The following is a 114051-nucleotide window of genomic DNA, read 5'->3' on the forward strand; positions in this document are numbered from 1 at the left end:
CCCCAGCTCCGCCGCGGAAGCGACCGGCACCACGACCTCCAGGTAGCACTTGAGCTTCGGCTCGGTGCCGCTCGGCCGCACGATCACGCGTGCCCCGGACACCTCGCCCGCCTCGTCGCCCGCGAGGGCGTAGCGGAGGCCGTCGGTGGGCGGCAGCGACTCGGTGCCCTTGGTGAGGTCCTCCGCCGAGACGACGTGCAGGCCGGCCAGGACGACGGGCGGCTGCTCGCGCAGGCGGCGCATGGCCGTGGCGATGAGGGAGAGGTCCTCGACGCGCACCGAGAGCTGGTCGGTGGCGTGCAGGCCGTACTCGACGGCCAGGTCGTCCAGGAGGTCGCTCAGGGTGCGGCCGGACGCCTTCAGTTCGGCGGCCAGCTCGGCCACCAGCAGCGCCGCGGTGATGCCGTCCTTGTCGCGTACGCCCTCGGGGTCGACGCAGTAGCCCAGCGCCTCCTCGTAGGCGTAGCGGAGGCCGTCCACGCGGGCGAGCCACTTGAAGCCGGTGAGGGTCTCCTCGTACGCGGCGCCGGGTGCGGCCGCGGCGATGCGGGAAAGCAGGGACGAGGAGACGATCGTCGTCGTGAACGTGCCGCGGGCGCTCTTGTGCACGAGGTGGGTGGCGAGGAGCGCGCCGACCTCGTCGCCGCGCAGCATGCGCCAGCCTTCGACGGTCTCGGGGGCCGGCACGGCCACGGCGCAGCGGTCGGCGTCGGGGTCGTTGGCGATGATGATGTCGGGGGCGTTCTCGCCGGCCGCGCGGGCGGTGGCGAAGGCCAGGTCCATCGCGCCCGGTTCCTCGGGGTTCGGGAACGCGACGGTCGGGAAGTCCGGGTCGGGGTCGGCCTGCTCGGCGACGACGACCGGGGCGGGGAAGCCGGCGCGGTCGAAGGCGGCGGTGAGGACGTCGCGGCCGACGCCGTGCATGGGCGTGTAGACGACGCGGACGTCGCGCGGGGAGCCGTCGGTGAGGACGGCGTCGGTGCGCTCGAGGTAGGCGCCGACGACGGCGTCCTCCTGGAGGGTCTCCCAGCCGGTGGAGGGGCGCGGCACGTCGTTCAGGCTCGTGATCGCGGCGATCTCGGCGGCGATCTCCGCGTCGGCGGGGGGAACGATCTGCGAGCCGTCGCCGAGGTAGACCTTGTAGCCGTTGTCGCGCGGCGGGTTGTGGCTGGCGGTGACCTCGATGCCGGCGACCGCACCGAGGTGGCGGATCGCGAAGGCGAGGACCGGCGTGGGGAGCGGCTTGGGCAGCAGCGCGGCCTTCAGGCCGGCGCCGACCATGACGGCGGCGGTGTCCAGGGCGAAGTCCGCGGACTTGTAGCGGGCGTCGTAGCCGATGACGACGGTGCCGCCGGCGTGGCCGTTGTTCTTGAGGTACGCGGCGAGGCCGGCGGCGGCGCGGATGACGACGGAGCGGTTCATCCGCATGGGGCCGGCGCCGAGCTCGCCGCGGAGGCCGGCGGTGCCGAACTGCAGGGTGCCGGCGAAGCGGGCGCCGAGCTCGGTGACGTCACCGGCGTCGATGAGCCGGGAGAGCTCTTCGCGGGTGTCGGGGTCGGGGTCCTCGGCGAGCCACGTCTGGGCCTGGGCGATGAGGTCTCGCTCCACGGGTTCTCCTCCGGAGGTCTTCTGGGGTGCGCGATGCGGTGCGGGGTGGATCGGGGCCGGGGCGGGACGGGATGGGCCCTTCTGGGACTGCATGATTTACGGCGGACGGGCTCCGCGTTGAGGGTGCCCCCAAAGCCGCCGCAAATCACGCGTTACGTCCCTGCCAGGGCCCGTCCCGTCCCGCCCCGGCCCTCCCGTTTGTACGGCGTCTGCGGGCCGGGGCCCATACGCCGCCACCCCGGCGTCCGCCGTGTGCCGGGCGATCGGGCGGGTGGGTGGGGAAAAACCCCGCGCCGGAGGCGCGAGAGGCACCTCCGGCGCGGAGCGGCCGGACCGGCGAGGTCAGAGCTTCGGCAGAACCTGGGCCAGCAGCGAGCCCATCCGCGAAGCTGCATCGCGGCCGGCCTCGAGGACCTCCTCGTGGTTCAGCGGCTCGCCCGTCATGCCCGCGGCGAGGTTCGTCACCAGGGAGATGCCCAGGACCTCGGCGCCGGCCTCGCGGGCCGCGATGGCCTCGAGGGTGGTGGACATGCCGACGAGGTCGCCGCCGAGGGTGCGGACCATCTTGATCTCGGCCGGGGTCTCGTAGTGCGGGCCGGGGAGCTGGACGTAGACGCCCTCCTCGAGGGTGGCGTCGACCTCCTTGCACAGGGCGCGCAGGCGGGGGGAGTAGAGGTCGGTGAGGTCGACGAAGTTGGCGCCCACGATCGGCGAGGTCGCCGTCATGTTGATGTGGTCGCTGATCAGCACCGGCTGGCCGGGGCGCATGCCGTCGCGGAGGCCGCCGCAGCCGTTGGTGAGGACGATGGTCTTGCAGCCGGCGGCGGCGGAGGTGCGCACGCCGTGCACGACGGAGGCGACGCCGCGGCCCTCGTAGAAGTGGGTGCGGCCGAGGAAGACCAGGACGCGCTTGCCGTTGATCTTGTAGGAGCGAACCGTGCCCGCGTGGCCCGCGACGGCGGCGGCGGAGAAGCCGGGGAGCTCGGTGACCGAGAACTCGACCTCGGGGGTGCCGAGGGCCTCGGTGGCGGGGACCCAGCCGGAGCCCATGACCAGGGCGACGTCGTGGGTCTCGGCGCCCGTGAGCTCGCGGAGGCGGGCGGCGGCGGCGTCGGCCGCGGCGTACGGGTCGGCCTGGATGTCGGGGGTTACAGAAGCGTTCACGCGGACGAGGGTAACCGCTGATGGCCTACGCGCGTAGATGTCGCTGGTTACGGTGTTCCGATTGTTGCTTTGTGCTTTGCGACGAGATGGAATCGTCACCTTCAGCACGGGCGCTTGCGGAGCTCCATGACGTAGTCGTGGGGCGCGCCGGCGGATTCCGCGGCGTCCGCGATCTCGCCGAGGTAGCGGGCGGAGGGCAGGCCGCCCTCGTATCCGTTGAGCACATAGACCCAGGCTGGCTCCTCGCCGTCGAGTGTGTGCACCCGGACACGCATGCGGCGGTAGATGTCCAGGCCCACGCCCTCCCAACGGTCCATCGAGTCCTCGTCCATCGGAGCGATGTCGTAGAGGGCCACGAAGACCTGAGAGCGGGGTGCTTCGACGATGGTGGCGAGCGCCCCCTCCCAGCCCATCTGCTCCCCGCCGAACGTCAGCCGCCAGCCGTTGAGCCAGCCGGTGCCGCGCAGCGGCGAGTGCGGTGCGCGGCGGGTCATCAGCCGCGCGTCGAGGTTGCCGGCGTACGCGGCGTAGAGCGACATGGTTCCGAGGGTACGGGAGTGAGGCGGGACGGCATTTGGGGTGGCAATCTCGAAGGGAGGTTCGTTCGGAACTTTCCGGCGGATTTCGTTCAGAGGTCGTGCGGATCGGTGGGGGGATCGCGTAGGGGAGGCCCCGGAAGGAGCCGCTTTGATGGGTGCGGGACAATGGAATACGTGACTCGGATCGTGATCATCGGTGGCGGACCCGGCGGCTATGAGGCGGCGCTCGTCGCCGCGCAGCTCGGCGCGGAGGTGACCGTCGTCGACTGCGACGGTCTGGGCGGGGCGTCGGTGCTGACCGACTGCGTGCCCTCGAAGACTCTTATCGCGACGGCAGAGGTGATGACGACCTTCGACTCCTCGTACGAGGAGCTGGGGATCATCGTCGCCGACGACACGCCGCCCCTGGAGCGGGCGGCCGGAGTGGTCGGCGTGGACCTGGGCAAGGTCAACCGGCGCGTCAAGCGCCTGGCGCTGGCTCAGTCCCACGACATCACGGCGTCGGTCACCCGGGCCGGCGGGCGCGTCCTGCGCGGGCGTGGGCGGCTGGAGCCGCAGCAGGCGGCGGACGGGTCGCGCCGGGTCGTGGTGCGGGCGGCGGACGGGTCGGAGGAGACGCTGGTCGCCGACGCGGTGCTGGTGGCCACCGGCGCGCATCCGCGGGAGATCCCCGACGCCCTGCCGGACGGCGAGCGGATCCTGAACTGGACCCAGGTCTACGACCTGGACGAGCTCCCCGAGGAGCTCATCGTGGTCGGCTCGGGTGTGACCGGTGCCGAGTTCGCCGGTGCGTACCAGGCGCTGGGCTCCAAGGTGACGCTGGTGTCGTCGCGCGACCGGGTGCTGCCCGGCGAGGACCCCGATGCCGCCGCCGTGCTGGAGGACGTCTTCCGGCGGCGCGGCATGAACGTGATGGCGCGCTCACGCGCCCAGTCCGCCAAGCGGGTGGGGGACCGGGTCGAGGTGACGCTCGCCGACGGCCGGGTGATCACGGGCACGCACTGCCTGATGGCGGTGGGCTCCATCCCCAACACGGCGGGGATCGGGCTGGAGGAGTCCGGGGTCCGGCTCAAGGACTCCGGGCACATCTGGACGGACAAGGTCTCCCGGACCAGCGCCCCCGGCATCTACGCGGCCGGCGACTGCACCGGGGTCTTCGCACTGGCGTCGGTCGCCGCCATGCAGGGCCGGATCGCGATGTACCACTTCCTGGGCGACGCGGTGACCCCGCTCAATCTCAAGACGGTATCCGCGAACGTATTTACGGATCCGGAGATTGCGACGGTCGGGTATACCCAGGCGGACGTCGACAACGGTCTGATTGACGCACGGGTCGTGAAGCTTCCCCTGCTGCGGAATCCGCGGGCGAAGATGCAAGGCATTCGAGACGGTTTCGTGAAGATGTTCTGCCGTCCCGGCACGGGCATCGTGGTCGGTGGTGTGGTGGTCGCCCCGCGGGCGAGTGAGCTCATTCATCCGGTCTCGATCGCCGTCGACAACAATCTGACGGTCGAACAGATTGCGAACGCGTTCACCGTGTACCCGTCGCTCTCCGGTTCCCTGGCCGAGGTGGCGCGTCAGTTGCACACGCGGAAGACGCAGCGCGAGGCGTAGCGGGCGCGGGGGGCCGGACACCGGCCCCCCTATACCACTCCTCGGTACGGGTAGCGGACAACTTACGTTAATTGCTGCAACCTGCTGAAAAGAGATGGTCGTTGGCGTTACTGTCGGTTTCGTGTTCGCTGCAGAACGTCGTCAATTGATCCTCGAAATGGTGCGGGCCAACGGAGCGGTTTCGCTCCGGGAGCTCGCCCGCGTCGTCCAGACCTCAGAAGTGACCGTACGGCGGGACGTGCGTGCGCTCGAGGCCGAAGGACTTCTCGACCGCCGGCACGGCGGTGCGGTACTGCCGGGCGGTTTCACCAGGGAGTCCGGCTTCCCGCAGAAATCCCATCTAGCGACCGCCGAGAAGACGGCCATCGCCGATCTCGCGGCGAGCTTCGTCGACGAGGGCGAGGCCGTCGTCGTCGGCGCCGGTACCACCACGCAGGAGCTGGCCCGCCGGCTCGCGCGCGTACCGGGTCTGACCGTGGTCACCAACTCCCTGCTCGTCGCCCAGGCGCTGGCCCATGCCAACCGCGTCGAGGTCGTCATGACCGGCGGCACGCTGAGAGGGTCGAACTACGCCCTGGTCGGCAGCGGCGCCGAGCAGTCCCTGCAGGGGCTGCGGGTCTCCCGGGCGTTCCTGTCCGGCAGCGGGTTGACGGCCGAGCGCGGGCTGTCCACGTCCAACATGCTCTCGGCGAGCGTGGACCGGGCGCTGGTGCAGGCGGCGGCCGAGGTCGTGGTCCTCGCCGACCACACCAAGCTGGGCACCGACACGATGTTCCAGACCGTGCCCACGGACGTCATCACCAGACTCGTGACCGACGAGCCGCCCGCGCACGACGACCGGGCGGCCACGGAGCTCCAGGCGCTGGCCGACCAGGGCGTGCACATCTCGGTCGCCGGCCCCGGCGCGGGGTCGGGCTCGCCGACGGGCGCGGTGCACGGCGACGCGGACCGGCAGGCCCGCCGCCGGGACGTACCGCCACTGCCCGGCCAGCGCAGAAGCCTGCCGCTGGGCCACGGGCAGCCGCCCGGTACGGTCCAGGGCGGCCCACCGGGCGCCCAGCTGCGCAGCGCGGTGGCGCTGGGCGACCAGGCCACGGCACGGGTGGCCGATCTGGCTCCCAGGCGGCGGTGAGGAGGGCTAGCGCGCCGCCTTCAGGCCCGTCAGCGTCAGGGTGAGCAGGCGGTCGGCCAACTCCGGGTCGTCCGGAGACTGTTCGACCGCCAGCGAAATGGCGTTGGTCAACTGCATCAGGTCGGCGATGTCCACGTCCTCGCGGATGGCGCCGGCCGCCTTCGCGCGGGCGAGGAGCGTGTCGCCCGCGTCGCGCATCGGCAGGCTGCACCGCGACATCGCCGACGCCTCGTCGCTCTGTGCGGCCATCAGGGCCCGTGACAGGCCGCGGTAGGTGCTGGCATGGGTCACGATGGCCCGCAGCCACGCCAGCAGCGCCCGGCACGGCTCGGGGGACGCCAGCAGTTCGCGCGAGCGGGCCAGCAGCCCGTCGACCTCTCCCTGGAAGACCGCGCTCATCAGGGCCGTGCGATTGGGGAAGTGCCGGTAGAGCGTCCCGATGCCCACGCCTGCCCGCTTGGCGATGTCCTCCAGGGAGGCGTCCGTGCCGTGCTCGGTGAACGCCGTACGGGCCTCGGTGAGCAGCCGCTCGTAGTTGCGCCGTGCGTCCGCGCGCATGGGTCGTGGTGACGTCTGCGCCGTGTCGGTCGCCATTGCGTCCGTCCTCCCGGTCGGTGGCTTCGGGGGTGGCTCTGGGCCCACGGTCCCCGCCAGTCAAGGATGCCAGGCCGCCGGGGCGGCCGGACCACGAATGCCACGGGCCCCGGCCGATGCGGCCGGGGCCCGTGAGGCGGATGTGATCCGTCCGGTCAGTCCTTGATCTCGCAGATCACGGCGCCGGAGGAGATGGAGGCGCCGACCTCGGCCGTGATGCCCTTGATGGTGCCGCTGCGGTGGGCGTTGAGCGGCTGCTCCATCTTCATGGCCTCCAGGACGACGACCAGGTCGCCCTCGTTGACCTGCTGGCCCTCCTCGACCGCGACCTTGACGATGGTGCCCTGCATCGGGGATGCCAGGGCGTCGCCGGAGGCGGCGGAGCCGGACTTCTTGGCGGCGCGGCGCTTGGGCTTGGCCCCGCCGGCCGCGGCGGTCCGGGCGATCGTCATGCCGAGCGACGAGGGCAGGGACACCTCGAGGCGTTTGCCGCCGACCTCGACGACGACGGTCTCGCGGCCGGGGGTTTCCTCGTCCTCGTCCGGGGTGACGCCGGTGAAGGGGGTGATGGTGTTGTCGAACTCGGTCTCGATCCACCGGGTGTGGATACGGAACGGGTCGGAGGTGAAGGCGGGGTCGGTGACGACGGCCTGGTGGAAGGGGATGGCGGTGGCCATGCCCTCGACCTGGAACTCCGCCAGCGCCCGCGCCGCCCGCTGCAGCGCCTGCTCACGGCTCGCACCGGTCACGATGAGCTTGGCCAGCAGCGAGTCCCACGCCGGACCGATCACCGATCCGGATTCGACGCCCGCGTCGAGGCGGACGCCGGGGCCGGTGGGGGTGCGAAGCGGGTGACGGTGCCGGGGGCGGGCAGGAAGTTACGGCCCGGGTCCTCGCCGTTGATCCGGAACTCGAAGGAGTGCCCGCGCACGACCGGGTCGTCGTAGCCGAGTTCCTCGCCGTCGGCGATGCGGAACATCTCGCGCACGAGGTCGAGGCCGGTGACTTCTTCGGTGACGGGGTGTTCGACCTGCAGGCGGGTGTTGACCTCGAGGAAGGAGATCGTGCCGTCCGCGCCGACGAGGAACTCCACCGTGCCCGCGCCGACGTAGCCGGCTTCCTTGAGGATCGCCTTGGAGGCCGTGTAGAGCTGGGCGTTCTGCTCGTCCGACAGGAACGGCGCCGGCGCTTCTTCCACCAGTTTCTGGTGGCGGCGCTGGAGGGAGCAGTCGCGGGTGGAGACGACCACGACGTTGCCATGCTGGTCTGCGAGGCACTGGGTTTCGACGTGGCGGGGCTTGTCGAGGTAGCGCTCGACGAAGCACTCGCCGCGGCCGAACGCTGCGACGGCTTCGCGGACGGCGGAGTCGTAGAGCTCGGGGACCTCGTCCAGGGTCCGGGCGACCTTCAGACCACGGCCGCCGCCGCCGAAGGCGGCCTTGATCGCGATCGGCAGGCCGTGCTCGCGGGCGAAGGCGACGACCTCGTCCGCACCGCTGACGGGGTCGGGGGTGCCGGCGACCAGGGGCGCGCCGGCACGCTGGGCGATGTGGCGGGCCGCGACCTTGTCGCCGAGGTCGCGGATGGCCTGCGGGGGCGGACCGATCCAGGTCAGCCCGGCATCGAGGACGGCCTGGGCGAACTCGGCGTTCTCGGAGAGGAACCCGTAGCCGGGGTGGATGGCATCCGCTCCGGATTCGGCGGCCGCGGCGAGGACCTTGGCCATGTCCAGATAGCTGGTGGCGGGAGTGTCACCGCCCAGCGCGTACGCCTCGTCAGCCGCCCGGACATGCAACGCGTCACGATCCGGATCGGCATAGACCGCCACACTGGCGATCCCCGCGTCCCGGCACGCACGAGCGACACGGACAGCGATTTCGCCACGATTGGCGATAAGCACCTTGCGCACGATGGCTCCCTCCTTGAAACAAGGTGAGTTTAGGTACTGGCGACACTCTGTGCCGACCCGACTTCCGGGGTGACCTTGCCCACACGGAGCGTGAAGGGGGAGCCGTTCGCGGGCCGAAGTCCCCAGGTCCTCCACGGTACGCCGGGAAATCTCGCGCACCGGCCGTCTGATGTTGTGGTCAAGGTCTCGGCGCTCACCCGGGAGCGGCGGCGCCGATTCTTTGTGGAGTCCCTACGAACGGGTGACACAAAGTTTGCGTGCCGACCCGGGCCGTGAGCCCCGGTTCCCACAGATTTACCCGCCAGTAGGGCGGGTGATGTCGAAGGCCCGCTGGAACTTGGCGGCCTCCACCGCCACCTGGCGGAGTGCCTCGGTCACCTGGTGCCCGCGGCGGTGGAACTCGGCGAGCGGCAGCGCCGCCGACACGGCCGCCGGTGCTCCCGGCGAGGGCACGGGCACCGCCACACAGGCGACTCCGGGCGCGCACTCCTCGATCTCCACCGCCGTTCCCTCCCGTCGCACCCGCTGCAGTTGAACGTCCAGTCGCTCCGGGGAGGTGATCGTGTGCGGGGTGAGGGCGGGCATGCCGGTCATCGCCAGCTGCCGCATCCGGGCGGCCCGGGGCAGGGCCGCCAGCAGCACCTTGCCGTGGGCGGTGGCGTGCGGCGTGGTGTCCTGGCCGACGCCGAAGCCGCCGGTGGCCGGGTGGCCGGCGGCGGCCCCGGCGAGCACCGCGACGCGGCCGTCGCGGTAGGTGCTGAAGTAGGTGTCCACCCCCGCCGCGCGGCGGGCATCGGCGAGGAGTTCCTGCACCTCCTCGGCCAGGCGCATCTGCCGCTGGAAGGCGCGGTGCAGCGACGGCAGCCGATAGCCGAGGACGTAGCCGGAGGACGTACGGACCAGGTGGCCGCGCTCGGTGAGGGTGCCCAGCAGCTCGTACACCGTGGACAGCCCGCAGCCCAGCCGGCGGGCGAGCGCCTTGGCGGGCACGGGCCCGTCGGACGCGGCGACGGCGTCCAGGAGGTCCAGGGCGCGGTCCAGGGACTGCGGCATGGCGGGGCGGGCTCCTTCGGCTGGGCGGGCGGGATGTTGGTGGTGGTGCGGGCGGGGCGCGGGCCGGTCGTTCGCGAACTATGCCTGGCGGGGCGGAAATTCACTCGGGCGGCTCAGCGCGTCGTGACCGAAATACCGGGACATCGTTGATGAATTCATGATCAAGCGCATCGCTGTCGCGGCCGCCCTGGCCGGCGCCGCTCTGTCCGTGTCCCCCGCAGACGCCGTCGCCGCGCCGACGCCGGTCGAGCCGCCCCCGTCCTCGCACGCGGGCCGCCTGCACGTCACCGCGCCGGCGAAGGGCATGCCGGCGAAGGGCATGCCGGCGAAGCCAGGCCGGGGGAAGTCCGGCAAGCGCGGCCCGGCCAAGTCCCAGGCGCCGATGGGCGTCCCGGAGATGCCGGACGCCACGCCTCCGCAGGACCAGAGCCTGCACCCCGGGGTCATCAAGGGCCTCGGCAAGCTGAATCAGCTCCATCAGCTGAATCAGGTCGGCGCGGCCACGCAGGCGCTGTCGCTCTGAGCGACCGCGCCCGGAGGGACTGCGTCCGGAGCGACTACGCCCAGAGGTCGGTGATGCCGGTGCCGAGCTCGGCGAGCAGGTCGCGGAGCAGGGGGAGCGACAGGCCGATGACGTTGCCGGGGTCGCCGTCGATGCCCCGGACGAACGGCGCGGACCGGCCGTCGAGGGTGAAGGCGCCCGCGACGTGCAGCGGTTCGCCGGAGGCCACGTAGGCGGCGATCTCGGCGTCGGACGGCTCGCCGAAGCGGACCGTCGTGGAGGCGGTCGCCGAGGCCTGGCGGCCGGTGACGGTGTCGATGACGCAGTGTCCGGTGCGCAGGACGCCGGAGCGGCCGCGCATGGACTTCCAGCGGGCCGTGGCCTCCTCGGCGTCGGCGGGCTTGCCGAGCGCCTGGCCGTCGAGCTCCAGCACCGAGTCGCAGCCCACGACCAGCGCCCCGGCCGCCGCCTCCTGCCCGGCCACGGCCGCGGCCTTCGCCTCGGCCAGCACCAGCGCCAGGGCGGCGGGGGTGGGGGCGTCGAGGGCGTCCTCGTCCACACCGCTGACGATCACTTCGGGAGCCAGCCCGGCCTGGCGCAGCAGGCCGAGGCGGGCGGGGGACTGTGAGGCCAGGACGAGGCGGCGGCGGGAGCTGTCGGTCATACGGGCCAGCCTACGGGCGCCGCCGGCGCTCACCGGCCGAGGACCGCCCGCATCACCTTCTGGGCGATCGGGCCGGCCAGCTTGCCGCCGGAGATCTCGGTGTCCGGCACGCTGTCGTCGGGCTCGACCATGACCGCGACGGCGACGGGCGAGCCGTCGGAGGCCTTGGCGTAGGAGATGAACCAGGCGAGGTTCTTCTGGCCCTTGCCGCGCTCGGCGGTGCCGGTCTTGCCGCCGACGGTGACGCCGTCGATGAGGGCGGCCTTGCCGGTGCCCTTGGTGGCGGTGTCCTCCATCATCCGCTGGATCTTCTTCGCGATCTCCGGCGAGACCGCCTGGGACATCTGCTCCGGCTTGTGCTTCTCGATCGTCGACAGGTCCGGGCCGCGGAGCTCCTCGACCAGGTAGGGCTTCATCAGCTTGCCGTCGTTGGCGATGGCGGCGGTCATCATGGCGACCTGCAGCGGGGTGGCGGTCAGGCTGCCCTGGCCGATGCCGGCCATGGCGGTCTGGGACCGGTTGATGTCCTTGGGGAACGTGCTCTCGCCGGCCCGTACGGGGACGAAGTACTCCTGGTTGAAGCCGAACCTCTCGGCCGTCGCGCGCAGCTTGTCCTTGCCGAGGTCGGAGGCGGCCTTGCCGTAGACGGTGTTGCAGGAGTTCTGCATGGCGACGTTGAGGGAGGCGTTCTTGCAGGGGGCGGTGGGGTTCTGGTTGGGGAGGCGTGTCACCGTGCCCGGCATGACCCACGGGTCGGGTGAGTCGGTGGCGGCGTCGATGTCGGTGGCCAGGCCGTTCTCCAGGGCCGAGGCAGCCGTCACGATCTTGAACGTGGAGCCGGGCGGGTAGGTCTCCCGCAGCGCCCGGTTGTTCATCGGCTTGCCCTTGTCCTTCTGCAGCGCGTCCCAGGCGGTCTGGTCCTTCTTGCCGCTGCCCGAGAAGACCGACGGGTCGTAGGAGGGCGTGGAGGCCAGGGCGAGGATCCTGCCGGTGCGCGGGTCGAGGGCGACGGCCGCGCCCTTGCGGTCGCCGAGCCCCTCGTAGGCGGCCTTCTGGGCCTTGGGGTCGATGGTCGTCACGACGTCGCCGCCGCGCCGCGGCTTGCCCGTGATGATGTCGGCGGTGCGCTGCAGGAAGAGGCGGTCGTCGGTGCCGCTGAGCAGCTTGTTGTTGACGCCCTCGAGGTAGGAGCTGCCGTAGCTCTGCGAGGAGTAGCCGGTGACGGGTGCGTACATCGCGCCGTCGGTGAAGGTGCGCCGGTACTTCAGGTCGCCGTCGCCCGCCGCCGAGCCGGTGACGGGCTTGCCTCCGACGATGATGTCGCCGCGCGGCTGGGAGAAGCTCGCGATGGCCACGCGGCGGTTCTTCTCGTGGTGGGAGAGCTCGTCGGCGCGGACGAACTGCACCCAGGTAGCCCGGACCAGCAGTGAGAGCACGAGCGCGCCGGTGAGGATCGCTATGTGGCGTACGGGCTTGTTCATGGTGTGAAGGACTCCCCGGTTCGCGGCATATCACTGGGCATGACGCGAATCGGGCGAATGCGGTTGCGGTCGGGGCAAAACTATGAGGTTGCTGTGCTCTCAGCGCATTCCCAGCAGGAAGAACAGCACCACGACCCCGACGGCCAGCACGACGCCCGCCCGGCGGAGCATGGCCTGCGCCTCGCGCAGTTCCTCGGGCGGTTCATCGGACGGGTCTGACCAGAGCATGACCTCCATGCTCCGGCCGGAAAGGCCGTGGCGCCTGAGTACGCGTACTCAGGCGCCACGGGTGCGGTACGGGGGAGGAGAGGCTCAGGCGGGCCAGTAGGTGGTGCGCCAGGCGCGCGGGCCGGGGTGCGGCGCGCGGTGCGCCGCCGCGAGCCGGGCCGGGCTCGACCACTCCGAGCGCGCGGGGGCGGGGGGCGCGACCGCGGCCCCGGCCGCCGCGCGCGCCTGAACCACCGCCAGTGCGGCGGCCAGCTCCTCCGGGGTCGGATTGCCCCGTACGACCTTGATCACGTCAGCGTCCCTTCGTCGGTGACCGTTGCCTCGGGCGGGCGGGCCGGCGGCTTCCCGGCCGGCCCGTGGATTCCAGGGTCCTACAGCGGGATGTTGCCGTGCTTCTTGGGCGGCAGGACCTCGCGCTTCTCGCGCAGGGCGCGCAGCCCCCGCACGACGTGGCGGCGGGTCTCCGACGGCATGACCACCGCGTCGACGTAGCCGCGCTCGGCCGCCGCGTACGGGTTGAGCAGCGCGTCCTCGTAGTCGGCGATCAGCTTCGCCCGCAGCTCCTCCTGCGCTTCGGGCGTCTCCGCCGCGGCGAGCGAACGGCGGTGCAGGATGTTGACCGCGCCCTGGGCGCCCATGACCGCGATCTGGGCGGTCGGCCAGGCGAGGTTGAGGTCCGCGCCCAGGTGCTTGGAGCCCATCACGTCGTACGCGCCGCCGAACGCCTTGCGGGTGATCACCGTGATCAGCGGGACCGTGGCCTCCGCGTAGGCGTAGATCAGCTTGGCGCCGCGCCGGATGATGCCGTTGTACTCCTGGTCGGTGCCCGGCAGGAAGCCGGGGACGTCGACGAACGTGAGCACGGGGACGTTGAAGGCGTCGCAGGTGCGGACGAAGCGGGCGGCCTTCTCGCTGGCGTTGATGTCCAGGCAGCCGGCGAACTGCATCGGCTGGTTCGCCACGATGCCCACCGGGTGGCCCTCCACCCGGCCGAAGCCCGTGATGATGTTCGGCGCGAACAGCGCCTGGGTCTCCAGGAACTCGCCCTCGTCCAGCACGTGCTCGATCACGGTGTGCATGTCGTAGGGCTGGTTCGCCGAGTCCGGGATGAGCGTGTCCAGCTCGCGGTCGGTGCCGGAGACCTCGAGGTCGGCCTCCTCGGGGAAGGCCGGCGGCTCGGAGAGGTTGTTGGACGGCAGGTAGGACAGCAGCGCCTTGACGTAGTCGATGGCGTCCTTCTCGTCGCCCGCCATGTGGTGCGCCACGCCCGAGGTGGTGTTGTGCGTCCGGGCGCCGCCCAGCTCCTCGAAGCCGACGTCCTCGCCGGTGACCGTCTTGATGACGTCCGGGCCGGTGATGAACATGTGCGAGGTCTGGTCGACCATCACCGTGAAGTCGGTGATCGCCGGGGAGTAGACCGCACCGCCCGCGCAGGGGCCCACGATCAGGGAGATCTGGGGGATGACTCCGGAGGCGTGGACGTTTCGGCGGAAGATCTCGGCGAACAGGCCGAGGGCCACCACACCCTCCTGGATGCGGGCGCCGCCACCGTCGTTGATGCCGACGACCGGACAACCGGTCTTCAGGGCGAAGTCCATCACCTTGACGATCTTCTCGCCGTAGACCTCGCCGAGCGAACCGCCGAAGATGGTGAAGTCCTGCGAGTAGACGCACACCGTGCGCCCGTCGACCGTGCCGTAGCCGGTGACCACGCCGTCCCCGTAGGGGCGGTTGGCGTCGATGCCGAAGTTGGTCGAGCGGTGCCGGGCGAACTCGTCGAGCTCGACGAACGAGCCCTCGTCCAGCAGCAGGTCGATCCGCTCGCGCGCCGTCAACTTGCCCTTGGCGTGCTGCTTCTCCACCGCCCGAGCGGAACCGGCGTGCGTCGCCTCCTCGATCCGGCGCTGCAGATCCGCGAGCTTGCCCGCGGTGGTGTGGATGTCGAATCCGTTGGCTTCTGGCTCGGACACGGGATGCGGCTCCTGCTCGTCCAGAGGGGTGGGACAGGCTGTGCTACCGGTTCGTAGGGTAGTCGCGCGGATGCGGTGCGGCAGTGCGTCGTTGGCCACATCGCGACCGTCCGGTTTCCCCCCTCCCGGCCTCCTATGGTGGGCCTTATGACGCCCTCCGACGCCTCTGGCAACCGCTGGTCCGACCTCGACCGGCCTCCGCTGAACGCCGCCGCCCTGCGACGCGGGCTCGTCCGCCCCGGCGGCCTGTGGACCTCCCTCGACGTGGTCCAGCGCACCGGGTCCACCAACACCGATCTCGCCGGCTCCGGCGGCGACGAGGGAGCGGTGCTCGTCGCCGAGGAACAGTCGGCGGGCCGCGGCCGGCTGGACCGCACCTGGACCGCGCCGCCGCGTTCCGGTCTCTTCTTCTCCGTCCGCCTCACCCCCGGCCCCGGCGTGCCCGCCGGGCGCTGGGGCTGGCTGCCGCTGCTCGCCGGCGTCGCCACCGCCACCGCGCTCTCCCGGGCCGCCGGCGTCGACACCGCCCTGAAGTGGCCCAACGACCTGCTGGTGACGGTCGACGGCGCCGAACGCAAGACCGGCGGCATCCTCGCCGAGCGGGCCGGCGACAGCGTCGTCGTGGGCATCGGGCTCAACGTCTCGCTGCGCGCCGACGAGCTGCCGGTGCCCGCCGCCGGGTCGCTCGCGCTCGCCGGGGCCAAGGTGCTCGACCGGGATCCGCTGCTGCGGGCCGTGCTGCGGTCGCTGGAGGAGTGGTACGAGTCCTGGCGCGCGGCGGGCGGCGACCCGGCCGGCTGCCGCCTGCAGGAGGCGTACACGGCCGGCTGCGCCACCCTCGGCCGGTCCGTACGGGCCGAACTGCCCGGCGGGCGGGAGCTCGTCGGCGAGGCCGTGGCCGTCGACGGCGACGGGCGGCTGGTGCTGGCGACGGCCGACGGGGTGCAGGAGCCCGTGGGCGCGGGCGACATCGTCCACCTGCGGCCGGCGGGAGCGTAGGGCGTGGCCGGGTGGCATGCGGCGGGTGTCCGGAGGGCCGCCGGGAGCGATCCGGACCGGTTCGGGGCATTTTGTGTGCCGGTCCGGGCGTAAAGAGACGTAAAGGAGTGCCGTAGAGGTCGTAAAGAGTGAGCGCCGTGCCGTCGGGAGAGTGAGCTACGGCACACCTGACGTATCGTTGTGCGCGGAACCTAGGCGAGCAGCGATCGGCAGGGCAGTGCGCACGGATCGGACAGGGGGCGGGCGGTGACCGCCGACGAAGGGGGTACCTCCCGTGCCGGCAAGGCCATGGGGGAGGAGAGCGCCGCACGCGAGGCCGCCGGGCAGGACTTCGGCGACGACGGCGGCGAGGAGGCCGGCGACCCCCTCGCGCTCCGGCTGGAATCGCTGATCCTGGGCGCCGAGCGGCGCTACACCCCCTTCCAGGCCGCCCGCGCGGCCGGCGTCTCCATGGACCTGGCCGCCCGCTTCTGGCGCGCCATGGGCTTCGCCGACATCGGCCAGGCCAGGGCGCTGACCGAGGCGGACGTCCTCGCGCTGCGGCGGCTGGCGGGCCTGGTGGAGGCGGGGCTGCTGAGCGAGCCCATGGCCGTGCAGGTCGCCCGGTCCACCGGGCAGACCACCGCCCGGCTCGCCGACTGGCAGATCGACTCCTTCCTGGAGGGCCTGACCGAGCCTCAGGAGGGCATGAGCCGCACCGAGATCACCTACCCGCTGGTCGAGCTGCTGCTGCCCGAGCTGGAGGAGTTCCTCATCTACGTCTGGCGACGGCAGCTCGCCGCCGCCACCGGCCGCGTCGTCCAGGCGGCCGACGACGTGGAGATGGTCGACCGGCGGCTCGCCGTCGGCTTCGCCGACCTCGTCGGCTTCACCCGGCTGACGCGGCGCCTGGAGGAGGAGGAGCTCGGCGAGCTGGTCGAGGCCTTCGAGACCACGGCCGCCGACCTGGTGGCCGCGCACGGCGGACGGCTGATCAAGACGCTGGGCGACGAGGTGCTGTTCGCCGCCGACGACGCGGGCACGGCCGCCGAGATCGGGCTGCGGCTGATCGAGACCCTCACCCACGACGAGACCATGCCGGAGCTGCGGGTCGGGATCGCCTTCGGGACGGTCACGACGCGCATGGGCGACGTCTTCGGCACGACCGTGAACCTCGCGAGCCGGCTGACGTCGATAGCGCCGAAGGACGCCGTCCTCGTGGACGGCGCCCTCGCCGAGGAGCTCGCGCGCAGCGGCGACGCCCCCAAGTCGGAGGCTGAGGTCGCGGCGGCCGAACAGGCCGGCGAGGAGCACGGTACGTACCGCTTCGCCCTGCAGCCGATGTGGCAGCGGCCGGTGCGGGGGCTGGGCGTCGTGGAGCCGTGGCTGCTGACGCGGCGGAACGGCTGACGTCCGGGGGAGAACCGGGCCCTTCCGGGCGGGGCGCGCGGCTGCGATGATCTGCGGCAGTTCACGATCGTTCACTTTTCGCCGGAGGTCGTCGTATGAGCACGGGTGAGCAGCGGTTCGGGGAGTGGGTCGCCGTGCGTCGCCACGAGGACGGTCACGTGGCCGAGCTCGTGCTGGACCGGCCCAAGGCCATGAACGCCGTGTCCACCGAGATGGGCCGGTGCATCGCGGACGCCACCTCCGCGCTGGCGGCGGACCGCGAGGTGCGGGCCGTCGTCCTCACCTCCACGCACGAGCGCGCCTTCTGCGTCGGGGCCGACCTGAAGGAGCGCAGCTCCTTCACCGACGCCGACCTCGGGCGGCAGCGCCCGTACACGCGCGCCGCCTACACCGGCGTCCTCGACCTGCCCGTGCCGGCCGTCGCCGCCGTGCACGGCTTCGCCCTGGGCGGCGGGTTCGAGCTGGCGCTGTCCTGCGATGTGATCGTGGCGGACACGACGGCCGTCGTCGGACTGCCCGAGGTGTCGGTCGGCGTGATCCCCGGCGGCGGCGGCACCCAGCTGCTGCCGCGCCGGGTGGGTGCCGCCCGCGCCGCCGAGCTGATCTTCAGCGCGCGGCGGGTGGAGGCCGCCGAGGCGGGGGAGTTGGGGCTGGTGGACCTGGTCGTCGAGGCCGGCCGGGACCGCGAGGAGGCCCTCGCCCTGGCCGCGCGGATCGCCGCCAACTCGCCCGTCGGGCTGCGGGCGGCCAAGCGGGCGCTGCGGCTCGGGCACGGGCTGGACCTGCGGGCCGGGCTCGAGGTGGAGGACGCCGCCTGGCGGACGGTGGCCTTCTCCGGCGACCGGGCGGAGGGCGTGGCGGCCTTCAACGAGAAGCGGAAGCCGAACTGGCCGGGGGAGTGACGCGCGGGGCCTGACCCAGGCCGGCACCGGCCGAGGCCCGGCCTGGGCCCGCTCCCATGCCGGGCGTGGGAGCGGGGCTTGCGCCCTGCAAAGCGGAATGAGCTCAACGTTCTTACGCTGGAGTGCAGGATCTGCGCACGGTGGCTGAATGTGAGGCTCGGGTGGTGGGTGACGGGGAGCGCTACGACCGCGACGACCGCCTGCGGGCCGTGGTGGAGCTGGCGCAGGCCATGGCGGCGACGCAGGCGCTGTCGGAAGCCGTCGAGGTCGCCGCGGAGGGCGCGCGGATCGCGCTGGGCGGGACGTTCGCGGCGGTGTCGGTATGGGAGCGCGAGCGGGGGCGGCTGCGCGTCCTGGTGAACGCCGGGGAGCGGGTGGCGGGCGAGGAACGCTTCCCCGTCGACGAGTCCTACCCGGTCAACGACTACCCCGAGATCACCGAGTTCCTGCACGGGATGGGGGCGCCTCCCAGCGATAGCTGGGGGAGCGTGGGCGGTCAGCCGCAGGCCTGGGTCGAGACGGCCGAGGGCGCTGCCGAGGGCGCTGCCGAGGGCGCCGCGGCCGGGGGCGCGTATCGCCATCAGCGGGTCGCCGATCTGCGGCGGCGGGGGCGGGGGTGCTGCGTGGTCGCGCCCATCGTCCTGCACGGGCGCGCCTGGGGTGAGCTGTATGTGGCGCGCCGGGTCGGGGCGCCCGTGTTCGGGCGTACGGACGCGGACTTCGCGACCGTGCTGGCGGCGGTGACGGCGTCCGGGATCGCGCAGACCGAGCGGCTGGAGGAGGTGCGCCGGCTCGCCTTCACGGACCCCCTGACCGGCCTGGCCAACCGCCGCGCCGTCGACGCCCGGCTGGACGAGGCCGTGGAGTCGCATCTGGCGAGCGGCGTCGTCGTGAGCCTGGTCGTCTGTGACCTGAACGGGCTCAAGGCCGTCAACGACACGCTGGGGCACGCCGTGGGGGACCGGCTGCTGGAACGTTTCGGGTCGGTGCTGTCCGTGTGCGGGGCGCAGCTGCCGGGCGCCTTGGCGGCGCGGCTGGGCGGGGACGAGTTCTGCCTGCTGACGGTGGGTCCGACGGCGGACGAGGTGGTGCGGGTGGCCGACGAACTGTGCCGCCGGGCCGGCGAGTTGGAGCTCGGCGAGGGGGTCGCCTGCGGGGTGGCCTCCACCGGGGATCCGATCGGGGACGTGCGGTCGGCGCGGCGGCTGTTCCGGCTGGCGGACGCCGCGCAGTACCGGGCGAAGGCGGCGCGGTCGGCGAAGCCGGTGGTCGCGGGGCGGGGCGGGGCCTGGAGGACCCGGTGGTGCGGCTGGCGGACCGGCCGCCGGAGCCGCCCGCCGGGGCGGGGTGGAGCGGCGCCGCTTCAGGGGCCGGCAGGGGTAGGGGGCCGGCGGGTAGGGCTTCGGGCCTCGTCGGCGTTGTGATGAAAGAGCGGCAAAGAGGGGTAGTGACAGTTCGCGATTCAGTCCCTAGGGTGCCTGAATATGGATATGCACACTGTGGTGGTGGGGACGCACGGAACGACCGCTGAGGACGTGATCTCCGTAGCGCGCGGAGCCGCGCGCGTGGTCGTCTCCGAGGAAGCGCTGGCCGCCGTCGCGGCCGCGCGGCAGGTCATCGACGACCTGGCCGCCAAGCCGGACCCCGTCTATGGCGTGTCGACGGGATTCGGCGCCCTCGCCGTCCGCCACATCAGCCCCGACCTGCGCGCCCAGCTGCAGCGCAACATCGTCCGCTCGCACGCGGCCGGCATGGGCCCCCGCGTGGAGCGCGAGGTCGTACGGGCGCTGATGTTCCTGCGCCTGAAGACCCTGGCCTCCGGGCACACGGGCGTCCGGCCGCTGGTCGTCGAGACCATGGCCGCCATCCTCAACGCGGGCATCACCCCCGTCGTGCACGAGTACGGCTCCCTGGGGTGCTCGGGCGACCTCGCACCGCTGTCGCACTGCGCCCTGACGCTCATGGGCGAGGGCGACGCCGAGGGCCCCGACGGCGTGGTGCGCCCCGCCGCCCAGCTGCTCGCCGAGCACCGCATCGAGCCCGTGGAGCTGCGCGAGAAGGAGGGCCTCGCCCTCCTCAACGGCACCGACGGCATGCTCGGCATGCTGTCCATGGCCTGCGCCGACCTGGCCCGGCTGATCACCTCCGCCGACATCACCGCCGCCCTGTCGCTCGAGGCCCTGCTGGGCTCCGAGAAGGTCCTCGCCCCGGAGCTGCACGCCATCCGCCCGCACCCGGGCCAGGGCGCCAGCGCCGCCAACATGCTGGCCGTCCTCGCGGGCTCCGAGCTCACCGGGCACCACCAGGACGACGCGCCGCGCGTCCAGGACGCGTACTCGATCCGCTGCGCCCCGCAGGTCGCGGGCGCCGGCCGGGACACCCTCGCCCACGCCCGCCTGGTGGCGGACCGCGAGCTGGCCGCGGCCGTCGACAACCCCGTCGTGCTGCCCGACGGGCGCGTGGAGTCCAACGGCAACTTCCACGGCGCCCCGGTCGCCTACGTCCTGGACTTCCTCGCCATCGCCGCCGCCGACCTGGCGTCCATCGCCGAGCGGCGCACCGACCGGCTGCTCGACAAGAACCGTTCGCACGGCCTGCCGCCGTTCCTGGCCGGGGACGCGGGCGTGGACTCCGGGCTGATGATCGCCCAGTACACGCAGGCCGCGCTCGTCAGCGAGATGAAGCGCCTGGCCGTTCCCGCCTCGGTCGACTCCATCCCCTCCTCCGCCATGCAGGAGGACCACGTCTCCATGGGCTGGTCGGCCGCGCGCAAGCTGCGCACGGCCATCGACGCGCTGGGCCGGGTCGTCGCCGTGGAGCTGGTGGCCGCCACCCGGGCGATCGAGCTGCGCGAGGGCCTGGAGCCGGGCCCGGCGGCGAAGGCCGTCATCGCCGCCGTACGGGCGGCCGGCGTGGAGGGCCCGGGCGGGGACCGCTTCCTGGCCCCGGACCTGGCGGCGGCCGAGGCGTTCGTCCGGGCCGGCGGCCTGGTCGAGGCGGCCGAGACCGCGACGGGGCCGCTGGCCTGACCCCGCTCCGGCGGGCTGCTTTTGGCGGCCCGCCGGTGACGAGTCCGCTTCCGGCGGCCCGTTGCTGACGGGCCGCCGCGGAACGGCCGCCGTGGGGCGGCCGCTGTTGGACGGCCGCTGTTGGACGGCCGCTGTTGGACGGCCGTCGTTGAACGGTCCACCTCTGAGGACCCGCCGGTGACGACCCGCTGGTGACGACCCGCCGGTGACGGTCCGCTTCTAACGAGCCGCTGTGCGCGACCTGCGCACGGCGGCCGTGACCATGGCGCCGCCGGCCGCGACGAACGCGATGCCGCCGAAGAGATACGGCGTGGTGTCCACGCTGCCGCTGTCCGCGAGGGCCAGCTCCGCCGTGCGCGGGGCGGTGCTCGCGGGCTGTCGCTTCGCCGGGTGGTGCTCGGGCGTCGCGTTGGCGCTCGGTACGAACCACATCGCGCTCAGCAGAGTGCCTGCGGCGATGGCGGTGAGCAGCGGGCGGCGGGTGGTCACGGGATGAATCCCCCTTGCGGCGATGGAGATTGGGGGTCGTGGAGCTTCGGCGAGTCCCGACTGACACGATGTTAGTGATACCGGCGGCCCGGGGGGAAGTCGCGGGGGTGGGACGGTGCCCGGAGGGCACGTACGGCCTTTGTCAAGACCCCGGTTGCCGCGGTTGCTCCTGGAGGGGATTTACTGGGGTGGTCTTCCCCACAATCCCCGGCGGCGTGGAACGGACCGGGCGGCGCAGGCGTTCCCTAAGTAGTAGCCGGGATACGTGTAGCCCTACGAGCCCCACGATCGGCTCGGGGGATTCCGGGGTCCAGGAGCAATGGAGAAGCGTGTGATGACGTACGGCAAGCGCCGCAAGGGCCTCGTGGCCGCGGCCGCTGTGCTCGGTGGTGTACTGACTCTGGCCGCCTGCGGTGGGGACGACGACGCCAAGAGCGGCGGCGGCAGCGACGGCAAGGGCGGCAAGTCCCAGGGTCAGGTCGACGCCGCGGCGGCCAAGGACGCCTCCAAGGCGCACATCAAGATCACACCCAAGGGCGGCACCACCAACGCCGGCATCACGACGGACGCCGTCAACGTCACCGTCAGTGACGGCGAGCTCACCAGCGTCAAGATGACGACGGACAAGGGCACCCCCGTCGAGGGTTCAATATCTTCGGACAAGAAGACCTGGAAGCCGAACAACCAGCTCGAGCGTTCGACGAAGTACAAGGTCATCGCCGAGGCCAAGGACGACAAGGGCCGCAAGGCCGCGGAGAACTCCGCCTTCTCCACCGTCTCGCCCACCAACAGCTTCATCGGCTCCTTCACGCCGGAGGACGGCTCGACCGTCGGCGCCGGCATGCCGGTCTCGATCAACTTCGACAAGCCGATCAAGGACCGCAAGGCCGTCCAGTCCCACCTGGAGGTCACCTCGACCAGCGGCCAGAAGGTCGTCGGTCACTGGTTCAACGACCAGCGCCTGGACTTCCGTCCGCAGGACTACTGGAAGTCCGGCTCCCAGGTCACGCTGAAGATGGACCTCGACGGCGTCGAGGGCGCCCCGGGCATCAAGGGCGTCCAGAAGAAGACGATCAACTTCAAGATCGGCCACGCCCAGGTCTCCACGGTCGACGCCAAGACCCACCAGATGACGGTCGTGCGCGACGGCAAGGTCATCAAGACCATCCCGATCTCGGCCGGCAGCGCGTCGAACCCGACGTACAACGGCAAGATGGTGATCTCCGAGAAGTTCGTGGAGACCCGCATGGACGGCTCCACCGTCGGCTTCTCCAAGGCCGACGGCAAGGGCGAGTACGACATCAAGGACGTGCCGCACGCCATGCGGCTGTCCACGTCCGGCACGTTCATCCACGGCAACTACTGGGGCAGCGGCGTCTTCGGCGTCTCCAACACCAGCCACGGCTGCGTGGGCCTGGAGGACAAGCAGGGCGCGAACGACCCCAACACCTCGGGCGCCTGGTTCTACACCAACTCGCTCATCGGTGACGTGGTCGAGGTCAAGAACTCCGAGGACAAGACCATCGCCCCGGACAACGGCCTCAACGGCTGGAACATGGACTGGGCGAAGTGGGTCGCGGGCAGCGCCACCGGCTCCTGATCGCCTGCTGAGCGCCTTTGTCGCTCCGTGAAGGGCCCGGCCCCGCGGATTGCTCCGCGGGGCCGGGCCCTCGCCGTTTCCGGGGCGTGCGGGAAAATGGAGGCTGCCCCTCCCCCCGAAGGAAGAGAGCCCGCCGCCGTGCAGAGCAATGAGCCGCCCCTCGAGACCGTCTCCGCCGCCCTGCGCGGCCTGCGGGCGGTGCGTGGGGAGGCGCTCGAGGACGCGGTCTACGCCGCCGCGTCCCTCGTCGCCGCCGCGCCGGCCGGGTGGGAGGCCGTCAGCGGGGCCGTGCTGCGGGTGGGCTCGGGGATCCTGCGGCGGTGCTGGGAGTACGGGTGGCAGCCCGCCGACGTCGTACGGCTCGTACGCCGCGAACTGGGCGGCCCCGAGACCCGCTTCACCGTCGACGTCATCGCCGCCGAGGCGCGCCGCTACGCCCCCGAGACGCTCGGGGCGCGGTGGGCGGCCCAGCTGCGGGACCTCGAGGCGAACGAGTGGTGGCAGGGGGACGACGCGTTCCTCGAGGGGTTCGCGCGGCGCGAGCGGCTGAGCCGGTTCGAGACGGCGGCGTGCGCGCTCGGCGCGCTGCGGCTGGTCGACGCGCTGCCGAGGATCGGGGCGGTCGGCTCGCTGCCGGGCACCGCCCACATACGGCCCGGGGCCGCATCCGACGCCTCCGCCGCACCCGCCGCGCCCCGGATGCTCGGGCGGATCCGCGCCCTGCTGGCCAAGGCGGAGTCGACGCAGTTCCCCGAGGAGGCCGAGGCCCTCTCGGCCAAGGCGCAGGAGCTCATGGCCCGGCACTCGATCGACGAGGCGCTGCTGGCCGTCGAGGGCGGCGCCCCCGCCGAGGGGCCCGGGGCCTGCCGGATCGGGATCGACGGACCGTACGAGTCCGCCAAGGCGCTGCTGCTCGACGCGGTGGCGGCGGCCAACCACTGCCAGGCCGTGTGGTCGTCCGAGTACGGCTTCTCCACCGTCGTCGGCTTCGACGCGGACCTGGAGCTGGTGGAGCTGCTCTACACCTCGCTGCTGGTGCAGGCCACCACGGCGATGCGGCGCGCCGCCGACGACCACCACGCCCGCGGCCGCTCCCGCCGCACCCGCGACTTCCGCGAGTCCTTCCTGATCGCCTACGCGGGCCGCGTAGGCGACCGGCTCTCGGCGGCCGTGCGGGAGGTCGCCGCCGAGGAGGCGCGCCCCCAGGTGCTGCCCGTGCTGGCGGCGCGGGACGTGGCGGTGGGGGAGACGGCCGGGCGGCTGTTCCCCGAGACCACCTCGCACCGGCTCAAGGGCCGGGACGCGGAGGGCTGGGAGCAGGGCCGCCGGGCCGCGGACGAGGCCCGGATCTCGCGCCGGCAGGGCGCCTGACGGGGTTCGGGGGAGGCGGCAGAGGCCTCGGGTGTCCCTAGGCCTCAGACGTCTCGGGTGTCCCTTAGCCCCCGAGCCTCTGGCCCAGGGCAGCCGCCCCCGCACACAGCTCCCTACCGCCGATAACACGGCAGTGGCAGACTGGTAAACGGGGCCCTTCCCGGAAGGGGGCGGCGTATGGACCACTCGGACGCGACTCGGCCCCTGGAGGCGTTGCCCGAGATCGAGGAGGCAGCCGCAGCCGAGCTGCTGTCGCAGCTCAAGACCTCGCTCGGTACGTATCAGCAGCTCCTGGACGACCTGCAGGCACAGCGCATCGACTTCGATTCCTTCCGTCGCCAGGCGTTCCGTGCCGGGCTCATCATGCGTGACAACGGCGCTCTGCTCCTCGATCTGTCGACTGCGACCTGGTACTGGTACGACGGCATCCGGCTCCGCACCATGGGCTCCTTCCGGGACCAGGAGCCACCGGCGGACCGGGCGGCGGGCGGATCCGCGGCCGCGGAGGGCTGAGCCATGGCTCCACCGGGAGAGAACCAGGCCCTGCAGACCGCCTTCGAGGCGTGGATCGTCAGGCAGCAGAACAACGCGAGGATCCTGGGCAAGGGCCTGCTGGAGATGGAAGACGCCCTGGCCAACGGCACCAAGCAACTCGGCGATTACTACGGGCCCACCCTGGAGGAAACTGTCGAGGAGCATCTGCAGTCCCTCCGTCAGGCCTTCTCCGCCGCGCAGGCCGACCTGCATGCCGCCGTGGAGGCCGGGGCCGCCGGGTTCAAGGAATTCCTCGCCAACACGGCGAAGTGGTCCCCCCAGGCGATCGCCGCGTTCCTGCAGGACAACGCCACCAAGGTCGGCGGCCTGGGAACCGCTGCCCGCGTCGCCGCCGGCCGCGTGGCGACGGCGGCCCCCGCCGCCGGTGCCGACGCGGCGACGATCGCACCGGGCGCGACCGCCCCCGGCGCGGCAGCCGGCGAAGGAGCCGCCGCAGGCGAGGGGGCCGCACTCGGTGAGGGCGCCGCGGCGGGCGAAGGAGCCGCCCTTGGTGAGGGCGCCGCAGTCGGTGAGGGCGCCGCCGTGGGCGAAGGCGTCGCCGTCGGCGAAGGCATCGCCGCGGGCGAGGCCGTCGCGGCAGGCGAAGCCGTGGGCGGTGCGGCCGCCGCCGAGGGCGTGGGCGGCATCGCGGGGCTCGGCCTCGGCTCACTGCTCACGGGCGGCGTGATCATCCTGGCGCTCGCCGGCGGGGCGGTCTACCTCTGGAACCGCACCCACCAGGAGGCGCCTGCGCACCCGCCGTCCGCCCCGGCCCCGCAGCAGCCCGGCAACCCCGCGCCGGGGAACCCCTCGTCGCCCCAGCCGTCGAACCCGTCCAACCCCTCGAACCCGCAGCCCGCCGCTCCCACGAACTTCGACGTCAACGGGACGTACAACGGCACCCTGAACGGTGCTCGTTGCGAACAACCCGAGTGCTTCGTGACGATCACCAAGCAGTCCGATCCCTCCGGACCGGGCCCCGACGAGGCCGGGCACATCACCGTCACCCTCACCGAGGTGAACTACACCCCGGCGTTCACCGGGGTGGCCAGCACCGTGAACGAGACGCTGGGACCGATGGACGCGAAGCTGCTCCAGGACGGCACCGTCCAGGGTTCGGGCACGACGACGGACACCGACACCAGCCCCGGCGGCAATACCCGGACCGGGCCGTACACGATCAGCGGGAACATCGCCAACGGTACGACCGGGTCGCCCTCCTACACCCTCACCCTGACCCTGGACGGCCAGTACAGCCTCACGGGCACGCGCTGAGCGCCCCGTAGGGGCGCCGTGGTGCCGCATGACGAAGATCCGCCGGACAGGCCCTAGTGACCTGAGTCGGAGATTTGTCGTTGGTTCGGTATGAGTCGTCCGGGTCCGAAGATTCCGCCGTTGTCGGTGACTGATGCCCAGCGGGCTGTGCTGGAGGGCTGGGTGCGTCGTCGCACGACCGCCCAAGCCCTGGCTCAGCGGTCGCGGATCGTGCTGGAGTGTGCCGAGGGGCACTCGATCATGGAGGTGTCCCGGCGTCTGCGGATCACGCCGGACACGGTCCGCACCTGGCGGCGCCGCTTCCTCGACCGTGGGCTGGACGGCCTGTGTGACGACCCGAGGCCCGGTGTTCCCCGGAAGATCACCGACGCCGATGCCGAGCGCGTCATCGTCAAGACGCTCGAGGAGACGCCCAAGAACGCCACGCACTGGTCGACCAGGTCCATGGCGGCGGCCACGGGGATGTCACAGTCGACGGTCTCGCGGATCTGGCGGGCGTTCGCCCTGGCCCCGCACCGGTCGCAGACGTTCAAGCTGTCCACCGACCCGCTGTTCATCGACAAGGTCCGCGACGTCGTCGGCCTCTACCTCGACCCGCCGGAGAAAGCACTCGTCCTCTGCGTGGACGAGAAGTCGCAGATCCAGGCCTTGGACCGGTCTCAGCCTGTGCTGCCGATGGTGCCCGGCATCCCCGAGCGGCGAAGCCATGACTACGTCCGTGCCGGCACCACCACCCTCTTCGCCGCCCTGGAAGTGGCAACCGGAAAAGTCATCGGATCCCTGCACCGGCGCCACCGGGCAGCGGAGTTCAAGAAGTTCCTCACCAAGCTCGACCGGGAGGTCCCCGACGGTCTCCAGGTGCACCTGATCCTGGACAACTACGCGACCCATAAGACACCCGACATCAAGCGGTGGCTGCTGGCCCACCCACGGTTCCACCTGCACTTCACACCCACGAGCGCGTCGTGGCTGAACCTGGTGGAACGGTGGTTCGCCGAGCTGACCCAGAAGAAGCTCAAGCGAGGCGTCCACCGCTCCGTCCAAGCCCTCGAACGCGATATCCGTGCCTGGCTCACCGACTGGAACGAGCAACCCAGACCCTTCATCTGGACCAAGACAGCCGACGAGATCCTCGACAAAGTCGCCAACTACTGCCGAAGAATCTCCGACTCAGATCACTAGGCCCTCAGACGCCTCGGATGCCGAGGACGCGCATGTCGGCCGCCAGGGCCTCGAAGTGCGCCGCCGGGTCGCTCACCAGCCGGCGCGTGTGCAGGTCCAGCAGCCCGCCCACGCTCGTGACGTCGGCGGCCGGCGTCCCGTCGGCCTTCGTCAGCCTCTGCTCGACCCGGAACGTCTTCCCGCCCTCCCAGGAGAACGCGCAGCTCACCCGCACCTCGTCGCCCGCCCGCAGCTCCCGGTGGAACCGCAGGTTCGTCTCCAGGTTCACCGGCCCCACCCCCTTCTCCAGCAGCGCGCTCTGCCGCACCCCGGCCGCCTCCAGGCACGCCCAGCGGGCGTGTTCGGCGTACTGCATGTAGACGCTGGTGTTCAGGTGGCCCTGGGAATCGGTCTCGTAGCCACGAACGGTGACGGTGACGCTGAAGGAATCGCTCATGGCCCCTCCAACCTTCGCGGGACGGTGGCGCATTCCCGTCGGTGGGCCCCGGCCTGATGCCCGCCGGTGGCTAGGGTCGCCCCCGTGATCGCTGTCCTCGCCGCCATGATCACCGCGGTCGTGGGTGTTCTCGGCACCCTCTTCGCTCCGCTGGTGACCCACCGCGTCTCGGCCCGCCGGCGGGCCGAGGAGGTGCGGATGGAGGAGGCGCGGCGGTGGTTCGAGGAGCGCCGCGCCGTCTATGCGGCCATGAACCGCGCCTCACGGCAGTTCCACACCCTCCTGAAGGACGCCTTCCACCGCCTGCGCGACGGCGTGTACACCGACCGCGACCGTGAGCAGCTCGAAGAGGCGCGGCTCGACCACCGCGACCGCTACGCCGAGGCGCAGTTGATCGCCGCCGAGGTCGTGCTGGCGGCGTCCCGGCATGTGAACGAGGTCCTCGCCGACGCGGACGCCGTCGCCAAGCGTCTCGACCGCGGCGTCGCGCGCGAGGGGGAGAACGTGGAGCAGGCGCTGCTCGACCTGAAGGAGGCCGAGCCGCGCCTGACGTCGATGCGGCGGGTGATGCGGGAGAACCTGGGCATCACGGACTGAGACCGTACGTGCTGACGTACGGGGTGACGGAGAAGCAGGCGCCCTACGTACGGTCGCTTTCGGCCGCCTCCAGGCGGGTGGCCGTCTCGTGGGGGCCGCCGGTCCAGCCGGTGGGGAACGGGCGGTATTCGCGGTCGAAGCGGGTGGCGCGGAAGGTCGCGAGCACGTCGGCGGTCCGGTGCAGGGTGTGTTCGTCGCGGCCGAGGAGTTCGCGTACGGCCACGAGCGCCTCCACGACGGGCACGTGCCGGCAGGCGAACCACTCCGCCACGGCGTCCATGCCGCCCGCCTCGAGCTCGTCGCGCAGCGTCCGCTTCAGGTCCTCGCAGACGGCGGCCAGTTGCGCGTACGGCCCGTCCTCGGCGGGGGCGAAGGTGGGGGCGAGGGCGATGGCCAGGCGGGTCAGGTAGCCGGCGCCGGTGTCGGCGAGCCGGGGACGGTCCTTGGCGTACTCGTCCCAGTCGGCCTCGGCGGCCTGGGAGAGGATCCAGCCGAGGTCGCAGGGCTCGCCCTCGGCCAGGAGCACCCGGTTCAGCAGCTCGTGCGACAGCCGGGTGTCCGCGTCCTCGGCGAGGAGCACCGCGTCGTAGAGGTCCTTGGCCTCGGGGTGGTGGTCCGTCACCAGCCAGAGGATCTTCCACGCGAGCGACACCTCGCGGCTCGCCGTCATGAGGGCCGTGCCGTCGGCCGGCACGGCGGGGGCGGGCAGCTTCTCGTTGAAGACGAAGTCGAGCTGGACCGTGCCCGCCGGTATGCCGTCGTCCTCCGCCGACCAGGGCAGCACGAGACGGCGGCCCGGCACCCGGTCGTACGTCCAGATCTCGTCGCTCACCGCGCCGGCGGCGTCGATACGGACCGGCCCGCCCGCCGTCCGCTCCTCGGCGGCGCGGGCGATGTCGTCGAGCATCGCGTCGGTGCGCTCGTCCTCGAGCCGCCAGGTGCCGGGTACGACCACGAAGTCCAGGTCACCGGGCTCGCGGGCCGCGTCCCCGTACCAGGTGGCGAGCAGCATGCTGCCGCGCAGCACCAGGTGCCCGGCCCACGCGGACCCGGCCACCGCCGCCAGCGTCTCCTCCAGGGCCAGCCGCCGGGCCGCGTACCAGGCCCCGCCCCTGCGCTCGTCCGCGAACTGCGGCTCGCTCAGCCGCATGCCCAGCCTGCGGTGGTTGACCGCCGGGTCGTACGCCGGACGCTGCAGCACGCCGTCGCCGGCCACCGGGCGCAGTGTCAGCGGCAGGTCCTGCTTCGCGCGCGTCGCCTCGTCCGGCGGCGTCTGCGGGACGACCGTGTCGTCGTCCCACGGCCCGTAGTCGAACCGCTCCCACGGTGTCGCCGTCATCTCCCCGTACCCTCCTCGTCGATCCACCCCGCGTCGAGCGACTCGTCGCTGTCGTGCACGACGAACTCCCGCTCGACCGAAACGATCTCATCGCAGCGCGTGCGCAGCGCCGTCACCAGCGCCTCCAGCCGCTCCTGTGCCGTGCGGCCGCCGACCAGCCGGCACCGCTGGGTGACGAACCGCTCGGCGCGACCGTCCGCGCGCACCCGGCGGGCGTTGCGCGAGAGGTGGGCGGCGCGCCGGGAGGCGACATCCGCGAGCGCGGCGGTGTCCGCGCCGGGCGCGAGCAGCAGCTTCACGTGGTGCTCGAAGTAGTAGCGCCCCCCGAGCGCCACGGCCTCCTCGTCGGTGCCCGGCACGCCCTCGGCCCACGGGGTCGCCTCGATCTTCGTCCGCACGACGTCGAACCCGTCCTCCCGCAGCGCGCGAGCGGCCTCCTCGCTCCTCCAGCGCCCCGTGCCCCCGCAGCGTGAGCATCGGCTGGCTGGGCGTCCGCCCCCGCTCGAGCACGATGTGTGTGAACTTCACGCCGCGCGCCCCCGCGTGCGCCTCGAGAGCGGCCACGTCGGCGGGATCGTCGGCACGGACGGTGATGTGCGCCTCGAAGTCGCCGCTGAAGCCGTTGAAAGTGATGGTGGGGGAGGAGGTGGTGGTCGGTATCACCGCCAGATGATCTCAGGCGGCTCCCCAGGAGCGCCCCTACTTGGGGTGAGGGCCCAGCGCTTCCGCCCACGGGTAGACGTAGCGGTTGGCGGCGCGGTCGAAGGTGACGGCGAGTGCGTGGGGCGGCAGGTCGAATTCCTGCTCTGCCCAGAGGAGGAGGGCGGCCGCCAGGCCTTCCGGCTGGTAGTCCGTCTCGGGGAAGCGCACATGGTGGACCGTGACGAGGGTGTGCGGGCCCGGCGCGGCGGCGGTGAGGGCGGGGGCCGCCAGGGTCAGGCCGTGGCGGAGCCAGGCCGCTTCTCCGGGGGACAGCCGTGTTCCCTGGCGGTCCGTGGGCGGGTGGGTGAGGACGGGGGTGGCGTCGAGCCACACCCCGTCCGAGACCTGGTCGCCGCAGGCCGTCGGTCGGCCGCTCGTGGCCGCCGAGGCCGTCAGCTCGATCCAGATGCCCCAGGGGCCCTCAAGCAGCCGGTACCTGGTGGTACGCGGAGGTTTCTCAGGCATCCGGGGCCGGAGCCTCGGCGATGCCGATCGGGCAGGAAACGCCCGTCCCTACGGGGGTGTAGCTATGTGACCCATGACGACACGAGCTGCGATCTACGTGCGGATCAGCCAGGACCGGGGCGGCGCCGGGCTGGGCGTCGCGCGCCAGGAAGAGGACTGCCGGGCGTTGTGCGCCCGCAAGGGATGGGACGTGGTCGACGTCTACCCGGACAACGACGTCAGCGCGTACTCCGGAGCCCCGCGCCCTAAGTGGCGGGAGCTCATGGAGGACATCGACCAAGGGCTCGTCAACGCGGTGGTGTGCTGGCACGTGGACCGTCTTACGCGATCACCGCGCGAATTGGAAGACGTGATCGATTTAGCGGACAGGCGCGGCCTGGAGCTGGCGACCGTCAGCGGTGAGATCGACCTCGCGACTCCGACCGGTCGTTTGATCGCGCGCATGCTTGGAGCCGCCGCCCGGCATGAAGCCGAGCACAAGGCCGAGCGTCAGCAGAGGCAGCGCCGCCAGGCTGCGGAAGCGGGAAGGGTTGCCGGTGGGGGCAAACGGGCATTCGGCTACGAGAACGACCGGATCACCATCCGCGAGAGCGAAGCCGAGCAGGTCCGGGAGGCAGCACGCCGGACGCTGGCAGGGGAGAGCCTGGCCAGCATCTGCCGGGACTGGAAGGGCCGGGGGCTCGTCACGGCGGCCGGGATTCCCTGGAGGGTCAGTGGGATGCGCCGCCTGCTCGCGTCCGCGAGGATCAGCGGGCGGCGGGAGCACACGCCGCGCAGCTCGTGGGAGCGCACCCGTCCGCTGGTGGGGGAGATCGTCAGCGACGCTGTGTGGCCGGGAATCATCAGCCACGAGGACTCGGACCGGTTGCGGGCGTTGCTGAGCGACCCGACCAGGCGTACGCACGATGGCGGCGGGCGTACCTACCTACTGTCGGGCATTCTCCGGTGCGGCAAGCCGACTGGGGAGCCGGAGAAGGCATGTGGGTGGGGCATGGTCGGCCGCCCTCGCTCCGGGGTACCGCGCTACGTATGCCCCAACACGCCCGGCACGGAGGCATGTGGAGGTACGGCGACGAACGCCGAGCGGACGGACGAGCACGTCCGGGACATGGTCCTGGCGGCGTTCGATTCGCCCACCTTCATGAAGCGGCTTCGGGAATCGGACGAGGACGGGAGCGAGCTCTACGAAAGGGTGCGGGCCGATGAGGAGGAGCTGGAGGAACTGGCCGCCGACTTCGGTGCGCGGAGGATCTCGCGCAAGGAGTGGATGATGGCTCGTGAGCCGGTCCAGGAGCGTCTGGAACGCGACCGGGTCAAGCTGGCGAAGATCTCGTCCCAGGCGGTCCTGTTGGGATTCGTCGGCAGCTATGAGGACATGCAAGCCCGCTGGAAACACATGAACCACTCACAGCGGCGTGCGGTGCTCTCGTCTGCGATACGGGCTGTGCACGTGAGGCCTGCGAACCCGCGCAAGCGATGGGATCCGGAGCGGTTCGTCATCGACTGGGTCGTTTGAGATGAGAACGCGCGGTGGGGGAATCGGACGGTACGAGTCTGAAGACCCGCGCCGCGCGTTCGATCACTGCCAGATCTTCGATGACCGGCGGAAGCCCTTGGCGAGCGCGGGACGCGGCGACGCGATGGCGGAGTTCATCGGGAACCAAGAGGCCCCCAGGAGTGAACTGCTGTGTGCGCGTCGGTGCTGAGAGCGGTGGGCAACGGGCGACCTCCAGGGCGTTGTCAGCGGGCGGACCGCGCGGCTCATGGGCTGGGTCCTTCCTCTTGGGCCGACTTCCGTCGGCGCGCTGTCGCACCTGGCGCAGGTGCTGCCGTTGTCACTCGTCCTTACATGCTCCCAAGGTGCCCCCAAGGACACCAGCCGATATCCGATGCCCTGCGGTCGAACGGAATCGGGTGCCTTGATCCCTGCACCAGCCCAGTGCCGCCGCGTCGTGTCGCTGGTTGGGGGATCGGTCCAACTTTTCTTTACTTCCTCAAGGGCGCGCCCAGAGGCGCGCCGGCGGTCCGGGCGCCCCTGCGGGCTGCGGCCTGGCGGCCGGTCCCTCCGGACGCCCACCGCCACACCCCGCACGCGCTGACGCCACAAGGCGACCGACTCGCTCCCGATGGGGCGGCAGCGCTGAGCGGTTCACATGGCGGGTGATGTGCCGACCGCCCGCATCGTCGTTGCGCGCGCCAACGAGGCTGGTAGCGAGGGGACGGGTGGGGGCGCAGGCCCGGAGACCGGGCCTGCGGCGCCGTAGGAGTTGGGCGCCGTACTCCCGCCGTCACGGATGCGGGCCCGTGAGGAGACCGCGCTGCCCGTCCGTGGCTGAGGGGGAGCTGGCAGCTGCCGCGCTGTGGCCGCGCCCGTCGTGGGCGCTCCGCTCGGCGCGCCACCATCGTGGCCGAGCGTCTGGCCATCGCGAGGAACCGTGCCTCGGGCACAGACGCAGCGCTATAACTGCTGCGTACAACACGGCCTGGTCAGCCTCAGTCCTCAGCCCGCCTCCCGCAGATCTTCGCGCCGCACCAGTTCGGCAACCGCCTGTACGGTCCCCACCGGCCACAACAGCCGCACGACCCCGGAGCCGTCCGCCCGCGTCTGCGCCGTGGCGATCGCGTCCCTGAGGTCCACGCCAGCGCGACCCAAGGCGTCACTCAACTCGGCGGCCGCATCCTGCGCTTCCCGCCAGCCGCTGACGTAGTCCACGTCCGGCACCCAGATCACAGCGTCAGGGTCGAACTCCGTACTCGCGGTCTCGAACGCCTCATCCCCGGGCCCGAACATCACTTGCCACCCCTCACGTTGGCTGGTTCTGGATTTCGAGGGGCCGTGCGTCTCATAGGAACACGACAACAGCCCCGGTACCATCGGCACCGGGGTCATGTGAGATCCCTCGCCGGACCACCCTGTGCCTGCAAGCTGAGGGGTGGTCCGGCTTTTTTATGGGTGTGCGGTCCGGCTCCTCTTACCAGGAGCCGAACCGCCGGCGGGGCAGAAAGGACGAAAACCCCCGCCGTCCCTCCTCGAGCGCGCCAGCAAGCTGGCCACCCCAATGCATTCAGGCCGGTCAGGTTGCACTGGAGTGTGTCGTCATGCGCTCGAGGCGGTCTGAGGGTGGAAGCCGCAGAGCTCCCCCAGCTTGCGCTAGAGGGCAACTTCCAGTGATTTCGTTGCCGACACCCGCATGGCTGGGCCGGACTTGAAGACCAGGACGACTTCATCGCGGAGTCGTTGATCGTGTCGCACAGCGAGGACCTCGCGTCGCTCGCCCCGTTCCATCACAATGTCTCCGCGCTGGAGACGGCGCGCCCAAACCCGCATGTCGTGTCCCTCCTCAGTCGTTGAGGTCCCAGCGGCAAAACACCGTCTTCCCGCCTCGATCTTCAGGCGCCCACCACAGCGCATCGACCAGGTGGTGAATGATGTGCATGCCCCGCCCAGAGTCCGGGAGCACCGCCTCGGGCAGGTCGACGGCGAGGCGCGGGGAGAAGGGCTCCCCACGCGGGAACGTGGGCGGGCTGGAGTCTTCATCGCCCACGCCGATGAAGAGCCACTTCGGCCATTTCGTCATGGTGATGTCGATCTGGCGGCGGCCGTCGGGGCGTACCAGGTGGTCATCGGGTACGGCGTGGTAAACGACGTTGCCGACCAGCTCTGACACGACCAGCCGCGCATCATCCGCGAGCACGACGAGCCCCCAGGCCTTCAGGGTGGCCGCCACCAGGCAGCGCGCGTCCCGCGCCGTGTCGTGGGAGTCGGCGCAGAGTGTGAACCCACGGAAGCGCTCTTTGGGCGGGCGCGACGTTGAGGCACCGAGGGCGAGGACCGACGGAGGCTTTTCCTCACGCATCGTCCATGCACGCCGCTGCCCGGCATCTGATGTCGGCGCCACCCCTTGTGGGGCTCTCTTGTGGCTCATACAGGGAGGATCGCGCCGTCCATCAGGACGGGGATACCTCCCCCAAAAGTCATTCCGGGACGTCCCGCACGCGGTAGAACGTCCCTAGTGGTGTCCCCAACGACGGGAGAGACTGTGATGACGAACGAAAGACTGCGAGCCGCCATGGCAGCCGGAGGGTGGACGTACGCCTCCCTCGCGGAGAAGGCGGAAGTTGACCCCAAGTCCGTTGAGCGATGGGTGAATCAGAGCCGCACACCGCGCCGCGTGACAGCTCTGCGGGCGGCGGAGACCTTAGGAGAAGACGTGCACGCACTGTGGCCGGCGCTCCGGCAGGCACGTGCCGCACGCGCCGTCAGCCCTGAGTTGGTAGCTCTCTACGATCAGCGCGCGGACGTTCCGGTTTCCCGGTTCACCGACCTGTTCGCCCAGGCCCGCGAGCACATCGACATGCTCGTCTATGCCGCAGTCTTCCTGCACGAGGCGTACCCCCGCCTGAATGATCTCCTTCGTGAGCGTGCCGCCGAAGGATGCTCGGTCCGGATCGCGTTGGGCGACGCCGACAGCGAGAACGTCAGGCAACGTGGCGAGGAGGAGCGGTTCGGCCACGGCATCGAGTCCAGGTGCCGACTGGCGCTGATGCATTGCCGGCCGTTGGTCGGGATACCCGGCATCGAGATCCGGACCCACGGAACGACGCTGTACAACTCCCTCTACCGGGCAGATGATCAACTACTGGTCAATGCCCACATCTGGGGAGCGAACGCGTTCGCAGCACCCGTCTGGCACCTCCGCCGCCACGGTGACGGAGGGATCTTCGACACCTACGCACAGAGCTTCGACGCGGTGTGGGCGACAGCGACGCCCGTCCAGGAGGAGTGACCGTGTCCCGCACCGAGTACTACGACGACCCGGAGGGCCCCGAGCCCAACAGCATGGTCGTGGCTGCCTCTGCCGTCGTCACCGACAAGCAAGGCCGCATCTTGCTCCAGCGGCGGCGCGACAACGATCTGTGGGCCCTGCCCGGCGGCGGCATGGAGATGACCGACTCCCTCCCCGGCACGGCCGTGCGCGAGGTCAAGGAGGAGACCGGGCTGGACGTGGAGATCACGGGGCTGGTCGGCACCTACACCGACCCGCGCCACGTGATCGCCTACTCCGACGGGGAGGTACGGCGGCAGTTCAACGTCTGCTTCACCGCACACGTGACGGGTGGAGAGCTCGCGATCTCCGACGAGTCCACCGAGTTGCGGTTCGTCCACCCCGACGAGATCGCCAAGCTCCCCATGCACCACACCCAGCAGCTCCGCATCCAGCACTTCCTAGAGCATCGGGAGCGCCCCTACCTGGGGTGAAGCCCCCCGAGGTCAGCCCTCCGCAGGCGCGATCCCCATCGGGCAGCTCACGCCCGTGCCAGCTGTACCGGCCCGCCTGTACGCAGCGCAAACTCTGCATACTTCTCGTCGCCCTCACAGCAGCACCTCCACAAGCTATCTGTTCCAGTGTCATTAAGGAACTAAACGAAAGAAGCGTGGCATCCGCCTGCATCAGCCCAGGAGGGCTTTATCGTCCGGGCCACGTGCACGGACAGGAGCCTTACGGAGCGCACGGTTTTGGTGCTCGCAGATGCGCTAGAGAGCCTCTAGGCGCACAGTGGACGTAGAGGTCCCTGAGTGCCAGGAGATGTTCGCCGTTATGTTTGGGAATCTGACACGGACGCTGCAATGGAATGCGAAGCCAGTGCGGCGTAAGAAAATAAATAAACTGATCGATGCAACACGCTGGGATGAGGCAGAGGATGCGGCGCAGGCGCTAGTGGAAGCCTATCCCGATGACCCTGGCTCGTACGTAGAGCTTGGGCGCGTTTTTGGCGCTGAAGCGAGATATGAAGAATCGCTGTATGCCTTCGAACAGGCCCTCCAACGCGACTCGCGGAATAGGGATGCGCTGTTCTTTAGTGTAGCGTCTCTAGGAAATCTGAAGCGCTGGGGTGAGGCAGAAAAGGCAGCGCGGATTCTGAAGGAGTCTTATCCCGACGAAATTGCTGCACGGTGCGCCTTTGCAGATGTTCTGGAGAAGGAAAAGCGATACGAGGACGCGTTGTTGGAAGCCGAGGAAATTCAGTTCCGCGACTCGGGATCGAGATTTGGGATTTCTCTTCACGTAGATGCCCTTTATGGATTGCGTCACTGGGACGAAGCAGAGGCTAAGGCGCAGGATCTGGTCAGCCGATACCCTCGTGAGTCGCAACCGCAGCTTATCCTCGGCAAACTGTTTCATGCCCAGGGGCGGTATGGGGATGCGTTGTCATCTTTCCAAAAAGGACTCTCCCTCGATCGCACAAATAAGGAATTGCTGAAATGGCGTATCAAGAGCCTGCGGGCCCAACATCGCTGGAGAGAAGCTGAAACGGCCGCACGTGAGGCTATTCAACTCCTACCAAATTCCCCAGAACCGTACGTAGAGTTTGCCAAGGTGTTTGTCGCTGAAGGTAGAAATGAGCGGGCGCTCAAGCATGTGGAACGCTCACTCGAACTAGACTCGCTTCACCCCTCAGTGCACTCACTGCATGTTGATGTCCTTCTGAATCTCTTGCGTTTCGAGGATGCTCAGGCCGCTGCTCAAGAGTATGTAGATCAACACCCTCAGTCATTTGAGGCTAGGACGGCACTGGGTCGCGTTTTGTTCAAACGTCATGATTACGTGAAGGCCCTTGATGAATACGATAGGGCACATTCTCTGAATCCAGTTGAGGATGAGGCTGTAGCAGGCATGTCCGCAGCTCTCCGCTCGACGCACCGTTTCGCGGAGGCGGAACGTCTGATGGCTGCTGCATGCGCACAATATCCTCAGGCAGTGGGACTCCAGGCTGAGCTCGCCGAGGTTTACTGCGATCGCCGTGATTACAAAAAAGCCCAGGAGGTATTCCGCGGACTGCTCTCAATCGCGATCAGCTCGGCAGAGCGGGCGGTCGCTTTGCAGGGACTCGGATGGGTAGCCTTCGCTGAGGGAGAGTATGACGATGCTCGAAAGCACTTCGATGACTCTGCTAATTCGTGGCCTCGGCTGAGCGGGGTGAAGACCGCGTTGGCATGGGCGGAGCTGCGGAGGGATAAGCTAAAAGAAGCTGACGTGTTGTGCCACGAGTCCCTGAAGGATGACGCTCGTGATCACTTGGCTCATACCTGCCTGGGCGTGGTTGCCTTCAAACGTGGCGACTGGGCGGACGCAGAATATCATTTTCGCCGTTCTGTCGAAATCGCTCCCTTTGATGGCTCATATGTGGATCTAGGGGCACTGTATGTACAGTTGGCGCGCTACGGAGAGGCGGAGGAATGTTTGCTGCGTGCAACGGAGTTGAATTATTATGACAGCCAGACGCATGTCGAGCTGGGTAACTTGTACCTGCGGCGCTGGGAGGGGAGAAAGGATGGCGACGCTTACCGGAAGGATATGACGCGAGCTGTGAGCGAGTTCCGCCAGGCTCTCAAATTTGACTCGCAGAGTACGGGTGCCGCAATTGGGTTGGCTTTGGCGTTGGCGAGCAACTCGGGTGACATGGGGGCAGCGGAAGAAGTTCTCCATCAAGCGGTGCACATCAGGAAGCCCGGCGGAGATGCTCAACTGCATCTTGCGCTAGCGCGTCTGCTTATTCAGGCTGGGGATGCCCAGCAGAGGAACGATTTGTATGAACAGGCGCTCGTTGAATCCAAGAAAGCAATCAATCGCGGCGCCTCTAATGCTGAAGCGCATTTCATATCGGGGCTGGCGGAGCAGAGACTTGGAAATGTCGCCGATGCAAACGTTCGAATATCGCACAGGCGAAAAGCTAAAATACACTTCAGGAATTGCCGAAACCTTCAGACGGATCATATTGAAGCCGAGCGCGCCCTCCAGCTTCTAGGGCGGGAGGTGCGCGCTGCTTACATAAGCCGAATGGAAAGCCGTGGGCTTGCCATGGTTGCCTTCCTGGCTCTTGTGGCAGTGTGGATCGACTTCGTCTGGAAGCATCATGTCACCGCGACGATGGCAACAACCCTCACGCCTATTTTGGTGGGGATGATTGCCGTCGGTATTTTGATGCCACTGCTGATTCGGCTTAAGCTCCCTGGCGGGTTGGAAGCCCAGCTTTCGGCCAGCCTCGAACAGATCTCATCAGGTCCTATCGGAGACCTTCCGAAGATCCCAATGAGATTTCCTCCTTATGTTGGCCCGCTGGGCTATTTGCCCAATCGAACATCGCCTCGCATGTGAAATTCTTGATACGTTTCGAAGTGAGCGGTGCACACAGTACTTCCTGAGGCGTCGGAGCCACGGGCCGTTCTGCTCAGACAGGGAGCTTCCCACGACCGGCTACATGTCCGTTGTATCTGGTGCCGGGGCGATACCTGTCGGGCAAGACATCCCCCAGCCCTCTTCCGACGGGTCACCCAGCTTGACGCCCGTCCCGCCGATGCCGCAGTAGCCCGCCGGGTTTTTCGAAAGGTACTGCTGGTGGTACGCCTCGGCGTAGTAGAAGGGCCCCGCCGGGTGGATCTCCGTGGTGATGGGGCCGTAGCCGGAGGTGGTGAGGACCGGCTGGTAGGCGTCGCGGGAGGTTTCGGCGGTCTTCTGCTGGGCGGGGGAGTGGGTGTAGACCGCCGAGCGGTACTGGGTGCCCTGGTCGTTGCCCTGGCGGTGGCCCTGGGTGGGGTCGTGGGACTCCCAGAAGATCTTGAGCAGGGTCGCGTAGGGGATCACGGAGGGGTCGAAGACGACGCGGACGGCCTCGGTGTGGCCGGTGAGGCCGCTGCAGGCCTCTTCGTAGGTGGGGTGGGGGGTGTGGCCGCCCTGGTAGCCGACGAGGGTGGTCCAGACGCCTTCGGTCTGCCAGAAGATGCGCTCGGCGCCCCAGAAGCAGCCCAGGCCGAAGTCGGCCACCTCCAGGCCCTCGGGGTAGGGGCCGGCCAGCGGGGTGCCCAGGACGGTGTGGCGTTCCTGGAGGGGGAACTCCGGGGCCGGGCGGCCCGGCAGGGCTTCGGCGGGGGTGGGCAGGCGGGTCTCGCGGCGGCCGAACAGCATGGATGTCTCCAACGTGGGTGCGGCGGGGCGGGCGGCGGGCGTCACCGGCTACAACGGCGGTCGTTCACGCGGAATTCCGGCCGGATTCCCAGCCGGCGACGGCCACCGCGCGGTACGAGGCGTAGGCGGCGACGGGATCCGGCTCGTAGGTCCACGGGATCGCGCCGATGTGGCCGTCGGCCTTGCGGAACTGCTCGAGGGCCTCGCCGTAGCGTTCGGCGCGCACCAGGAACCAGGCGAGCAGGTGGCGGACGTGCGGGAGCACCGGGTGGCTTTCCGGGGCGTGTGTGACGGCGTACTGGGCGGCCTCGACGGCGTCGCGGATCACCACGCTCTGGAACAGGCTGCGCACCAGCTGTACGTCGGGCAGGTGGTCGTACACGGCGAACAGCGGCAGCGCGGGCAGCAGGCTGCCCTGCGGGGCGCTCGCCGCGGCCCGGCGGGCGAAGTCCTCGGCCTGGTTCTGGGAGCCGTGCCATTTCGCGCTCCAGTAGCGCAGGGCGGCCAGATGCGCCCCCATGTGCTGCGGGGCGCGGGCCGTGACGGCCTCCCACGCGGACTGGAACTCCGCCTCGCTCGCGCCCAGCCCGCGCGCCACGCCCAGGCCGGTGATGGCGGGCACGACGTCGCCGGGGGCCAGCCGCTCGGCCTCGGCGCAGACCGTACGGGCCTCCTCGAGGATCATGCGGAAGTCCTGCGAGGAGGGGTCGCGCAGCGCCTGCTGGGCGAGGAACTCGGCCTGCACCATCGCGCCGCCCGCGTCCTCGGGGGCCACCACGCGCCAGTGGCGCAGCCACATGCCGCCGGTGCCGGGGGCCTCGGACAGCTCGCGGACCGCCGCGCCGGCCAGGGTCTGCACCCGCTGCCAGCGCAGCTCGGCCGCGGTGCTGGCGTCGGTGCGGCGCAGCAGGTCGGCGGCGGGCTTCCAGTCCTGGGTGCGGCGGGCCTCGTCGACGGCGGCCAGCAGCTCCGGGTCGGGGCCGGGCAGGCGCACGTCGAGCTGCCCGGGGGGTACGAAGCCGTGGGGGCCGAAGGGGTCCACGGCCGGTCCGGCGCCCGCCGCAGCCGCCTGCCCGGCGCGCCGGCGGCGCAGCGCGGGCATCGCCACGAGGCCGCACACCAGTACGACGAGCAGCAGGATGACGAAAAACTCCATGATTGTCCTGAGGGCTGGAAACGAAGGCCGACGAGGGTACAACGCGACAAACCGGCGGATCGTTCATCCGCACGTTACAAGTGAACAGGAGCGTTCGGCGGAACGGGCAGTACTCTCGGATGGATGAGCGACCAGCACAGCTTCGAGACCCTCGCCATTCACGCCGGGCAGGAGGCGGACCCGCTGACGGGGGCCGTCGTGCCGCCCATCTACCAAGTCTCCACCTACAAGCAGGATGGTGTGGGCGGGCTGCGTGGCGGCTACGAGTACAGCCGCAGCGGCAACCCCACGCGTACCGCCCTGGAAGAGAACCTGGCGGCCCTCGAGGGTGGCGTTCGCGGCCTGGCCTTCGCGTCGGGTCTGGCGGCCGAGGACTGCCTGCTGCGCACGCTGCTCGCGCCCGGTGACCACGTGGTGATCCCGAACGACGCCTACGGCGGTACGTTCCGTCTCTTCGCCAAGGTCGTCGGCCGCTGGGGCGTCGAGTGGTCGGTGGCCGACACCTCCGACCCGGCCGCCGTGCGCGCCGCCATCCGTCCGCAGACCAAGGCGATCTGGGTCGAGACCCCCTCGAACCCGCTGCTCGGCATCACGGACATCGCCGCCGTCGCGGGCGTCGCCCACGAGGCCGGCGCCAAGCTGGTCGTGGACAACACCTTCGCCAGCCCCTACCTGCAGCAGCCGCTCGCGCTGGGCGCGGACGTCGTCGTCCATTCCACCACCAAGTACATGGGCGGTCACTCGGACGTCGTCGGCGGCGCCCTGATCACCTCCGACGCCGGTCTCGGCGAGGAACTGGCCTACCACCAGAACGCGATGGGCGCCGTCGCCGGCCCCTTCGACTCCTGGCTGACGCTGCGCGGCATCAAGACCCTCGCGGTGCGCATGGACCGTCACACCGCCAACGCCGAGCGCGTGGTGGAGCTGCTGGTCGCGCACCCGAAGGTGACGCAGGTGTACTACCCGGGCCTGCCCGAGCACCCGCTGCACGAGGTGGCCGCCAAGCAGATGCGCGCCTTCGGCGGCATGGTGTCCTTCCGCGTCGCGGGCGGCGAGGAGGCGGCGGTCGAGGTCTGCAACCGCGCCAAGCTGTTCACGCTGGGCGAGTCGCTGGGCGGCGTCGAGTCGCTGATCGAGCACCCGGGCCGCATGACGCACGCCTCGGTGGCCGGTTCCCAGCTCGAGGTGCCGGCGGACCTGGTGCGCGCCTCGGTGGGCATCGAGTCGGCGGACGACCTGCTGGCCGACCTCACGCAGGCGCTGGGCTAGCAGCCGGACCGGGGAGCCCGCGCTCCCCGTGGCCGATCCCGCCGCGGGACCGCTTCGGCGGTCCTCACCGGTTCCGCAGCGGCGGGGTCTGCTGCGCCGGCCGGGCCTCCCACGGCTCGGCGGTCGCGGCCCAGACGCCGAAGGCCACCGCCGCCGCCACGAGCAGCGCCCACGCCGCCGCCCGCAGCGCCCTGCGGCGGCGCAGCAGCAGCCGGCCGCGCTCGGCGGCCCGGGCGGCGAGGTCCGGGGGGACCTGTGCGCGGGGGCCGTCCAGCAGGCTGCGGAGCCGGGCCTCCCGGCGGTCGAGGCCGCTCATGGCGGCGTGGGGCCGGTCATGACGGCGTCGCGTGGCAGCGTCGCGGCGGCCCGCGCGCAGACGGCTCGTACGCGCCGCACGGACAGCCCCAGCCGGGCCGCGGTCTGTTCTTCGGGGACGTCCTCGTACAGCCGCAGGACGAGCACCAGGCGGTCGCGGGGCGGGAAGGCCCCCAGCGGTCCGCCGGGGCGGGGCGGCGACGCCAGGCCGTACGGGCGTAGCACCGCGCGAGCTCCTGGCGGGCGTGGTCGTACGGGTCCTCGCCGCCGAGCGCGTCCCAGGCGGCGTACGTACGGGCCAGGGCGGCGGTCAGCAGGCGCTCGGCGGCCGTCCGCTCGCCGGTCAGCAGCCGCGCCGCGTGCAGCAGCCTGCCGCCCGCACCCGCGACGAACGCCTCGAACTCCCGGGCCCGGCGGCGTTCCCGGGCGGACTGCCGCTCCCGCATCCCTCCAGGACAGGGCAGGTGGCGCGCCCGGTCAAGAGGCCGGCGGCACCTGCGGGGCCTGGGTGAAGTGGATCTCGGAGAGCGCGGTGTTGAAGCGGGTGAGCAGGTTGCAGAAGATCTCGCGCTCGTCCTCCGCCCAGCCCTCCGTCACCAGCGCCATCAGCTCGCGGCGCGAGGCGCGCACCTCCTCCAGGCGGGCCTTGCCGCGCGGGGAGAGCTGCAGGACGACGGCACGGCCGTCCTCGGGGTGCGAGGTGCGCTTGACCAGGCCCGTGTCCACCAGCGGCGCGACCTGGCGGGTGACGGTCGAGGAGTCGATCCCCATGCCGGCCGCGAGCGCCTTGACGCCCATCGGGCCTTCCTGGTCGAGGCGGTTGAGCAGCAGGTAGGCGGCGCGGTCCATGGAGTTGTGGACCCGGCCGACGCCGCCGAGCCGGGTCTGCTCGGCACGGCGGGCGAAGACGGCAACCTGGTGCTGGAGGGCGTCGAGGACGCCGGGGGCGAGGTCGGTCGTCATGTCCTGAGGGGTGGGCATGGCTGGGACTCACTTCGTACGACGGCAGGGATAAGAGCGGGGAACTGCTGAGAATGGGGGACAGAGTACGCGGCCCGGCGCCCGTTCGTACCAGTGCTCGGCAAACCGGTCGGTATGCCGGTATCCGGGGGCGGCGGGATACTGACCCCATGGCCGCACGACCGGTCCGCCTGGACGACGTCCGGCGGGCACAGCGGACGCTGGCGGGGGTGGCCCAGCGCACCGCGCTGGAGCCCAGCCGCCACCTGTCCCGGCTGGTGGGCGCCCCGGTCCGGCTCAAGTGCGAGAACCTGCAGCGGACCGGCTCGTTCAAGGTGCGCGGCGCCTACGTACGGATCGCCGGCCTGAGCGCCGGGGAACGGGCCGCCGGCGTCGTCGCCGCCAGCACCGGCAACCACGGGCAGGGGGTGGCGCTGGCCGCCTCGCTGCTGGGCGTCCGGGCCACGGTGTTCATGCCGGAGGAGGCCCAGCTGCCCAAGCTGGCCGCCACCCGCGGCTACGGCGCCCAGGTGCGCGTGTGCGGGCAGGGACTGGACGAGGCGCTGGCCGCCGCGCGGGAGTACGCGCGAGCGGCGGGCGCGGTCTTCATCCACCCCTTCGACCACCCCGACGTCATCGCCGGACAGGGCACCGTGGGACTGGAGATCCTCGAGCAGTGCCCGCGGGCGGGCACGGTCGTGATGGGCGTCGGCGGGGGCGGGCTGGTGGCGGGCGTCGCGGTGGCGGTCAAGGCGCTGCGGCCGGACGTACGGATCGTGGGGGTGCAGGCGGCGGGCGCGGCCGCGTACCCGCCGTCGCTGGCCGCCGGGCACCCGGTGACGGTGGAGGCGCCCGTGACGATGGCCGAGCATCCGGGTGGGGCGGCCGGGGAGCTGACGTTCCGGATCGTCGAGGAACTGGTCGACGAGGTGCGCACGGTGTCCGAGGACGAGCTGTCGAGCGCGCTGCTGCTGTGCCTGGAGCGGGCGAAGCTGGTGGTGGAGCCGGCCGGGGCGAGCCCGGTGGCGGCGCTGCTGGCCGACCCGGCGGCCTTCCGGGACGCGGCGGGCGGGACGGGAGAAGGGGGAGAGGCGGGAGGGGGCAGGGAGGGACGGCCGGTGGTGGCCGTCCTGTCGGGCGGCAACGTCGACGCGCTGGTGCTGCAACGGGTGTTGCGGCACGGCATGGCGGCCGCCGGACGGTACCTGTCGCTGCGGCTGCTGCTGACGGACCGTCCGGGCGCGCTGGCCGCGCTGCTGGAGGTGCTGTCGGCGGCCGGCGCCAACGTCGTGGACGTCTCGCACGTACGGACCGACCCGCGGCTGGGGCTCACCGAGGCCGAGGTCGAGGTGCACCTGGAGACGGCGGGACCGGAGCACTGCGCGGCGGTCCGGGCGGCGCTCCGCGCGGCCGGCTATCCGGTGATGTCCTGATATCGCGCCCCTGGCGTGCGGCCGGAATGGCCCGCGGACGGCGGTCACGGATTTCCGGTGAATATCCGGTGGGAATCATTCACGGGGCGGGACGGAGCCCGCGAACGTAAAATCGTGTATTACGTCACCTCAACGGGGAGAACCTCCATGCCAGGCGCTATATACGCCGAAGGCCTGGTCAAGACCTTCGGCGACGTCACGGCTCTGGACGGCGTCGATCTCGACGTCCCGGAAGGAACCGTTCTAGGACTGCTCGGCCCCAATGGCGCCGGCAAGACCACCGCCGTGCGTGTACTCACCACCCTCATCAGGCCCGACCGCGGCAAAGCCGTCGTGGCGGGCATCGACGTACTGAAGAAGCCCAACGAGGTGCGCCACGCCATCGGCCTGTCCGGGCAGTTCGCCGCCGTCGACGAATATCTGACGGGGCGTGAGAACCTCAGCATGGTCGGCCGGTTGTACCAGATGAGCTCGCGCGAGGCGAAGGCCCGCGCGGGCGAGCTGCTGGAGCGCTTCCACCTCGCCGACGCCGCCGACCGCCCCGCCAAGACCTACTCCGGCGGCATGCGCCGGCGCCTCGACCTCGCCGCCGCCCTGGTCGTCAGCCCGCCCGTGATGTTCATGGACGAGCCCACCACCGGCCTGGACCCGCGCAACCGCCAGGCCCTGTGGGAGGTCATCCAGGAACTGGTCGCCGGCGGCACTACCCTGCTCCTCACCACGCAGTATCTGGAGGAGGCCGACCACCTCGCGCACGACATCTGCGTGATCGACCACGGCAAGGTCATTGCCCGCGGCACCTCCGACCAGCTCAAGGCCCGCACCGGCGGCGAACGCGTCGAGCTCGTCGTGCACGAACGCCAGCACATCCCGCTCGCCGTCGAGGTCATGCGCCCCTTCGGCAAGGGCGGGTTCACCGTCGAGGAGCACACCCGCAAGGTCATCGTCCCGGTCTCCGGCGGCGCCCGGCTGCTCGCCGAGGTCATCCGCGAGCTGGACACCCGGGGCATCGAGATCGACGACATCGGCCTGCGCCGCCCCACCCTCGACGACGTCTTCATCTCGCTCACCGGCCATGTCGCCGAGGCCGGCGAGGAGACCCTCGAGCAGGAAGGGGCCGGAAAATGACCGCGGCCGGTGGCACCCTCTCCCGGCGGCCGGTGCCCAGGGCACGCGGCGGCGCCGTGCAGTCCGTACGCGACTCCCTCGTCGTCGCCCAGCGCAATCTGATCCGCATGATGCGCATCCCCGAAGTGGTCATCTTCGGGCTGATCCAGCCGATCATGTTCGTGGTGCTGTTCAGCTACGTCTTCGGTGGCTCCATCGCCGTGGGCGGCAGCACGGACCCCGACACCTACCGCCAGTTCCTGATGGCGGGCATCTTCGCGCAGACCGTCACCTTCGCCACGGCCGGCGCGGGCGCCGGCATCGCGGACGACATGCACAAGGGCCTCATCGACCGCTTCCGCTCGCTGCCCATGGCGCGCGGGGCCGTCCTCACCGGCCGCACGCTCGCCGACCTGGTGCAGACCGCCCTCACGCTCGTGGTGCTGGCGATCGTCGCCGTGATCGTCGGCTGGAGGATCCACGAGGGGCTGCTCAAGGCCCTGGCCGGCTTCGCCCTGCTGCTCCTGCTCGGCTACGCCTTCTCCTGGATCGGCGCGCTGATCGGGCTGTCCGTGCGCACCCCGGAGGCGGCCACGTCGGGCGGGCTGATCTGGCTCTTCCCGCTGACCTTCATCTCCAACGCGTTCGTCCCCGCGGACAACATGCCCACCGTGCTGCGCACGATCGCCGAGTGGAACCCCTTCAGCGCCACCGTCCAGGCCGCGCGCGAGCTCTTCGGCAACCTGCCGGCCGGCTATCCGGTGCCGTCGGCGTGGCCGATGCAGCACCCGGTGTGGGCGTCGCTGATCTGGTCCCTGCTGATCATCACCGCCTTCCGGGCCCTGTCGGTGCGCAAATACCGCTCGGCGACGGCGTAGGCGGGCGCGGGCCCGGGAACGTGGGAGACCCCGGGCATGCGGAAGGCCCCGGCCCCCGGAGATCCGGGGGCCGGGGCCTTGACTCGTCCGGCGTCCGCGAGGGCGTCAGCCCGAGTAGGGCTTGGCCTCGAGGATGCGGACCATGGCCTTCTTGCCGTTGGGGAGCTCGTACTGAGCGTCCTCGCCGATCTTCTTGCCGTTGACGCCCGAGCCCAGCGGGGACTGGGGGGAGTACGTCTCGATGTCCGAGCTGGCGTACTCGCGCGAGGCCAGCAGGAAGTCCAGGGTGTCGTCCGGGTCGCCGTCGAAGGCGATGGTGACGACCATGCCGGGGGCCACCACACCGTCGGCGGCCGGGGCCTCGCCGACCTTCGCGGACTCGAGCAGCTGGGTCAGCTGGCGAACGCGAAGCTCCTGCTTGCCCTGCTCCTCCTTGGCCGCGTGGTAACCGCCGTTCTCTCGCAGGTCACCTTCCTCGCGGGCCGCCGCGATCTTCGCCGCGATCTCGGTGCGAGCGGGACCAGACAGGTACTCCAGCTCGGCCTTGAGCTGGTCGTACGCCTCCTGAGTCAGCCAGGTGACGTTGTCGCTGGTCTGGGTCACAGGTGCTCCTCGTCGGTACTGGGGAATGCTGGGGGATGCATCTCGATACAAATGAACGCCCTACTCAGAAGGGTGCACCTTCAAAGGTGGGCGAAACCACGAGCCTAACAATTCCGTCCGGAAAGGGGGAAGAACCGACGGGGAGGAACCGCGCAAGAATCGCGTCAACGCAGGTCAGCGGCGTGACAGCGGCTTTGATCACGGCCCACCCGCCCGGCCTGTCAGCTCCGGTCGCCCGGACCTCCCGGCCCCGGCCGCCCCGGCCTGTCAGCCCCGTTTCTCCATCCGGCAGCCCTTGAGCTCGGTGGCCGCCGCGTGGGCGGTCGTCCGCAGGGTGACCAGTTCGGTGAAGTGCGTCTCGGGCTTGTCGAAGCGGAAGTCCTTGCGGCCCACCTCGCCGCCCTCCGCGCCGAGGGAGCGCAGCGTGCACACGGCGACGGCGTCCTCGTCCTTGCGGACCTCCAGGACCGCCTGCACGGTGTCGTCGCTGATCGTCTTGGAACGGATCAGCTGGGTGCTGCCGTCCGATTTCGTGATGTAGTGCACAGCGGCCCAGCCGACGAAGGCGAGCATCGCCGCGCCCAGCACCGCACCGACGATCTTCAGCTTGCGGTCGGCGCGCTCGTCCGCCGAGCGGCCGTAGCGGCCCTCTGGCAGGGCTCCGCGGTCCGCAGCCATGATCGTTCCTCCTGGTAGGGCCGGTTCCGGGCGCATCCCTTGCCGGCGGGGACCTTGTCCCGCGAACCCGGAATGAAAACACGCCCGCTTCGGTCACTATAGGAGGCGGCCCCGGACACCGATGGAGGGGCCCAAGACCTGTGACTGAGGATCGAGCCTTGACTGAGCAGTTGCGAATGATGGCCGTTCACGCCCACCCCGACGACGAGTCGAGCAAGGGCGCGGCCACGATGGCCAAGTACGTGTCCGAGGGGGTGGACGTGCTGGTCGCCACCTGCACGGGTGGAGAGCGCGGCTCCATTCTCAACCCCAAGCTCCAGGGCGACCCCTATATCGAGGAGCACATCCACGAGGTCCGGGCCAAGGAGATGGACGAGGCCCGCGACATCCTGGGCGTCAAGCAGGAGTGGCTGGGATTCGTCGACTCGGGCCTTCCCGAGGGCGACCCGCTGCCCCCGCTGCCCGAGGGCTGCTTCGCCCTCAAGGACGTTGAAGAAGCAGCCGAGGCGTTGGTACGGCTGATCCGCGAGTTCCGTCCGCACGTGGTCACCACGTACGACGAGAACGGCGGCTACCCCCACCCCGACCACATCATGACCCACAAGATCACGATGGTGGCCTTCGACGCGGCGGGCGACCCCGAGCGCTACCCCGAGGCCGGCGAGCCCTGGCAGCCGCAGAAGCTCTACTACAACCAGGGCTTCAACCGGCCGCGCACCCAGGCGCTGCACGACGCCCTGATCGAGCGCGGCCTGGACTCCCCCTACGGCGAGTGGCTCAAGCGGTGGGACGACATGGGCCGCGAGCGCACGCTGACCACCTTCGTGCCCTGCGCGGACTTCTTCGAGATCCGTGACAAGGCCCTGATCGCCCACGCCACGCAGATCGACCCCGACGGCGGCTGGTTCAAGGTTCCCATGGACATCCAGCGCGAGGTGTGGCCGACCGAGGAGTACGAGCTCGCGAAGTCCCTCGTCGACACTTCCCTCCCCGAGGACGACCTCTTCGCGGGCATCCGCAACAATTGACCCCATGATGAGCGCGACTGCAACCCTCGCCGCCACCCACCTCGTGCCTTTCGCCGCCGAGGAACTGGACAAGAACAAGGTCACGCCCGGTGTGCTCGGCTTCCTCGTCTTCGCCGTCATCGGCGGAGCCGTGTGGCTGCTGATGAAGAGCATGAACAAGCACATGAAGCGGGTCGACTTCGAGGAGGCTCCCGAGCCCTCCGGCGAGGGCGGCACGGCCGAGCGAACGGCCTGAGCACCGGGCGGACGGCCTGAGGGCCGAGCGAACGGCCTGAGCACCGGGCGGGACGGCCCCAGGGCGTGTCCGGTGCCGCGCCGTCGCGGCCGGACCCGCTGCCCACCGGCTCGGCACGTGGGTGCCGTAGCGCCGCCCCGGCCTGCCGGTGGGTGAGGATGCCCGGCCATGCCGAACCGCATGGCGCAACGAGACGTCCCCGTACCTCCTCCAGCACGCCGACAACCCGGTCGACTGAAGGGCCTGCGGAAGATCATGACCCACCCCGGGTGGAGCAGCCCCAAGGGCGGCCCGTCACCCCGGGTGGATTTCGCTTCGGCAATGCCGTCAGCCAGGCGTTCCGCGGCCTCCTCGAGGTCGCATGCGTCCACCGGCGCACACTCGCCATCCGCGCCGAGGCCCGGTCGGCGATCGCGACTGGATCACCAGCTTCCGCGAAATCCAACGGCTGCCCCACACCGGAGCCCGGTCGACCACGAATGAGACCGCCGGGCCGACCCTGTTGTGGAATTTGCCATTCCGCGTTGTGGAATTTGCCATTCCGCCGGCCCTCGCTCCATGGCGGGGTGTCGGCGGCTTGGGCGGACGTCGAATTTTGGCAAAAGTGCTGGTCAACCGATTGCGCCAGCATGTAGCCTGAAGATAGTTTTAGCATGCGTCAAGGGGGGCTCCTTCGCCTGGCCATGAAGCGCTGCTTTATGGTCGCGCACCGATTTCACGGTGTTGCCGTTTTCGCCCGCGAATAATTTGGCGCGCCAGCACGGGGGGAGCTGCAAATGACGTCCTACTTATGTGTACTTTCCATGGATTCGCTGGGCTCCTGATCCACGGTGATACTCCCCATCCGGGAGCCATTGGTCCAGCAGTGAAAGTCGATCCACCCGGTGGGTTACGGCTTGGCCGATGCCCCCCGTGACGAGTAGCGAAAGATCGTCGTGGACGCCACCCTTCAGGACTTCCGCCTCCTTGCCCGGTTCAAGGCAGCCTCCGCCTCTCCCCGCCCCTTCTGACGTCCTGCCGGCCTGGGCGGCAGGACCGGGCGAGACGTCGGGCCGCCTGCCGTGACCGCCGCCTGTCGGGTGATCTGCCGGCGCTCAGCGCCGGGGATGCCGCGTGATGGAAGCCCTTGGGTGATTTTCTCATGCTCTTTGAGAGAGGGAAAGAGGAGACAGGACATGGAAGAAGCGCTGGCCGAAAAACTCACCTACCGGGAGTTAGACGTGCTCGGCCTGCTGGCCCGGGGGTTGAGCAACCGGCTCATCGCTCGGAGGCTGGGCATCTCGGAGAAGACCGTGAAAAACCACCTCAGCAGCATTTACTTGAAAATCGGTGCCACCGACCGTACTCAGGCCGCGCTCTACGCCCAACACGTCGGCCTGACCGACCCCGGGAAAGCGGCTCCGTCCGCCCCGGCGTCTGCTCTGGCCTCCGATCCCGTCCCCAAGGAGGGTTCGCCCCCGACGGGCCCCGCCCTCACCGCGCGCGAGCGGGGCGTACTCCATCTACTGGCCCGGGGGTTGAGCAATCGGGTCATCGCTCGGACGCTGGGCATCTCGGAGAAGACCGTGAAAAACCACCTCAGCAGCATTTACTTGAAAATCGGAGCCGCCCACCGTACTCAGGCCGCGCTCTACGCCCAATTCGTCGACCTCGCTTCCTGAGCGGCTCGCGGCCGGACCTCTTCTCCGAGGGGATCTCCGCTGTCGCTCGGTGCGCTCGCTCTCCCGCGGTCGCGTTCCGTCGCCCGCGAGCATCCCTCCTCGACGAGGAACCTCCGCACCAGCTTGCCCGCCTCGTCCCGGCACTCCTCGAAGTAGGCGTGCCGGGCGCCCGGGAAGAGGTGTGCGCGGGCACCGGGGATACGGGAGGCGAGCAGCCGGAGGTTGTCCGGCGGGGTGAGCCGGTCCTGGCCGCCGTGGAGGATCAGGGTGGGGGCCGCGATGCCCGGCAGGTCGCTCCATGCGTCGTGCTCGTTGCTGGCGATGAGGTGGCCGCGGCGCGCATGGGCGGGCATCCGCGGGTCGCCGAGAGTGCGGTAGGGGCCAGGGTGCGCGGCGCGCCAGGCGGGGGAGTACATCAGGTCGGCCAGCACGCTGCGTACAGCCTCCGGATCCGGCTGTGCGAGGGACCGTCGTACCGACGCGTCGCGTTCCACGGCGTGCGGACCGCCAGGGGAGGTGCAGCCCAGGACCAGTCGGCGGACCCGCTCCGGGTGGCGGATCGCGAGCCACTGCGCGACCCGGCCGCCCATCGAGGTTCCGTATACGTCGGCGCGCTCGATACCGAGCGCGTCCAGGACCGCGACGACGTCGTCCGCGAACTGAACGACGGAGTACGGCCCTTCGGGCTTGTCGCTGTCGCCCGTGCCGCGCAGGTCCAGGGTGACGGTGGAGCGCACGGTGTGGAAGTCCTCGCGCACGCCGTCCCACCAGTGGTGGTCGTTCGCCTGCCCGGCGAGCAGCACCAGCGGCGGCCCCTCCCCGTGGTGCTGATACGCCAAGGCCGTGCCGTCCTGGGCCCGAGCGAAGGCCGGGGCCGGCCGGTCGTGTTCGGTCATCACATCCGCCAGTCGCCCGCGATCTTCAGCAGGCGGTCGTTCTGCTCGGGGGTGCCGATGGTGATCCGTACCCCCTCGTCGCCGAAGGGGCGCACCATGACTCCCGCCGCCTCGCACGCGACGGCGAACGCCTGCGTGCGTGAACCGAGGCGCAGCCAGACGAAGTTGGCCTGGCTGTCGGGAACGCTCCAGCCCGCGGCCCGCAGGGCATCGGTGACCCGAGTGCGCTCGGCCACCAGGGTCCGGACCCGCTCCAGCAGTTCGGGTTCCGCTTTCAGCGAGGCCCGCGCGGCGGCCTGGGCGAGTCCGCTGACGCCGAACGGCAGGCTGCAGGCGCGCAGCGCGGCCGCGACCGTCGGATGCGCGACCGCGTAGCCGACGCGCAGTCGTGCCAGCCCGTACGCCTTGGAGAAGGTGCGCAGAACGGCGACGTTGGGACGGTCGCGGTAGAGCTCGATGCCGTCGGGTACGTCGGTGTCGTCGACGAACTCGCGGTAGGCCTCGTCGAGCACCACCAGCACGTCGTCCGGCACCCGGTCGAGGAAGCGCTCGAGCTCACCGCGGTGCACGGCCGTGCTGGTCGGGTTGTTGGGGTTGCACACGATGATCATGCGAGTGCGGTCCGTCACCGCATCGGCCATGGCCTCCAGGTCATGCCGCTCGTCGCGCAGCGGAATCTGCACAGGGGTGGCCCCGGCGGCCCAGACGAGCGTCGGGTACGCCTCGAACGAGCGCCAGGCGAAGAGCACTTCGTCTCCTTCGCCGACCGCGGCGCACAACAAGTCCTTGATGACGCCGAGCGATCCGGTGCCGGGCACGAGGTGCTCCGGAGGCACCGCGAGGGAGGCGGACAGCTCCGCGATCAGTTCACTGCTCTTCGCATCGGGGTAGCGGTTGACGCGTCCCAGTTCCTCGCCCATCGAGGCGATGACCGACTGCAGCGGGGGATAGGGGTTCTCGTTCGACGACAGCTTGTCCACCAGGTCGCTGGGCGCGGCCCGGCCCGGTACGTAGCGAGGCAACCCGGAGACATCGGCGCGCAGCCGGGGGGCAGGTGCAGAAGGCATGGGGGGAACTTCCTGAACGGGGGAAGCGGACGGTCGTGCGGGTACGTCGTTCATCCGGGAGCCCGGGACTCCCGCACTCGGGGAGCCGTGAGCCGCGACGAGGCGCGCGGGCGTGAGATCCGGCCCGCGCGCCGACACCTCTGCCATGGCCGGCGCGCGTCTCGCTCACCTGCCGGGCCCGGCGGTACGCGCTACTGAGGCAGGGCGGACCGCCAGGATCGCCGCGGACACGGTCAGGCGACGGCCCCAGCGGGGGCGTCCTCCTCCTCGACGGCAGTGGTCCGCGCCCCTGCCTTGGTGAACTCCTCCATGAAGCTGGGGAAGGACAGCTTGACGTCCTCGAAGCCCGAGAACCTGTTGGCGGACTGCATCCGCAGGCCGGCCACGAACAGCGACATGAAGATGCGGTGGTCACCCCAGCTGGACAGCGTCACTCCGCCGGGGTACGTCTGCGCGCCGCGGACCAGGAAGCCGTCGCAGACCCCGTCGGCGTACAGGACCTCGATGTCCACGCCCGCGCGGGTCAGTTCGGCGGCCATGGCCTCGATGCGGGACGCCTTGTGGAACCGGGTGAGGCGTCCGCCGGTCACCTTCAGGCTGCCCTGCACGTACGCCCCGAGGGCGGCGAGCGTGGGCACGATGTTGGGGCAGTCCATCACATCCACCTCGAAGTCGCCGCACAGGCTGCCCTCCGGGTTGTCGACGATCATCGAGAGGGTGTCCTCGTCGAAGGTGACACTCACCCCGAGCTTTTCCAGGATCGGGACGATCGCGAACTCACCCTGCAGGCTGTCGCCGTACACGTTGGTCAGGACGGTCCGGCCCGGGAAGAGCGCGGCGGCGGCCAACAGGTACGAGGCAGAGGTGTAGTCCTCGTGGATGGTGACGTCCTGCGTCTGGTAGTGGGAGGGCTCCACGTGGTAGTGGCGCATGTCCTCCGACACGGCCAGCTTGATGCCCGCGTCGGTCAGGCTCGCCAGGGTCTGCCGGATGTACGACTGGGAGTAGACCTCGCCCGTCACCTCGATCTCCACCGGGCCCTCGGCCAGCGGCGCGGCGAACAGGATGGCGGTGATGAACTGCGAGCTGATGTCGCCCGGCAGCCGGCAGGTGCCGCCCTTCAGGCCGCCTCCCCAGTTGACGATCGGGGCCTTGCCCTCGTCGGCGATCGATTCGATGTCCGCGCCGAGTTCGCGCAGCGCGTCCAGCAGGGGCGCCATCACGCGCTTGCGCAGGGTCGCGTCGCCCGTCACCACCGTCGGCGACGGCAGGGCGGAGGCCAGCGCCGTCACGATACGGAACACCAGACCCGAGCCGCGGGACTGGACGACGCGCCGGATGTCCGGGAGGGTCCCTCCGATGCCCTTGATCTCCAGGAAACCCTCGTGCTCGGTTATCTCGGCGCCCAAGGCACGGCAGGCGGCCTTCATCGTCTCCGTCTCGTCGCAACGGAGGTCGTTGTAGACGCGTGACGTTCCCTCGGCCAGCGTGCCTACCAGAATGGCCCGTTGCGTCTCCGGCTTCGAGGAAGGGACGCGAAAAGTTCCGGAAAAGGAATCGATCGGATCGACCTTCAGCAGCATCCTCATGTCTCCCGTTTCACATCGTTCGCCGCCTGATGTTGTGCAGGCGATGTCGCTTTGAGGTCCTGGCCGGCGATATTCGCGGAGGGGGGAACAGGTCGTCCCGCCGCTTGGCGCTTCGATGTCGGTGCGGGAGTTCGGAAAACTCTCCTGGCGCGCATGGCGACCCTCCGCCGGCGTAGAGGACGCGATGGGAATTCTGCGTCCCGTGGGGTGGGGGCGGCAATAGGTCCATCTGCCCATGGCGTTCTCCCGCGCCTTCTTCCAGGCTCGCGCCCGACATCCCGCCGATCAGGCCGCTCTGTTGGCGGACTGGGTGCGGGGGCCGGCACGTTCACCACGCCCGCGGCCGTGAACCGGGCCGTCGCCGCAGCCGGAGAACTCTCCGATGCGCATGACGGTCCTCCGCCGACGGTGGACGGTGCAGGGCGCGACGCGGATTCTGCGTCCCATGGGATGGGAGCGGCAATAGGCCCTTCTTCCCATGGTGTTTGCGGCGCGAGGCGGTCCGCCCCCTCCTTTGCCGAGGGGTGCCGCCGTCGTCGGCGCCCAGCGGCATCACCGGTGCCGGGAGGGGGGACCTAGGTCCTATTCTGACCGGCCCGGTCCCGTGCGAGGCTGTGGCAGCGCGATCAACGCATTGAGGGCTGTTCCCGGGACTCAGATCCGGGTTCGTCCTTCGACTCCGAAAAGCTCGTCTTTCACCGCCGTCAACCGGCCCACGGCCGGGCACATCCATGTTTCTGTGAACCGTGAGGCGCCATCCATGTCCAGCGCAATCCTGTTCTTGAACCGCTGGCCCTCGTATGAGGACGAGCGGCGCTGGGAGAACCGCCTGGCCGCCCCCGAGTTGGTCTTCGACCCGGAGACCGACCGCGTCACATACCTCTGCGACGAGGTCGGCCGCAGTGGAGTGCCCTCCGATGCCGAACGGGTTCACGTCGTACCGGACTTCGGTGACGTGGACGGTGTGCTGGAGCTCGTCGACGCCATCGTCCGCGACGAGGGCCCGTTCGACCACGTCATCGGCTTCTCCGAGATGTTGCTCGACCTCGCGGCGACCCTGCGCGAGCGGTACGGCATCCCGGGCCCCGGTGTCGAGGAGACCTCCCGGTTCCGCGACAAGAGCATCATGAAGGAGCGGGTGTCGCGGGCCGGCCTCCGAGTGCCGCGCTGGGCGCCCTGCCACAGCGAGGAGCAGACCCTCGCGGCCGCCGAGGAGTTCGGCTACCCAGTGATCGTCAAGCCGGTGCGAGGGGCGTCCAGCCAGGGTGTGCGCGAGATCGCCTCGGCCGAGGAGCTGCGGGCCCTGTGCGCCGAACGGAGCCTGGACGACCTGGAGATCGAGGAGTTCGTGCAGGGCGATATCCTGCACGTCGACGGCGTCGTGGACGCCGAGGGCAAACCACTGTTCCTGTGCACCTCGCGCTACATCTCCACCTGTCTGGACTACGAGGTCCTGGGCGCGCCGCTCGGCTCGGTCTTCCAGACGGACCCCGAGGTGCGCGACCGCTGCGAGGACTTCGCCGTGCGCTGCCTGACCGCGCTCGGTCTGCGCGGCTCCGCCTTCCACCTCGAACTCTTCGACACCGGGGAAGAGCTGGTGTTCCTGGAGGTCGGGGCCCGGGTGCCGGGTGCGGACGTGTCCTATGTCATCGACGACGTCCACGGCGTGAACCTCTGGCGGCTGTGGGTCGACGTGCTGCTCGGCCGCTCGGTGGACCTGCCGGTCCCCGATCGGTCGCTGAGCGGCGGCTGGCTGATCATCCAAGGTCCCAAGCCGCTGCCCCGGAAGGTCACCGCCGCGACCCCGCTCCTGGGTCACGTTCCGTATGTGTACCGCGAGCTGGTGCCGAGGCCGGGTGAGGTCCTGGTCTCCAGGCCCGGCTCGTACGCCACTCTCCAGGGCGGCCGCTTTTTGTTCCGGGGCGGCACCCAGAAGCAGATCGAGGAAGCCGTGAGCCAGGCGAGTGCGCAGTACCGGCTGACGACCGAGCCCCTCGCGTAGATCGCCCGAACCATCGCGTGCCATAGGCCAGAGAACCATCGAGTCCGTGGAGGAAGACGTGGCCCAGTTGAGCCATGCGGAGCTGGTTGAGAAGAAGTTCGTGCTGTTCGCCGAGGAATGCTTCGGACTCTTCACGAGCAAGATTGCCGCCTCACTGGTCCGCTACAACGGGGACCGCTGCGTCGCCGTGATCGACAGCCTTCAGGCCGGCCGGACCGTCCAGGACGTCCTCGGCTACGGCGGCCCGATCCCGATCGTCAGCCGCGTCGAGGACGCTCTGCACCTGCGCCCCGAGGTCATGATCATCGGTAAGGGGCTGCACTCCGCCGACCTGCCCGAGTCCTGGAAGCCGCACATCCTCTCCGCCGTCCAGAACGGCCTGCACCTGGTCAACTCGATCCACTACCGTCTCGCCGGCGACCCGGACATCGCCCGTGCCATCCGGGACAAGGGCGTCACCGTCTGGGAGACCAAGGACACCCCGCCGGTGCAGCTCAACAAGGCCCGTGTCCTGGACCTGGACACCTGGGTCATCCACACCTGCGGCAGCGACTCCAACATCGGCAAGAAGACGGCCGCCCTGCAGATCTGGCAAGAGGCCAACCGCGTCGGCATCAGCACCGGCTTCGCCGCCACCGGCCAGAGCGGCATGCTGATCTCCGGCCATGGCATCGCGGTCGACGGCGTGCCCGGCGACTTCATGGCCGGCGCCGTCGAGAAGGTCGTCATGGATGCCGCGGCCGGCAACGAATGGGTCGTCGTCGAGGGCCAGGGTTCGCTCAACCACATCGGGTTCAGCAGCGTCGCCCTCGCCATCCTCCACGGTGCCCTGCCGCATGCCCTGGTCTTCTGCCACCGCCTCGGTGCCGAGCGCACCAAGGTCTGGGAGACGCCCATCCGCCCCCTCCCCGAGCTCATCCGCCTGAACGAGGAGCTCTCCGTCTTCGAACGGCCCGCCAAGGTCGCCGCCATCAGCGTCAACAGCTTCGGCTTCTCCGAGGAGGACTACCGCCGCGAGGTCGAGAAGCTGGAGGCCGACACCGGACTGCCCGTCGTCGACCCGGTCCGCGAAGGCGGCGCCCGGCTCGTGGAGATCCTGCGCGCCCACCAGCGCGAGACCCTTGACCGGCTGTCCGACCTCCAGCGCTGAGGGCGACCCGGGAACTTCGAGGAGATGCACCGATGAAGAGAGCGATCCTGCTCCTCATGCACCAGGGCAAGTCGTACACCGAGGAGATCGCCGCGGCCGCCGCCGGGCTCGATCTGGCCCTGGTCGCCCTGAGCTCCCGGCCGGAGAGGCCGGGGGTGCTGGAGGAGAGCCGCCGGCACCTGGCGGACTGCGTGGTCACCGAGGAATCCGAACTGGGCTCCGGCGACCTCGACAAGGCCGTTCTCGAACTCGCCGGCCGGGGCTACCGGGTCGAGGCCGCCCTCGCCACCTTCGAGGGCTACCGGCTGCTGATGGCAGAGCTCAACGAGCGGCTGGGCGTGGACGACTCCGCGGAGGCCGTGTTGCGCCTCTGCCTCGACAAGTACGAACTGCGCCGCCACCTCTTCGCCGAGGGGCTGAGCGAGGTCCGACTGCACCGGCTCATCCCCGGTGTGCCCCCCGAACTCGACCCCTCCGCGCAGTGGTTCGTCAAGCCGGTACGCGGTGCCTCGTCCTTCGCGACCTTCGTCCTGAACGACGTCGACGACTTGGCCGACCTGCCCGCGCTTCAGGAGCAGATGCGCGCCGACCAGCGCATGAAGGCAATCTTCATGGACCGGTACGACTTCCTGGTCGAGGAGTACGTCGAGGGCCCGGAGTTCAGCTTCGAGACCTTCGTCCTCGACGGCCGGGTCCACCACCTGTGCGTCCACGAGAAGGCCCGCGTGGAACGCCTGGAGCGGACCGTCCTGGAGGGGATGTCGGTCAGCCCGCCCGTGAGCCTCGACCGTGAACTCGTCCTGGAAGGAGCCGACCACGTCACCCGCTGCCTCGCCGCGCTGGCGGAGCACGGGACGGTCGCCGGCGTCTTCCACATCGAGGTCAAGTACTGGGAGTCGAAGAAGCGCTGGGAGATCATCGAGATCAACCCCCGGATGGGCGGCAGCCTGATCGACGCCAGCGTCCAGACCGTCACCGGGCACTCCCTCCTGGACCTGTGGACCGAGTCCCTGCTGCTGCCCGAGGGCGAGCGGGACGCCTTCCACGACCGGCTCACCCGCGCCTCCCAGCTGGAGGCCCTGCGCACCGGCGCACCCACCCGGGCGACCGTGTTCCTCAGCAAGTACGGAGAGAAGGGGCGGACCGTCGACGCGATCCGCTTCGAGCCGCCCACCCGCCCGCCCCGCATCCTGCGCGTCCACGTGGCGGAGGGCGCCGAACTCGACGCGTCAGACCGGGGCATCTGCCTGATGGATGCCCTGTGGGACGCGGCGGCCGACGACCTCGAGGCCGAGACCGACTTCCTCGACCGACACGCGACGGAGCATTTCCACGTCAGCTACCGCTGACCACGGCACCACACTCCGCCCCTTTAGTGAACATCCCCTGCGAACCCTCTTGCGTAAGGAGAACGCGATGAACCGCGTGCAGAACTCCGGGATCACCTACCCGAAGCCGTTCTACAACGAGGAGCAGAGCCGTCTGAAGAAGGCCGAGCTCGACCGTTACCTGGACAATAAGATGGCGGAGTGGAAGGCCACCGTCCCCTTCGCGTCCCACCTGAGCGAGCCGGAGCTCCACCAGGCGTACTACCGCCGCACCCTCATCGAGCACGTGTGGCGTATCCGCCTCTCCCGGGTCAGCCAGTCCAAGGCCATCTACAAGATCGCCCAGGTCTCGCCCCGTGCCGCCCGCGACTACGCGCAGTACCAGGCCGACGAGATGCTCCACGACAAGCTGTACGTCAGCGACGCCGCGGCCGCCGGCGTCACGGAGGAGGAGATCCAGGCCACCGAGCCCTACCTCTCCACCCGTCTTCTGGAGGGCTTCTTCTACTACACCCTGGAGCACGAGTCGTACCTCGCCCCGGTCGTCTCCAACTACCTGGTGGAGTACACCCAGATCAAGCTCCAGCCGGCGATCGTCGAGAACCTCCAGGAGCGGCTCGGCAAGGAGAACGTGAAGGGGCAGGCCGCCCACCTCCACGTCGACAGCACCGAGGACCACTCCCAGGAGATGTGGGACATCCTCCACCAGCTGCTCTTCAGCGAGGAGGACTTCCAGCAGGTGCTCAAGTACATCGACGACGTCCAGGACATCCTCGCGATGTTCTTCCGGGAGATCTACGAGGACACCGTCGCCAAGCACGCGCAGACCGCCGAGTGATCCGTACGTCCCGGACCCCGCGCCGGCGACAGAACCGGCACGCGGGGACGTCGGGCGCCTGAGGGGTGAACCGGTCGAGTGATCCACGGGGACCTTCCGTGTCCCCGTCTCGGACCGGAGAAACGACGAGCGGCCGCGAGAGCCCTGGCCGAGGGACGCTCGCGGCCGCCCAGCCCCACCTCCCCCGGCGCCCCCGCCACGCAGCAGAGAGGAACCCCGCCATGTCCGCAGCCGACACAGCCACGTTCGCCAAGGAGTACCGCGAGAACGGTTTCGCGGTCGTCGAACGTCTCTTTGATCCGAGCGAGGTCGCCGAGCTCAACACCGCCATCACGGAGATCCTCGACGTCTCCGACGTCAGCTCCGTCGCCGAGGTGGAGCCGGGTGACAAGGGCATGGCGCGCCGGATCTGGTCGCCCACCAAGCAGCACTCCGCGTTCGAGCGGGCCGCCGCCCACCCCGAACTGCTCGACCACGTCGAGGCGCTCATCGGCCCCGACATCCTGTTCCACTACAGCAAGCTCCACCTCAAGGCCCCGCAGGTGGGCAGTGTCGTGGACTGGCACCAGGACTTCGCCTACTACCCCCACACCAACACCGACCTGGTGACGGCCCTCGTCTACCTCGACGACACCACCACCGAGAACTCCGCCCTCCAGGTCGTCCCCGGCTCCCACCACCGCGGCCTCGCCGACCACTACCTCGACGGCCACTTCCGCGGCAAGGTGGTGGGCGCCGACGCCCCGGACCCGGAGCTCGCCGTGGCCATCGAGGCGCCCGCGGGCAGCGTGGTCTTCATCCACCCCCTGCTCCTGCACTACTCCTCCCCGAACCGCTCCGACCGGTACCGTCGCTCCTTCCTGCCGGCCTACCGGGCGGCCGACGCCTACCCGATCCACTTCGGCCCGCACGCCGGTCACAACGAGGCCGGGGTGAAGCTGCTGCGCGGCCAGGTGTCGGACACGGCACGTGTGGAGGCCGGGGCGTGGCGTCTCCCGTTCGCGGAGCGCCCCTTCGGCTCGCTCTTCCAGCTCCAGGAGGGCGCCAACCAGACCGCGGACGCGACGGCCACCGGGTACGCCACGCTGGAGAAGGCGGAGTGACAACCCCATGAGCACGCCGAACGTGACGGTCGTCCGCGCCTGCCTGCGGGGCGGCGAGGGCGGCAGCCCCACGGCCGTCGTCCTGGAGGACCACGCGGACGGCGCGCCGCTGGGCGACGACGAGCGGCGCCGGATCCCGGTCGCACACGGTGTCTCGCACGCCGTGTACGTACGTCACGTCGGCGACGCGACCGAGCTGCGCTTCTTCACCGCGGAGGAGGAACTGCCCGCCTGCGGGCACGGCACGGTCGCCGCCCTCGCCCTCCTCGCGGCACGGCACGGCGGCGCCGGGCCCTACCGGGCCACCCTCCGTGCCGGGGGGCGCCTCTTCGCCGGGCGGGCCGAGCGCGTCGGCGAGCTGATCACCGCCGCCTTCGACCCGGGCCCCGTCGATCTGCGCGAACCCACCGCGGAGGAACGCGCCCTCGTTCTTCCGGCCCTCGGTCTCGCGCCGCACGAGGCCGGGCCGGACGTCCGGATCGCCGGCGTGGGCCGCGAACGCGTTCTGGTGCCGCTCCCCACCCGGGCCGCGCTCGCCGCGCTGCGTCCGGACCTCGACCGCCTCAGGGCGGCCTGCGACCGGTTCGGCCTGCTCGGCGCGTACGTTCACTCGGAACCTTCCCCCGAGGGCGCGCTCGCGGCACGGATGTTCGCCCCCTCGATCGGCGTTCCGGAGGACCTCGCCAACGCCAACAGCACGGCCTGTCTCGCCGCACACCTGGCCGGCCGGGGCACCCACCGGATCGCCGTCGACATGGGCGACGCCCTCGGCAGCCCGGCCACCGTCACCGCCACGGCGGGACCGGACCTGAGAGTCGAAGTCGGCGGCTTCGCACGGCCGTGACGGAGCGACCGATCGGCTCTCTTGAGAACGACCGAGCCATTTCGGCGCAACGGAGGAACAGCCAGTTGGACACCATCAGTCGGCGCAGGCCCAGCGAACAGATCGAGCCGACGGCCGGGCGGGGCGTCGACCGAGGGCTCATGGCCTGGCTGGTGGCCCGCGGTCTGATACCCGAGACGAGCCCCAAACGCGCCTTCGCCGTCGCGACCTTCATCAGCCTGATCGGCAAGGGCCTCTTCATGTCCGGGGCCGCGTTGTTCTTCACCCGCTCCGTGGGCCTCCCGGTCGCCCAGGTCGGACTCGCCCTGGGCGCCGCCGCCCTGATCGGACTCGCCGCCGGCGTCCCCGTGGGCCACCTGGCCGACCGGTACGGCCCGCGCGAGGTCTTCCGGCTCACGCTCTTCGTGCAGGCCCTCGCCGTGGCGGGACTGGTGTTCGTACGCTCCTTCCCGTCGCTGGTCGCGTGCCTGTGCGTGGTCGAGCTCGCCGTCTCGGCCGGCACGGCCGCCCGCGGCCCGCTGAACCGCGCCCTGGGCGCCCCGAACCCCACCCACTACCGCTCCTACCTGCGTGCCCTCAACAACATCGCCATCGGCTGCGGAGCCCTCGCGGCCGGCGTCGTCCTGCAGTTGGACACCAGGACCGCATACGTGTGCCTCATGCTCGGCACCGCCGTCCTGTTCCTCGCCTCCGCGGCCGCCTGCTCCCGCGTTCCGTCCGTGCCACCGGTGGAGGCCCCGGTGGGAGGCAACCGCTGGCCGGTCCTGAAGGACAAGCCGTACGTGGTGCTCACGGTCCTCGACGGCATCATGTCCATCCAGAACCAGATGCTGAGCTTCGCCCTGCCGCTGTGGATCATCGGGCACACCGATGCACCACGGTGGTTCGTCGGTGCGAGCGTGGCCGTCAACACCGCCATCGTGGTCTGCCTGCAGGTGCGGGTCAGCCGCGGCGTCGTCGACAACATGTCGGCCGGCCGCACCATGCGCCGCGCGGGGGCTGCACTCCTCCTCTCCACCGCCCTCATCGCGGTGGCGGGCGGCGCGCCCGGGTGGGTCGCCATGGTCGTCGTCCTACTCGGTGTGGTCTCCTTCACCGTGGGCGAACTGTGGTACGCGGCCGCCTCGTTCGAGCTGTCCTTCGGCCTCGCTCCCGAGCACGCACAGGGCCAGTACTCGGGTCTGTTCGCCATCGGCCAGGGCCTGTCCAACGCGATCGGCCCGCCGGTGCTCGGCCTGCTCTGCCTCGGCTGGGGCGAGCCGGGCTGGCTCACCGTGGGAGTGCTCTTCCTCGTCGCCGGCCAGTTCGTACCGCTCGTCGTGAGGTGGTCCGACCGCACGCGCACACACAGCCCGGGCTAGGACCGTGCAGGAAACGCCCTCCGTGCCGACCGTACCGGCGACACCGATCGGACCGTGGAAGGACCGTCCACCGACCGCCGGGCCCGGCGGCCGGCACGGCACGTGGGTGCCGTAGCGCCGCCCCGGCCTGCCGGTGGGTAAGGATGGGGCCATGCCGAACCGCCTGGCGCACGAGACGTCCCCGTACCTCCTCCAGCACGCCGACAACCCGGTCGACTGGTGGCCCTGGTCGCCCGAGGCCTTCGCCGAGGCCCGGCGCCGGGGCGTGCCGGTGCTGCTCAGCGTGGGGTATTCGAGCTGTCACTGGTGCCATGTGATGGCTCACGAATCGTTCGAGGACGCGTCCGTCGCCGACTACCTCAACGAGCACTTCGTCTCCGTCAAGGTCGACCGCGAGGAGCGGCCCGACATCGACGCGGTCTACATGGAGGCCGTCCAGGCCGCCACCGGCCAGGGCGGCTGGCCCATGACCGTCTTCCTCACCCCCGACGCCGAGCCCTTCTACTTCGGCACCTACTTCCCGCCCGCACCCCGGCACGGCATGCCCGGCTTCGGGCAGGTGCTCGAGGGCGTGCGGGCCGCCTGGAGCGACCGCCGGGACGAGGTCGGGCAGGTGGCGCGGCGGATCGTCCGGGACCTGTCCGAGCGGGCGCTCGCCGTCGACACCTCCACCCCGCCCGGCCCCGAGGAACTCCACGCCGCGCTGCTGGGGCTGACCCGCGAGTTCGACGCCGTGCGCGGCGGCTTCGGCGGGGCGCCGAAGTTCCCGCCGTCCATGACGCTGGAGTTCCTGCTCCGCCACCATGTGCGCACGGGCTCCGAGGCGGCGCTGCAGATGGCGGAGGCCACCTGCGAGGCCATGGCCCGGGGCGGCATCTACGACCAGCTCGGCGGCGGCTTCGCGCGGTACTCGGTGGACGCCTCCTGGACCGTGCCGCACTTCGAGAAGATGCTCTACGACAACGCCCTGCTGTGCCGGGCGTACGCCCATCTGTGGCGGGCCACGGGCTCGGCCCTCGCCCGGCGGGTCGCCCTGGAGACGGCGGACTTCATGGTCCGCGAACTGCGGACGGGCGAGGGCGGCTTCGCCTCGGCGCTCGACGCGGACAGCGACGACGGGACGGGCCGGCACGTGGAGGGCGCGTACTACGTGTGGACGCCCCGGCAGCTGCGGGAGGTGCTGGGCGAGGAGGACGCGGCGCTCGCCGCCGCCTACTTCGGCGTCACCCGGGAGGGCACCTTCGAGGAGGGCGCCTCCGTCCTGCAGCTCCCCGACACCGAGCTGCTCGTCGACGCCTCGAAGATCGCCTCCGTGAAGGAGCGGCTGCTGGCGGCCCGCGAGCGGCGGGCCCGCCCGGGCCGCGACGACAAGATCGTGGCCGCCTGGAACGGTCTGGCGATCGCCGCGCTCGCCGAGACCGGCGCCTACTTCGACCGGCCGGACCTGATCCAGGCCGCCACGGACGCCGCCGACCTGCTGGTGCGCACCCACATGGACTGGCACGCGCGGCTCTCGCGCACCTCCCTGGACGGCACGGTGGGCGGCCACGCGGGCGTCCTGGAGGACTACGCGGACGTGGCCGAGGGCTTCCTCGCGCTCGCCGCGGTCGCCGGCGAGGGCGTCTGGGTCGACTTCGCCGGGCTGCTGCTGGACGCCGTGCTGGTCCACTTCACCGACGTCAGCGGCGCGCTCTTCGACACCGCCGACGACGCCGAGATCCTCATCCGCCGCCCGCAGGACCCCACCGACAGCGCCACCCCCTCGGGCTGGACGGCGGCGGCCGGCGCCCTCCTGTCGTACGCCGCCTATACCGGCAGCACCGCGCACCGGGAGGCCGCCGAGAAGGCGCTGGGCGTCGTGCGCACCCTGGGGCCGAAGGCGCCGCGCTTCATCAGCTGGGGCCTGGCGGTCGCCGAGGCCCTGCTGGACGGCCCGCGCGAGGTCGCCGTCGTGGGGCCCGTCGATCACCCCGTCACCCGTCAGCTGCACCACACCGCGCTGCTGTCGACCGCGCCCGGCCTGGCCGTGGCGCTCGGCGAGCCGGGCTCGGAGGAGGTGCCGCTGCTGAAGGACCGCCCGCTGCTCGAGGGCCGTCCGGCGGCCTACGTCTGCCGCCGCTTCACGTGCGACGCGCCGACGGCGGACCCGAAGGCCCTCGCGCAGCGGCTGGGCGGCTGAGGGGCGCGGGCCGGCGTGCTTCAGCCGCCGGCCGGCGTGTGCTTCAGGGGGTGAGGGTGCCGGCCAGGGTCAGCAGGGCGCGGTCCAGTGCGGGGACCAGCAGCTCCTTGGGCTGCCCGTGGTCGACCCAGTACATGATCGCCTCGTTGATCACCGCGAGGACGGCCGTGGCCGCGACGCGCAGCTCCAGCTCCTCGGGGGAGCGGCCGGTGCGCCGGGCCAGGGCGTCGGCGAACAGGCGGCAGTTCTCGACCGCGCTCTCGGCCGCGCGGCCGCGCAGCGCGGGCACGTCGCGGATGAGCCGGGAGCACTGCCGCAGTTCACTGATGTCGCCCTCGACGGCCTGGCGCATGGCCTCCACGACGCCCTGCCGGACGGCCTCCATCGGGGGTTCGTCCGCCGGGCGGCCCAGGACGGCGGCGGCAAGCATCGGGTCGCACTCCCGTCTGAGCACGATGTCTTCCTTGGTGGGGAAGTAGCGGAAGACGGTGCTGGGGGAGACGTCGGCGGCCTCGGCGATCCGGTCGACAGGCGTGGCGTCGTACCCGTGCTCCTCGAACAGCCGGTAGGCGGCGCGGCGGATCGCCTGGCGGGTCTGGATCTTCTTCCGCTCGCGCAGCCCGAGCCGGGAGCCGGGCTGAGGGCCGGAGGAGGTCTGTACTGAGGCCATGGACAGCATTCTCCGGTATCGATCTTGCGGCCCCGGCGGGCATTCCCGGCGTTCCGGGCGAGAACGCTGACGAGTCCCTGATTGTCAGTGGGGTGTGTGACCCTGTGTGCAGGGAAGGGGACCGGTCGTAAGGATCGGAAAGGGGAGGGGCATGACGATTGCCGCTGTGCTGACCGCGCTGTTGTGCGTCGGCGGGTATGTGCTGATCGGTGAGCCGGCCGTGGTCGCGGTGGTGCTCGCGGGCGTGGGCGGGCTGGCCTGGCGGGTGGCCGCGGCCTCCAGGCCGCGGCCACCGCGCATGGGGAGAGCGCCGCGTGCGGGCGCGCCGTCCTCAGGCGCCTCGGGTGTCTCGGACGCCTCGGGTGTCTCAGGCGTGCGAATAGGCCACGAGGGAGATGCCCACATAGTGCGCGATGAACGCCGCCAGGGTGAGTGAGTGGAACACCTCGTGGAAGCCGAACCACCGGGGTGAGGGGTTGGGGCGTTTGATCCCGTAGATCACGCCGCCCGCGGAGTAGAGGAGGCCGCCGACGATCACCAGGACGAGGACCGCGATGCCGCCCTTGCGCAGGAAGTCCGGCAGGAAGAAGACGGCGGCCCATCCCATCGCGATGTAGCAGGGGATGTAGAGCCAGCGGGGCGCGCCGACCCAGAAGACGCGGAAGGCGATGCCGGCCGCGGCCGCCGCCCAGACCGCCCACAGCAGCACCTGGCCCCGGCTGCCGGGGACCAGGAGCATGGTCAGCGGGGTGTAGGTGCCCGCGATGATGAGAAAGATGTTCGCGTGGTCGAGGCGGCGCAGCACGGCGGTGGCGCGCGGGCTCCAGTCGCCGCGGTGGTACAGCGCGCTGATGCCGAACAGCAGGCAGGCGCTGAGCACGTACACCGCACAGGCGACGCGGCCGCGCGTGCTGTCGGCCAGGGCGGTGAGGAAGACGCCGGAGATCAGTACGGCCGGGAACATCCCGGCGTGCAGCCAGCCGCGCAGCCGGGGTTTGGCCGGGACGTCCGGCACGGTGGGCGTGAGGGGCGCGGAGGGCGCGGAGAGCGCGAGTTGCGCTGCGTCGGGCGCGGGAGTCATGGACGCCATGCTACCTACGGGACCGTAGGTTACGGACAGGTACCACGTGGTGATGCTCACGAAGGTGCCCCCTGGACAGATCGGATGAGTAGTCGGATGATCAAATGAGTGTGGGCGGCACCGGATGAGCGGTCACGAAGCGTCTGGGTCGCAGCCCCCAAGGGGCATACATGTGCAGAGACGGTCCTTGCGGACACCGCAGGGGCCGTACACCCTCAACCATCTGACGCCGGGCAAGCGGGTCCCGGCGGAACGGAGCGATCGTGGCGCGCAGCAGTGCGGCTCCCACCACCCCCACCAACCACCAGGAGCTGATCTCCTGGGTCGACGAGATCGCCGCCCTCACACAGCCGGACCGCGTGGTCTGGTGCGACGGATCCGAGGCCGAGTACGAGCGTCTGTGCGAAGAGCTCGTGGCCAAGGGCACCTTCCGCAGGCTCGACCCGGTCAAGCGCCCCAACTCCTACTACGCCGCCTCCGACCCCAGCGACGTGGCGCGCGTCGAGGACCGTACGTTCATCTGCTCCGAGAAGGAGGAGGACGCGGGCCCGACCAACCACTGGAAGGCCCCCGCCGAGATGCGGGAGCTCTTCGCGGGCAAGGAGGGCGACGGAGGCATCTTCCGCGGCTCCATGCGCGGCCGCACCATGTACGTCGTGCCCTTCTGCATGGGCCCGCTCGGCTCGTCGCTCTCCGCCATCGGCGTCGAGATCACCGACTCCGCCTACGTCGCCGTCTCGATGCGCACCATGACCCGCATGGGCCAGGCCGTCCTCGACGAGCTCGGCACCGACGGCTTCTTCGTCAAGGCGGTCCACACCCTCGGCGCTCCGCTCGCCGAGGGCGAGGCCGACGTGCCCTGGCCGTGCAACTCCACCAAGTACATCTCGCACTTCCCCGAGGACCGCGAGATCTGGTCCTACGGCTCCGGCTACGGCGGCAACGCCCTGCTGGGCAAGAAGTGCTACGCCCTGCGCATCGCCTCCGTGATGGCGCGCGACGAGGGCTGGCTGGCCGAGCACATGCTCATCCTCAAGCTGACCCCGCCGCAGGGCGAGGCCAAGTACGTGGCCGCCGCCTTCCCCTCCGCCTGCGGCAAGACCAACCTCGCCATGCTGGAGCCCACGATCTCCGGCTGGACCGTGGAGACCATCGGCGACGACATCGCCTGGATGCGCTTCGGCGAGGACGGCCGCCTCTACGCCATCAACCCCGAGGCCGGCTTCTTCGGCGTCGCCCCCGGCACCGGCGAGAACACCAACGCCAACGCCATGAAGACCCTCTGGGGCAACTCGGTCTTCACCAACGTCGCCCTCACCGACGACAACGACGTCTGGTGGGAGGGCATGACCGAGGACAAGCCCGCGCACCTGACCGACTGGCGCGGCAACGACTGGACGCCGGGCAGCGACGCCCCCGCCGCCCACCCCAACGCCCGCTTCACCGTGCCCGCCTCGCAGTGCCCGATCATCGCGCCCGAGTGGGAGGACCCCAAGGGCGTGCCGATCTCGGCCATCCTCTTCGGCGGCCGCCGCGCCACGGCCGTGCCGCTGGTGACCGAGTCCTTCTCCTGGCAGCACGGCGTCTTCCTCGGCGCCAACGTCGCCTCCGAGAAGACCGCCGCCGCCGAGGGCAAGGTCGGCGAGCTGCGCCGCGACCCGTTCGCCATGCTGCCGTTCTGCGGCTACAACATGGGCGACTACATGGGTCACTGGGTGAACGTCGGCGCCGACAAGGACCAGGCCAAGCTGCCGAAGATCTACTACGTCAACTGGTTCCGCAAGAACCAGGCGGGCGACTTCGTCTGGCCCGGCTTCGGCGAGAACAGCCGCGTGCTGAAGTGGATCGTCGAGCGCCTCGACGGCCGGGCCGAGGGCGTCGAGACCCCCATCGGCATCCTGCCGACGAAGGAGGCCCTCGACACGGACGGCCTGCAGCTGGCCGACGCCGACCTCGACCTGCTGCTGACGGTCGACAAGGAGGTCTGGCGCGAGGAGGCGGCGCTGGTGCCCGCGCACCTCGACACCTTCGGTGACCACACCCCGAAGGAGCTGTGGGACGAGTACCGCGCGCTGGTCGAGCGCCTGGGCTGAGCCCTCCTGCCCGCCCGAGGGTGCACCTCGCTCCCGTCCGCAGCACCGTTGCTGAGGGCGGGAGCGGGCCTGTTTCGGTAACGGTGCGAAGGCTTGGGTCTCGCTACTAGCCTGACGTCTCGGATGCGTTCTTGAAGGTGTTGGGGGAGACAGAGTGGGCGTACCACCGGCAGAGCCTCATGGCGGCGATTACCTTCTCCAGCCACCGCGGCAGGTGACCAACGAGCTCTCCGGGAGCGTGACCGGACCTGTCTTTCAGGCAGGAGTGGTGCACAACGTCACTCTCAACTACCAGACCGGCCCTGTAGCGACACCCGCCTCTCTAACTGGTCAGGTTCCGGCTGCCGGCGCTCTCGGGGCAAAGGTGCCCCGGACCCGTGAAGAGCTCACGAAGACCCGAGAGGCAATGCCGAATCTCTGGGAGTACCTCCTCCTCGCCGGAGAGCTGTGCGTGGGATTGAAGGGGCTTGAGTCCAAGCGGTTCGACTACAACCTGGGGCACCGTGACAGCGGCCGCGTGCTGCTGGATGAGGACGGTGCAACTGCCCACCTGGTGGGAGCCTTCAGCGAAATGCAGCAGATCGTCTCCGGCGCCGAGAGATGGCTGTCTCAAGATGCGCAGCACAAGGCACTCGGACCTCCCGGAACGCCGGGCGACCCCGAGCTGATCGGGCACCTCGCCGGGCGACTGTTGGGCGTCTACGAATCCCTCATCGACTGGGCCGTTGATCTACGGTCTGAACGGCCACCGGCCCACATGCTCCGACTGTTCGAGCTCGCATCGCTCTATCCGCGTGCGTCGATCAAGGGCTTCGAATCGTTCGTCGAGACCCTGGTAGAGGAAACGGACCGGGCCTCGGCTGCCTTGGCCAGGCAGGATGGCGGGGTTGCCACCATCACGGTCACCTACGTCATGACAATCGACCCTGATGTCACCAAGCAATTTGAGAAAGAAAAGCGCAATGTCAGGAAGGGCCGCAAGGGAGCCGCATGGTTCTGACGCCCACCGTTCTTGCTCGAAGGGCGCTTGTGTGTGCGGGGCGTGCGGTACGGTCAGGTGTAATCGGGTGGCTTCGTAGCGTGAACGAAGCGACCCCCGACGCTGGCTGCAACCGGCGAAGGGGGTCTGCACCCGCGAGGAGAAGGTGCTCCCGCGAATGTTGAAGCATGCTATCGCCCCCGCGCGTTTCTTCACCCAGGTGTCGAACGAGATCATCCGCCATCCACGCCTTTCGGCTGAAGCCGTGCGCCTGTTGACGTGGCAGCTGTCGTTGCCGGACGGCGTGGATCAGCCGCTGTCGGAGACGGCGAAGCGGGCGGGGATCAAGAAGACGGCGTTCGGCCGTGCGAAGGGCGAACTGAAGGCGGAAGGGTACGTCCACGAGTGGCACCGCCAGGGCTCGCGTGGCCGCTGGTCGACGACGCAACTCGTGTCGAACGTACCGCTGAGCGCCGAGGAGGCGCTGGCCGTACGGGACGGAGACCGCCCCGCCGAGCCGCCGGCGGCCGTGGAACCGGCCGTCGGTGAGCCGGAGGGCCGGTCCGTCGGTCGCTCCCAAGACAACACTGAAGAGAACACGCACAACCCGCCCTCCCAGCCCTCCCGATTGATCGAGCGCGGCGCGCTGGCGCTCGCCTCCATCTCGCACCGCGAACGCCAACTGCGCCTGACGGGACGGGAAGTATCCGGGCTGGCCCCACTGGCCGCCGAGTGGTTGCTGCGAGGTGCCTCGCTGACCGACCTGCGTGAGGCGCTGACGCTGGGGCTTCCCGAACGCGTTCACTCGGCAGCGGCGCTGGTCCGCGACCGTCTGATGCGCAAGATGCCACCAGTACCGTCGTTCGCCGAGCAACGTACCGTCCTGGATGCCCCGCCTGAGCCACGCGTGGCGAGCATGCGCGAATGCCAGGGCGATCACGTCCAGCCGCGACTGTTCCGCCCGGTGGCGGGGGAGACTCTGTGCTCGGCCTGCCGCCGGGAACGGGCGGAGGAAGCGGTCGCCGAAAGTGTGTCGGAGGCGTCTCCTCCTGCTGCCGCACGGGGCGCGGCGGCAGTGCGAGCGGCGCTCCGCGCCGGTGAGCCCGCCATTGTCAGCGGGCCGCCGCGCCCACGTAGGTTGGGATGAGGCTGCGGAATCGGGACGGAGCCAGGGCGATGTCTACGACGGGCTCCTGCTCTCCTCGCGGACGCAGTCCAGGCAGCACCATCCCTTGCGAGCCACGAGAGTTGTCCTTTCCCCCGGGTGCCTGCCGCACCATTCCGAGGGCCCGGACCGGTCAGGCAGGTCACGCTTGATCAGCATCCCGATGGCGTCCCGGGGGCGAAGCGGCTCGTCCGGGAGCGGCACGTCACTCATCGTCGCTGTCACCCTCCTCTGGCTCCGGCACAGGGATCACGATCTCCTGCTCGAACACGTCATACCCGTTCACTTCGTCTGTGCCACCCATGAGCGGGCTCCTTCGCGCGGGGAGTTTGACGTCGCCGAGGCGGCCGCACTCCGGACACGAGGTGCCCGGCGCGGACGCCGCAGACAGCCCGGAGGTGTGGGGCAGAGGAATGAGCGGGCGGGGCATCAGCATGCTTGGCTCCCGGCCCGCAGGAGGCGCTCGTCGACCGGGTGGCCCGGTGCGGGCTCGATGGTGCGGATATCGGCGGTGAACTCGTGGCCACCACGCTCCGGGCGCAGATAGACGTGACCGTTTTCCCTGGCACCGGTCCAGGGGTCGCCGAGGTGCGTGATCACGGCGACGCGGTCGTCGATCACGACGCGTGCACCGCGGACCACCCACGCGGGCGAAGTGCTGGGCGCCCCGGAGCGATCCTGGACCGCAGGGGGCAATGTCTCCTTGAGAAACCACTTTTCACGCATCGTGTGCGTCATGGCGTTCGGTCCTCTCGGTGGGGTGCCCGCTGTGCTGTGGACTGGTTGTGTGTCCAGTCCACCGCCGCCGAGAGAGGGGAACGAGGTCGTTTCGGAGGACATATCGTCGGCCGTGCTCGTCTGGAGTACCGTCCGGTTCTCACAAGCCGCGCCCAAAGGCTCGCGGGGGTATTCGATGTCCCAGTTCCAACGTCAAGGCAACACGTTGTTCGTCGCCGCTCGCCTGCGATGCGGGTGGCATTCGCAGGCCGACGTCGCCAATGCGTACAGATGCCACGCTGAGGCACTGGGGGAGTCGGCGAGCATCACAGCGCGTCAGGTCCGGCGGTGGGAGTCCGCAACGCCCGGATGGCCCAACAGAGTCGCGCGCCGGATTTTGCAGAGCATGTTCGGTGTCCCGCTGGAGGAACTGGGGTTCGTGCCGTTGCGAGCGAAGCCCGAATCCGCTGTCACGCCAGTGCATGACCTCAAGGAGGAGCCGGTGCGCCGACGTACGTTCCTCGGCGGTGTCCTGGCGGGTGCAGCACCGTTGCTCGACCCACCTGCCCTGGATCATGTGACTGCCGCCATCGCCAACGCCCGCCGATACGCCGACCGTCACCTTGTCACCCATCTGAGTGCCACTCTGGATGAAGCGGGCCGCGCCGATGGCAGAGCCGGGCCCCGCCAGGTCTTGCCCGCCGCGTTGGGCATCGTCGGGTGCATCGGCGAGCTGGCACGGGATGCCCCTGGAGTCATCCGTCGGGACCTTCTCGCCGTAGGCGCCCGTGCGGCGGAGTTCACGGCGTGGCTGTACCGCGACGCGGGCGCCGCTCCCCACACCACCGCCTTCTTTCACGACCGGGCAGTCGAGTGGGCCACCCTCAGTGGTGACGGGCCGATGCATGCGTACGTGTTGCTGCGCAAAGCGCAGGCCACCGATCGGGACGACGCGGTTCGTATGCGCGACCTCGCCCACGCGGCTGTCCACGGCCCGTGGACCCTGCCACCGCGTGCCCGTGCCGAGGCGCTCCAGCAGGAGGCCCGTGCCATGGCGCTCACCGGTGTCACCCATGACGAGGTCGCTCGAACCCTTGACCGTGCGCACGATGCCCTCGCCGAGGCGGCAACACCTGCCCAGCCGGCAACCTGCACCGGTCCGCTGTGCGCGGGCTACAACACGGACAGGCTCATGGCCCAGAGCGCGATCTGCCACCGTGAAGCCGGACAACCCGAACGCGCCGTCGTTCTCCTGCGTCGACATCTGTCGCATGAAGCTTTCGCGCCGCGTGACCGGGCTTTCTTCACAGCCCATCTGGCCGGTGCCCTGGCCGCCGCCAGCGAGCCTGATGAAGCCGCCAGGGCCGGCTTGGCCGCCCTCCAGCTCGCCGCCGTGCCGCACTTCGGGCAGGCTCTCGGCGAGCTTCGCCGCACGGTCGCCGTGCTGGGGCCTCACGCACGGCGATCCCTGGTTAGAGAGCTCCGACGGGCGTTGACGGACCTGCCCGGCTAGCCGACGAGGAAGCTCGCAACCCGCTCGATGACCTCGGCCTGCCATGCCTGTGATTGAGGGTGGAGATATTGCGGGTCCTCGTGGACGGCGAAGCCGTGCTGTGCGCCGTCCAGTTCCATGAGTTCGGCCGGGCCGCCGAAGACGCTCATGTATCGCCGGGACGACTCGACGGGCACGAACGTGTCCTTCGTCCCGTGTACCAGGAGCACAGGTGCGCGCACCGTCGTGAGGAAGACACCCGGGTCGAGGTAGAAGACTTCGTTCAGCAGCGCGCGTCCCAGCTCGAACGGGCTCCGCTCGGTGAAGCCGTCTGTGTCGAGGGCCTTCGCGGCCTCCGGCGTGATGTAGTCGCCATCGAAATACGGGCGGCTGGAGACGTACCGCTCACGGTAGTCCAGCCTGGGGTTGAGCAGGACCAGGCGATCGATGTCGTGCGGTCTGCGCCCCGCATGCAGGGCGGCCGCGCCGCCGGAGAAGGACGCCGCGATCACATGGACGGGTACGTTCTTCCCGCTCTCCGCCCGCACATGGTCACATGCGGCGCGGATGTCATTAGTGACACCGGCGATGGTCACCTGCTCGGGGCGGCCGCCGCTGGCTCCGTGAGCGCGTAGATCGAACCGCAGGCAGCGGATGCCGGACGATGCGAGCCCCGCCGCGAGCCGGGTGAAGAATCCGCCTTCGTTCCGGGTGACTCCGGCGCCGTGGACCAGCACGGCCAGCCCGGCTGTGGTCCCCTCCGGCGGGGTCACCGTGCCCGCCAGAGCGGTGCCGTCGAGCGATCGGAATGCCGTCTCGCGCTCAATCATGGGCCGAGCGTAGTGGTCCCGATACAACGGCATGGGTGGGTCAGGGGGAATTGCTCCGGCACCCGCGCCGTCACGTCCCGTCCGTAATGCCCAGTGCGGTCGCGTGGGCGTGCAGCCGCTCGGCCGCGAGGGCGGCGCCGGCGGCGTCGCCGCGCTGGGTGGCGACCACCAGGGCCTGGCCGGCCAGGGTGTGCGCCCGCTGGTGCAGGGCGGTCGGAGCCCCGGCCCCCGTCGTCGGTGCGGCCCGCAGCGGCGGGTGGCCGCTCAGGCGGTCGGCCTCGGCGGCCAGCCGGCGCGCGGCCTCGTCCAGCGCGGCGGACGGTCGTAGCGCGCGGAGCTCGTCCGTCACCGTGAGCAGGGCCGTCAGATGTCCGGCGAGCCGGATCTCCAGCTCCTCCTCGCGGGTGCGGTGGGGCCCGTGTGCGCGGACCGACTTCGTGCGGATCGGCTCGTACATGGATGGCCTCCTGAGTTACCTCTGAAGGCCATCCTAACTTAGACAGAGTCTAAACTTGGCTGTAGCCATCCAGGAAGTTGCCGATCCGGGTCACCGCTTCGGCCAGGTCCTTGGCGTTCGGCAGCGTCACCAGGCGGAAGTGGTCCGGCTCCGGCCAGTTGAAGCCCGTGCCGTGCACGACCATGATCTTCTCGGCCCGGAGCAGGTCGAGGACCATCTGCCGGTCGTCCTTGATCTTGTAGACCTTCGGGTCGAGGCGCGGGAAGGCGTACAGCGCTCCCTTGGGCTTCACGCATGTCACGCCCGGGATCTGGGTCAGCAGCTCGTGCGCGACGTCGCGCTGCTCCAACAGCCGGCCGCCCGGCAGGACCAGGTCGTTGATCGACTGCCGGCCGCCGAGGGCGGTGGCGACCGCGTGCTGCGCGGGCATGTTGGCGCACAGCCGCATGTTGGCCAGGATCGTCAGGCCCTCGATGTAGCTGTCGGCGTGGGCCTTGGGGCCGCAGACCGCCATCCAGCCGCTGCGGTAGCCGGCCACGCGGTAGGACTTGGACAGGCCGTTGAAGGTGAGCGTCAGCAGGTCCGGGGCGATGGCGGCGGTCGGGGTGTGGGTCACGCCGTCGTAGAGGATCTTGTCGTAGATCTCGTCGGAGCAGACGATCAGGTTGTGGCGGCGGGCGATCTCGGTCAGGCCGCGCAGCATCTCGTCGTCGTAGACCGCACCCGTGGGGTTGTTGGGGTTGATGATGACGATGGCCTTGGTGCGGTCCGTGACCTTGCGCTCGATGTCGGCCAGGTCCGGCATCCAGTCCGACTGCTCGTCGCAGCGGTAGTGCACGGCGGTGCCGCCCGCCAGCGAGACGGACGCCGTCCACAGCGGGTAGTCGGGGGCCGGCACGAGGACCTCGTCGCCGTCGTCGAGCAGCGCCTGCATCGACATCTGGATCAGCTCGGAGACGCCGTTGCCGAGGTAGACGTCCTCGACGGACAGCTCGATGCCCTTGGTCTCGTAGTGCTGCACCACCGCGCGCCGGGCCGAGAGAAGGCCCTTGGCGTCGCCGTAGCCGTGCGCGTCGCCGACGTTGCGCAGCATGTCCTCGAGGATCTCGGGCGGGCACTCGAACCCGAAGATCGCGGGGTTGCCGGTGTTCAGCTTGAGGATGCGGTGACCTGCCGCTTCCAGCCGCATGGCCTCCTCGAGCACCGGGCCACGGATTTCGTAGCAGACGTTGGCGAGCTTCGTTGACTGGATCACCTGCATGACGGCCACCCTACGGGGACGTCACACGCCCCGCGCGCCCTTTGTGGCCCGTCCGACACCCGCCCGTGCGGCGCCGCTCAGGCGGAGCCGGCGCGCCGGATCGTGCGCCCCGCCAGAACGTCCGTCCGGCGCCCGTCTTCCATCGCAAAGCGTCCGGCAATCAGGACATAAGGAATGCCGGTCGGAAGTGCGCGAGGGGCTTCGAAAGTGGAGCCGGCGGCTATGGAATCCGGATCGAAGAGCACGAGGTCGGCGACGTGTCCCGGCCTCACCAGACCCCGGTCGGACAGCCCCAGCCGCCTCGCCGGCCGCGACGTGAGATGCGCCACGCACTCCTCCAGCGGCAGTACGCCCAGCTCGCGCGCGTACCGGCCGAGGTAGTGCGGAAAGGTGCCATAGGCGCGCGGGTGAGGCTTCGCGCCGTGCAGGATTCCATCGCTTCCGCCGGTGTGCACGGCGTGGCGCATGATCGCGACGACGTTCTCCTTGTGGCCGACGTGCTGCAGGATCGTCGTCCCCAACCGGTCGTCCAGCAGCAGCCGGCGGGCCGTGGCCCACGGCCGCTCGCCGCGCTCACGGGCCGTGGCCGCCACCGTCCGGCCGACGTGCGAGGCCAGGGACGGCTCGCCCACCCCCGAGACCTCGATCGCCTCCCAGTCGATGGGCACGCCGTGGCAGCCGTCCGCGCCCTCCTCCTCCATGGCGTGCCGGACGCGCTCGGCCGTCGCGTCGTCCCGCAGCCGGGCCAGCACGGCCACCGGTCCGCCCTCGCTCGCCCAGCCCGGCAGCATGGCGGCGAGCGTGGTGCAGCCGGGGGTGTAGGGGTAGGAGTCCAGGGTGATGTCGGCGCCGGCCGCCAGGGCGGAGTCGAGGAGCGCGAGCAGCTCGGGCGCGCGCCCCTCGTTGCCCCGGAAGTTCAGGACGGCGTGGGCCAGGTGCAGCGCGCAGCCCGCCTCGCGCGCCACGGCGACCATCTCCGCGTACGCGGCGAGCGCCCCCGCCCCGTACGAGCGGTGATGCGGGCAGTAGTAGCCGCCGTACGCCGCCACGACCCGGCACAGCTCGGTCAGCTCCGCGTCGTCGGCGTACATGCCGGGCGCGTAGGTGAGCCCGGACGACATCCCCACCGCGCCCTGCTCCAGCCCCTCGGCGACCAGCCGCTTCATGCGCGCCAGCTCCTCGGCAGTGGCGGGCCGCCGCTCCCAGCCGACGACCAGCGCCCGCACCGTGCCCTGCGGCACGAGATAGGCGGCGTTGACGGCGATGCCCTGCCGGTCGAGCCGGTCCAGGTACCCGCCGACCGTGCGCCAGTCGACGCCCACGTCCCCGGCGTCGCCGTTCCAGCCGCCGATCGCCGTGTTCACCTCGGCCAGCGTGCGCGCGTCGGCCGGCGCGTACGACAGGCCGTCCTGGCCGAGGACCTCCAGCGTCACGCCCTGCGCGACCTTCGCCTCGTGCGCGGGGTCGCGCAGGAGGGCCAGGTCGCTGTGGGCGTGCATGTCGATGAAGCCGGGGCTCAGGGCGAGGCCGGCCGCGTCGAGGACGCGGTGGGCGGTGGGCCTGCGGCCCTCGCCTTCGCGCCGGACCTCGGCGATCCGGCCGTCGGCCAGGGCGACGTCGGCACGGTGGGCCGGGGTGCCGGTGCCGTCGATGACTGCTGCTCCGCGGATGACGAGGTCCATGCGGTGACCTCCCCCACCCCGCCCCTTCCCGAAACCGGGGCTCCGCGGCCGGATCCGGCCGACGGGCCGGGGGGAAGCCCCCCGGCCCGTCGGCCGCTGTCGGCTAGAAGAACGTGCGGACGTACTCCGTCACCGTGCCGTCCGCCCACGCCAGCGGAATCATCGGCCACTTCTCGAAGACCGTGCACGGGTGCGACACACCCAGGCCGACCCAGTCGCCGACCTCCAGGGCCTGCGCCTCATCCGCCACCGCGACGAACGCGTGCTGGTCGGCCAGCCTCGTCACCGTCAGCCCGGTGGCCGGGCGGATGGAGCCGTCGCGGGCGGAGCGGACGACCTGGGGCTCCGGGAGGCCGAGGTCGTAGGAGACGTCGCGCTTGCCGGCGTTGAGGTAGGCCATGCCCGGCTCGGGGCGGGAGACGACCTGCGTCCACAGCCGCAGCGCGGGCTGCAGCGCGCCCTCCCCGGCGAGGCGGTTGAAGGGGGTCTTGTTCCGGTACTGCCCGTCGTCGTGGGTGACGTACGCGCCGCTGCGCAGCAGCTTGAGCACCGGTGCGGACAGCGTGGGCAGCTGCGCGAAGACCTCGGCGACGGCGTCGAACCAGGCGCTGCCGCCCGCACTGACGACGATCTCCTCGACGCCGGCGAAGCGGCCCGCCTTGTCGAAGGCGACCGCCAGGCCGGTGAGGCGGCGCAGCCATGCCCGTACGACCTCGCCGTCGGCGTCCGGGATCTCCGCCTCGTAGCCGGCGAGGCCGACCAGGCGGAGGGTGCCGGTGGCGGCGACGGCGTCGGCGACGCGCTCGCACTCCTCGTCGCTCCGCACGCCCGTGCGGGCGCCGTCCGCGCCGAGCTCGACGACGACGTCGAGGGGGCGGCCGGCGCCGGCGTCGCGCAGGGCGGCGTCCATCAGTTCGACGCCGCGCACCGAGTCGACGTAGGTGACGAGCCGGAGGGCGGGGTCGGCGGCCAGCTCGGCGGCGAGCCAGCGCAGGGCGACGGCGTCGACGACCTCGTTGGCGAGGAAGATCCGCCGGACGCCGAAGGCGCGGTAGACGCGGACCTGCGCCGGGGTGGCGGCGGTGATGCCCCAGGCGCCGTGGTCGAGCTGGCGCTGGAAGAGGCGGGGGGCCATGGACGTCTTGCCGTGCGGGGCGAAGGCCAGGTCGTGCTCGGCGCTGTAGTGCTCCATGAGCGCGAGGTTGTGCTCGAGCGCCTCGGCGGAGAGGGCGAGCACGGGGGTGGTGAAGCCGCCGGTGAACAGGGACCGGCGCTCGGCGGCCAGTTCGCCGACGGTCCGGGCGTCCGCGTCCGGGGGCAGCCCCTTGAAGCGGTGGTCCAGCCGTTCTCCGGCGAGCCGGGCGACGGCGTCGTCGGCTATGGGGGCCATGGGGTCTCCCGTCGGATCGTGTGCAACACCCACACCACCCACACTCTGCGATGCGGGAGGCGCTCGCGGCTGTTTAACACTCCGGCACGGACCGGGTCAACGGACCAAAGGTACGCAACGCACGCAAAGGGCCGGGACGGGCGTGCGGCGGTGCCGGGACGGACGCCCGGCACCGCCGTCGGCGCGTCAGACGGACCAGCGCTCGCTCATGGTCCTGATCTCGTCGCCCTTGGCGTTGAGCGTGACCTCGTAGACGTTGCCGTGGCAGGAGAAGGGCTCCTTGATCTGGCTGTAGTCGTTGCGCAGGCAGGCGTCGATGTGCTTCGACAGCTCCTCGCGGGTCACCTTCTTGTGGCTGCCGGAGCCCGTGGACAGCTCGGCCTTGATGTCGGCGGGGAGCTTGTAGCCCTTGGGAGTGCCGCCGTCGCCGTGGTAGATCCAGTCGTTGGGCGTGCACTTGGGCACGGCGTTGAAGGCCTCCACGACGCTGATGTCGCGGTGCAGGCCCACCTCGATCATCTTGATGCCCGCGGGCAGCGTCGGCGGCTTGCCGCAGTCGTTCTCGCCGTCGCCGCCGTCCTTACCGCCCTTGTCGCCGCCGTGGCCGGCGTGGTCGCCGCCCTTGGCGCCCTGCGACGGCTTCGCCGCCGCGGTGGCGCCCGCCGAACCGTCGCTCGCCTTGTCCTCCTCCGGCCCGCAGGCGGTGAGGCCGGCGCCGAGCGCGGTGATGAGCGCGAGTGTGCCGATGACATGCCGAGTGGAGCGCATCGAATCCATCCCCCGTACGAAAGAAGCTTGTCGTGACCATGATTGATCGACGGTGAGTTCTACCGCAGAACGGGAGGGAGATCCAATTCCCGCCGGAGCCGGGCGCGGGGGCGGGATCGTCCGCCCCGCCCCCGGCTCCGATCCGGGCCCGGACCCGTGCCGGTCACGTGCAGTACTGCTGCTCCTTCCCGATCGACCGGTACATGCAGTCGGCGTTCTCCAGCAGCTGCAGCACCGCGTCCCGGTTGCGCGCCGTCTCCCGGTCGATGACCTCGTCCGGCGGGTAGAAGCCGCCGGCGCCGGCGGACGACGGATACATCTCGAACGTGTAGGCGAAGATCTTCTGGTTGCCCCACAGCCAGTCGTCGATCGTGCCGTCCGTGATGTAGAGGTCGCTGGACTGCTCCGGCGTGTAGCCGTTGCTGCGGGCCATGGACGTGCCGACCTTCGCGAAGGCGTCGCGCTCGTCCTGGGTCATGCCCGCTGCGGTGTCGTCGTACGTCCAGCCGAACGGCCACAGCACGAGCTCGCTGTAGGTGTGGAAGTCGATGGCGGCCTTGATCTGCTGCTTGCCGCCCACGACCCGGGTGCGGACGAAGTCGGCGACGACCTTCACCTCGGGCGCCGACTCGGGACCGGAGCCGCGGTACGTCTCGGAGCCGGTGCTGCCGGAGGAGCCGCCGCAGCAGCCCCACTTGTAGTCCCAGTTGCGGTTGAGGTCGGTGCCCCGGGAGGACGAGCCGTTGTTGGGCTGGCGGTTCTTGCGCCAGCTGCGGTAGCTGCCGGAGGCGATGTCGTACTCGCCGCCGTCGGGGTTGAGGTCGGGCACGACCCAGATCACGCGGCTGTCCACCATCTTGGTGACGCGGTCGTCCTTGCCGTACTGCGAGCCGAACTCCTTGAGCAGGTAGAGCGCCATCTCCACGGTGAGGTGCTCGCGGGCGTGCTGGTGGGCGGTGAACAGCACCTCGGGCTTGGCGGCGGCCTTCGCGGGCGCCTTCGCGGCGTCGGCCGTCCCCGCGCCGCCCGCCGTCTTCGCACTGCCCGTGATCTTCACGGCGATGATGTCCCGGCCCTCGTAGGACTTGCCGATGACCTGCTTGCTCATCAGGGACGGGTAGGCGGCGACGTCCGCGTCGATCTCCGCCATGGCCTCCTTGTAGTTGTGGTACTTCGCGTCCGCGGGCGGGAAGTCGAACGGCGCGGGCTTCATGCCGTCGCTACGGTCCGGCGGCCCGGGCAGGACGCGCAGCGGGTAGCCCATCCGGCGGATCCGCTCGGCCTGGCCGGCGTCCGCGGTGATCACGATCGAGTCCTTGCGCACGGCGTCGACGGATGCTCCGGTCGCGGCGACGGCGGTGCGCTGGGCGGCGGTGCGAGGGCCGGTGACCTCGTACTCGTGGACGCGCTCCCGGGCGTCCGGGCCCGGCGTGGTGTTCGAGGACGCGGGGGTGGCCACCGCGAGGGCGAGCAGACCGGCGATGGCGGCAGCCGTCACTCTGCCGTTCGGCCTGCGGAGTCGGGGGTGGGGGTCGCATGAGACCTCCTGAGGGGTCCGTTCGTGCGACGAATGAGGGGGGTGAGCCTCACCAGTGTTCGATTGCTGACATGGACCGGTCAATAGCTGCCGGATGGGTGAATCAGGCCAACTTCCCCCTCACTTCAGACCGGTTGATTGCCGCGCGGCCCCACCAACCCCACAATGCACACGTCAAAACAGACGAGCATGTGATCTGAGAGGACCACCCCCCATGAGACGACCTCTCGTCGGTGCGCTCACGACGCTGCTGCTCGCCGGTGCCGGCGTCGCGGGCGCCGGCACCGCCACGGCCGCCACCCCGCAGGGCGACTCCCCGGCCGCGCCCGCCAAGGCCGCGCCCGCGTCCGCCCAGGCTGCGTCCGCCCAGGCCGTGTCCGCCACGGGTCCCGCCGCCGCCACGAAGCCCAAGGCCGTCGACTTCGCCGGCACCGTCGCGCTCAGCAACTGTTCCGGCTCGCTGATCCGGCTCCCCGGCTCGGGCGACAACGACCCCGCGCTGGTGCTCAGCAACGGCCACTGCCTCGAGACCGGTATGCCCGGCGCCGGCGAGGTCATCACGGACCAGCCCTCCAGTCGCACGTTCAGCCTGCTCAACTCGACCGCGGGCAAGGTCGCCACGCTGCGCGCGACCAAGGTCTCGTACGCCACGATGACCGACACCGACATCTCCCTGTACGAGCTGAACACCACGTACGCCAGGATCAAGCAGCAGTACGGCATCAACGCGCTCAGCCTGTCGGCCGACCACCCGACGGCCGGGACGGCCATCAAGGTCGTCTCCGGCTACTGGAAGCGGATCTACTCCTGCAACGCCGACGGATTCGTCCACGAGCTCCGCGAGGGCGACTGGACCTGGAAGGACTCGCTCCGCTACACCCCGTCCTGCAACACCATAGGCGGCACCTCCGGTTCGCCCGTCGTGGACGCGAACACCGGAAAGGTCGTCGCCGTCAACAACACGGGCAACGAGAGCGGCGAGCGCTGCACGATGAACAACCCGTGCGAGGTGGACGAGAACGGCCAGGTCACGGTCCGCAAGGGCATCAACTACGCCCAGCAGACCTACGGCATCGCCAAGTGCTTCGCCGCCGGCAACAAGCTCGACCTGGACCTGCCGGGCTGCGAGCTGCCGCGGCCGACGGAGGAGGAGGCCCCGCTCGGCTGAACCCTCCGCTGAGCTGAAGCCCTTCGCCCTGGTCGCCGGGCGGGCCGTCCCCGTGCCCGCCCGGCGACCGGAGCGTGTGCACACGTCCGGTAACGGGTACGCGCGCGTGCACCCCGGATGGCCGGATCCGTCCCCGCGGGCTTGAACGCTCCGCGGTGCGCGCCCTCCCGTCAAGGGCCGCCGGGCCCCGCCACCGGCTCGTGGGGCAAAGACCGAAGTACGGTTCTCAGCCGCTCCATTCGTGGATAAAGTGCGGAGGCGCCAGCACAGGGCAGTATCGATCTGCGACCGCCGGAGCCCCCGCGGCCGGAGTGAACGGGGAAGCCGACGTGCCGATTGCGATAGCGGTCACCAGCTCCGACCTGGTGCTGCCACCGCCCGGCGGGCCCGTTCCCACCGCCGCGGTGCTCCAGCCGCCCGAGGCCCAGCCGCTGGAGGACGCCGTCGCCCAGGCCGGCGCCCTGCTCGAGCGGTGCGGCCATCTCGTGGTGCTCTACCCCGACTCGCTCGCCGTGGCGTACGTCCATCGCCTGCACGCCGTGCGCTCGGTCCTGGAGAGCGACCGCGTCGCCCTCCTGCCCGTGGCCCTGCCACCGCTGTCGGTGGGCGTACTGGCCCGCCAGTTACGGCAGTTGTCGGTCTCCGACCTCACCCCCGGCGTGCTCGCCTGCGCCGCCCGGCTGCTCGCCCACTACATCTACGCCGGCGCCCAGCTGGCGTCCGTCGCCCGGCTCGACCGGGTCGACGTGGGGCTCGGCGCGCACGTCGCCTCGCTCCTGCCGGGCGCCCGCTTCGGCGTCGTGGTCAACCCGGCGCCGCAGGTCGTCCGGGTCGGCGCCGGCGAGCTGCCCGCCGGGCCCGGCTTCGCCACCCGCATGACCGTCGCCCGCTCCAGACCCCGCGCGACGGAGGACTGGGTCACCGACGCCGTCGCCCCGCACTGGCGGGTCCAGGGCGTCCAGGAGATCCTTCCGCTGCCCGCCGAGTCCAGACGCTGGTGGGGCACCCCGCGGGCCGTCGAGTTCGCCGCCGCCATCCCCGACCCCTCCGTGCTCTACCAGCTCGTCGCCTCCGTGCGCCGGGAGGAGTGCCACTGGTGCGGCCTCGAACTCATCGGTGACCGCTGCGGGTTCTGCGCCGCACCCGTGCAGCGCGGCGAGGGCGACCGCGCCATCGGACCGCCCGGCGCCCCCGAGCGGGCCCCGGCCGGCCGCTGAACCGGCGGCACGCCCCGCAGGCCCCACCTGCCGAAACATGCTGAACATGCCGAACATCCGCCATAGCCCCCGAACGAGGCCCCGAACGAGGTTCGTCGTCCCATGAATTCACGTCAGCGCCGTGGGATCGTCCTGCTGCTCCTGTCGGTCCTCTGTGCCCTCGGCGCGTTCGCCGGAGTGTTCTCGGTCATCGAGGACGCCGAGTCCAAGGTCGGCCCCGAGGTCACCGCCTACCGGCTGAAGGCCGACGTCCCCGCCTACCGGGACCTGGAGACCGACGAGTTCGAGAGGATCTCCATGCCCAGGCGCTGGCTCCCCTCCACCGCCGTCACCGACCTCGCCGCCGTGCGCGGCAAGATCGCCGTCACCCCGCTGCGCAAGGGATCCCTGCTGCAGAAGGACATGGTCGTCGCCCGTCCGGCGCTCGCCCCCGGCCAGCAGGAGATCGCCATCATGATCGACGCGGCCACCGGGGTCGCCGGCAAGATCCTGCCGGGTTCGAGGGTCAACATCTACGCCACCTTCGACGCCAAGGAGCAGGGCGCGAAGCCCGTCTCCAAGGTGATCGTCAGCGGCGCCCGGGTCATCGACGTCGGCCGGCTCACACCCCTCAAACGGGACGGCGACAGCCGCGGCGGCGCCACCACCACCCGGCAGGCCGGCGAGGCCGTGCCGATCACCTTCGCGCTGGGCACCAAGGACGCCCAACGCGTGGCGTACGCCGAGTCGTTCGCCTCCCGCGTCCGGCTCGCCCTCGTCGCCCCCGGCGGCGAGGAGAGCGTGGCCGGGGGCGACCGCACATACACCCTCGACGGCGACAAGTAGCCCGTACGCCGGCAGCGGCGGATCCCCGGAGGAGCCCAACGGAATGGCCCAGCGGTTGTTGTGGATGGAGGCAGGCCCACGGTGACGATCAGAATCCTCCCGGCCGTCGGCGACCCGGACGCCGCCCGCGCCGTCGGCGGGCTGCTCGGCAGACTCCCCGGCGCCGAGCCCCTGCGGGCCGTCGGCGACTCGACCCGCCTGCTGGACACGCTCGCCGTGCTGGCGGCCGCCTCGGTCGACGAACTGCCCGAGGTCGTCCTCGTCCACGAGCGCCTCGGGCCCGTCCCCGCCCTCGAGCTCATCCGGGACATCGCCCTGCGCTTCCCCGCCACCGGCGTCATCCTGCTCAGCGCCGAGGCCGGCCCCGCGCTGTACGCCGCCGCCATGGACTGCGGCGCGCGCGGCCTGGCCGCGCTGCCGCCGTCGTACGAGGAGCTGGCCGCCCGCGTCCAGGCCGCCGCGCAGTGGGCCACGGGCGTCCGCCGCCACCTGGGCGCCGCGGACGACGGCCCGGCGGCGGGCGGCGGCGGGGCGGGCGGCCGGCTCGTCGCGGTCGTCGGCGCCAAGGGCGGGGTCGGCACGACCGTCACCGCCGTGCAGCTGGCCCTCGCCGCCCGCGCCGCCGGGCGCAGCGTCGCCCTGGCCGACCTCGACCTGCAGTCCGGTGACGTCGCCTCCTACCTGGACGTGCAGTTCCGGCGGTCGGTGGCCGACCTGGCGGGCATCAGCGACATCTCGCCGCGCGTGCTGCGGGACGCCGTCTTCCCGCACCCCACCGGCCTCGGGCTGCTGCTGGCCCCGGCGGAGGGCGAGCGCGGCGAGGAGGTCGGCGACCTCGCCTCCCGGCAGATCGCCGCCGCCCTGCGTGGCCGGTACGAGGTCGTGGTCGTCGACTGCGGCACGCAGATCACGGCCGCCGGCGCCGCCGTGATCGAGACGGCGGACGTGGCGTTACTGGTCACGACGCCGGACGTGGTGTCCGTACGGGCGGCCAAGCGCATGGTCCGGATGTGGGAGCGGCTGCAGATCCGCAAGGCCGAGGAGACGACGACCGTGGTCAACCGCCACACCCGCAACGCCGAGATCCAGCCGGCGCTCGTCGCCCGCACCACGGGCACCCGGGCCGCCCGGACCACGGTCCCGGCCGGCTACAAGGAACTGCAGAGCGCCGTGGACTCCGGCCGGATGCAGGACCTGGACGCCCGCTCCGGCGTCCGGCAGGCGCTGTGGGCGCTGGCCGGCGAACTGGGCCTGGCCGCGCCGGCGACCGGCGGCCGGGCCCTGCGCGGCGGGGCGCCCGGCGCCCACGCGGGACGCCGCCGGGCCATAGGGGGCGGCGGCGGTACGGGCCCGGACCAGCTGGCGCCCGTACCCAGCGGCTCGCTCCTGCCGATGAGCCGCTTCCGCCGGCGCGGGGGTGGCGACCGCGGTCAGATGGCGGTGGAGTTCGCGGGCATCGTGCCGCTGATCCTGGTGGCGCTGGCGGTCGTCTGGCAGTGCGTCCTGGTCGGCTACTCCTTCTCGCTGGCCGGCCACGCCGCCGACAAGGCCGCGCGGGCGGGCGCGGTGGGCCGCGACTGCGCGGCCGCCGCCCGCTCGGACCTGCCGGGCGCCTGGCGCGGCGAGCCGCGCTGCGGGCCGGACGGGGCGGTGTACCGGGCGAGCGTGCGCCTGCGGGTGCCCGTGCTCTTCCCCGGGTCGGTCGACTGGCCGTGGCCGGTGGAGAGTACGGCCGGCGTGGCGCGGGAGGACTGAGGGGTGGCGACGGCGGCGACGCGTCCGGCCCGGCCCCGCGGGCCCGTGACGGCCCGGTGCGGGCCGCCCGAGCGCGCGGCCGCGGGCACCGCGTACAGCGAGGGGCCGGGCACCGGGCGCGGCAGGGGGCGCGGTGGTGGGAAGCGGCGCGCGGACGGCGGCTCGGCCTCGGTGGAGTTCCTCGGGTTCCTTCCGCTGCTGCTCCTGGTCGGCCTCGCGGCGGTCCATCTCGGCCTCGCCGCGTTCGCCGCGCAACAGGCGGGTACGGGCGCCCGCGCGGCGGCCCGTACCGCCACGCTCGACGTGCCCGGAGCGACCCCCGCCGGGGCCGGCGGGGCGGCCATGACCGGCTGGGTGGCGTCCCGCGCGGGGGTCGACGCGCCCCGGTGCGGCGGCGGAGCGGGCGAGGTCACCGCCACCGTGACCGTGGACGTCCCCCCGCTCCTGCCCGGCACCGGGTTCACGGTGACCCGGCGCGCCACCATGCCCTGCCCGGCGGAGCCGGTGGGGGCCGCCCGATGAGCCTGCGCGACCGCATCGTCGCCCCCGAGGCGCGGCCCGACGGCCGCGAGCCCGGCCACCTCGTGCCGGTCTACCGGGCGAAGCTGCTGGAGGAGATCGACCTCGCCGAGATGTCGGCGCTGGCCGCCGGCGAGCGCCGCGGCCGCCTCGAGCGGGTGCTCGGCCACATCATCAGCCGCGAGGGGCCGGTGCTCTCGACCGCCGAGCGCGACAGCCTCATCCGCCGGGTGGTCGACGAGGCGCTGGGCCTGGGGGTGCTCGAACCCCTCCTCGAGGACCCGTCCGTCACCGAGATCATGGTCAACGGCCCGGACCAGATCTTCGTCGAGCGGGCCGGCCGGGTGGAGCCGGTGCCCGTGCGCTTCGCCTCCCACGAGCAGCTGATGCAGACCATCGAACGCATCGTCTCCACCGTCAACCGCCGCGTGGACGAGTCGAATCCGATGGTGGACGCCCGCCTGCCGAGCGGCGAACGCGTCAACGTGATCATCCCGCCGCTCGCCCTGAACGGCGCGACCCTGACGATCCGGCGCTTCCCCCGCGCGTACACCCTGCGCGAGCTGATCGGCATGGGGACGCTCGACGAGCACATGCTGATGCTGCTCGGGGCGCTGGTGCGGGCGAAGTTCAACGTGGTGGTCTCGGGGCCGACGGGCGCGGGCAAGACGACGCTGCTCAACGCCCTGTCCGGGCTGATCCCGGACGGGGAGCGCATCATCACCGTCGAGGACGCGGCCGAGCTGCAGCTGCAGCAGTCGCACGTCATCCGTCTGGAGTCGCGGCCCCCCAACGTCGAGGGCAAGGGCCGCATCACCATTCGCGACCTGGTCCGCAACTCCCTGCGCATGCGCCCCGACCGCATCATCGTCGGCGAGGTGCGCGGCGGCGAGACCCTGGACATGCTGCAGGCCATGTCCACGGGCCACGACGGTTCGCTGGCGACCGTGCACGCCAACAGCGCCGAGGACGCGCTGCTGCGGCTGCGGACGCTGGCGTCGATGTCGGAGGTCCGTATCCCCTACGAGGCGCTGCGCGACCAGATCGACAGCGCCGTCGACTGTCTGGTCCAGCTCGCCCGGCACGCCGACGGCACCCGGCGCGTCGCGGAGATCGCCCTGCTGTCCCCGGAGGCGTACGGCGAGGACCGGGGCGAGGGGTACCGGCTCGCCACCGTCTCCCGCTTCGACGCCGCGCCGATGGGCGCCGACCGCGTCGTGCGCGGCGCCTTCACTCACTTCCCGCTCCCCGGACGCGCCGCCGAGCGGCTGCGCCTGGCCAACGAATCCGTACCGGCCGCCTACGGCGTCGCGGCGCTCCCCGGCGAACTCCACACCCGCCACACCGGACAGAGGTAGCCGCACATGGATCACCTGGCACTGCTGACCGTCGGCGCCACCCTGCTGTGCGGGGTGCTGGCCGTCGCGGGCGTACGGACGTACGCCACCGGGCGCGACCGCCACCAGGCGCTGGTCGACCGCCTCTCCGACGCCCCGCCCCTGCCGACCGCCGGGCGGACGCGCTACTTCGCGCGGACCGACCGGTGGCTGCGCGCCACGCCCGCCGGCCGGCGGCTGGAGCTGCGGATCGCGTCGACGGGCCTGGACGTCACGGTGGGCGAGTTCGCGATGGGCACGGCGGGTGCGGCGGCCGGGCTGTGGCTGGTGGCGGCGACGGCGCTGGCGCCGTTCTTCGGGCCGCTGGCGGGCCTGGTGGCCGTCTGGGCGGCGCACTCCCTCCTGGCCTGGCAGCGGCGCAAGCGTATCGAGAGGTTCATCAACCAGCTGCCGGAGCTCTCGCGCATCCTGGCCAACGCCACCCAGGCCGGGCTGGCCCTGCGCACGGCCCTGGGCATGGCGGCCGAGGAGATGGAGGCCCCGGCGGGCGAGGAGCTCGCCAAGGTCGCCGACCAACTGGCGGTGGGCCACTCCATCGACGAGGCCCTCGGCGAGCTGGGCCGCCGGCTGCCCTCGCGCGAACTGGTCGTGCTGGTCACCACGCTGGTGCTCTCCCACCGGGCCGGCGGCACCGTCGTCAGCTCGCTGCGCAACCTGACCTCGACCCTGGAGGAGCGCAAGGAGACCCGGCGCGAGGTGCGCACCCAGCTGTCGCAGGTGACGGTGACGGCCTATGTCGTGCCGGCGATGGGCGTCGGGACGTTGCTGCTGATGGACCGCATCGCGCCCGGATCGATCGAGCGGATGACGGCCGGCTGGCCGGGCCGGCTGGCGGTGGTGGCGGCCTTCGGGATGTACGCGCTGGGGTTCTTCCTGATCCGCCGGATGTCGAAGATCGACGTGTGACGGCCGATGTGCCGCAGCTGATGTGTGGACACCTGTTGAGCGTGCGGGACGTGTGAGGGGTGGGGAACGTGGGCTTCGTACTGGCGCTGCTGGCCGGGGCGTCGACGGTGGGCATCTGCTACGGCGTCCTGCTGTGCCGCGGCGAGGCCAGGCTGCCGCCGGACCTCGCGGTGGCCCTGGAGGTCGGCTCGACGCGGACGACGGCCGTCGGCTCGGCCGTGGACCGGCTCGGCATGCGCTACGCGCCGCTGGTGCTGCGGATGATGGGCGAGAAGCGGGTGGCGAAGGTGCGGCGCAGGATCGACCGGGCGGGCAACCCGGGCGGCCTGACCGTCGACCGGTACGCCGCCCGGCGCGCGGTCTACGGCCTGCTCGGCTTCGGCGGGGCGCTGGTGATGCTCCTGAAGGGGCAGGGCGTGCTCGCGCTGCTGCTCGTCGGCTTCGGGCTGTTCTGGATCGAGGTCGGCATCCGGTCCGCCGTGCGCGAGCGGCGGGACGCCATCGAACGGACGCTGCCGGACTTCCTCGACGTGCTCGCGGTGGTGGTGAGCGCCGGCCTGGGCTTCCGGCAGGCGCTCGACCGGGTCTCCGAGCGGTACGAGGGCCCGTGGGCGGACGAACTGCGCATCACCCTGCGGCAGATGGACATGGGCGTCAGCCGCCGCCAGGCCTTCGACGAGCTGCGCGGGCGCAACGACTCCGAGCAGGTCGCCCAGTTCGTCACGGCGCTGCAGCAGGGCGAGGAGCTGGGCACGCCGATCGTCGACACGCTCATCGAGATCGCCACCGACATGCGCCGGACCGACGCCCAGCTGGCCCGCCGCCGGGCGGCCCGGGCGGTGCCGAAGGCCACGATGGTCATCACGACGTTCATGGTCCCGGGAACGATGATCCTGCTGATCGCCGGATTCCTCCTGGGGTCCGGCATGGATTTCGGCTCGATCACCGGGGACTGAAGCGGGGGGCTGGAGCGGGGGTGACGGCCGGGGGTGAGTTGAGCGAAGTACGTGAAGACGCTTCGCGGGTGCAATGGGCTGTGGGACAGTCTTCGGGGAACTGGGGGTGAGGCGTGTGGTGTCCCAACTGCCCTGTGAGGGAAGGGAAAAGGGTCGGCATCGCACCACCCATGGAGGGGAACATCATGCGAAAGCGCTTTCGGGCACGGCGAGTGTCCCGGGACCTCCGCGCGGACGACCGGGGGCAGACCTCGGTCGAATACCTCGGCATCATCGCGGTGGTCGTGGCGATCATCCTCGTCCTGACGACGACGGACTTCGGCACGATGATCGCCACCGCCATCACCAACCAGATCCAGCGGATCACCGGTTGAGCCGGGACGCCGGACAGGCGTTCCCGCTCTACATCACCGCCGTGGCGGCACTGCTCTTCCTCGCCCTGGCCTTCTTCGTCGTCGGACGGGCCGGGGCGGCCAAGAACGCGACGCAGACCGCCGCCGACGCCGCCGCGCTGGCGGCCGCCCAGGACTTCCGGGACCAGCTGCGCACGGGCTTCCTGGCGGCGACCTCGGGACCGGGCGGCGACTGGGCCGGCTGGCTCGCGGGGCGCGGCGCCGACCGGGACCGGGCCTGCCGCGCGGCGGCCGCGTACGCCGAGGCGAACGGCGCACAGCCGGCGATCACCTGCGAGGAGGGCGACGCGCCCGGCTCGTTCCACGTGAGCGTCACCTCCGCGCGGACGGTGGGCGCCTCGGTGGTGCCCGGCACCGAGGACCGGCACGCCACGGCCACGGCCGAGGCGGTCGTCGCCCCGCGCTGCGTGCCCCGCGCCGCGGACGGCCGCACCCTGAGCTGCGACGAGCAGACCGTGGTCGTCGACCCCCGGCGGCCGGAGGCCGTGGTGACGGCGGCGGACCTCTTCACCGTACGACTGACCGAGTGACCGACCGAGCCGTCGGCCTTCGCCTTGGAGGCCTTCGCCCCGGCCGACCTGCTGTCGACCGATTCCCGGACGGACGAACGAACGGACAACGCACCCATGACCTCTCGGATGGCAGGAACGGCGCTCGTGGTCGTCATATCCCTCGCCCTGGCGGGCTGCGGGGGCGAGGACGACGACGGGGAGAAGAGAACCGACGTGAATTCCGCGAGAAATTCCGCCGCCTCGCACGGCACCGCCACGAACAGTCCCGGCCCGCGGCCGACGGCGACGATCGGCGAGATCAGGGGCCCGGACGGAATCACGGTCCTCCTCCATTCCGCCGCGCGCGAGAAAGGCGGCTTCGTCACCGTCAACGGAACCGTGGCGAACCGGGGCTCAAAGCCCTACACCTCGCTGACCTGGCGGTCGAAGGAGACGGAAATGAAGTCCCAGTCCTCGGTGTCCGGAGCCTCCCTCGTCGACCAGGCAGGAAAGAAGCGCTATCTCGTCCTGCGCGACACCGACGGGGAATGCCTGTGCACCACGGGCCTGGTCAACATCCGCCCCGGCGAGAGCCGGACCATCTTCGCCCAGTTCCCCGCCCCGCCCGACGACGTCAAGGCGGTGGACTTCCAGCTGCCGACCATGCCGTCCGTCCGCATCCCGATCTCCGGGTGAGCGCGTCATGCGGCCGACCCACCGGTCCCTGTGCGGCACGGTTCTCGCCGCGGCGGTCCTCGCGGCCGTCGTCCCCGCCCATGCCGACGGCGGCCCCGGCGGCGGTCCCGCCGGCTCCGCCCGGACGACGCCGCCGGTGAGGGTCGACGCGACCGCGCCCGGCCTCAGGCTGCGCGCGGGCGCGAAGCTCGCGCCCGGACGCGTCCTGGACATCAAGTCCGTCGTCGAGACGGGCGACGGCGAGGAGCGCCGCGCGGACACCAACGCCGACGTCACCTTCGCCCTGCAGGCAGAGGTCCTCTTCGACAAGGACAGCGCCAAGCTGGGCGACACGGCCAACGCCCGCATCCGTGCCATCGCCGACGAGGCCCGCAAGCAGCGCGCCACCGCCCTGCGGATCTTCGGCTTCACCGACGACCTCGGCTCGGCCGACCACGGCCTCTCCCTGTCCAAGGAGCGCGCCAACGCCGTCCAGCGGCAGCTCGCCGAGCACCTCGGCTCGTCCTCGACGCGCTACGAGATCCGCGGTTACGGCGAGCAGTACCCCATCGCCGACAACGGCACGGAGGACGGCCGCCGCAAGAACCGCCGCGTCGAGGTGAGCTTCCCGCGCGGAGGCCCGGACCGGCCCTGACCTTCAGGCGGAGGAGGGAGCCGAGCCTGGTCGATCTGTCGCGAACTCGCCGTCCGCCACGGCAGGATGGGGCTGGACCACAGCGTCGGCGGGGAGTGCTGAGGGAGGCGGGAGATGAGGGGCGGGCGGTTCGTCGGGGCGGCGGTCGCGCTCGGTGCGCTGACGGCGGCGACCGGCACGGCGACCGGCAGGGCGGCGGGGGCGGCCGACGGGCCGACGGCGTACCGGATGGCCTCCGGGGCGACGGCCGTGACGGGATCGGGCGGCAGCGACGACGGGCCCGTGCTGAAGGCGGGCGCGAGGACGTACACGGACAGCATCCGGCCCGGTGAGAAGAAGTACTACGGCGTCGAGCTGGACGAGCGGTCCAGCGCGTTCGTGTCCGCCGTCGCCGTCCCGAGGCCCGGCGCTGCGATGGGGCTGCGGGACGGGATCGAGGTGGCGCTGCAGGCCCCGGACGGCACCCCGTGCGGCAGCGGGCGGAACAGATCGTTCCTGTCGGCCGGCGGGGCCTACCCCGTGGCCGACTACGCGGAACGGGTCGTACGGGCGGGCGGGCCGTGCGCGAGCGCCGGTACGTACCGCTTCGTCGTCCAGCGCGGGGATGCGACGGGCGGCGACGACGCGGCCGTACCGGTCGAGCTGAAGTACGTGGCCGAGGCGCCGCGGAAGAACGAGGCCGACGCCCCGCCCGCCCCCGGCGGCTGGAGCTCCCGGGCGCCGTCCGGCCCGCCGCAGGGGGAGGGGGAGGGCGTCACGGGCGGCACGGGCTTCAACGACGCCGCCGAGCTGCGGTCGGGCGTATGGAAGGACGAGCTCCGGCCGGGCGAGACGCGTTTCTACCGGATATCGGTCGACGCGGGCGAACAGCTCTTCGCGGACGCCGAGTTCGGCCTGAAGCCGGACGCGGGCCCCTACGTGGTGCGCGGGGTACGGCTCGGACTCAGCAACTCCGCCCGCGGCTACGTGATGAACCGCACCGGCGGCTACCAGGGCAAACCCGCGACCGTCTCGCTCGCCACGCCTCCGGCCGCGTACGGCGACGCCGGCACCGGCGGCGAGGCCGCCCGCGGCATGCGCTTCGCCGGCTGGTACTACCTGCAGGTCAGCCTCAGTCCCAAGGTCCATGGAGGCGCACGGGGCGGTGGCGTGCCCGTCACGCTCAAGGTCGAGGTGGCGGGCGCGCGGAAGGCCGGTCACGAGGAGGGCATCGGACGCGGCGGGGGCGCCGTCGGCGGCGAACTCGTGACCGCGGCGGGCGGCGCGCCCCGCAAGGGACGGCTCCGGATCATCGGCTACGCCGGCATCGGCACCGGATCGGTTCTGCTGCTGGGCCTCGGCGCCTGGACCCTGGCGGGCCGCCGCCGCGACGGGTAGGCCCGGGCGCGGCCGGGTTGTGCGGAAGCCCCGCGTCCCCTGGGTGGCCCGGGCGTGGGCGGCGCCGGGCCGGGGGCGCGGGGCGGGGTGCGATCACGCCGAGAGCGTGAGCGTGAAGTTGCAGAAGCTGTTCACGTCGAGCTCGCGGAATCCGGCGATATAGCCGCCCGGATCACACCTGTTGAGGCACCACTGGAATGCCGGGTCCTGCACGCAGTACTCGAACTGCCCGGCCCAGAACGATCCGTCGATCGCCTCCGCGTGGAAGTACCAGAAGCGGTTCACCGCCGACGCGCAGCCGCTGTAGATGTCCCGGCATTCACCCGGCTGCAGGTTGAACCAGCCGAACTTCAGCCACCTGTCGGGACAGTCCAGGTTCCGCATGATGAATGCGGTCGCGGTGAGGGTGGAGTAGTTGTTGCACAGTCGCAGCATCGCTTTTCCCGCCCCTCAGCCCGCGTTCGGTTCGAGCCGGTCGCCGGGGCCGGAGTGCAGCCGGCGGTCGCCGGATGCCGCCACCCGCCCGGGCCGGTGACGCGCACCGCCGGCCTCGTCGTTCTCGACCACGTCGTCGGCGGACACGACCGCCGGCTCGGACCTGGGGGCGTCGCGCACCGCCGGATCGCGGGCCGCGAGGCCCTCCGCGCAGATGCTGCCGTTGTTGTCTTCGCTCATCGTCCTTCTCCCGTAGTGGTGGAGAATTCAGAGGCTCAGCGCTGGGCCTGTGCAGCTCAGGGTAAGTCCGTCGTGGTTCTATCGATACCGTATCAATCTCCAAACTTGAAATGCATTTGATAGTCTCACCGTATTTTCAACGGCGAGGAAAATCCTTGCATTCCGTTTATGGAGGCCCGGCGTCAGAGGTCCTGGCAATGATCCCCGCCATGCGCCTCTTCATGCGCTCTGCCATGTGCCCCGTCATGCTCCCCGCGTGAAAGGACCTCGACGCGCGCGCCGGCGCGCAGCCCCCATCGCGCCATCGCTCCGGCGGACGATTCCAGTACGTGTCGCGCCCTGAGGCGGGGCGCCCCGAGACGGCCGGGACGCATGGTGCGTACGGACAGCACGGTCAAGTCCCGGTCCAGATGGGCCACATCGATGGCGAAGCGCATGCGCCAGGTGTGGACGCCGCTCGCAGGGGTGAGGAGCAGCGCGCCCTCGATGGCGTCGCGGCCGAGGAGGCCGCGGGAACGGGCGCGGAAGGAGGCGGCGATCTCGAGCGGGACGGTCATACCGGTTGCGGAGATGCGGAGTTGGGCGTATCCGTCCTGCCGGCGGGTCATGCGGACAGGTTATCCACAGGCCCGGCGGAGATGCGGCGACCGTGCGTAACCTCGGTGCATGGACGCGCTGTTGATCGTCTCCGCCGCCGTGTACGGCGCCGTGGCCGGGGCCCTGGTGCCCCGGGCGCGGTTCCGGCTGGCCGTGGAGCCGGAGGAGGAGTGGCGCTCGGCCGGGCCGTGCGGGCACGCCGTCGCCGGGTGGGCGGGCCGGGCGCGGTGCGGAGCGTGCGGGGGAGGTACGGACCCGGGGCGACGTGGCCGGCGGGGGTGACGGCCCTGGTGTGCGCGGCGCTCGCGGCGGCCGCCGGGGCACGGCCGGAGCTGGCGGTGTGGCTGCTCGCGGTGCCGGTGACGGTGGTGCTGGCCGGCGTGGACTGGTCGGTGCGGCGGCTCCCGGACGTGCTGACCGTGCCGCTGGCGCTCGGCACGGCCGCGCTGCTGGGCGCCGCCGCGCTGATACCCGGCGCGGCGGGATCCTGGCCGCGGGCCCTGCTGGGCGGACTGGCGCTGGCGGCCGGCTATCTCACCCTGTTCCTGCTGCACCCGGGCGGCATGGGCTTCGGCGACGTGAAGCTCGCCGCCGGGCTGGGCTGCGCCCTGGGCTGGTACGGGTGGGGGGTGCTGTTCCTGGGGGCCTTCGCCGGACTGCTGCTGGGATCCCTCTACGGCACGGTCCTGCTGCTGGCCCGCCGTGCGGGGCGCGGCGACGCGCTGCCCCTGGGGCCGTTCATGATCGTAGGGGCGTGGGCGGGGCTGCTGGCGGGCGCCCGTGGCGGTGGCTGAAATATTGGACCGAGTGATCCAAAAACCTGGTACCGTCGGGGCATGGCCAGGCCGAGGAAGTTCGACGAGGAGCGGGCGGTCGACGCCGCGATGGAGGCGTTCTGGACCGCCGGATACGAGGCGACCTCGACCCAGGACCTGTGCGAGGCCACCGGCCTGGGCCGGAGCAGTATCTACAACACCTTCCACAGCAAGCACGAGCTCTTCCGCCGCGCCCTCGACCGCTATATGGCGCGGCGGACGGACGAACTGTCCGGGCTGCTCGAGGAGGACCGGCCCGCCCGGGCGAGGGTCGAAGCCCTGCTGAGCCGCGTCGTGGCCGAGGAGGCCACGGGGTACGGCGACGGCCGGGGGTGTCTGTACGTCAACACCGCCGTGGAGCTCGCGGCGCGCGACGCGGAGGTGGCGCGTGAGCTGGAGCGCGACTATGCGCGCAGGCTCGAGGTGCTGACCGCCGTGTTCGAGTCCGGGCGGCGGGACGGCGACATCGCCGCCGACCGGGACGCCCGGGCGCTCGCGCACTTCGTGATGGCGACCGTCAGCGGAATCCGGGTCGCGGCCCGCGCCGGCGCCGACGCGGCCGCGCTGCGCGCCATCGCCCGTACGGCGCTCGACGCGATCTGATCCTTCCTTCCGTCTGAACCCTTCCTTCTATACGTCTGCCCTATACGTCTGCCCGTCTGCCCATACGCCTGCCCGTCCGTCTCTCCGCCCGTTCGCCCGTGCGGCGCCCCACGGCTCCCGCATGCCCTGATTTTGAACCGACCAATCCAAAACGGAGGACCCTTCATGCCACGCGCTGTCCATGTGCTGGCCCTCGGCATCTTCGCCATGGTGACCAGCGAGTTCGTCGTCGCCGGGCTGATGCCGCAGATGGCCGGCGGGCTCGGCGTCACCGTGCCGCAGATCGGCTATCTGATCACCGCCTTCGCCATGGCCATGGCCTTCGGCGGGCCCTTCCTGACCGTGGCCGTGCTCCGGCTGCGCCCCAAGCCGGCCCTGATGACGCTGTTCGTGATCTTCCTGGTGGGCAATGTGCTGGCCGCCACCGCGTCCGGCTACGCGCTCATGCTGGTGGCGCGCGTCATCACCGGCGTCGCCTCGCAGGCCTTCTTCGGCGTCGCCATCTCCCTGACCGCCCAGCTGGCCCGCCCCGAGGTGCGCGGGCGCGCGATGGCCGTCGTGCTGAACGGGCTGATGCTGGGCACGCTGCTCGGCCTCCCGCTCTCCACGCTGGCCGGGGCGGCCTTCGGCTGGCGCGCCGCGTTCTGGGCCATCGCCGTCCTGACCGTCGTCGCCGCGCTGTGCACGGCCGCCGGCGTGCCGGCGGTGGGACACGCCGACGGCGGCGGGAGCCTGCGCGAGGAGATGACGGCGTTCAGGAGCCGCCGGCTGTGGCTGGCGCTCTCCACCAGCACCTTCGTCATCGGCGCGACGTTCTGCGCGTTCAGCTACTTCAATCCGATCCTCACCGAGGTCACCGGCTTCGGCGGCGGCGCCGTGCCCGTCCTGCTCATCGCCTACGGAGCGGCCACCGTGGCAGGCAACCACGTCGTCGGCCGGCTCGCGGACCGGTACGCCGTGCCCGTACTGCTGTGCGGTCTGCTGCTCAACCTGTTGTCCCTGAGCGGGTTCGCCCTGCTGGCGCACCTGAAGGCCCCGGCGGTGATGTTCATGATGGGCATGGGCCTGGTCGGCGTCACCATGAACCCGGCCATGGCCACCCGCGTCCAGCGGGCCGCCAACGCCCGGCCGCTGGTCAATACGGTGCACGCCTCCTGCATCACGTTCGGCGTCGTGATCGGCTCCTGGGGCGGCGGGCTGGCGATCGGCGTCTTCGGGCTCCGGGCGCCGCTGTGGCTCGGGGCCGTCCTGGCCGCCGTCGGGGCGGCGACTCTGATCCCCGACCTCGCCCGCCGTGCGCGACGGGCCCCCGCGGATGGTCACGATTCGTGCACGAAATCGGCCGCGCTCGCACGTGCGACGTCCGTGAGGCCGGGAATGCCGCCGAGCCGATGATGACGTCGCACGACCTTCCGGCGAGGTTCCCCGGCCCCCGTACAGGCCGTGCGCCACATGGCCGGTTCTCTCCCTCGGGCCCGGTATCGCAGGGATCCGCGAACCTCGAAGGCGCCCTGCCCGCCGCCCCGTTCAAGATCAATTAGAAGGTCACAAGTCAGCACGCCACGCACTGTCACCCCCGCCGGTGCGTGAATCGCGGCCGCAGAACGGTTATGGTGGAAACCCCCCCTCGGGCCGGTCCGTATCCCCCCCACGGACCGGCCCGTTTTTCTTTCCCCGCTGTCACTGTCCGTGTCGGATCGTGTGAGGCTCGGGGGTCGATCTTGGTTCGGGGCCGGCTCCCCTCCCGTACGGGCGTAGCCGGCCGACCGTGGACCCGTCTAGGAATCCCCGCGCCGAGCCCAGATGTTGACGCCCTCCGTGCTCACGGCGAGGGCATCGATTTCGGCCAGCTCCTCCTTGGTGAGCGGCGCCGCGCCGAGCGCGCCGACGTTCGCCTCGAGCTGCGCCACGCTGGAGGCGCCGATCAGCGCCGAGGTCATCCGCTCGTCCCGCAGCACCCAGGACAGCGCGAGCTGCGCCAGCGACTGGCCCCGGCGGCCGGCGATCTCGTTCAGCCCGCACAGCCGGCCCACGACCTCCTCGCTCAGCAGCGCCGGGTCCAGCGACTTGCCCTGCGCCGCCCGCGAGCCCTCGGGGATGCCGTGCAGGTACTTGTCCGTGAGCATCCCCTGGGCCAGCGGCGCGAAGGAGATGCAGCCCATGCCCTCGTCCTCCAGGGTGTCCAGCAGCCCGTCGTCCTCCGTCCAGCGGTTGATCATGGAGTAGGAGGGCTGGTGGATCAGCGCGGGTACGCCCATCTCCCGCAGCAGCCGCGCGGCCTCCCGCGTCTGCTGCGCGTTGTACGACGACACGCCCGCGTACAGCGCCTTGCCCTGCCGGACCGCGGACGCGAGGGCGCCCATCGTCTCCTCGAGCGGCGTGTGCGGGTCGAAGCGGTGCGAGTAGAAGATGTCGACGTAGTCGACGCCCATGCGGCGCAATGAGGCGTCGAGCGAGGACAGCAGGTACTTGCGCGAGCCCCACTCGCCGTACGGGCCGGGGTGCATCAGATAGCCGGCCTTGGTGGAAACGATGATTTCGTCACGGTAGGGCCGGAAATCCTGGGCGAAGAGCTTGCCGAAGTTCTCCTCGGCGGACCCCGGCGGCGGACCGTAGTTGTTGGCCAGATCGAAGTGGGTGATGCCCAGGTCGAAGGCCCGGCGCAGGATGGCCCGCTGCGAGTCGAGGGTGCGGTCGTCGCCGAAGTTGTGCCACAGTCCCAGGGAGATGGCCGGCAGCTTGAGCCCGCTGCGGCCCGTACGCCGGTACTCCATGGAGTCGTAGCGCGTCTCGGCCGCGCGGTAGAGCGAGGGATCGGTCATGTGCATCTGACTATCACGGTCCTGTGACGGGCCGAGTTGCGTTCTCGCGACACGCTGGCAGTAGTGTGGCGCCTTCGGGGGCGACCGCCGTGGCATGGAGGGGCAGGAAGAGTGAAGTTGCGCGACCTGGTGTACAGGCTTTACGCACGCCGGGTGGAAGGCCGCCTCGACCACGCCCAGGTGCCCAAGCACATCGGCGTCATCCTCGACGGCAACCGCCGCTGGGCCCGGGCCGACGGCCGGACCCTGGAGCAGGGCCACCAGGCGGGGGCCGACAAGATCTCCGAGCTGCTCGGGTGGTGCGCCGAGACCGACGTCGAGGTCGTCACCCTCTGGATGCTGTCGACGGACAATCTCGACCGGCCGGCCGACCAGCTGGGCCCGCTGCTGAACATCATCGAGAACACGGTCCGCGGCCTGGCCGCCGACGGCCGCTGGCGCGTGCACCACGTGGGCACCCTCGACCTGCTGCCGGCCCGCACCCAGACCGTCCTGAAGGAAGCCGAGCAGGACACGCTCGGCGTCGACGGGATACTCGTCAACGTCGCCGTCGGCTACGGCGGCCGCCAGGAGATCGTCGACGCCGTCCGCTCCCTGGTGCTGGAGGCGGCGGACCACGGCGACTCCTTCGAGGAGCTGGCCGAGAAGGTCGACATCGACCACATCACCAAGCACCTCTACACCCGCGGCCAGCCCGACCCCGACCTCATCATCCGCACCAGCGGCGAGCAGCGGCTGTCCGGCTTCATGCTCTGGCAGAGCGCGCACTCCGAGTACTACTTCTGCGAGGTCTTCTGGCCCGCGTTCCGCAAGGTCGACTTCCTGCGCGCGCTGCGTGACTACGCGGCGCGGCACCGGCGCTACGGGAACTGACGAGTCGCGGGCGGTGGCCATCCATCAGGCGGTGGCCACGCACCGGGTGGTAGCGCGGCATCAGGCGGTGGCCCCCCAGTGGGCTGAACGCCAGTACGAGTGACGGCGGATCAATCGTTCACCTGCTCGTCGCATATGCCGTTGCATGGTCAAGCGGTCCAGCGGGAATATCCCCTGCAGGCCGACGGTCGGCACCGCGACCGTCGATCTGCCAGCGGGCGGCATGGGGCCGTCCGCCCGGGAGGCCCTTTGCACCAGGACGACGACCGTGCGCACCGAGCGACCCCCACAGGCCGCACGGCGGACACGGCGGGCCGGACGACCGGCCACCCTGGAAGGGCACGGACCCGGCCCATTCCCCGCGCCCCGTTTCTGACGACGGCGCGCCCTTACCTCTGCACGAGGGGGTTCGTCCACCCGTGGTGACCAGCAAGAAGCGCCGTGATGGCGACCGGCGCACCTATGTCCTCGACACCAGCGTCCTGCTGGCCGATCCAGGAGCCATGTCCCGCTTCGACGAGCACGAGGTCGTGCTCCCGGTCGTGGTGGTCACGGAGTTGGAGGCCAAAAGGCATCACCCGGAGCTCGGCTACTTCGCCCGCAAGGCCCTGCGCCTGCTGGACGACTATCGGGTGCAGCACGGCCGGCTGGATTCGCCGATCCCCATCGGCGAGCTCGGCGGCACGCTCAGGGTCGAGCTCAATCACACGGATCCGGGCATACTGCCCGCCGGATACCGCCTCGGCGACAACGACTCGCGCATCCTCGCGGTCGCCCGCAACCTCCAGGCCGAGGGGTACGACGTCACCGTCGTCTCCAAGGACCTGCCGCTGCGCATCAAGGCGTCGTCCGTCGGGCTGCTGGCCGAGGAGTACCGCGCCGAGCTGGCGATCACCGACTCCGGCTGGACGGGGATGGCGGAGCTGACCGTCACCGCCGAGCAGGTCGACGAGCTCTTCGCCGCCGAGCGCGCGTACGTGCCCGGGGCCGCCGAACTGCCCGTGCACACCGGTCTGGTGCTGCTGTCCGAGCGCGGCAAGGCGCTGGGCAGGGTGACGGCCGACGGTTCGGTGCGGCTGGTGCGCGGCGACCGGGAGGCGTTCGGTATCCACGGTCGCAGCGCGGAGCAGCGCGTGGCGCTGGACCTGCTGCTCGACCCGGAGATCGGGATCGTCTCGATGGGCGGCCGGGCCGGCACGGGCAAGTCGGCGCTGGCGCTGTGCGCCGGGCTGGAGGCCGTGCTCGAGCGGCGCCAGCACCGCAAGGTGATGGTCTTCCGTCCGCTGTACGCGGTCGGCGGCCAGGAGTTGGGCTATCTGCCGGGCAGCGAGGCGGAGAAGATGAGCCCGTGGGCCCAGGCGGTCTTCGACACGCTGTCGGCCGTGACGACCGCCGAGGTCATCGAGGAGGTGGTGGGGCGCGGGATGCTGGAGGTGCTGCCGCTCACCCATATCCGGGGCCGTTCGCTGCACGACGCGTTCGTGATCGTGGACGAGGCGCAGTCGCTCGAACGCAACGTCCTGCTCACCGTGCTCTCGCGCATCGGCGCCAACTCGCGTGTAGTGCTCACCCATGACGTGGCACAGCGGGACAATCTGCGCGTCGGGCGGTACGACGGCGTGGTGGCCGTGGTGGAGAAGTTGAAGGGGCACCCCCTCTTCTCCCATGTCACGCTCACGCGTTCCGAGCGTTCGCCGATTGCGGCGATGGTGACCGAAATGCTGGAGGACGGCCGGATCTGAGGGGATCCATAACTGCGTGGCGCGCGGCGGGCCGAGGAGCTTAGCCGCGCGCTGTCATGCCGTGCCGCAGTTTCCGGGAAAGCGCAGGAGTAAACGGGGTGTGAGCTTTCCCACGCGACCAAGAATTGCCTAGGAGCGTGCCGTTCGGGCAGAGTCTGGGTCCTGTCAGGCCCCGCGTACGGCACTTGGGCCCCTCCGGGGGCGATGCGGAACCCATAACTGAACAGCGTCGCCGTACGCCGCCCGAGCTTTTCGCGGACCTCCTCCGGGAGGGCCCACCGGGTCAGTGCCTCCAGTGACCAGATGGTCCCGATTTCCGGTGACCGTCCTAGCGGAGGTCAGCGTCAGGGGCACGATTGCGTCCGCAAGGTCACCTATGCGGGCGATGCTGGAAGGAAACCGTGTGAGCCGGATTTCGGTCCGGGGATTCGCCGTGGCTTCTGCCACCGCGGTCACCACCGTAGGCGCCGTTGTCGGTGTCGCCGCAGGCCATGAGCAGGGCACGACCGACCGGGTCGAGGCCACCGCCGCCGACGCGACGATCCTCGCGGACATCCCCGCTGGACATAACGTCCAGGTGCAGACTGCATCCCTCACGCAGCAGGCGGACACGCAGGCCGACGCCGCGGACGCCGCGGCGAAGAAGGACGCCGAGGAGTCCGCGCGCAAGCAGGCCGCCGAGGACGCCACCGCGAAGAAGGAAGCCGCGGAGGAGGCCTCCAAGAAGAAGGAGGCCGAGGAGAAGGCCAAGGAGCGCGAGAAGGGCGACGAGGTCAGCAGTCGTTCCGCCACGCGTGACGCCTCGGACTTCGCGGTCAAGGGCTCGTACTCCGTCTCCGAGGTCCAGGCCATGGCCCGGCAGATGGTCCCCTCGGACCAGTTCCAGTGCTTCAGCAACATCGTGAACAACGAGAGCACCTGGGACTACACCGCCACGAACCCCTCCTCAGGTGCGTACGGCCTGGTCCAGGCGCTGCCCGGCACCAAGATGGCCTCGGCCGGTGCCGACTGGCGCACCAACCCGGCCACGCAGATCAAGTGGGGCCTGAGCTACATGAACGAGTCCTATGGCAGCCCCTGTGGCGCATGGTCGTTCTGGCAGGCCAACCAGTGGTACTAGCCACCACCACCTGACCGGTACTTTTCCACCGAAGCCCCCGGCCCGCAGCGGCCGGGGGCTTCGGTGTGTCCGGGGACAGGTAACGTCAGCACGGATGGCCACGGGGGAGTGGGGGTAGAGGAAGAGAAATGTCCAGATTGCCACGATGGGTGGGTGGCCTGGGGTCGGGGCTGATACGGCTCGCCGAGCGGCTCGACGCCCACAAGGCCGCCGCCGGGCCCGCGCCCGGTCCCACGCCCGCACCCGAGCCCGTACCCACGCCGTCCTCCGTCCACGCACCCGATCCGGCCACGCAGCCGGCGGCCGAGCCCGAGCACGTCCCGCCGCCGCCCGCCTACGCGCCCGCCGTGGCGGCACGTCAGGACCCGGTCGCCGCCGTCCCGTGGGGCGTGCGGGTCGCGGCCGAGGTGAGCTGGCGGCTGCTGGTGCTGGCCGGAACGCTCTGGGTGCTGATGCGCGTCATCAGCGCCGTACGCCTGGTCGTGCTGGCCTTCGTCGCCGGCCTGCTGATCACCGCGCTGCTGCAGCCGACCGTGGCCCTGCTCCGGCGGCGCGGCGTGCCGCGAGGTCTGGCCACCGCCATGACCTTCATCTCCGGCTTCGTCGTCATGGGGCTGGTCGGGTGGTTCGTGGTCTGGCAGGTGACCGAGAACCTCGACGACCTGTCGCGGCAGGTCCAGCACGGCATCTCCGAGCTCAAGCGCTGGCTGCTCAACAGCCCCTTCCATGTCACCGAGAGTCAGATCAACAACATCGCCGACAAGCTCAGCGAGGCGATCGGCACCAACACCAAGGACATCACCACCGCCGGCATAGAGGGCGTCCAGGTCATCATCGAGGTGCTGACGGGCATCCTGCTCGCGATGTTCTCGACGCTCTTCCTGCTCTACGACGGCCCGAAGATCTGGCAGTGGCTGCTCAAGCTGGTGCCGACCGGCGCCCGCGAGGGCGTGGCGGGCGCGGGCCCGCGCGCGTGGGCGACGCTGACGGCCTATGTGCGCGGCACGGTGATAGTGGCCCTCATCGACGCGATCTTCATCGGCATAGGGCTGTTCTTCCTCGAGGTGCCGATGTACGTGCCGCTGGCCGTGTTCATCTTCCTCTTCGCCTTCATCCCGCTGGTGGGAGCGGTCGTCTCCGGCGCCCTGGCGGTCGTCGTGGCGCTGGTCACCCGGGACGTCTTCACGGCGATGATGGTGCTGCTGGTGGTGCTGGCGGTGCAGCAGATCGAGGGCCACGTCCTGCAGCCCTTCATCCTCGGCCGCGCGGTGCGCGTCCACCCGCTGGCCGTCGTCCTCTCCGTCGCCGCCGGCTCGATGATCGCCGGCATCGGCGGCGCGGTGGTCGCGGTCCCGCTGGTGGCGGTGACCAACACGGTGGTCGGCTACCTCCGCGCGTACGCCAAGGACCAGGCGACCCGGGCGGTGCTCGAGGTCTCGACCGGGGAGACCGCGGCCGTGAAGGGTCCGCCGCCGTCCCCGCGGGCATGACGAACGGGCCCCTGCCTTCTGGGAAGGCAGGGGCCCGCGTTTTGGGGGGTCGGACGGTCTGAGAGCGGAGCAAGGCTGGCTCAATGAGCAGTTGTCCACGCTGCCCAGACGAGGAACGCGGTGACCAGAGCCATGAGGCCGATCGCCGCTGGCCGCCGCATGTGCGGTGAGCGCAGGGCAGCGACCAGGCCGGGACCGGCCGCGCTCAACAGGTAGAAGACCCAGGACCGTTCAAGTGCTCCTACCTCCGCCCAGAGCATCATGGTGCACAGCGACACAACCATGCAGGTCGTGACACCGAGGGCCAGTGGCCTGACCTTGAGAACCCACAGGAGGATCACTAGGCCGAGAAGACTCACGGCGGTCCAGCCGGTTAGGCCCATTAAGGGGTAGAGCGTGAGACAGCCCTGAAGCGGGTCCTTCCGGCAGACGCGGGATTCAGCATGGTCGGCCCAGCGTAGGATCTCGAGGCCCGCCCAGCCGATGGCGGCCCCGCCCAGGGCGGCGCCGGGGACGATCAGCCGGCTATCGATCCCGCGCGGTGTCATTGAGGGTCCTCCCGGATTACTCTCGGCCTCCTCGCCTTCCCTCTTCACCGTTACATGCCGACCTTCCGAAGAGTGTTCTCCAGCGAGTCGGCGTACAGCCGGGCCCCCTGGACCTTCGGGTGAAACGACTGCGCCGAAGCGGGCTGTTCCTTGGTACTTGGATTGTCGCTCGGTGTCTTGTCAGTCACGATGCCGTGAACGCTTTCGGGGTCGCCGCAGATGGCCTTCCCCTTGAAGAACTCCTTGGGGTTGGAGAACACGGAGTTTGCCCCGGCAGCGTTGGCTTCAGCCGTGGCGTCGTTCATCACCGTGAGCATCAGGTCACCCATCTCGTTGATCCAGGGTGCCTCAGCGGAGCCGATACCGGGTACGCATGAACCGGCCTTCTCGAGCAAGATCGGGTAGCCCATGAGCACGACCTTGGCGTTGGGTGCCTGTGCGTGAATCGCCTTCAGCGTCTCAACGATCTTGGATCGCACGGTGGTCTTCATGAACTTTGGTTGCGCATCCTTGAGCGACTCGCTGTCGCCGTCCAGCTTGCCTTCCTGACACACTTCGGGCAGGCCGATCCCACCGAAGATGCACTTCGTGACGATCTTTGAAAACCTCGAGTCATTACCACCGATGGAGATGGTGACGAGTGTGGTGTTCTCGTCGAGGTAGCCCTGGTCCATCTGCGTCAGCTCACCGAAGTGACGTTGGTCCCACGCGACCCTGCCACCCGCACCACCAGGGAGGATGTTGTCGGTAGTGGCACCGGAGCAGGCGATCAGGTGGTAGTCCATGGACGAGTCCCAGGAGTCCGCCCGGTCGCCGATCGAGCTGACGGAGTCGGCGAGCTTCGCCTGTCGGGACCATGTGTAACGTGACCGGTGGCAGCCATTCCGGAGCTTTTCGTTGTCGCCGTAGACGTCGGTCTCCTTGTAGTAGTCGCCGCCGCCCGACTTCGAGGCGCCCTCACCGGAGGAGTACGAGTCACCCATGGCGACCACGAAGTCCTTCGGCTTGGAGGACAGTTTCTGGAAGGCGACCGCATCCCATGCGATGTCCTCGCTGCCGTCGCCGTCCAGCGAGTGATTATCGAGGCTTACCCTGGGCGTTCCAGAGAATTCAAAAACGCCTAGAGAGACCCACTTGTTCTCCTGCGTACGCTGTGGGACAACCCGGAACTTCTTCCCCTTACCAGTGTCGACCACGTACTTCGCCTGACGCGTGTGGGCACCGTTGTCCGGGGTGTGGACCATGACGCGGGCCCAGCCGTTGATCTGCTGACCGAGGGTCCAGGTGCCGGTCACGGTGAGGTCGTGGTTGTTAGTGGCGGTACCTTCGCCACGGGTATGGGCGAAGTAGAAGTGCCCGTTGTACCCGGAGCCCAGCTGGTGGGTGTCCATCTTGGACGGGTACAGGCCGTTGCCGCCCTCGCCTCCGGCGAAGGTGAACTTGAAGGTGCCGTCCGAGGTCGTGTCACCACAGCCAGGCCGGGTCGTCGGCGTGCCCCTCGGGAGGTCGTCGACGACGAGGACACCGGAGGGCAGTCCGTCCTTAGAACAGTTCGGCTTATAGGCCTCGCCGTCGGCCTCTTCCTTGTAGGTGGGGTCGAAGCGCAGAATCTCGTTCCCGCACTGCGACGCGTCGCAGTTCTTCCAGACATTCGCCTCGTTCCACCAGCACTTGAGATCCTGGCGGGTGCACGCGCCGAGGCCGGCCTGGTTGGAGTCGTTCGGCCCGATCTTGCTCTTGTCGCAGCTGTTGGCCGACGTACAGAACAGGCCCTCCGGGGGCTTCACCGTGGTACGGGCAGGATTGTTGGTCCACCATGCCGGACGGAAACCGGAGACCATCTTGCCCGGCGACTCCAGGGCTTCGAGGGGTCGTGCGGCCCAGCCGAGCACCTTCTCTTGGTACGGCCAGTCCTGGGGGTGTGACGCATCCTTATAGCGGTCGTGCCCGTCCTCGTCCTCCAGGAAAGGTGTCCGGTTGGCCTTCCACAGGGGGTTGGCGGGGTTGTTCGTGAAGCCGACGCCCCACATCCCGTCGTTCTTGGACGCTTGGTCCTTCGGGTAGTAGCCCGAGTTGTAGGCCCACAACGCGTAGAACCAGTTTTCCATGTACTGGGGCTTGCCGTTGTTGATGACCATGCCATCACGGCGAGTCTGGTTCCACTTCTCGATAAGGACGTTGATGCCGCTCGCGATATTGGCGGTGTAGTCCAGTGCTGCTGCCTCTTGCTGGGTCGTTGTGAGGGCCTTCTCTCCTGTCTTCTCCTTGCCATGCAGGCGCATGCCGTCGGTGATTTGGGTGATGCCGTAACCGCAGTCGGCCTTTGCCCAGTTAATTCCCCATGCGTCGGATTGATTGCCGTCGGGGTTGTACTCGATGCCGTAGTAGTTCCCGATGAGCGGGTTCGCGGTGACACCGGGCACGGCCATGCGGGCGGCCTGCCACATGTTCGACTCCTGCGCAGTGATACCGAGCATCACCTGCGCGGGAATGCGGCCGCCACCATCGAGCTCGACCCGCGGGAAGAGGGACTGCGGCTGGTAAGCCGACATTCCCGTGTTCTTCCAGTTCGCAGGCCGCGAGATGTGCTTGTCGAGGTTGTTGGTGATGGCCTGGTCCACCGCCCACTCGACCTGGCGTGGCTTCGGCTGCATGGCCTGCTTGCGCGGGTCGTTACGGGGCACCGCGCAGTACCGTTCGTCCTCGACGGGGTCGTTCGGTGAGCCAGCAACGGCCCGGGAACCAGCGGACTTCTTCGCGGTGCCGGCCGCAGCAAGACTCGGCGAGAGGGCGCGGCCCGTGGCAGCGTTCTTCTCGGTGTTACTCGGCGCGACCTTGAACCCGGTGGACTTGCCGGTGGTGAGCGACTTCAGCCCGATCTTGACAGTCCGGGCTGAAAGCGCCTCTTCCGGGCGGACACGGGAGCCTTTGCCTTCAGCCCAGGTGATGTCGGTGACGAGAGCCTCGCCGTGGGTGGTGGCCTGTGCTTCCTTGGGTGTGCCAGTCGGCCGCTTCACCGAACGGGGTAACTTCGTAGCGGCGGTGGTCTCACCCGTTATGAAGACAGTGCCGTGGGCGCTGCGCGAGAGATCCATCTTGGTCAGCATGCCGCTGGCCAAGATGGACGGCTTGGCCTTCTTCGTGTTGCCTTCAGTGATGTTTTGTGCGGTGATCCGCCTGACTTCACCCTTTGGTGAGGCGGTCGCCGCGAGTGAGCGTGACTTGGAGATCGGGCGGTCGAGGTAGACGACGCCGCCGTCACCGTCCGGCTTGAGCTCGAACGGAATCTGGGCTGTCCTGGCGATGGCCGTCCGCTTGCCTGAGTCGTCGATCTTGACGAGACGGGCGTCATCGGCCGCGACGATGTCCTTGCCGACCGGGACGGCTGACGTGACCTGGCCCTTGAGCTCGATGGGCTTGCCGAGAGTGCCCGACGCCGCGTCGACCTTCAGAAGTCGGGTGGCGTTTTTGTTCTCGCCGCCAGCCTGGGTGAATACCGCCATTTCACCCGTACCGCAGCCAGGGCTGAAGTAGGCTAATGACGCTTGCCGGTTCAGCTTCGTCACTTTGCCAGATGCCAGATCGACAACGGCGGTGAACGCGCCGCGGGACATTAACTCAGTCTTGTTGGTAAAGGTTCGTGGCGCATAAGCGACCACCGCATTTTTACCAGATCCAGTGACACAGGCGTTGCCGATCCACATGTCCGTGTCGAATCCAGGCTCTGACAGAGACGCAGCGGTCCGCCAGGAATAGCCGTTCTTTTTATCGGCGACGAGAAGATGGAAACCATCTGCATCGCTGGTGGTTGTCCAAGCGCGATCTGCAGAATCCTCCCAGCCCTTGCCGAGGATGTTTTCGCGCTGAGACGGTTTGATCGTCAGAGTTGCATTGTTCTGGTTATCCGCTATGGAAGCCGGTAACTTCGAGGTCTTGCTGTCAGAGGCCCAGGCGGTGGTATCAATGCCCTGAGTCAGCCCGATGACCATCATAGCTGCAGAGGTGGCCGTTATCGCCACCGGTGCTCTTCGCCGCGATCTCAAAGAATCTCCTTTGTTCCACTGTTGATCCTGCAGTCAAGCGCGTGCTGGAAAGGAGGCAATCTCCCAGGCGGGAATCGTGAGATTGAGAAAACCTGGGAGGATGCGTTCCGGGTAGCTCCAGGGCCACTCAGCTGTATTCTGTGGGGCTCCTGGGTTAGTGCTCAGAAAGTGGGATCACGACCTATTATTATCTGTAAGACCCAGAGGGTGCGCATGAGTAGCATTCACTGCCTCTGCGCTGCCCATGGGGTTCATCGACAGAAGTCGCGACGCGCGTTTATTGCCATTGAGCCGTCTGCGGTCAGCATGACAGCTGTGATCACGGGGCAATCATCCATGCGGACCGGCCCTGCGTATTGCTTAAAAACTCCTTCATCGGTTTGGCAGCGCGGACTGGTGCTGTTATTGCAGATCTGCAGCTTCATGTGTCGCGCTACGTCTGTATTGTTGTCGAAGATTGCGCATATTGTGTCATTAGGCCCGACGCCTCCGTTCGAGAAGGCGAACAAAGTGCCCCATCTGATCGCTCTTTCCGGGAGGCGTTCAGCGTGTATCAGCTTGTAACTAGAGCCGCAAACGGTCGCTGCCGCTTGGGTGGCGGCAGGGTTGGCGGCTGCGATCGCCTTGGTCTTGGCGTTGGCTTCAGCAGCTATGGGCGCACCCGCAATGCTCTGCTTGTCGGCCACGGAAGGGGTAGCGGTTATGCCAACAGCAGCTATCGCCGCGACTGCTGTTATGGCCAATCTTGAAGTGACCACGAGATGCCTCCTGGCTGGGATTTTGAGGTAGACCGCCGGATGGCATCACGTACAACGGCTTGAAGCCAAGACCTTGCCTCAGGAGATGGCTGGTTAATGCATGTTTATTGGCGGATAGCCGTCATGGTCAGACGTCCGCCCTGACGGAGCGGCATGGAGGAAAGGGTAGGTGTGTGAGCGACACCACTAGCGGAGCTCTCCAATCGGCTGCGGCTGGGATGGTAGCGAAACAGCCTCGCTAACGGAACTCTTACCTGCCCCTGGCAACTCCATCGCCGTCCGGCCTAGCTCGCGTTGTCGGAATCCCGGTGCCGTTGCCGTTGTTGCGGACCTGGTGGATGACGTCAGAGGAGTCGAGTTCATTTTCTTGTGGATATTGGCGGCATCATGTTGGCGGCAGTGAGAAACACGCGCTGGGCAGTTTATTTTCGGCCAGGATATCTAGATTACTTGCGCCCCGACTGTGCGACAGTGAAGTATAAAGACCGGGCCTCGCTCACGTGGCTCGCCGCAATTAGCGAACGAAAGGTCACCACCTTGCCAATCATCAGGAGAGCAGGTATGTCGAAATTTGCACCCACGGCAGCGTTTGCCGCACTAGGCGCCGCAGCCCTTCTTTTATCCTTGACGCCAGCCGAAGCATCTGCGGACGGAAGGCCTCTTCCCGGGCCTACGGAGCGGTGTTACCCCGGCCAAGGATGCCTCTATTACGGCAACCAATGGAATGGCGCCGTCGCCCCCATGTACCGGGGAGGATCCAACCATGAGGGTCAGATTTTTGCGCCCGGCACGGGGCGAGGGGCCGGAGAATATCTAAAGAACGCCGCAGCCTCTGCAGACAATCGATCCGAAGGAACAGATTATTGCATCCACGTGAATAGCTACTTCAAGGGCCCGTACGACATACTTCCGGCCTGGAGCAGGATCTTCCTCGGCCCTACCCACAACATAACGCTTCCCACAACTACTACCCAAAGCACGAAAACGGCGATCGCCATTCTGAATTCGCCAAGGGAAAGGTGAGCAGCAACTCGTACACGAGTGTCGCAAATGCCTCGCTCGTCGAGGGTGCGTGGAATAAGTGAACACGAAAACCAAGCACGCAGTACTTCTATGTCTCTCCGTCGCACTGGCATCGGCTACAGTGTCGGGCTGCGCAAACTCAAGTGGCGGTTTTCCGAACTCAAGGAGCCGCTCATTACACGACAGTGAGACGAGTAAAGAACTCGAAACCAAGAGCACCTCGAGCGGTCCCGTGCGCAATGTGGGGGACGTCTCTGCACTCCCACTCCCCATCACATCATACCGGTTGTCGGGAATTGAAATTTCCCAGATCAATACGGCTAAGAATGCGCTCGTTCAAAAATGCATGACCCGCATGGGCTTCAAGGACTTCAGGCCGACAGAAGTCCGAGAGCCCGGTTCCGACGACCTGAAAGAACTAGACGATCTACGTTACGGTTCATACGACGCTGCACAGGTGAAGAAGTACGGCTACAGGCCAGACTTCCTGACGTCTGGGAGGAACAAATTTGCCGCACCGTCAGTAGAACCGAAGCGCACCCCTGAAGAATGGCTAGCTCTGACCGCCACCAGCCAAGAAGTAAGCGATAAACAAAGAACGGCAAAGGCTCAATCTAGGCTTCGAAGCGGCGCGGTGGTCCCTGAGGGGGGATGCCTCGGCGAGTCCCTCACGAAACTAACAGGAGGTGATCCACTTGTCGCCGATCTTGTACAGCAAATCAATGGAGACAGTTACCGAACTTCCCTGAAGGAGCCCCGAGTTAAGGAAGTCTTCTTGAAGTGGTCCTCCTGCATGAGGGTAAAAGGATATAAATACACAGACCCGATGCAGGCAAACGACGACCCCAAATTCCTCACCGGCACAGCGTCCGCTGATGAGATCGCAACGGCCGAGGTCGACGTCTCATGCAAGCGCGAAACAAATCTCATTCCCATTTGGCGCTCAACCGAAATAGCTATTCAGGAGAATATGATCGCCAAAAATCGTGACGCTTTGAACGAGATAAAAAGAAGCAAGGACAATCTGATGCGCAGTGCCGCATCAGCGATCAGCGCAAAGTAGTTGTCTGGGGCGAGCGAATCCAGTTTTAAATCGATGGCAGCTCACGAAGGCAAAATCACTCGTGGGGCGAGAGCGGATTAGCGCCCAAATGCGACCGGCTGCCGCCCCCTCCATGGGGACGGCAGCCGGTCGCGTCGTACGGGACTACTGCGGCGGGATCTGGGTCTCCCGGCCGCCGTTGGGCCGGGTGCCGTCGGTCGAGCCGCCCGTGGGGACCGTGGGACCGGTCGGGATCGGCGGCGTGGGCCTGTTCGTCGGCTTGTTCGTCGGCTTGTTCGACGGCTTGTCCGAGGCGGACCGCGACGGCGTCGAGGACGGCGACTGCGTGCTCTTCGACGGCGTCGACGACGGGCTCGGCGAGGCCGGGGCGGACGGCGTGCCCGAGGCGGTGGGCGCCGGGCCCTGCACCGAGGTGAAGCCGCTGTCGGTCTCGATGTCGAACTTGGTCTCGTCGTCGCCGTCGCCGTAGACGGAGGAGGTGTACGCGGCCCAGATCTGGGCCGGGTACTTGCCGCCGTTGACGCGGCCGCCGCCGCCGGTGCCCTGGATGGTCACCTGCGTGCCGCCCTGGCCCTCACCGAACATGGCCACGGTGGTGACCAGGCCCGGGGTGTAACCGGCGAACCAGGCCGACTTGTTGTCGTCGGACGTACCGGTCTTGCCGGCCACCTGGTAGGCGGGGTTGGAGACGACGCTGGCCGTACCGTCGTCGACGACGCCGGTCATGACCGAGGTCAGGCCGTCGGCGGTGTTGCGCTCGACGACGCGGTCGCCGATGGCGCCCGGGAGCTTGAAGTCCTGGCCGCGCAGCGTCGCCGACTTCACGACGCTCGGGGTGACCTTCTTGCCGTGGTTGTCCAGCGTCGCGTAGACGCCGGCCATCTCCATCGGGCTGGCGCCCATGGAGCCCAGCGCCATGGCCGGGGTCTCGTCGAAGTCGCTCTTCATGCCCAGGTCGACGGCGGTCTTCTTGACCTTGCCCATGCCGACGTCGACGACCATCTGTGCGAAGACCGAGTTGATCGAGTCGTTCATCGCCTTCTGGACCGTCACCGGGCCGTAGCTGTGCTCGTCCTCGTTCGGCGGGGCGTAGGGGATGGTGCTGCCCTGGACCGGACGGCGGGTGGTGCCGTCGTAGATCGTGGAGGAGTTGATCGGCTGCCCGTCCTGGGTCTTGGAGTCGTTCTCCAGCGCCGAGGCAAGGATCAGCGGCTTGAACGTCGACGCGGGCTGGTAGTCCGCGCGGGTGGCGTTGCTGATCTGGTGGGTGGCGAAGTCCGCGCCGCCGTAGAGGGCGACGATCTTGCCGGTCTTCGGGTCCACCGAGACGGCGCCGGCCTGGACGTGCTTGTCGACCTCGCGCGTCTTGGGGTCGAGGTCCTCGAGCAGCTTGTCCTTGACCGCCTTCTCCAGGGCCGCCTGCTTCTTGGAGTCGATGCTCAGCGTGACGGTCCAGCCGCCGGCCGCGAAGATCTGCTCGGCGTCCTTGGCGCTGCGGCCGTCGCCCTCCCGCATCAGGTCGCGAATGATCTCCTTCTTCGCGGCCTCGATGAGGTAGCCGTTCTGGCCCTTCAGACCGGCGGCGGCCTTGGGCTTGCCCGGCTCCTTGAACTGCATGCCCTGGCGCTTGCCGCCGTCGAGCCAGTCCTGCTCGACCATCTTGTCGAGGACGTAGTTCCAGCGCTTCTTGGCGTTGGTCTTGCCGGCCTCGGTGGAGGCGGGGCCGAAGTCGTACTGGCTCGGGGCCTGCAGGAGGGCGGCCAGGTAGGCGCCTTCCTCGAGGCTGAGCTTGTCGACGTCCTTGTTGTAGTACGCCCGCGCCGCGGCCTGGATGCCATAGGCGCCCCGGCCGTAGTAGCTGGTGTTGAGGTAGCCCTCGAGGATCTCGTCCTTGGACTTCTCGTCCTGGACCTTCAGCGAGATGATCAGTTCCTTCACCTTGCGGGTGACGGTCTGACTCTGGTCCAGGTAGTAGTTCTTGACGTACTGC

The 114051-nt window shown here is 70.2% G+C and carries 100 protein-coding genes and 4 pseudogenes (1 of these 104 only partly in view); 58 read left to right on the top strand and 46 right to left on the bottom strand.

The genetic code is table 11. The features are described from left to right. From J1792_RS18620 to J1792_RS18630, 3 genes are all read right to left on the bottom strand, one after another. A partial coding sequence (locus J1792_RS18620; protein ID WP_207247847.1) for a phospho-sugar mutase occupies window positions 1-1608 on the bottom strand: 1608 nt, incomplete at its 3' end. 342 nt (window positions 1609-1950) lie between these two features. After that, complete coding sequence (locus tag J1792_RS18625) at window positions 1951-2772, bottom strand: purine-nucleoside phosphorylase (protein WP_207247848.1); 822 nt, start codon at window positions 2770-2772, stop codon at window positions 1951-1953. Window positions 2773-2873: 101 nt separating this feature from the next. Next, window positions 2874-3311, bottom strand: coding sequence for a gamma-glutamylcyclotransferase family protein (locus J1792_RS18630; RefSeq protein ID WP_071965776.1), 438 nt, complete (start codon window positions 3309-3311; stop codon window positions 2874-2876). 165 nt (window positions 3312-3476) lie between these two features. On the opposite strand from J1792_RS18630, the gene J1792_RS18635 reads away from it, so the two are divergent. Together J1792_RS18635 and J1792_RS18640 are read left to right on the top strand one after the other, a co-directional pair. Then, on the top strand, window positions 3477-4925 hold the full coding sequence (locus tag J1792_RS18635; RefSeq protein ID WP_086573112.1) for an NAD(P)H-quinone dehydrogenase: 1449 nt from the start codon (window positions 3477-3479) through the stop codon (window positions 4923-4925). Window positions 4926-5019: 94 nt separating this feature from the next. Beyond that, window positions 5020-6057, top strand: a complete 1038-nt coding sequence (locus J1792_RS18640) for a DeoR/GlpR family DNA-binding transcription regulator (RefSeq protein WP_086573114.1) — start codon at window positions 5020-5022, stop codon at window positions 6055-6057. A gap of 6 nt (window positions 6058-6063) precedes the next feature. Here J1792_RS18640 and J1792_RS18645 read toward each other — a convergent pair whose 3' ends face one another. The 3 genes and pseudogenes from J1792_RS18645 to J1792_RS18655 form a co-directional block, all read right to left on the bottom strand. After that, entirely contained in the window at window positions 6064-6615 is a 552-nt protein-coding gene (locus J1792_RS18645) for a TetR/AcrR family transcriptional regulator (protein ID WP_179199021.1), read from the bottom strand. 191 nt (window positions 6616-6806) lie between these two features. Then, window positions 6807-8560 (bottom strand): annotated as a pseudogene (locus tag J1792_RS18650) (acetyl/propionyl/methylcrotonyl-CoA carboxylase subunit alpha). Between the two features lie 294 nt (window positions 8561-8854). Next, window positions 8855-9613: an IclR family transcriptional regulator gene (locus J1792_RS18655; protein WP_207247849.1), complete on the bottom strand. Its 759-nt coding sequence runs from the start codon at window positions 9611-9613 to the stop codon at window positions 8855-8857. A gap of 157 nt (window positions 9614-9770) precedes the next feature. Between J1792_RS18655 and J1792_RS18660 the strand changes: the two genes are divergently transcribed. Continuing rightward, the gene (locus J1792_RS18660; protein ID WP_207247850.1) at window positions 9771-10136 is read left to right on the top strand and encodes a hypothetical protein; all 366 of its coding nucleotides are present in this window, start codon (window positions 9771-9773) and stop codon (window positions 10134-10136) included. Between the two features lie 34 nt (window positions 10137-10170). Here the strand turns inward: J1792_RS18660 and J1792_RS18665 are convergent, their stop codons facing one another. The 5 genes from J1792_RS18665 to J1792_RS18680 all read right to left on the bottom strand — a co-directional run bounded on the left by J1792_RS18665 (window position 10171) and on the right by J1792_RS18680 (window position 14458). After that, window positions 10171-10779, bottom strand: a complete 609-nt coding sequence (locus J1792_RS18665; RefSeq protein ID WP_086574540.1) for a Maf family protein — start codon at window positions 10777-10779, stop codon at window positions 10171-10173. A 29-nt stretch (window positions 10780-10808) separates the two neighbouring features. Then, window positions 10809-12260, bottom strand: a complete 1452-nt coding sequence (locus tag J1792_RS18670; protein ID WP_207247851.1) for a peptidoglycan D,D-transpeptidase FtsI family protein — start codon at window positions 12258-12260, stop codon at window positions 10809-10811. A 99-nt stretch (window positions 12261-12359) separates the two neighbouring features. Beyond that, a complete protein-coding gene (gene mmpB / locus J1792_RS35105; RefSeq protein WP_278186344.1) occupies window positions 12360-12488 on the bottom strand; it encodes a morphogenic membrane protein MmpB in 129 nt (42 codons plus the stop codon). A gap of 84 nt (window positions 12489-12572) precedes the next feature. Then, window positions 12573-12779, bottom strand: a complete 207-nt coding sequence (locus J1792_RS18675) for an acyl-CoA carboxylase subunit epsilon (protein ID WP_086574544.1) — start codon at window positions 12777-12779, stop codon at window positions 12573-12575. Window positions 12780-12859: 80 nt separating this feature from the next. Then, complete coding sequence (locus J1792_RS18680; RefSeq protein ID WP_086574545.1) at window positions 12860-14458, bottom strand: acyl-CoA carboxylase subunit beta; 1599 nt, start codon at window positions 14456-14458, stop codon at window positions 12860-12862. A gap of 147 nt (window positions 14459-14605) precedes the next feature. Between J1792_RS18680 and J1792_RS18685 the strand changes: the two genes are divergently transcribed. From J1792_RS18685 to hutH, 5 genes and pseudogenes are all read left to right on the top strand, one after another. Then, complete coding sequence (locus tag J1792_RS18685) at window positions 14606-15457, top strand: biotin--[acetyl-CoA-carboxylase] ligase (RefSeq protein ID WP_086574547.1); 852 nt, start codon at window positions 14606-14608, stop codon at window positions 15455-15457. Between the two features lie 246 nt (window positions 15458-15703). Beyond that, window positions 15704-16846, top strand: coding sequence for an adenylate/guanylate cyclase domain-containing protein (locus tag J1792_RS18690; RefSeq protein ID WP_086574549.1), 1143 nt, complete (start codon window positions 15704-15706; stop codon window positions 16844-16846). Window positions 16847-16941: 95 nt separating this feature from the next. Continuing rightward, complete coding sequence (locus J1792_RS18695; RefSeq protein WP_086574550.1) at window positions 16942-17748, top strand: enoyl-CoA hydratase/isomerase family protein; 807 nt, start codon at window positions 16942-16944, stop codon at window positions 17746-17748. A 230-nt stretch (window positions 17749-17978) separates the two neighbouring features. Beyond that, window positions 17979-19131: pseudogene (locus J1792_RS18700) on the top strand (GGDEF domain-containing protein). 107 nt (window positions 19132-19238) lie between these two features. Beyond that, a complete protein-coding gene (gene hutH / locus J1792_RS18705) occupies window positions 19239-20777 on the top strand; it encodes a histidine ammonia-lyase (RefSeq protein ID WP_086566348.1) in 1539 nt (512 codons plus the stop codon). Between the two features lie 219 nt (window positions 20778-20996). Here the strand turns inward: hutH and J1792_RS18710 are convergent, their stop codons facing one another. Beyond that, window positions 20997-21209, bottom strand: a complete 213-nt coding sequence (locus J1792_RS18710; RefSeq protein ID WP_086566368.1) for a hypothetical protein — start codon at window positions 21207-21209, stop codon at window positions 20997-20999. A gap of 376 nt (window positions 21210-21585) precedes the next feature. Between J1792_RS18710 and J1792_RS18715 the strand changes: the two genes are divergently transcribed. From J1792_RS18715 to J1792_RS18735, 5 genes are all read left to right on the top strand, one after another. Continuing rightward, window positions 21586-22866 (top strand): L,D-transpeptidase, encoded by a 1281-nt coding sequence (locus J1792_RS18715; protein WP_086566349.1) that lies wholly within the window; start codon window positions 21586-21588, stop codon window positions 22864-22866. Between the two features lie 138 nt (window positions 22867-23004). After that, window positions 23005-24237: a DUF2786 domain-containing protein gene (locus J1792_RS18720; RefSeq protein WP_242705365.1), complete on the top strand. Its 1233-nt coding sequence runs from the start codon at window positions 23005-23007 to the stop codon at window positions 24235-24237. Window positions 24238-24414: 177 nt separating this feature from the next. Continuing rightward, entirely contained in the window at window positions 24415-24750 is a 336-nt protein-coding gene (locus J1792_RS18725) for a hypothetical protein (RefSeq protein ID WP_086566351.1), read from the top strand. A 3-nt stretch (window positions 24751-24753) separates the two neighbouring features. Then, complete coding sequence (locus tag J1792_RS18730; RefSeq protein ID WP_086566352.1) at window positions 24754-26046, top strand: hypothetical protein; 1293 nt, start codon at window positions 24754-24756, stop codon at window positions 26044-26046. 90 nt (window positions 26047-26136) lie between these two features. Continuing rightward, window positions 26137-27228, top strand: coding sequence for an IS630 family transposase (locus J1792_RS18735; protein WP_207247852.1), 1092 nt, complete (start codon window positions 26137-26139; stop codon window positions 27226-27228). Window positions 27229-27232: 4 nt separating this feature from the next. On the opposite strand, the gene J1792_RS18740 is transcribed toward J1792_RS18735, so the two are convergent. Further along, on the bottom strand, window positions 27233-27664 hold the full coding sequence (locus tag J1792_RS18740) for an acyl-CoA thioesterase (protein ID WP_207247853.1): 432 nt from the start codon (window positions 27662-27664) through the stop codon (window positions 27233-27235). 84 nt (window positions 27665-27748) lie between these two features. On the opposite strand from J1792_RS18740, the gene J1792_RS18745 reads away from it, so the two are divergent. Continuing rightward, a complete protein-coding gene (locus tag J1792_RS18745; RefSeq protein WP_207247854.1) occupies window positions 27749-28261 on the top strand; it encodes a hypothetical protein in 513 nt (170 codons plus the stop codon). A gap of 43 nt (window positions 28262-28304) precedes the next feature. Here the strand turns inward: J1792_RS18745 and J1792_RS18750 are convergent, their stop codons facing one another. The 3 genes from J1792_RS18750 to J1792_RS18760 form a co-directional block, all read right to left on the bottom strand. Beyond that, window positions 28305-29600, bottom strand: coding sequence for a nucleotidyl transferase AbiEii/AbiGii toxin family protein (locus tag J1792_RS18750; RefSeq protein WP_086566356.1), 1296 nt, complete (start codon window positions 29598-29600; stop codon window positions 28305-28307). Next, a complete protein-coding gene (locus J1792_RS18755) occupies window positions 29597-29998 on the bottom strand; it encodes a hypothetical protein (RefSeq protein WP_242646302.1) in 402 nt (133 codons plus the stop codon). Before J1792_RS18755 ends, J1792_RS18750 begins: the two co-directional genes overlap by 4 nt. Window positions 29999-30299: 301 nt before the next feature. Next, entirely contained in the window at window positions 30300-30767 is a 468-nt protein-coding gene (locus J1792_RS18760; protein WP_207247855.1) for a hypothetical protein, read from the bottom strand. Between the two features lie 73 nt (window positions 30768-30840). On the opposite strand from J1792_RS18760, the gene J1792_RS18765 reads away from it, so the two are divergent. After that, complete coding sequence (locus J1792_RS18765; protein ID WP_086566358.1) at window positions 30841-32283, top strand: recombinase family protein; 1443 nt, start codon at window positions 30841-30843, stop codon at window positions 32281-32283. 984 nt (window positions 32284-33267) lie between these two features. On the opposite strand, the gene J1792_RS18770 is transcribed toward J1792_RS18765, so the two are convergent. Together J1792_RS18770 and J1792_RS18775 are read right to left on the bottom strand one after the other, a co-directional pair. After that, window positions 33268-33657 (bottom strand): RNA-binding protein, encoded by a 390-nt coding sequence (locus J1792_RS18770; protein ID WP_143587558.1) that lies wholly within the window; start codon window positions 33655-33657, stop codon window positions 33268-33270. A 451-nt stretch (window positions 33658-34108) separates the two neighbouring features. Continuing rightward, on the bottom strand, window positions 34109-34693 hold the full coding sequence (locus tag J1792_RS18775; RefSeq protein ID WP_242646303.1) for an ATP-binding protein: 585 nt from the start codon (window positions 34691-34693) through the stop codon (window positions 34109-34111). Window positions 34694-34810: 117 nt separating this feature from the next. On the opposite strand from J1792_RS18775, the gene J1792_RS18780 reads away from it, so the two are divergent. From J1792_RS18780 to J1792_RS18790, 3 genes are all read left to right on the top strand, one after another. Further along, the gene (locus tag J1792_RS18780; RefSeq protein ID WP_086566361.1) at window positions 34811-35554 is read left to right on the top strand and encodes a helix-turn-helix transcriptional regulator; all 744 of its coding nucleotides are present in this window, start codon (window positions 34811-34813) and stop codon (window positions 35552-35554) included. Window positions 35555-35556: 2 nt separating this feature from the next. Beyond that, window positions 35557-36027 carry an NUDIX domain-containing protein gene (locus J1792_RS18785; protein WP_086566363.1) on the top strand — a complete coding sequence of 157 codons (471 nt, stop codon included), beginning with the start codon at window positions 35557-35559 and terminating at the stop codon, window positions 36025-36027. A gap of 328 nt (window positions 36028-36355) precedes the next feature. Then, entirely contained in the window at window positions 36356-38926 is a 2571-nt protein-coding gene (locus J1792_RS18790) for a tetratricopeptide repeat protein (RefSeq protein ID WP_086566364.1), read from the top strand. Between the two features lie 99 nt (window positions 38927-39025). Here J1792_RS18790 and msrA read toward each other — a convergent pair whose 3' ends face one another. Beyond that, window positions 39026-39733 carry a peptide-methionine (S)-S-oxide reductase MsrA gene (msrA, locus tag J1792_RS18795; RefSeq protein WP_207247856.1) on the bottom strand — a complete coding sequence of 236 codons (708 nt, stop codon included), beginning with the start codon at window positions 39731-39733 and terminating at the stop codon, window positions 39026-39028. 64 nt (window positions 39734-39797) lie between these two features. Then, on the bottom strand, window positions 39798-40889 hold the full coding sequence (locus J1792_RS18800) for a hypothetical protein (protein ID WP_207247857.1): 1092 nt from the start codon (window positions 40887-40889) through the stop codon (window positions 39798-39800). Between the two features lie 123 nt (window positions 40890-41012). Here J1792_RS18800 and J1792_RS18805 point away from each other — a divergent pair, with 123 nt between their 5' ends. Further along, entirely contained in the window at window positions 41013-42158 is a 1146-nt protein-coding gene (locus J1792_RS18805) for a cystathionine gamma-synthase (protein ID WP_086574922.1), read from the top strand. A 64-nt stretch (window positions 42159-42222) separates the two neighbouring features. Here J1792_RS18805 and J1792_RS18810 read toward each other — a convergent pair whose 3' ends face one another. From J1792_RS18810 to J1792_RS18820, 3 genes and pseudogenes are all read right to left on the bottom strand, one after another. Beyond that, window positions 42223-42474, bottom strand: a complete 252-nt coding sequence (locus J1792_RS18810) for a hypothetical protein (RefSeq protein WP_086574925.1) — start codon at window positions 42472-42474, stop codon at window positions 42223-42225. Beyond that, window positions 42471-42919: pseudogene (locus J1792_RS18815) on the bottom strand (sigma factor-like helix-turn-helix DNA-binding protein). The gene J1792_RS18810 and the pseudogene J1792_RS18815 overlap by 4 nt, the downstream one beginning before the upstream one ends. Window positions 42920-42950: 31 nt before the next feature. Beyond that, window positions 42951-43454 carry a MarR family winged helix-turn-helix transcriptional regulator gene (locus J1792_RS18820; RefSeq protein ID WP_207247858.1) on the bottom strand — a complete coding sequence of 168 codons (504 nt, stop codon included), beginning with the start codon at window positions 43452-43454 and terminating at the stop codon, window positions 42951-42953. Window positions 43455-43603: 149 nt separating this feature from the next. Between J1792_RS18820 and ilvA the strand changes: the two genes are divergently transcribed. The 3 genes from ilvA (at window position 43604) to J1792_RS18835 (ending at window position 46851) form a co-directional block, all read left to right on the top strand. Then, window positions 43604-44866 carry a threonine ammonia-lyase gene (ilvA, locus tag J1792_RS18825; protein ID WP_207247859.1) on the top strand — a complete coding sequence of 421 codons (1263 nt, stop codon included), beginning with the start codon at window positions 43604-43606 and terminating at the stop codon, window positions 44864-44866. 147 nt (window positions 44867-45013) lie between these two features. Next, window positions 45014-45994: an ATP-binding cassette domain-containing protein gene (locus J1792_RS18830; RefSeq protein WP_086572324.1), complete on the top strand. Its 981-nt coding sequence runs from the start codon at window positions 45014-45016 to the stop codon at window positions 45992-45994. Beyond that, a complete protein-coding gene (locus J1792_RS18835; protein WP_207247860.1) occupies window positions 45991-46851 on the top strand; it encodes an ABC transporter permease in 861 nt (286 codons plus the stop codon). Before J1792_RS18830 ends, J1792_RS18835 begins: the two co-directional genes overlap by 4 nt. A gap of 105 nt (window positions 46852-46956) precedes the next feature. Here the strand turns inward: J1792_RS18835 and greA are convergent, their stop codons facing one another. After that, complete coding sequence (gene greA / locus J1792_RS18840) at window positions 46957-47454, bottom strand: transcription elongation factor GreA (RefSeq protein ID WP_086572321.1); 498 nt, start codon at window positions 47452-47454, stop codon at window positions 46957-46959. Between the two features lie 267 nt (window positions 47455-47721). Then, window positions 47722-48132, bottom strand: coding sequence for a DUF4307 domain-containing protein (locus J1792_RS18845; RefSeq protein WP_207247861.1), 411 nt, complete (start codon window positions 48130-48132; stop codon window positions 47722-47724). Between the two features lie 158 nt (window positions 48133-48290). Between J1792_RS18845 and mca the strand changes: the two genes are divergently transcribed. From mca to J1792_RS35420, 3 genes are all read left to right on the top strand, one after another. Continuing rightward, complete coding sequence (gene mca, locus J1792_RS18850; protein WP_086572318.1) at window positions 48291-49160, top strand: mycothiol conjugate amidase Mca; 870 nt, start codon at window positions 48291-48293, stop codon at window positions 49158-49160. Window positions 49161-49164: 4 nt separating this feature from the next. Then, window positions 49165-49395: an RAMP4 family protein gene (locus tag J1792_RS18855; protein ID WP_086572316.1), complete on the top strand. Its 231-nt coding sequence runs from the start codon at window positions 49165-49167 to the stop codon at window positions 49393-49395. Window positions 49396-50570: 1175 nt separating this feature from the next. Further along, window positions 50571-51056: a response regulator transcription factor gene (locus J1792_RS35420; protein WP_307843042.1), complete on the top strand. Its 486-nt coding sequence runs from the start codon at window positions 50571-50573 to the stop codon at window positions 51054-51056. On the opposite strand, the gene J1792_RS18865 is transcribed toward J1792_RS35420, so the two are convergent. The 3 genes from J1792_RS18865 to aroA all read right to left on the bottom strand — a co-directional run bounded on the left by J1792_RS18865 (window position 51026) and on the right by aroA (window position 54845). Next, a complete protein-coding gene (locus tag J1792_RS18865) occupies window positions 51026-51952 on the bottom strand; it encodes an alpha/beta fold hydrolase (RefSeq protein WP_207247862.1) in 927 nt (308 codons plus the stop codon). The genes J1792_RS35420 and J1792_RS18865 overlap by 31 nt on opposite strands. Continuing rightward, window positions 51952-53019 carry a histidinol-phosphate transaminase gene (hisC, locus tag J1792_RS18870; RefSeq protein ID WP_086572313.1) on the bottom strand — a complete coding sequence of 356 codons (1068 nt, stop codon included), beginning with the start codon at window positions 53017-53019 and terminating at the stop codon, window positions 51952-51954. Before hisC ends, J1792_RS18865 begins: the two co-directional genes overlap by 1 nt. Before the next feature lie 233 nt (window positions 53020-53252). Then, window positions 53253-54845, bottom strand: coding sequence for a 3-phosphoshikimate 1-carboxyvinyltransferase (aroA, locus tag J1792_RS18875; protein WP_307843043.1), 1593 nt, complete (start codon window positions 54843-54845; stop codon window positions 53253-53255). A gap of 523 nt (window positions 54846-55368) precedes the next feature. On the opposite strand from aroA, the gene J1792_RS18880 reads away from it, so the two are divergent. The 8 genes from J1792_RS18880 (at window position 55369) to J1792_RS18915 (ending at window position 65413) form a co-directional block, all read left to right on the top strand. Further along, on the top strand, window positions 55369-56610 hold the full coding sequence (locus J1792_RS18880; RefSeq protein WP_086572309.1) for an ATP-grasp domain-containing protein: 1242 nt from the start codon (window positions 55369-55371) through the stop codon (window positions 56608-56610). Window positions 56611-56656: 46 nt separating this feature from the next. Continuing rightward, window positions 56657-57760 carry a DUF1611 domain-containing protein gene (locus tag J1792_RS18885; RefSeq protein ID WP_207247863.1) on the top strand — a complete coding sequence of 368 codons (1104 nt, stop codon included), beginning with the start codon at window positions 56657-56659 and terminating at the stop codon, window positions 57758-57760. Between the two features lie 32 nt (window positions 57761-57792). Then, a complete protein-coding gene (locus J1792_RS18890) occupies window positions 57793-59109 on the top strand; it encodes an ATP-grasp domain-containing protein (protein WP_207247864.1) in 1317 nt (438 codons plus the stop codon). Between the two features lie 67 nt (window positions 59110-59176). Beyond that, window positions 59177-59926 carry an iron-containing redox enzyme family protein gene (locus J1792_RS18895; RefSeq protein WP_207247865.1) on the top strand — a complete coding sequence of 250 codons (750 nt, stop codon included), beginning with the start codon at window positions 59177-59179 and terminating at the stop codon, window positions 59924-59926. Between the two features lie 221 nt (window positions 59927-60147). Beyond that, window positions 60148-61029, top strand: coding sequence for a phytanoyl-CoA dioxygenase family protein (locus tag J1792_RS18900; protein WP_086569882.1), 882 nt, complete (start codon window positions 60148-60150; stop codon window positions 61027-61029). Between the two features lie 7 nt (window positions 61030-61036). After that, window positions 61037-61873 carry a PhzF family phenazine biosynthesis protein gene (locus tag J1792_RS18905; protein WP_086569884.1) on the top strand — a complete coding sequence of 279 codons (837 nt, stop codon included), beginning with the start codon at window positions 61037-61039 and terminating at the stop codon, window positions 61871-61873. A 65-nt stretch (window positions 61874-61938) separates the two neighbouring features. Then, window positions 61939-63234, top strand: coding sequence for an MFS transporter (locus tag J1792_RS18910; RefSeq protein WP_207247866.1), 1296 nt, complete (start codon window positions 61939-61941; stop codon window positions 63232-63234). A 151-nt stretch (window positions 63235-63385) separates the two neighbouring features. Continuing rightward, entirely contained in the window at window positions 63386-65413 is a 2028-nt protein-coding gene (locus J1792_RS18915) for a thioredoxin domain-containing protein (RefSeq protein ID WP_086569885.1), read from the top strand. Between the two features lie 43 nt (window positions 65414-65456). On the opposite strand, the gene J1792_RS18920 is transcribed toward J1792_RS18915, so the two are convergent. Together J1792_RS18920 and trhA are read right to left on the bottom strand one after the other, a co-directional pair. Continuing rightward, window positions 65457-66083 carry a TetR/AcrR family transcriptional regulator gene (locus tag J1792_RS18920; protein WP_307843044.1) on the bottom strand — a complete coding sequence of 209 codons (627 nt, stop codon included), beginning with the start codon at window positions 66081-66083 and terminating at the stop codon, window positions 65457-65459. 367 nt (window positions 66084-66450) lie between these two features. Continuing rightward, window positions 66451-67164, bottom strand: a complete 714-nt coding sequence (trhA, locus tag J1792_RS18925) for a PAQR family membrane homeostasis protein TrhA (RefSeq protein WP_086569889.1) — start codon at window positions 67162-67164, stop codon at window positions 66451-66453. Window positions 67165-67427: 263 nt separating this feature from the next. Here trhA and J1792_RS18930 point away from each other — a divergent pair, with 263 nt between their 5' ends. From J1792_RS18930 to J1792_RS18940, 3 genes are all read left to right on the top strand, one after another. Beyond that, entirely contained in the window at window positions 67428-69257 is a 1830-nt protein-coding gene (locus tag J1792_RS18930) for a phosphoenolpyruvate carboxykinase (GTP) (protein ID WP_086569891.1), read from the top strand. A gap of 238 nt (window positions 69258-69495) precedes the next feature. Beyond that, window positions 69496-70257 (top strand): hypothetical protein, encoded by a 762-nt coding sequence (locus J1792_RS18935; RefSeq protein ID WP_207247867.1) that lies wholly within the window; start codon window positions 69496-69498, stop codon window positions 70255-70257. A 157-nt stretch (window positions 70258-70414) separates the two neighbouring features. Beyond that, window positions 70415-71383, top strand: coding sequence for a hypothetical protein (locus J1792_RS18940; protein WP_207247868.1), 969 nt, complete (start codon window positions 70415-70417; stop codon window positions 71381-71383). A gap of 447 nt (window positions 71384-71830) precedes the next feature. Here J1792_RS18940 and J1792_RS18945 read toward each other — a convergent pair whose 3' ends face one another. Beyond that, window positions 71831-72139, bottom strand: coding sequence for a hypothetical protein (locus J1792_RS18945; RefSeq protein ID WP_207247869.1), 309 nt, complete (start codon window positions 72137-72139; stop codon window positions 71831-71833). Window positions 72140-72314: 175 nt separating this feature from the next. Here J1792_RS18945 and J1792_RS18950 point away from each other — a divergent pair, with 175 nt between their 5' ends. Beyond that, window positions 72315-73631: an NsdA family TPR-like regulatory protein gene (locus J1792_RS18950; protein WP_207247870.1), complete on the top strand. Its 1317-nt coding sequence runs from the start codon at window positions 72315-72317 to the stop codon at window positions 73629-73631. On the opposite strand, the gene J1792_RS18955 is transcribed toward J1792_RS18950, so the two are convergent. The 7 genes from J1792_RS18955 to J1792_RS18985 all read right to left on the bottom strand — a co-directional run bounded on the left by J1792_RS18955 (window position 73628) and on the right by J1792_RS18985 (window position 81496). After that, window positions 73628-74440, bottom strand: coding sequence for an alpha/beta hydrolase (locus tag J1792_RS18955; protein WP_207247871.1), 813 nt, complete (start codon window positions 74438-74440; stop codon window positions 73628-73630). The two genes, J1792_RS18950 and J1792_RS18955, sit on opposite strands and share 4 nt — an antisense overlap. Before the next feature lie 70 nt (window positions 74441-74510). Then, complete coding sequence (locus tag J1792_RS18960; RefSeq protein ID WP_207247872.1) at window positions 74511-74897, bottom strand: SCO4983 family protein; 387 nt, start codon at window positions 74895-74897, stop codon at window positions 74511-74513. A gap of 49 nt (window positions 74898-74946) precedes the next feature. Then, complete coding sequence (locus J1792_RS18965) at window positions 74947-76158, bottom strand: pyridoxal phosphate-dependent aminotransferase (protein WP_086569915.1); 1212 nt, start codon at window positions 76156-76158, stop codon at window positions 74947-74949. Window positions 76159-76235: 77 nt separating this feature from the next. Then, window positions 76236-77840, bottom strand: a complete 1605-nt coding sequence (locus J1792_RS18970; RefSeq protein ID WP_207247873.1) for an N-acyl-D-amino-acid deacylase family protein — start codon at window positions 77838-77840, stop codon at window positions 76236-76238. A gap of 103 nt (window positions 77841-77943) precedes the next feature. After that, complete coding sequence (locus J1792_RS18975) at window positions 77944-79230, bottom strand: alanine racemase (protein WP_207247874.1); 1287 nt, start codon at window positions 79228-79230, stop codon at window positions 77944-77946. A gap of 186 nt (window positions 79231-79416) precedes the next feature. Further along, window positions 79417-79998 (bottom strand): hypothetical protein, encoded by a 582-nt coding sequence (locus tag J1792_RS18980; RefSeq protein WP_086569896.1) that lies wholly within the window; start codon window positions 79996-79998, stop codon window positions 79417-79419. A gap of 163 nt (window positions 79999-80161) precedes the next feature. After that, a complete protein-coding gene (locus tag J1792_RS18985; protein WP_207247875.1) occupies window positions 80162-81496 on the bottom strand; it encodes a M14 family metallopeptidase in 1335 nt (444 codons plus the stop codon). Between the two features lie 253 nt (window positions 81497-81749). Between J1792_RS18985 and J1792_RS18990 the strand changes: the two genes are divergently transcribed. From J1792_RS18990 to J1792_RS19045, 13 genes are all read left to right on the top strand, one after another. After that, window positions 81750-82703, top strand: a complete 954-nt coding sequence (locus tag J1792_RS18990; protein ID WP_086569900.1) for a trypsin-like serine peptidase — start codon at window positions 81750-81752, stop codon at window positions 82701-82703. A gap of 329 nt (window positions 82704-83032) precedes the next feature. Then, a complete protein-coding gene (locus J1792_RS18995) occupies window positions 83033-83920 on the top strand; it encodes a hypothetical protein (RefSeq protein ID WP_086569919.1) in 888 nt (295 codons plus the stop codon). A gap of 102 nt (window positions 83921-84022) precedes the next feature. Continuing rightward, window positions 84023-84745 carry a Flp pilus assembly protein CpaB gene (cpaB, locus tag J1792_RS19000; RefSeq protein ID WP_207247876.1) on the top strand — a complete coding sequence of 241 codons (723 nt, stop codon included), beginning with the start codon at window positions 84023-84025 and terminating at the stop codon, window positions 84743-84745. An 81-nt stretch (window positions 84746-84826) separates the two neighbouring features. Continuing rightward, window positions 84827-86500, top strand: coding sequence for a CpaE/TadZ family protein (locus J1792_RS19005; RefSeq protein ID WP_207247877.1), 1674 nt, complete (start codon window positions 84827-84829; stop codon window positions 86498-86500). Window positions 86501-86503: 3 nt separating this feature from the next. After that, entirely contained in the window at window positions 86504-87022 is a 519-nt protein-coding gene (locus J1792_RS19010; RefSeq protein WP_307843045.1) for a TadE/TadG family type IV pilus assembly protein, read from the top strand. Beyond that, entirely contained in the window at window positions 87019-88377 is a 1359-nt protein-coding gene (locus J1792_RS19015) for a TadA family conjugal transfer-associated ATPase (RefSeq protein WP_086569906.1), read from the top strand. The genes J1792_RS19010 and J1792_RS19015 overlap by 4 nt, the downstream gene beginning before the upstream one ends. Before the next feature lie 6 nt (window positions 88378-88383). Next, on the top strand, window positions 88384-89322 hold the full coding sequence (locus J1792_RS19020; protein WP_086569907.1) for a type II secretion system F family protein: 939 nt from the start codon (window positions 88384-88386) through the stop codon (window positions 89320-89322). A gap of 68 nt (window positions 89323-89390) precedes the next feature. Next, complete coding sequence (locus J1792_RS19025) at window positions 89391-90278, top strand: DUF5936 domain-containing protein (protein WP_086569923.1); 888 nt, start codon at window positions 89391-89393, stop codon at window positions 90276-90278. A gap of 185 nt (window positions 90279-90463) precedes the next feature. Next, window positions 90464-90652, top strand: a complete 189-nt coding sequence (locus J1792_RS34305; RefSeq protein WP_242646305.1) for a Flp family type IVb pilin — start codon at window positions 90464-90466, stop codon at window positions 90650-90652. Beyond that, window positions 90649-91221: a pilus assembly protein TadG-related protein gene (locus tag J1792_RS19030; protein WP_242646306.1), complete on the top strand. Its 573-nt coding sequence runs from the start codon at window positions 90649-90651 to the stop codon at window positions 91219-91221. Before J1792_RS34305 ends, J1792_RS19030 begins: the two co-directional genes overlap by 4 nt. Window positions 91222-91329: 108 nt before the next feature. Further along, complete coding sequence (locus J1792_RS19035; protein WP_086569925.1) at window positions 91330-91878, top strand: hypothetical protein; 549 nt, start codon at window positions 91330-91332, stop codon at window positions 91876-91878. A 7-nt stretch (window positions 91879-91885) separates the two neighbouring features. Then, window positions 91886-92512, top strand: a complete 627-nt coding sequence (locus J1792_RS19040) for an OmpA family protein (RefSeq protein WP_207247878.1) — start codon at window positions 91886-91888, stop codon at window positions 92510-92512. A 114-nt stretch (window positions 92513-92626) separates the two neighbouring features. Then, window positions 92627-93889: a hypothetical protein gene (locus J1792_RS19045; RefSeq protein ID WP_207247879.1), complete on the top strand. Its 1263-nt coding sequence runs from the start codon at window positions 92627-92629 to the stop codon at window positions 93887-93889. A 93-nt stretch (window positions 93890-93982) separates the two neighbouring features. Here J1792_RS19045 and J1792_RS19050 read toward each other — a convergent pair whose 3' ends face one another. From J1792_RS19050 to J1792_RS19060, 3 genes are all read right to left on the bottom strand, one after another. Then, window positions 93983-94324, bottom strand: a complete 342-nt coding sequence (locus tag J1792_RS19050) for a DUF1036 domain-containing protein (RefSeq protein ID WP_086574735.1) — start codon at window positions 94322-94324, stop codon at window positions 93983-93985. A gap of 15 nt (window positions 94325-94339) precedes the next feature. Then, on the bottom strand, window positions 94340-94564 hold the full coding sequence (locus tag J1792_RS19055) for a hypothetical protein (RefSeq protein ID WP_207247880.1): 225 nt from the start codon (window positions 94562-94564) through the stop codon (window positions 94340-94342). Between the two features lie 182 nt (window positions 94565-94746). Further along, complete coding sequence (locus tag J1792_RS19060) at window positions 94747-95172, bottom strand: DUF192 domain-containing protein (RefSeq protein ID WP_207247881.1); 426 nt, start codon at window positions 95170-95172, stop codon at window positions 94747-94749. Between the two features lie 58 nt (window positions 95173-95230). Here J1792_RS19060 and J1792_RS19065 point away from each other — a divergent pair. From J1792_RS19065 to J1792_RS19075, 3 genes and pseudogenes are all read left to right on the top strand, one after another. Beyond that, window positions 95231-95955: pseudogene (locus J1792_RS19065) on the top strand (prepilin peptidase). Window positions 95956-95997: 42 nt separating this feature from the next. After that, window positions 95998-96579, top strand: coding sequence for a TetR/AcrR family transcriptional regulator (locus tag J1792_RS19070; protein WP_207247882.1), 582 nt, complete (start codon window positions 95998-96000; stop codon window positions 96577-96579). Window positions 96580-96744: 165 nt separating this feature from the next. Continuing rightward, window positions 96745-97974, top strand: coding sequence for an MFS transporter (locus J1792_RS19075; RefSeq protein WP_207247883.1), 1230 nt, complete (start codon window positions 96745-96747; stop codon window positions 97972-97974). Window positions 97975-98357: 383 nt separating this feature from the next. Here J1792_RS19075 and mgrA read toward each other — a convergent pair whose 3' ends face one another. Then, complete coding sequence (gene mgrA / locus J1792_RS19080; protein ID WP_207247884.1) at window positions 98358-99401, bottom strand: L-glyceraldehyde 3-phosphate reductase; 1044 nt, start codon at window positions 99399-99401, stop codon at window positions 98358-98360. A gap of 111 nt (window positions 99402-99512) precedes the next feature. On the opposite strand from mgrA, the gene J1792_RS19085 reads away from it, so the two are divergent. The 4 genes from J1792_RS19085 (at window position 99513) to J1792_RS19100 (ending at window position 104626) form a co-directional block, all read left to right on the top strand. Next, window positions 99513-100274: an isoprenyl transferase gene (locus tag J1792_RS19085; protein ID WP_086570861.1), complete on the top strand. Its 762-nt coding sequence runs from the start codon at window positions 99513-99515 to the stop codon at window positions 100272-100274. Window positions 100275-100693: 419 nt separating this feature from the next. After that, on the top strand, window positions 100694-102016 hold the full coding sequence (gene phoH2 / locus J1792_RS19090; protein ID WP_086570859.1) for an RNA 5'-3' helicase PhoH2: 1323 nt from the start codon (window positions 100694-100696) through the stop codon (window positions 102014-102016). 403 nt (window positions 102017-102419) lie between these two features. Beyond that, window positions 102420-103136 carry an aggregation-promoting factor C-terminal-like domain-containing protein gene (locus J1792_RS19095; RefSeq protein WP_455569704.1) on the top strand — a complete coding sequence of 239 codons (717 nt, stop codon included), beginning with the start codon at window positions 102420-102422 and terminating at the stop codon, window positions 103134-103136. Window positions 103137-103264: 128 nt separating this feature from the next. After that, window positions 103265-104626: an AI-2E family transporter gene (locus J1792_RS19100; RefSeq protein ID WP_207247886.1), complete on the top strand. Its 1362-nt coding sequence runs from the start codon at window positions 103265-103267 to the stop codon at window positions 104624-104626. An 80-nt stretch (window positions 104627-104706) separates the two neighbouring features. Here the strand turns inward: J1792_RS19100 and J1792_RS19105 are convergent, their stop codons facing one another. From J1792_RS19105 to J1792_RS19115, 3 genes are all read right to left on the bottom strand, one after another. Continuing rightward, window positions 104707-105174: a hypothetical protein gene (locus J1792_RS19105; protein ID WP_207247887.1), complete on the bottom strand. Its 468-nt coding sequence runs from the start codon at window positions 105172-105174 to the stop codon at window positions 104707-104709. 50 nt (window positions 105175-105224) lie between these two features. Further along, window positions 105225-109193, bottom strand: a complete 3969-nt coding sequence (locus tag J1792_RS35425) for a golvesin C-terminal-like domain-containing protein (protein ID WP_207247888.1) — start codon at window positions 109191-109193, stop codon at window positions 105225-105227. A 275-nt stretch (window positions 109194-109468) separates the two neighbouring features. Then, window positions 109469-109903, bottom strand: a complete 435-nt coding sequence (locus tag J1792_RS19115) for a hypothetical protein (RefSeq protein WP_207247889.1) — start codon at window positions 109901-109903, stop codon at window positions 109469-109471. A gap of 1336 nt (window positions 109904-111239) precedes the next feature. Here J1792_RS19115 and J1792_RS19120 point away from each other — a divergent pair. After that, window positions 111240-112061: a hypothetical protein gene (locus tag J1792_RS19120; protein ID WP_207247890.1), complete on the top strand. Its 822-nt coding sequence runs from the start codon at window positions 111240-111242 to the stop codon at window positions 112059-112061. 144 nt (window positions 112062-112205) lie between these two features. Here J1792_RS19120 and J1792_RS19125 read toward each other — a convergent pair whose 3' ends face one another. Then, on the bottom strand, window positions 112206-114051 hold the 3' portion of the coding sequence (locus J1792_RS19125; protein ID WP_207247891.1) for a transglycosylase domain-containing protein. 440 nt of this gene lie beyond the right edge of the window; the window shows 1846 of its 2286 coding nt (coding positions 441-2286); the start codon falls outside the window, past its right edge; its stop codon occupies window positions 112206-112208.

The organism is Streptomyces triculaminicus (assembly GCF_017349075.1).
GTDB lineage: Bacteria > Actinomycetota > Actinomycetes > Streptomycetales > Streptomycetaceae > Streptomyces > Streptomyces triculaminicus.

What these genes read in the sequence shown, in the direction of transcription:
- J1792_RS18630 (WP_071965776.1), bottom strand. Translation starts at nt 3,311, where the DNA reads ATGTCGCTCTACGCCGCGTACGCCGGCAACCTCGACGCGCGGCTGATG.
- J1792_RS18635 (WP_086573112.1), top strand. Translation starts at nt 3,477, where the DNA reads ATGGAATACGTGACTCGGATCGTGATCATCGGTGGCGGACCCGGCGGC.
- J1792_RS18640 (WP_086573114.1), top strand. Translation starts at nt 5,020, where the DNA reads ATGGTCGTTGGCGTTACTGTCGGTTTCGTGTTCGCTGCAGAACGTCGT.
- J1792_RS18645 (WP_179199021.1), bottom strand. Translation starts at nt 6,615, where the DNA reads ATGCGCGCGGACGCACGGCGCAACTACGAGCGGCTGCTCACCGAGGCC.
- J1792_RS18655 (WP_207247849.1), bottom strand. Translation starts at nt 9,613, where the DNA reads ATGCCGCAGTCCCTGGACCGCGCCCTGGACCTCCTGGACGCCGTCGCC.
- J1792_RS18660 (WP_207247850.1), top strand. Translation starts at nt 9,771, where the DNA reads ATGATCAAGCGCATCGCTGTCGCGGCCGCCCTGGCCGGCGCCGCTCTG.
- J1792_RS18665 (WP_086574540.1), bottom strand. Translation starts at nt 10,779, where the DNA reads ATGACCGACAGCTCCCGCCGCCGCCTCGTCCTGGCCTCACAGTCCCCC.
- J1792_RS18670 (WP_207247851.1), bottom strand. Translation starts at nt 12,260, where the DNA reads ATGAACAAGCCCGTACGCCACATAGCGATCCTCACCGGCGCGCTCGTG.
- mmpB (WP_278186344.1), bottom strand. Translation starts at nt 12,488, where the DNA reads ATGCTCTGGTCAGACCCGTCCGATGAACCGCCCGAGGAACTGCGCGAG.
- J1792_RS18685 (WP_086574547.1), top strand. Translation starts at nt 14,606, where the DNA reads ATGACGCCCTCCGACGCCTCTGGCAACCGCTGGTCCGACCTCGACCGG.
- J1792_RS18695 (WP_086574550.1), top strand. Translation starts at nt 16,942, where the DNA reads ATGAGCACGGGTGAGCAGCGGTTCGGGGAGTGGGTCGCCGTGCGTCGC.
- hutH (WP_086566348.1), top strand. Translation starts at nt 19,239, where the DNA reads ATGCACACTGTGGTGGTGGGGACGCACGGAACGACCGCTGAGGACGTG.
- J1792_RS18710 (WP_086566368.1), bottom strand. Translation starts at nt 21,209, where the DNA reads ATGTGGTTCGTACCGAGCGCCAACGCGACGCCCGAGCACCACCCGGCG.
- J1792_RS18715 (WP_086566349.1), top strand. Translation starts at nt 21,586, where the DNA reads ATGGAGAAGCGTGTGATGACGTACGGCAAGCGCCGCAAGGGCCTCGTG.
- J1792_RS18725 (WP_086566351.1), top strand. Translation starts at nt 24,415, where the DNA reads ATGGACCACTCGGACGCGACTCGGCCCCTGGAGGCGTTGCCCGAGATC.
- J1792_RS18730 (WP_086566352.1), top strand. Translation starts at nt 24,754, where the DNA reads ATGGCTCCACCGGGAGAGAACCAGGCCCTGCAGACCGCCTTCGAGGCG.
- J1792_RS18735 (WP_207247852.1), top strand. Translation starts at nt 26,137, where the DNA reads ATGAGTCGTCCGGGTCCGAAGATTCCGCCGTTGTCGGTGACTGATGCC.
- J1792_RS18740 (WP_207247853.1), bottom strand. Translation starts at nt 27,664, where the DNA reads ATGAGCGATTCCTTCAGCGTCACCGTCACCGTTCGTGGCTACGAGACC.
- J1792_RS18750 (WP_086566356.1), bottom strand. Translation starts at nt 29,600, where the DNA reads ATGACGGCGACACCGTGGGAGCGGTTCGACTACGGGCCGTGGGACGAC.
- J1792_RS18760 (WP_207247855.1), bottom strand. Translation starts at nt 30,767, where the DNA reads ATGCCTGAGAAACCTCCGCGTACCACCAGGTACCGGCTGCTTGAGGGC.
- J1792_RS18765 (WP_086566358.1), top strand. Translation starts at nt 30,841, where the DNA reads ATGACGACACGAGCTGCGATCTACGTGCGGATCAGCCAGGACCGGGGC.
- J1792_RS18770 (WP_143587558.1), bottom strand. Translation starts at nt 33,657, where the DNA reads ATGACCCCGGTGCCGATGGTACCGGGGCTGTTGTCGTGTTCCTATGAG.
- J1792_RS18775 (WP_242646303.1), bottom strand. Translation starts at nt 34,693, where the DNA reads ATGAGCCACAAGAGAGCCCCACAAGGGGTGGCGCCGACATCAGATGCC.
- J1792_RS18780 (WP_086566361.1), top strand. Translation starts at nt 34,811, where the DNA reads ATGACGAACGAAAGACTGCGAGCCGCCATGGCAGCCGGAGGGTGGACG.
- J1792_RS18790 (WP_086566364.1), top strand. Translation starts at nt 36,356, where the DNA reads ATGTTCGCCGTTATGTTTGGGAATCTGACACGGACGCTGCAATGGAAT.
- msrA (WP_207247856.1), bottom strand. Translation starts at nt 39,733, where the DNA reads ATGCTGTTCGGCCGCCGCGAGACCCGCCTGCCCACCCCCGCCGAAGCC.
- J1792_RS18800 (WP_207247857.1), bottom strand. Translation starts at nt 40,889, where the DNA reads ATGGAGTTTTTCGTCATCCTGCTGCTCGTCGTACTGGTGTGCGGCCTC.
- J1792_RS18805 (WP_086574922.1), top strand. Translation starts at nt 41,013, where the DNA reads ATGAGCGACCAGCACAGCTTCGAGACCCTCGCCATTCACGCCGGGCAG.
- J1792_RS18810 (WP_086574925.1), bottom strand. Translation starts at nt 42,474, where the DNA reads ATGAGCGGCCTCGACCGCCGGGAGGCCCGGCTCCGCAGCCTGCTGGAC.
- J1792_RS18820 (WP_207247858.1), bottom strand. Translation starts at nt 43,454, where the DNA reads ATGCCCACCCCTCAGGACATGACGACCGACCTCGCCCCCGGCGTCCTC.
- ilvA (WP_207247859.1), top strand. Translation starts at nt 43,604, where the DNA reads ATGGCCGCACGACCGGTCCGCCTGGACGACGTCCGGCGGGCACAGCGG.
- J1792_RS18830 (WP_086572324.1), top strand. Translation starts at nt 45,014, where the DNA reads ATGCCAGGCGCTATATACGCCGAAGGCCTGGTCAAGACCTTCGGCGAC.
- J1792_RS18835 (WP_207247860.1), top strand. Translation starts at nt 45,991, where the DNA reads ATGACCGCGGCCGGTGGCACCCTCTCCCGGCGGCCGGTGCCCAGGGCA.
- J1792_RS18845 (WP_207247861.1), bottom strand. Translation starts at nt 48,132, where the DNA reads ATGGCTGCGGACCGCGGAGCCCTGCCAGAGGGCCGCTACGGCCGCTCG.
- J1792_RS18855 (WP_086572316.1), top strand. Translation starts at nt 49,165, where the DNA reads ATGATGAGCGCGACTGCAACCCTCGCCGCCACCCACCTCGTGCCTTTC.
- J1792_RS35420 (WP_307843042.1), top strand. Translation starts at nt 50,571, where the DNA reads ATGGAAGAAGCGCTGGCCGAAAAACTCACCTACCGGGAGTTAGACGTG.
- J1792_RS18865 (WP_207247862.1), bottom strand. Translation starts at nt 51,952, where the DNA reads ATGACCGAACACGACCGGCCGGCCCCGGCCTTCGCTCGGGCCCAGGAC.
- hisC (WP_086572313.1), bottom strand. Translation starts at nt 53,019, where the DNA reads ATGCCTTCTGCACCTGCCCCCCGGCTGCGCGCCGATGTCTCCGGGTTG.
- aroA (WP_307843043.1), bottom strand. Translation starts at nt 54,845, where the DNA reads ATGGGCAGATGGACCTATTGCCGCCCCCACCCCACGGGACGCAGAATT.
- J1792_RS18880 (WP_086572309.1), top strand. Translation starts at nt 55,369, where the DNA reads ATGTCCAGCGCAATCCTGTTCTTGAACCGCTGGCCCTCGTATGAGGAC.
- J1792_RS18890 (WP_207247864.1), top strand. Translation starts at nt 57,793, where the DNA reads ATGAAGAGAGCGATCCTGCTCCTCATGCACCAGGGCAAGTCGTACACC.
- J1792_RS18895 (WP_207247865.1), top strand. Translation starts at nt 59,177, where the DNA reads ATGAACCGCGTGCAGAACTCCGGGATCACCTACCCGAAGCCGTTCTAC.
- J1792_RS18900 (WP_086569882.1), top strand. Translation starts at nt 60,148, where the DNA reads ATGTCCGCAGCCGACACAGCCACGTTCGCCAAGGAGTACCGCGAGAAC.
- J1792_RS18905 (WP_086569884.1), top strand. Translation starts at nt 61,037, where the DNA reads ATGAGCACGCCGAACGTGACGGTCGTCCGCGCCTGCCTGCGGGGCGGC.
- J1792_RS18915 (WP_086569885.1), top strand. Translation starts at nt 63,386, where the DNA reads ATGCCGAACCGCCTGGCGCACGAGACGTCCCCGTACCTCCTCCAGCAC.
- J1792_RS18920 (WP_307843044.1), bottom strand. Translation starts at nt 66,083, where the DNA reads ATGGCCTCAGTACAGACCTCCTCCGGCCCTCAGCCCGGCTCCCGGCTC.
- trhA (WP_086569889.1), bottom strand. Translation starts at nt 67,164, where the DNA reads ATGACTCCCGCGCCCGACGCAGCGCAACTCGCGCTCTCCGCGCCCTCC.
- J1792_RS18940 (WP_207247868.1), top strand. Translation starts at nt 70,415, where the DNA reads ATGTTGAAGCATGCTATCGCCCCCGCGCGTTTCTTCACCCAGGTGTCG.
- J1792_RS18945 (WP_207247869.1), bottom strand. Translation starts at nt 72,139, where the DNA reads ATGACGCACACGATGCGTGAAAAGTGGTTTCTCAAGGAGACATTGCCC.
- J1792_RS18950 (WP_207247870.1), top strand. Translation starts at nt 72,315, where the DNA reads ATGTCCCAGTTCCAACGTCAAGGCAACACGTTGTTCGTCGCCGCTCGC.
- J1792_RS18955 (WP_207247871.1), bottom strand. Translation starts at nt 74,440, where the DNA reads ATGATTGAGCGCGAGACGGCATTCCGATCGCTCGACGGCACCGCTCTG.
- J1792_RS18960 (WP_207247872.1), bottom strand. Translation starts at nt 74,897, where the DNA reads ATGTACGAGCCGATCCGCACGAAGTCGGTCCGCGCACACGGGCCCCAC.
- J1792_RS18965 (WP_086569915.1), bottom strand. Translation starts at nt 76,158, where the DNA reads ATGCAGGTGATCCAGTCAACGAAGCTCGCCAACGTCTGCTACGAAATC.
- J1792_RS18970 (WP_207247873.1), bottom strand. Translation starts at nt 77,840, where the DNA reads ATGGACCTCGTCATCCGCGGAGCAGCAGTCATCGACGGCACCGGCACC.
- J1792_RS18975 (WP_207247874.1), bottom strand. Translation starts at nt 79,230, where the DNA reads ATGGCCCCCATAGCCGACGACGCCGTCGCCCGGCTCGCCGGAGAACGG.
- J1792_RS18980 (WP_086569896.1), bottom strand. Translation starts at nt 79,998, where the DNA reads ATGCGCTCCACTCGGCATGTCATCGGCACACTCGCGCTCATCACCGCG.
- J1792_RS18990 (WP_086569900.1), top strand. Translation starts at nt 81,750, where the DNA reads ATGAGACGACCTCTCGTCGGTGCGCTCACGACGCTGCTGCTCGCCGGT.
- cpaB (WP_207247876.1), top strand. Translation starts at nt 84,023, where the DNA reads ATGAATTCACGTCAGCGCCGTGGGATCGTCCTGCTGCTCCTGTCGGTC.
- J1792_RS19015 (WP_086569906.1), top strand. Translation starts at nt 87,019, where the DNA reads ATGAGCCTGCGCGACCGCATCGTCGCCCCCGAGGCGCGGCCCGACGGC.
- J1792_RS19020 (WP_086569907.1), top strand. Translation starts at nt 88,384, where the DNA reads ATGGATCACCTGGCACTGCTGACCGTCGGCGCCACCCTGCTGTGCGGG.
- J1792_RS34305 (WP_242646305.1), top strand. Translation starts at nt 90,464, where the DNA reads ATGCGAAAGCGCTTTCGGGCACGGCGAGTGTCCCGGGACCTCCGCGCG.
- J1792_RS19035 (WP_086569925.1), top strand. Translation starts at nt 91,330, where the DNA reads ATGGCAGGAACGGCGCTCGTGGTCGTCATATCCCTCGCCCTGGCGGGC.
- J1792_RS19040 (WP_207247878.1), top strand. Translation starts at nt 91,886, where the DNA reads ATGCGGCCGACCCACCGGTCCCTGTGCGGCACGGTTCTCGCCGCGGCG.
- J1792_RS19045 (WP_207247879.1), top strand. Translation starts at nt 92,627, where the DNA reads ATGAGGGGCGGGCGGTTCGTCGGGGCGGCGGTCGCGCTCGGTGCGCTG.
- J1792_RS19050 (WP_086574735.1), bottom strand. Translation starts at nt 94,324, where the DNA reads ATGCTGCGACTGTGCAACAACTACTCCACCCTCACCGCGACCGCATTC.
- J1792_RS19055 (WP_207247880.1), bottom strand. Translation starts at nt 94,564, where the DNA reads ATGAGCGAAGACAACAACGGCAGCATCTGCGCGGAGGGCCTCGCGGCC.
- J1792_RS19060 (WP_207247881.1), bottom strand. Translation starts at nt 95,172, where the DNA reads ATGACCCGCCGGCAGGACGGATACGCCCAACTCCGCATCTCCGCAACC.
- J1792_RS19070 (WP_207247882.1), top strand. Translation starts at nt 95,998, where the DNA reads ATGGCCAGGCCGAGGAAGTTCGACGAGGAGCGGGCGGTCGACGCCGCG.
- J1792_RS19075 (WP_207247883.1), top strand. Translation starts at nt 96,745, where the DNA reads ATGCCACGCGCTGTCCATGTGCTGGCCCTCGGCATCTTCGCCATGGTG.
- mgrA (WP_207247884.1), bottom strand. Translation starts at nt 99,401, where the DNA reads ATGACCGATCCCTCGCTCTACCGCGCGGCCGAGACGCGCTACGACTCC.
- J1792_RS19100 (WP_207247886.1), top strand. Translation starts at nt 103,265, where the DNA reads ATGTCCAGATTGCCACGATGGGTGGGTGGCCTGGGGTCGGGGCTGATA.
- J1792_RS19105 (WP_207247887.1), bottom strand. Translation starts at nt 105,174, where the DNA reads ATGACACCGCGCGGGATCGATAGCCGGCTGATCGTCCCCGGCGCCGCC.